Raw genomic sequence first — 115,343 nt, forward strand, 5'->3', positions numbered from 1 at the left:
CGGTACCTTCACCGCGGGCAGCGTCACGATCAACAACACCGCCGGCAACGGCGTCGAGATCAACGGCTCTACCAATACCGTGAACCTGGCGGCCGGCGCGATCGGCGCCACCAACGATCCGACCGGCTTCGGCGTCTACATCCTGAACGGCACGGGCGGGATCAGCATCGCCTCGTCGATCACCAAGACCACCAGTAACAACGTGGTGTTGGTCGATAACCACGAGACCGGCAACGTCACCTTCTCGGGCGCCATCAGCGCCACCGGCGGGCTCAACAACGGCATCGTCGTCCAGAACGTCAATTCGGGCACGATCAGCTTCCTGGGCAACACGACGCTGAGCACCGGCGCGAACACCGCCTTGAACCTGCTCAACAACACCGGCGGCACGATCAGCTTCCCGAATGGCGGGATGGCGATCACCACCAACAGCGGCACCGGCTTCAACGCCACGGGCGGCGGCACCGTCACCACGGCGGGTAGCGGCAACACGATCACCTCGACCACGGGCACTGCGCTCAACGTCGTCAACACCACGATCGGCTCGTCGGGCCTGCGCTTCCAGAGCATCTCGTCGAACGGCGCCTTGAGCGGCATCATCCTCAACAACACCGGCTCGTCGGGCGGCATCAACGTCACCGGCACCGGCGCGGCAGGCTCGGGCGGCACGATCCAGAACTCGATCGGCGACGGCATCAGCCTGACCAGCACCGAGAATGTCCGCCTCGCCTATATGAACGTCACCAACAATCTGGGTGACGGCATCGGCGGCTCGAACGTCAATGGCTTCCTGATCGACAACATGCTGATCAGCGGCAATGGCAACGATGCCGGTACCGATGAATCGGGCATCAACATCACCGAACTGACCGGCACCGCTTCGAACGGTGCGCGGCCGACCGGCATCTTCAACTCGACGATCCAGAACAACAACGAGTTCGAGGTGCAGATCACCAACTCGACCGGCACGCTGACCAACTTCCAGGTGGTCAACTCGACCTTCGCGTCGAACGGCGTCGGCATCAACGGCAACGGCACCAGCCCGCACGGCAACATCTTCAACTTCCTCGGCACGGGAACGTCGGCGATGGGGATCAGTGTCTCGGGCAGCAACTTCACCGGCAACTGGAACGCGGCGAGCCCGCCGACCACGATCGTCGGCAGCGGCCTGTTCGCCGACAGCACCGGCACCAGCATGACCGTGCAGGTGAGTGGTTCGTTCTTCACCAACACCAATAACGGCATCAACGTCTCGACCGGCCCGGGCTCGACGACGCTGACCTACAATATCGACAACAACAATTTCGTCGGCACGCGTTCGACTGCGATCAACGACTTCCAGAACGGCAACGCGCCGTTCACCCGGACGGTCAACGGCCGGATCACCAACAACATCATCGGCAACAACGCCGTGACCAATTCGGGCTCGAATGTCGGTGCGGGCATCAGCATCAGCAACGAAGGCGGCGTGAACGCCAACTATCTGATCAGCGGCAACACGATCCAGCAGATCCAGACTTCGCAGGGCATCGTGGTCAATGTCGGCCTGGTCGGTCAGGCGACGGGCAACCTCACCACCAACGTCACCATCCTCAACAACACGATCCGCAACATCAACGGCAGCCGCGGGCTCGTGATCAACAACAACCAGAATACCGGTGGCTTCCCGACGGTGAATGTCAGCGTCTCGGGCAACAGCTTCTCGGGCATCGCAGGCCAGGCGGGCAACGGCCAGTATCTGCGCCTCTCCGCCAGCGGTGGTGGCACGATCAACGTTACCCAGGGTCAGGCGACCGCCAGCGCGATCGCCAGCGAGCTCGATGACGCCAACGGCTTCAACGACACGACCAAGATCAGCATCGGCACCGGCACGTTCAACTATGGCCAGCCGGCGCCGACCCAGCCGCCGGCCTCGGTGCCGCTGCCCTGATAAGGAAAGAGCGCGGCGGGCATCCCCGTCGCGCTACTTTCTTGCCGTTCCGAATTGGGGAGGGTGCTATTTGCGCCCAAACCGCGCGCGATAGTCGGGCAGTTCAAAGCTGAAATCGTCGCGTTTCAGATATTCGGCGTCGCTGAGCTTTGCCATACCCTCATGCGCCTTGTACCAGGCGGCATAGTCGGGCAGCTCGGTGCTGAACTTCTTGTAGAAGGTCGACCAGGTGCGCACCTGCACGCTCGGCTTCGGTCCGTCGAGCCGGAAGGTCAGCAGGCGCATCCAGCCGTCGCCCAGGGTAGCGTTGGCGTTCTTCCAGCCCAGCTCCTTCGCAACCTGCCAGCGCCCCTGATAATCGGCGAGCATCTGGTGCACCTCGTGCCCGGCCAGGTTGTGGTCGACGCTATAGCCCTGGCCGCCGATATGGCCGCTCAACACCAGGAAGATCTGGTCGTTCTCGCTGATCAGCTTGTCCCACACCATCTGCGGGTTGTTGTCGCGGTGATCGAGGATGCTCTGGTCGAGCGCCGGGGTATCGGCATGCGATCCGTCGCGATCGAGGTATTTGTGGGTGCTGACGATCGTCGGCACGTCGGGGAAGCGATGCAGCACGCGCTTCGCCCAGGCTAGCGAGGCATCGGGGGCATCGAACTGCAGGCCGATATGCAGGAACCGGCACTTGCCGACGGTGAAGAGCTGCGCACTGTCCGCGCCGCCGTCATGCGCATCGACATACCAGGGCTGCCCCTTGAAGAACTCGGACTGGTCCGAAAAGGCCGAGCGGAATCCGTCCAGCCCGCCCAGGTGGCGCAGTCCGATCCTCAGCGAGTCCTTGCGCTCGGGCTGCGGCGGATAGGCGGGATCGGTCCACAGCGCGTCATAATCGTGGTTGCCGGGCACCACCGAGAAGGGAAGCTTGCCCTTGAGGATCTCGAAGCCCCTGATCGCTGCCGGAATCTCGAATGCGCGCGTTTCCTTGCGCGGCCCCTCGGCGACTTCCGAGCTTCCCGAATTGGGCATGGCCCTGAAGCCGCGCACCTCATGCTCCGGGTCGGTCCATTCCGAATAATGCTGCCAGACATCGCCGACCTGGGTGGCGAAGACGATGTCGCCGCCGGCGCTGCGCGCATTCGCGGCGATCCAGCGCATCTGCTCATAGAACAGCTCGACGCCATCGAGCGGATAGCCCGCCGCCTTCTGGTGGGTGTAGTCGGTATAGTTCTGCGTGTCGGGGATCATCGCGATCGTGAACTGGCCGCACTTGGGCTGGGCCATCGCCGTCGTGGAGGCGAGCAGGGCAAGGGCGGTGCCGGCGGCAAATCGGAAGCGCTTCATCTGGACCTCACTGGGGCTGGGCAGGCGCTCGCTATCACCACCCGCGGCGCCAGGCGAGCGCTGGTTGCGACGGGCGTCCGGAGCCTTTTGACGTCCGTCAAGTTGCGATCGCCGGCGACGGGCTAGATCGGGCCAGATGCGAAAGATCACATCATGACGGTCCCCCCTTCGCCCTTCGATGTGCCCATGAACATTTCGACGTTCGAGATACTGGAAGACGACCACGTCGTGCAGCGCAGCCTGTGCCACGAGCTGGAGATCGTCGCCGATCGCCTGCCGTCCCTGCCGGCGGCGGACGAGATATTGCGGCTGTGCAAGTCGATCCAGCGGGTGACCGCCACGCACTTCAACCGCGCCGAGCGGCTGTTCGCGGACCTGCCGCTCGCGCACCGTCCCGGGCCCGCCTTCCTCTCGGCGCTGCACGAGATGCACCAGTTTGATCGGATGCACGGCGAGGATCTGGCCAGCGAGCTGTGGCACAGTATCGAGCCGGAAGGCGAGCGTGACGTCGGCAAGCTCTCCTACATGCTGCGCTGCTTCTTCGATGGCTGCCGCCGGGCGATCGCGCTCAAGGAGAGCGGGATCGAGATCGCCCGGCGCGGGCTCATGCCGGGTTGAGGATTGCCCGTAGCCGTTCTTCGCCCAGCACCGTGCAACCGCGATCGCCCTTGGCGAAGGCGAGGATGCCCGCCGCCTTGAGCTGCGAGAGCTGGCGGCTCACCGTCTCGATCGTCAGCCCCAGATAATCCGCCATCTCGCCGCGGCTGATCGGAATCGCGATCAGCACCCCGCCATTGCCGGCCGGCTGTCCCGTGCGCTCGACCAGGTCGAGCAGGAAGCCGGCGATCCGCTCCTTCGCGTTGCGGCGGCCTAGCGCCAGCATCCGGCTGCGTGCATCGCCCAGGGCGGCCAGCGTCCGGCGGAGCAGCATCCGCTCCATGCGCGGATGATCCTCGAGCGTCCGTTCGAACGCCGCGCGGGGGTAGGTGCACAGATCGGTGTCGCACAGGGTGGAGACCGTCAGCGTCGCGTCCTCCTCGAACAGCTCGCCGACAAAATCGCCCGGGAACAGCAACCCGACGATCTGCTCGCGCCCGTCCTCGGTCGAGGCCGTCACCTTGAGCATCCCCTCTACCACCGTGGCGCAGTGATTGTTCTGGTCACCGGCCCAGTTGAACACCTGGCCCGCAGGCAGGCTGCGGCGGCGACCGATCGCATGCAGTGCCGAAATCTCGCCATCGCCCATCGCCGCGCATAGCGAATTGCCGCGCGCCTTGCACGCCTGGCAGCGGGCAGGCGCACAGCCGGGCGTGGTGGGCGTACGATCGAGGAGCAGGGCGTCGGTGAGCATGAGGGGACGCTTTCGGCTGGAGGGTCAGACGGCGCTGCTGAAGCGCGTGGTGCTGGCGGCGCGCCAGGGATCGAAGGTCGCGGCGATGCTGCGGGCATAGGGCAGCGCGCCCTGGTCGAGCAGGAGGCGCGTGCCGGCCCAGGCGATCAGCCCGTATTCCTCGAACGGCGCCAGCCGCTCGCGGATATCGGCCAGGTCGGGCAGCCCGGTGCACTCCGCCTCATTACGGCAAAGCAAAGCCTCGATGATCGCGCCGCGCCGCCGGTCGCTGGCGCTGCGGCGGATGCCGCGCGCGGTGGCAAGCTGGCCATTGCCGATGCGCAGATGGTAGCGGCCGGCATTCTTCTCATTCTGCAGCAGCGCGCCGGGGAAGGCGCTGATCGAGGAGGCGCCCAGGCCGATCAGCACATCGGACGGGTCCTCGGTAAAGCCCTGGAAGTTGCGGCGCAGCGTCTTGTTGCGGGCAGCGCGGGCAATGGCATCGTGCGGCATCGCGAAGTGATCGAAGCCGATCGCGTCATAGCCGCCGCCGCGCAGCAAGCGATGCGCCTGTTGCGCCATCGCGAACCTGACCGCGGCGCCCGGCAGGCGGGTCGCATCGATCCGGCGCTGGCGCGGCAGCAAATGCGGCACATGCGCATAGCCGAACACCGCGAACCGCTCCGGCCGCATCGACAGCGCGATGCGCAGCGTCTCGTCGAGATCTTCGGCAAACTGCCCGGGCAGGCCATACATCAGATCGAAATTGATCGATTCAACCCGGGCGGCGCGCAGGCGGCCGACGGTGCAGGCGATCTCCTCGGTCGGCTGGATGCGGCCAATCGCGCGCTGGATATGCGGCGCGAAGGTCTGCACACCCAGGCTGGCGCGCGTCACCTTGTTGCGCCCGAAGCAATCGGCCCAGCCCCAGTCGAAGCCGCGCGGATCGAGTTCGACCGATACGGTTGCCTCGCTGCAGGCAAAGGCGGCGCGTACCCGGTGCATCAGTGCATCGAACTGCGACGGCGCCAGCGCATTGGGGCTGCCGCCGCCCCAGGCGATCCGGGCGACTTTGCCGCGCCCGTTGAGCCGTCGGGCGATCAGGTCGATCTCCTCGCCCAGCCGCTGGACATAGGCGGCGACCCGACTGGTGCGGTTGGCGGCGCCGGTGTTGCAGCCGCAATACCAGCAGATCTCATGGCAATAGGGGACGTGAAGATAGAGCGAGATCGGCTCGTCCTCGCGCACCCGCGCCAGCGCATGCTCCATGTCGGCCGGGCCGACATCGTCACCGAACTCCGCTGCGGTGGGGAAGCTGGTGTAGCGGGGCACCGGCGTGGCGAGCAGCTCGGGGTGATAGGTCCACATGCCATCCTGTCTGCGGGCACGGGCTCCGGGCGGCTTTGACACCAGTCAAATCCCCGTTTGCGTTGCTGCAATGCGGCGAGGTTTGGCGGGGGCCATTGGCAATGGGGTCAACAGTGGAGGTAACAATGAAGACCCTGATCGCTCTGGCCGCAGCCGGCCTGATGGTCGCCGTCCCCGCCAGCGCCCAGACGAGCGACGAAACCGGCATCCGCGCCGGCGACGTGCTGGTTCGCCTGCGCACGATCGTGGTGGCCCCGAACGAGAAATCGAACGGCATCAAGCCGGCTTTCCCCACCGAGAAGGTGAGCCTGGACAATGCCGTGATGCCGGAAATCGATGCGACCTACATGGTCACCGACAATATCGGCTTCGAGCTGATCGCCTCGACCACCAAGCATAATTTCGGTGGCACCACCGGCACCACCGGTTCGATCGGCAAGCTTGGCTCGACCTGGGTGCTCCCGCCCACCTTGACCGCGCAATATCACTTCAATTCGCGGGGCAAGATCCGCCCCTATGTCGGCGCCGGCGTGAACTACACGATCTTCTGGGACGAGAAGGCATCGAGCGGCCTGCAGGGGGCCGTGGGCAAGACCAGGGTGCGCATGTCGGACAGCTTCGGCTGGGCGGCGCAGGCTGGTGTCGATGTCGACCTGACCAGGAAGGTCTTCCTGAACCTCGACGTGAAATACATCGACATCACCACGGACGCCCGGCTCGATACCACCGCGATCGGCACGCAGCGCACCCATGTGAAGGTGAACCCGCTGGTGTTCGGCGTAGGACTTGGGGTCCGTCTCTGAACCCGTACCCCCGCTGACGGGGAAGGGCCGGCAGCGATGCCGGCCCTTTTTGTGCGGCCTTGCAATGTAGGATTTCGCCTGCTTGCCTCGGGCGGTCGAACTTGGGCTCAGCCGCTTTTTGAGGCTGTTGGTGAAATAGGATCAGCCGCACGTAGCAATCGTGCGAGATGCCGCGCGTTCCCGTAAAGAAGGTCAAAATTGCCGAGCCAAAAACCCGTTCTTGGCCTGTACTTTGTGTACTTTCGCGAGTCGATGCCGTGAGGGCGTAGGATTAGGCCATGCCTGGAGCCCGCACTGAGCCCCGGCGAAAGCCTGGGCCCAGGGTTTTTCTGCTCTGTGACTTGTGATTCTGGGCCCCGCTTTCGCCGGGGAGCTATAGTGGGAGCAGGAACCTAAACCGGCCGAGGCGCCAGTGCCTCGATCGCCACGCTGCTCCCGACAAGCGAAAGCGGTGCCGGCCGATGCGAGACCAGCACCAGTCCGGTCGCGGTCCCGCGCAGCCACTGGTCGAGCCGGGCGACCAGCTCGGCCTCGGTGGCGGCGTCCAGCCCTTCGGTCGGCTCGTCGAGCAGTAGCCAGGGCCGTCCGGCGAGCAGCGCCCGCGCCAGCGACAGCCGCTTGCGCTCGCCGCCCGAAAGCGTGCCGCCGGCTTCGCCCAGCCTTGTGTCGAGCCCGGCCGGCATCCTGCCGATGCGATCGTCGAGCACCACGGCCTTGAGCGCGGCCCACATCGCGGCATTATCGAGCCCGGGCCGGGCTAGTCGGAGATTGTCGCCGATCGTCCCGGCGATCAGCGCGGCGTCCTGCGGGGACAGCGCGAACTGGCTGCGCAGCAGCGCTCCGGGCTGGGCGATGGGCGGTTGCTCGCCGATCGCGGCATCGACCTCAACGGCGCGCATGCCGGCCAGCGCATCGAGCAGCAGCGTCTTGCCGGACCCCGAGCGCCCGGTGACGGCAACCCGGCTGCCGGGCTCGAGCCGCAGTGTGCCGAGCCGAAGCGGCAGCGGCGTGCCATCCGCCTGGGGGGCCGCGGGTTCGGGCAGGGTCAGCAATGCCTCGAGCCGGCGCAGGCCCTCGCCGACACTGGCCTGGCGGAAGGCGGTGCGGGCCAGCCCGGCCATCGCCTCGATCGCCCCGGCGGTGGCGAGGAGTGCCAGCGCGACCTGCGGGGCGGGGCCGCTGGAGAGCAGCAGCACGATCGCCACGGCCAGCCCGGTATAGCCGGCGAGCAGTGCCGCGATCGCCCCTTCGCCCCGGTGCAGCCGCTCCCGGGCGGTGTCGAGCGCCTCGGTGAGCGGTACCAGGTCCTGCGTCACCCGGTCGGCCAGCCCATAGGCGGCGATCTCGGCGCGGGCGGCGGCATATTCGACATAGCGGGTGCGCAGCGCGCCCAGCGCCTCGGCTGCGTCATGGGCAGGCTGCTTCGTCAGGCGACGGGCGGCACGATCGAGCAGCAAGGGTAGCGCGGCCAGCAGCAGGAGCAGTGCCAGTGCCGATGCCCAGCCGGCGAACGCGGCGAGCAGCACCCCGATGCCCGCCGCGACCAGGCTGGCGGGTCGGGTGGGCTTGCGGACGATCAGGTCCTCGAGCGCGTCGATATCGCCGATCAGCCGGGCGCTGGCGTCGCCGCCGGAAAGGTCGGGGCCGGTGCGGGCATCCTGTGCTGCGAGCCTGCCGAACAGGCTGCCGCGCATCCCGGCCATCGCGCCCAGCGCCGCCTGGTGCGAGAACAGCCGCTCGCCATAGCGTGACACGGTGCGCAGGATCGCCAGCAACCGGATGCCGGCGCTGGGGATCAGATAGTTGAAGCCGAGCGCGACGACCGGCCCGGCGGCCCCCGCCAGCGCCGCGCTGGTCAGGAACCAGCCCGACACCGCCAGCAGCAATATGCCGGCCAGCGCGGCAACGACCGCGGCGATGCTCGCGCGTCGGAGCCAGCGGCGCCCGGTCGGGTCGAGGGTGAAGACGTTCACAGCGCCACCTCCAGACGTGCCGCGGCGGCGAGGGCTGGATCATGGGTCACGACCAGGACCGCGCGGTCGCGGGCAAGCGTCTTGAGCAGGTCGATGATCTCGGCAGCGCTTTCGGCGTCGAGGTCGGCAGTGGGCTCGTCGCAGAGCAGCAATGGGCGGCCCGAAAGGATAGCCCGCGCCAGTCCGATCCGCCGCCGCTCGCCGCCTGACAGGCCGGAGCCGCGATGGTCGAGCGCCAGTCCCAGCCCGCCGCGTGCGGCGAGCAGGGTATCCAGGCCTACCAGCGAAGCGACCTGACCGATCGCCTCGATAGTCGCGTCCGGCCGGGCAAGGGCGATGTTCTCGGCAAGGGTGCCGGGAAGCAGCAACGGGGTCTGGGCCGCCCAGGCGATGTCGCCGGGATCGAGAGCCCCGCCGCCGGCGATGCGCACCGCGCCGGCGGCGGGAACGATCTGCCCGGCAATCGAGGCGAGCAGACTCGATTTGCCGCTGCCGGTCGGGCCGGTCAGCGCAACCATATCGGCCGGTGCCAGCGCGAAGCTGACCGGGCCGATATGCAGGTTCGGCCATTGGATCACGAGACCGGTAACCTGCAGCCCGTCGAAGCGCGCCGAGATGGGTGGCGCAGGCGTTTCGGCCTCGACTGCGGTCAATGCGACGCTCGCTGCGTCGCCCAGCTGCTTCTCGTGATAGGCGGCGGCCAGGCGACGCATCGGCAGGTAGAATTCCGGTGCCATCGCCAGCGCGAAGAACGCCTGGCCGAGCGTGAGCTTTTCGGGAGCGGGGAAGGGCAGCAGGCCGAGCAGGCTGAACCCGCAATAGACCGCGACCAACGCGACCGAGAGCGCCGCGAAGAACTCCAGGACTGCGCCGGAAAGGAAAGCGACGCGCAGTACCGCCACGGTGCGCTCGGCGACTTCGCCGGTGGCGATGCCGACCTGGCGGGTGATCCGGTCCTCGGCGCCGAAATGGCGGATGACGGGCAGGGTGCGGACGCGGTCGACGAACAGGCCGGAAAGCTGGGCGAGCGCGGCCAGCTGGCGCTCCGAGGTTCGACGCGCGGCGGTACCGGCCAGGATCATGCCGAGTGCGAAGGGGATCAGCGTGATGACCAGGATCGCGGCCGACACCCAGCTCGCGAAGGCGATTATTGCGGCAACCAGCAACGGCGTTGCGGCAGAGGCGGCGCGCGCGGGCCTGAAGCGCGCCTGATAGGCTTCGATCGTCGCCATATGGTCGATCGCCAGGGCAGCACTCTCACCGGCCAGGAGTGGGCGAGCGAGGCGGCCGGCGAGCAGGCGCGGGAACAGATGGGAGCGCCATGCCACAACCACGCGCTGGGCGGCGCGGATCGCGGTGGCATGGACCAGCAACGCTGCCCCGCCACGGATCAGCCCGCCTGCCAGGATCATGCAGGCAGCGAGCAGGGAGATGCCGTCACCCGCAGCAAGGGCGCTCACCGCCAGCGCGATGCCCCCTGCGAAAAGCGCGGCACCGGGTACATCCAGGAGCCAGATCATATCATCCCTTAGCCGGAGTTGCGTTCGCCGCGTATTTGTTCATGGTCAAAGTCGCCTTCGGGGACCGCTTCTAGGGACAATGAGGACGCGACCAAACCCGTTGGGCGCAGACTCTTGCGTAGGGGGATTTCCTGCGATGATCAGCATGGCAGTCGTGGAGCTATCGAGGCTCCAATTCGCGCTGACTGCGCTTTACCACTTCCTGTTCGTGCCGTTGACGCTCGGCCTCTCGTTCATGCTCGTCATCATGGAGAGCGTGTACGTGATGACCAACCGCCCGATCTGGCGGGACATCACCCGTTTCTGGGCAAAGCTGTTCGGCATCAACTTCGTCCTTGGCGTCGCCACCGGCCTCACCATGGAATTCCAGTTCGGGACCAACTGGTCCTATTACTCGCACTATGTGGGCGACATCTTCGGCGCCCCGCTCGCGATCGAGGGCCTGATGGCCTTCTTCCTGGAAGCGACGTTCGTCGGGCTGATGTTCTTCGGCTGGGATCGCATGTCGAAACAGGCGCACCTGTTCACCACCTTCATGGTGGCGCTCGGCTCCAACCTGTCGGCGCTGTGGATTCTCGTCGCCAATGGCTGGATGCAGCACCCGACCGGGTCGGTGTTCAACCCCGAGACGATGCGCATGGAAGTCACCGACTTCGCGGCGGTGATCTTCAATCCGGTCGCCCAGGCGAAGTTCGTCCACACGGTGAGCGCGGGCTACGTCATGGCCAGCGTGTTCGTGCTCGGCGTCTCGGCCTTCTACCTGCTCAAGGGCAAGCATCTGGAGCTGGCCAAGCGCAGCTTCACGGTGGCGGCGGCCTTCGGCCTCGCTTCGTCGCTGTCGGTCGTCGTGCTGGGCGACGAGAGCGGCTATGCGCTGACCGAGAACCAGCAGATGAAGCTCGCCGCGATCGAGGGCATGTGGCACACCGAGCCTGCGCCCGCCGGCCTCGCGATCTTCGGCGTCCCTTCGAACAGCGGTCGCGAGACCAGGTACGAGGTGAAGATCCCCTATGTGCTGGGCCTGATCTCCACGCGCAGCCTGACCGGTGAGGTCAATGGCATCTTCCCGCTGGTTGCGCGCGCCAAGGTCCGTATCGTCAATGGGCTGACTGCCTATGACGCGGTGGAGAAGCTCAAGGTCGATCGTAACAACCTGGTTGCGCGCGAGGCGTTCGAGAAGACCAAGAACGATCTGGGCTATGCGCTGCTGCTCAAGCGCTTCGTGGCCGATCCGCGCACCGCGGACGCGGCAACGATCGACAAGGCGGCGTGGAGCACCGTGCCGAACGTGCCGGCGATCTTCTGGATGTTCCGCATCATGGCCGGGATTGGTTTCGGCATGATCGCCTTCTTCGCGGTTGCCTTCTACTATTCGACCGTCCGCAAGTTCGACGCCCGCTGGTTCCTGCGGCTGGCGCTGATCGTGATGCCGCTGCCGTGGATCGCCGCGGAAGTGGGCTGGGCCGTGGCCGAGGTCGGTCGCCAGCCCTGGGCGGTGGAGGGCGTGCTGCCGACCTTCCTGGCACCATCGAGCCTGACCGTGCCCGAGCTGTGGCTGACGATCATCGGCTTCACCGCGCTCTATGGCGCGCTGGCGGTGATCGAGGTGCGGCTGATGCTCGCATCGATCAAGAAGGGGCCGGAGGAATATCGTCCGGCGACCGCGCCGGCGCCCGCGGGCCCCGATTTCCACGCCGTTCCGGCCGAATGAGCCGAACCAGGGTTTTGGAGACAGACCATGTCCATCCCTCTCGATTTTGAAACGCTACGCATCATCTGGTGGCTGTTGCTCGGTGTATTGCTGATCGGCTTCGCACTGACCGACGGCTTCGACCTGGGGACGGGAGCACTGCTCCCGTTCGTGGGGAAGACCGACGAGGAGCGTCGGATGGTGATCAACACCATCGGCGCAACCTGGGAAGGCAACCAAGTGTGGTTCATCCTCGGCGGCGGCGCCATCTTCGCGGCATGGCCCTTCGTCTATGCCGTAAGCTTCTCCGGCTTCTACCTGGCGATGTTCCTGGTGCTGTCGGCGCTGATATTGCGGCCGGTGGGGTTCAAGTACCGCTCGAAGCACCCGGACCTGAAATGGCGCTATCGCTGGGATTGGGCGTTGTTCGTCGGCGGCTTCGTGCCGGCGCTCGTCTTCGGTGTCGCAGTGGGCAATGTGCTCAAGGGCATTCCCTTCCGCCTCGATGGCGACCTGCGCGCCTTCTACGACGGATCGCTTCTCGGCCTCTTCACCCCGTTCACGCTGGTCACTGGCCTGCTTTCGGTGGCGATGCTGGTGCTGCATGGTGCGGGCTGGCTGAGCCTCAAGTCCGAAGGCGTGGTGCTCGAGCGTGCCCGTCGCTTCGGCCAGGTAGCTGCCGTGCTGGCGATCGTGCTGTTCGCGGTCGGCGGCCTGTTCGTCGCCTATGGCGGTCTTGGCTACCGGCTGGATGGCTTGGTCGACGCAGGCGGTCCGTCCAATCCGCGCTTCTCGACCACGGTTGCGGAAGGCGGCGCCTGGCTGGCCAATTACGGCGCGCATCCCTGGATGCTCATGGCCCCCTTGCTCGGCTTTGTTGGCCCGGTGCTGGCGCTGCTCGGCATCCGCGGCCGCAATGACGTGCTGGTGTTCGCGGGCTCGTCGCTCGCCAATGTGGGGATCATCTCCACGGTTGGCCTGTCGATGTTCCCGTACATTCTGCCGAGCTCGATCGATCCGCTGTCGAGCCTGACGGTGTGGAACGCCTCGTCGAGCCACGGCACGCTGTTCACCATGCTGATCGTCACTGCGATCTTCCTGCCGATCGTCCTTGCCTACACGGCCTGGGCCTACCGCATCATGTTCGGCCGGGTGACCGAGCAGGACGTGCGCACCAACCCCGACTTCTACTGAGGAGCAGTTCCCATGTGGTATTTTGCCTGGATCCTGGGTGTCGGCCTCGCCGTCGGCTTCGGCATCCTCAACGGCCTGTGGCACGAGTTCCGCTCGGAAACCGAGGACGGGGTCATCTAGGCCCGGAGAGCGTGCGGCGCGGCTTCAGATCTCGATGAAGCCGCGCCGTGCCGCGATGATCACCGCGTGGGTACGATCGGCCACGTCGAGCTTGGCGAAGATGTTCTTGAGATGCGCTTTCACCGTGTCGGTGGAGAGCGACAGGCGCCAGGCGATCTGCTTGTTGGGATGTCCTTCCGCGACCAGGCGGAGGATGTCCGTCTCGCGCTCGCTCAGCCGGTCGTCGAACGCGTGAAGGGCGATTTCCTGGGCGACATCCGCGGCGATCGCCCGGCGCCCCTCATGCACCGCGCGGATCGTATCGAGCAGGTCCTTGCGGATGCAGCTCTTCAGCAGATAGCCGGTCGCCCCGGCGCGCAGTGCCCGCAGCGCATGCGTGTCGCCCGGATAGGTGGTGAGCACCACAAACTGGGCGGCGGGGAATTCGCGGCGGATCGCCTCGATCGTCTCCACGCCGTCCATGCCCGGCATCTGGATGTCCATCAGCGTCACGTCGGGCTGGACCTCGCGATACCGCTCGACCGCCTCTGCACCGCCCTGGGCCTCCGCGACGATCTCCATGTCCGCCTGGCGCTCGACCACTGCGACGATGCCTTCGCGCAGCATCGGGTGATCGTCGACCACCATTACCCGGACGGTCTTCGCGCGCGTCGCCAATGCTGCCTCAACCAATTCGGCCTCCTGTGACCAGCGCGCGCCACTTGCGGCGCCGCGTATTCGAATAGGCGATCGTCGCGGGGACGATCAGGATGATTTCGGTACCGCCCGCAGGCGGCCTTTGCACCACAAGGCGCGACTGGATCTTGGCCGCACGCTCGCGCATGCCCGGCAGGCCGAAATGCCCGTCGCGCTTGCCGTCGCGCAATACCTCGTCGGTAATCCCCACGCCATCGTCGCGGAAGCGGACGCTGAAGCAATCGGGCTGGAAACCGATGCGGATCGCGATCTGGCGCGCATGGGCGTGGCGCCAGATGTTGAAGAGCGCCTCGTTGGCGATCCGTGCCACTTCATCCCACACCAGAGGGTCGAGCGGCCGGGGCTCGCCCTCGCTTACCACCGAGATCTGGGTGGAGGGCGAGAAGACCTGCTTGCGGGCGATCTCCAGGATCATGTGCTCGATATCATCGGCGCCGCCGATCAGGCGCAGGTCGCGCACCCGGTCGCGTCCCTCGGCAAGGACATTGTCGGCGCGGTCCAGCGCTTCCTCGAGCTCGCGGCGCGCCGGGTTCTCGGGCGAGATATCGTCAGCGACGAGCTGGAAGCGGAGGACCAGCGCCTGCACGCCCTGCAGCAGCGTGTCGTGCAATTCGCGCGCGATCCGCTCACGCTCGCCAAGTCGCTCGCGCATGCGATCGCGCATCTGCGCGGCCAGTGCGCGGACCTTCACCTGGTAGAACAGCCAGAACAGGCCGATCGCCCCCAGGGCACAGAGAAGCGTGAACCACCTGCTCTGGAAGAAGGTCGGCGGTAGCGTGAATTCCAATGTGGTCGGAGTGGGGTTCCAGATCCCGTCATTGTTCGAAGCGATCACCCGGAAGCGATAGGAGCCCGGCTCGAGATTGGTGTAGAATGCCTGGCGGCGCGTGCCGGGATCAATCCAGGTGCGGTCCACGCCCTCCAGCATGTAGCGGAAGCGGACCCGGCTCGGCACCGAGAAGCTGAGGCCGGTATATTCGATCGACAGGTTGGACTCGCCGCGGGGCAGGGTGATCCGCGATGGATCGACGAAGCGCTTGCCATCCACGACCAGCGCGCGGATTGCCACCGGCGGCACGACGGCGTTGCGGGAAAGCTTGCCCGGGTCGATCCGCATCACGCTCTGCCGGGTCAGGAACCACAACCGCCCATCGCCGCCCGCCGCGATCTGCGGGCCGTCCGCGCGCTGTGTGCGGCTGGCAAAGCCGTCCTGCTCGTCGAACAGGTCGTGGGGGATCGGCACGCGGGGGTGCGAGAAGGCGCGATCGAGATCGACGGTGTGAATCCTCAGCAGGCCGATATTGTTGACCATCCAGGTCTCGCCCGACGCCGTCTGGACCAGGCCGCGCACGCCGCGCAGCCAGGGGTGGTCGGCGATCGACAGCCGGTCGAACCGGCCGTTCCGCCATAGGGCCAGGCCTTCACCGCCCGCCACCAGCATGCCGTCGCGCCCGGCATAGACGCCGGTGAGCCCGGAAACGCCGATCTGGTCGTTGGTCCAGCCGCGCGCCGTGGTACCGACGACGCGGACGATGCCCTTGCGATCCAGGATGATCACCGGGTTGCCGTCCCGGTCGATGACGATGTCCTGCGGCCGGCCCGGCAAAGGGAGGTTGGCCTGGTGCCAGCCATTGCCACGGCGGACGAGCACGCCGTGCTGGAAGCGCGCTACCCAAAGCCGGCCGAGTCCATCTTCCGCGCAGCCATAGGTCTCGCCGGCACCGGGCAGGTCGATCGTCTCGGCTACCTGGCCGCCGCGCATCCGGACCATGCGCCGCGCGGTGCTGAGCCAGACCGAGCCGTTGCCGCCGCGGCACAGCGCCTGAATGTCGCCCGGTTGGGTGGAGAAGAGGCTGGGGTCCTGGCCGGGCAGGGCGCGATAGAGCGACGGGCCGCTCGCCAGCCAGATCGTGCCGGCGTCATCGGCAGCGACCATATAGCCCTCCGCCGCGCCGTCCGCCGGCGGCTCGACGCGGAACAGGCTGGCGGGGCGGAACTGGTCGAGCCCCAGCTCGGTGCCTACCCAGATATTGCCCTCGCGGTCCTGCAGCAGCGACACGGCCTGGTTGGAGGTCAGCCCGTTCTCGGTGCGGTAGAGCGAGATATTGCCCTCGGCGCTTGCCTTGTCCGCGGCCCGCTCGATCTGGAAGATGCCGCTGGTGAAGCTCGAACCCCAGAGATTGCCGTCCCGGTCGAACAGGATCGCGGTGCGCCGGACTGGCCCCGAAAAGGGAAAGACCACGGAGTTCTTCGGCTCGCGAGCACCGGCCGGATAATCGGGCAGCATGCGGGTGCCATGGGCGTCGGACAGCCACATATTACCCTCGGGATCGAGCGCGAGATTGGCACCGAAGCCGAGCTCCACGCCCACCGCCTCGAACCGCCGGGTGCCGTGGCGCAGCAGGTAGAGCTGCTTGTCGGTGGCGACCCAGATCGATCCGTCGCGCCCGGTCGCCAGGCTCGAGACGTAATCCTTGTCGGGCAGGCCCCAGCGCTGGTCGATCGTCTCCCAGGCGCCGTCCCGGTAGCGCTTGAGCGCCTTGCGCGTGCGCCCGCCCACGGCCCAGATCGCGCCTTCCTTGTCCTCGCGAAGCTCGGTGATCTCGCCGGCGGCATCGTGCATGCCGGTGCTGACCATGCGCCCGCCGCGATAGATCTCGACCCCGCCGCCACCGACATAGGCGGCCCAGAGTTCGCCACGCCGGGTGACGAGCAGCGCGCTGATCGGGATCGCGCCGCGGGGGTGATCGGGGGCGGGGGGGACATATTCGAAGGTCACTCCGTCGAACCGGAACAGGCCGTTGCCGGTGCCCACCCAGATATAGCCATCCGGCCCCTGGGCGAGTGCCTGGACCATGGCGGGCACGCCGTCCTTGCTCGTCCAGGTCGCATGAAGATAGCGGCCGATGCCCTGGCCGGGCGCGTCTGCGGTCGCCGTGCCCCCGAAGCACAGCGCGATGAACCCGGCGATGAGCAAGGCTAGTCGCAAGACGATCCCCTTCTCACGCGACGCTTCCGAAAGCGCGCACGGTAGCACAGAAACATCGCCGCGCGGGAGTAGCCCGAAAGAGTTAGGCGAGGCACCGGCACGAGATTTGCGGCTGCGGACACCTGTGGGACTGAGCTGGCGCAGGTTCGGCAGGAGGAAAGCATGAGCGAGCGTCTCGAAACCACGCGCCGCGAGTTCGTGGCAGGCGCCGCGGCGATCGCCGCAGCGGCGGCATTACCCATTCCCGCCCTGGCCGGGGCGGCATCCCACGCAGGAGAAAAGACCATGGCGACGATCAAGACCGCCGACGGCACGGAGATCTTCTACAAGGACTGGGGTCCCAAGACCGCCACGCCGATCGTGTTCCATCACGGCTGGCCGCTGACGGCGGACGATTGGGACAGCCAGATGATGTACTTCCTGATGCAGGGCTACCGCGTCATCGCGCATGACCGCCGGGGGCATGGCCGCTCGACCCAGACCGATACGGGCAACGAGATGGACACCTATGCCGCCGATGTCGCGGCGCTGACCGACCATCTCGACCTGAAGGGCGCGATCCATGTCGGCCATTCGACCGGTGGCGGCGAAGTGGCGCATTATGTCGCCCGCGCCAAGCCGGGCCGTGTCGCCAAGATGGTCCTGATCGGCGCGGTGCCGCCGGTGATGGTCAAGAGCGAAAAGAACCCCGGCGGCCTGCCGATCGAGGTTTTCGACGGCATCCGCGCCGGCGTGCTCGCCAACCGCGCCCAGCTCTACATCGATTTCCCGACCGGCCCGTTCTACGGCTTCAACCGGCCTGGCGCGAAGATCAGCCAGGGCATCATCGACAACTGGTATCGCCAGGGCATGATGGGCGGGATCAAGGCCCATTACGACTGCATCAAGGCGTTCAGCGAGACCGACTTCACCGAGGACCTCAAGAAGATCACCGTGCCCTCGCTGGTGATGCACGGCGATGACGACCAGGTCGTGCCCTATGCGGACTCGGGCCCGCTTTCGGCCAAGCTGCTCAAGAACGCGACGCTCAAGACCTACAAGGGCTTCCCGCACGGCATGGCGACCACCCATGCCGATGTGATCAACCCGGACCTGCTCGCCTTCATCAAGGGCTGACCGGCCAGCCCGGGTCCCAGTTCGGAGTATCGGATGGCCCCCACGGTCATGCTCATCCACGGTGCCTGGCTTACGCCAAGCTCGTGGGACCGCTTCCGCCAGCGCTTCGAGGCGGCGGGCGTGAGCGTGGTGGCGCCGCCCTGGCCCTATCTCGATCGCCCGGTGGACGAGCTCCGCCGGGCGCCCGATCCGCGGCTGGGCAAGCTCGGTCTCAGGCAGATCACCGATCATTATGCCGCGCTGATCGAAGCGATGCCGCATCCGCCGATCCTGATGGGGCACAGCTTTGGCGGCTTGATCGTCCAGCTGCTCGCCGATCGCGGGCTGGGCGCCGCGGCGGTGGCGATCGACCCGACACCGCCCTTCGGCGTGCCCGCGCATCCGCTCGCGGTATGGACCTCCCTCTGCGTGTTCACGGCGTTCAACGGCTGGAACCGGGCGTTGCGGATGAGCGAGCGCGAGTTCGCCGCCGGCTTCGCCCAGACGCTGCCGGCAGCCGAGAAGCCCTATGCCTGGGAGAAGTTCATCGTGCCCACGCCGGGGCGCGTGTTCTTCCAGGCGGTGCTGGGCATCGGCGCCCGGGTGCGCTGGGACAACCCCGACCGGCCGCCGCTGATGCTGATCGCCGGCGCGAAGGACCGCACCGTGCCCGCGCCGATGGTCCGCGCCAATTACCGCAAGCATTTGCGCTCGCCGGTCGACACCATGTTCCACGAATTCCCCGGTCGTTCGCACTGGCTGTGCAACGAGGATGGCTGGGAGGAAGTCGCCGACCGGGCACTTTCCTGGGCGCGGACGGCGGCGGGGCGCTGATCCTACAGCCGGGGCGGGGCCGACGCGCCAAAGTACACGAAGTAGAGGCCAAGAGCTGTTTTTCGGCTTCGAATTTTGACCTTCTCAACGGAAACGCGCCGCATCTCGCAACATTGTTGCGTGCGCCTGATCCTATTTCACCAACAGCCTCAAGGAGCGGCCGGGCTGCGAACCCGACCGGCTGAGACAATCATGCGAAATCCTGCATTGCAAGCCGGGTTCAGGCGAACGCGGGCATGCCCTCGAGCAACTTGTCGAGCGTGACCGGATAGTCGCGCACCCGCACGCCGGTGGCGTTGTGGATCGCATTGGCAACCGCCGCGCCGACGCCGCAGATACCGAGCTCGCCCACGCCCTTGGCCTTCATCGGCGAGGTGGTGGGGTCGGTCTCCTCGAGGAAGATAACTTCCTGGTGCGGGATGTCCGCATGGACCGGTACTTCATAGCCGGCAAGGTCGTGGTTGACGAAGAAGCCGAAGCGCTTGTCGACCACCAGTTCCTCCATCAGCGCGGCACCCGCGCCCATGGTCATCGCGCCGATCACCTGGCTGCGTGCCGAGACCGGATTGAGGATGCGGCCCGCCGCGCACACCGCGAGCATGCGGCGAATGCGGATCTCGGCGGTAGCGATATCGACGCCCACCTCGACGAAATGGGCGCCGAAGGTGGATTGCTGGAACTTGCGGCCCAGATCGCCATATTCCATCACATCCTCGACGACGATCTCGCCGGCCCTGGCGGCGTCGGCGAGCGGCACGCTGCGTTTGCCGACGCGGACCTTGCCGCCGGCGAACACCGCGTCGTCCGAATTGAAGCCGAGCTTCTGGGCAACCGCCTCGCGCAGTTTCACGCAGGCGGCATAGACGCCGGCGGTGGCGCTGTTCGCCCCCCATTGCCCGCCCGAGCCGGCCGAGACCGGGAAGCTGGAATCGCCAAGCTTCACCTTCACCTTGTCGAGCGGCACGCCCATCATCTCGGCCGCGGTCTGCGCGACGATCGTGTAAGTGCCGGTGCCGATATCGGTCATGTCGGTTTCGACCGTGACGATGCCGGAGCCGTCGAGCCGGACGCGTGCGGCCGACTTCATGTTGATGTTGTTGCGGAAGGCCGCTGCCATGCCGATGCCGACCAGCCAGCGCCCGTCACGGACCTGGCCCGGCTTCGGATTGCGTTTCGCCCAGCCGAACTTGTCGGCGCCGGTACGCATGCACTCGATCAGCTGGCGCTGCGAGAAGGGGCGTTCCGGCTTTTCCGGATCGACCTGGGTATCGTTGATCACGCGCAGTTCGATCGGGTCGATGCCGAGCTTCTCGGCGAGCTCGTCCATCGCGATCTCGAGCGCCATCAAGCCAGGCGCCTCGCCCGGCGCGCGCATCGCATTCGCCTCGGGCAGGTTGAGCACCGCGAGCTTCTGGCCGATCAGCCGGTTGGCGCCGGCATAGAGCAGGCGGGTCTGCGCGACCGAGTTCTCGCCGCCGCCGCCGGGCAGGTCGCCGCACCATTCCTCATGCGCGATCGCGCTGATCTTGCCGTCGCGCCCCGCGCCGATGCGGATCCGCTGGATCGTCGCCGGGCGGTGCGTGGTGTTGTTGAACATCAGCGGGCGGGGCAGGGCGACCTTGACCGGCCGGCCCGCCGCCTTCGCCCCCAGCGCGGCGAGGATCGCATCGGCGCGGACGAACAGCTTGCCGCCAAAGCCCCCGCCGATGAAGGGCGAGATCAGCCTGACATTTTCCTTGGGAATGCCGAGCGTCTTGGCGACGTCGCCCTTGCCCCAGGCGATCATCTGGTTGGCGGTCCAGATCTGCAGCTTGTCGCCGTCCCAGGCGGCGATCGAGGCATGCGGCTCCATCATCGCATGGGCGTGATCCGGCGTGGTGTAGCGCTGGTCGAACTGCACCGGCGATGCGGCGAAGGCGCCGTCGAAATCGCCGACCTTGGCGTTGTTGCCGCCCGCCTTCACGGCGCTGTCCACCGAGGCGGCGAGATCATAGGCGCCCTTTTCGCGGGCATAGTCGACGCGGACCAAAGCCGCGGCGGCGCGCGCCTGCTCGAAGGTCTCGGCGACAACCAGCGCGACGGCCTGGTGATAATGCTCGATCTCCGGGCCGCCGAGCAGCATTGCCGTGTTGAAGCTGCCCTTGTTCAGCTTGCCGGCATTGTCGGCGGTGATGATCGCCAGCACGCCGGGCGCGGCCTTGGCATCGCGCAGGTCGATCGCGGAGATCCGCCCCTTGGCGATCGCCGAGCCGACGACATAGCCATAAGCGGGGTTCTTGACGGCCTCGCCATGCTCATAGGCATAGCGGGCGCCGCCGCTGGTCTTGAGCGGGCCGTCGATGCGCGGAGTGGGCTTGCCGACGAACTTGCCCTGGTCGATCGGATTGGTGCCGGCGGGGGTGGTGAACTTCATGGCTCAGGCCCTCGCTTCGGCAATTGCGGCGGCGAGCGTGCGCTCGGCCAGCACCAGCTTGAACTTGTTCTGCTCGGTGGGCTTGGCACCGGCAAAGGCGAGAGCGGCGGCTGCCTTCGCGCCCTGTGCCAGCGCAGCTTCCGCCGCTTCGACCCGCCAGGGCTTGTGCGCGACGCCGCCGAACGCGACCCGGCCGCTGCCGTCCTTCTGCAGGATCGCGCCGACCGAGACGAGCGCAAAGGCATAGGAAGCCCGGTCGCGGACCTTGTGGTAGATATGCGTGCCGCCGATCGGCCTGGGCAGCGTCACCGCAGTGATGAGTTCACCGGCTGCCAGCGTGTTCTCGACGTTCGGCGTGTCGCCGGGGAGCGTGTGGAACTCGGCGATCGGGATGGCCCGGGTCGCGCCGTCCGCGCGGACCGTTTCCACCACCGCGTCGAGCGCGCGCATCGCGATCGCCATGTCGCTGGGATGGGTGGCGATGCAGGCGTCGCTGGCGCCGATCACCGCCATGCTGCGGTTGATCCCGCCGATCGCCGCGCAGCCGCTGCCGGGCTTGCGCTTGTTGCAGGGCTGGTTGGTGTCGTAGAAATAGGGGCAGCGGGTGCGCTGGAGCAGATTGCCCGCGGTTGTCGCCTTGTTGCGCAGCTGGCCCGAGGCGCCCGCGACGAGCGCGCGGGAGAGCAGGGCATAATCCTTGCGGACGCGCTTGTCGGCGGCGAGATCGGTGTTGCGGACCAGCGCGCCGATCCTGAGCCCGCCCTCCGGCGTCGCCTCGATCCGATCGAGCCCGAGATGGTTGACGTCGACCAGGTGGGTAGGCGTCTCGATCTGCAGCTTCATCAGGTCGAGCAGGTTGGTGCCGCCCGCGATGAAGCGGGCGCCCTGGGTGCGGCCGACGATCGCGGCGGCCTCGGCGGGCGAGCCCGCGCGCTCATAGGTGAAAGCCTTCATGCCTTCCTCCGGGCAGCGACTTCGCTGATCGCCTCGACGATGTTCGAATAGGCGCCGCAGCGGCAGATGTTGCCGCTCATCCGCTCGCGGATCTCCTCGGCGCTCATCGCCGGCTTGCCCGCGACATCGCCGGTGACGTGGCTGGGGATGCCGGCACGGATCTCGTCGAGCACCGCCACCGCCGAGCAGATCTGGCCGGGGGTGCAATAGCCGCACTGATAGCCGTCATGCTTCACGAAGGCGGCCTGCATCGGGTGGAGCTTCTCGGCCGTGCCCAGGCCTTCGATCGTGGTGACGCTGTCGCCCTCGTGCATCACCGCCAGGCTGAGGCAGGAGTTGATCCGCCGCCCTTCGACGATCACCGTGCAGGCACCGCACTGGCCGTGGTCGCAGCCCTTCTTGGTGCCGGTGAACTGGAGATGCTCGCGCAGCGCGTCGAGCAGGGTGGTGCGGGTGTCGAGCTCGAGCGTGTGCGGCTTGCCGTTCACCTTGAGCGTGACCCTGGCCAGCACCGGCGCACCGGCGCCGGCGGATGCCGCCTCCTGCGCTTCGGCGATGGGTGGTGCGGCGGTCATCGCCACGGACGCCGCGCCGCCGACCAATATGCCGCGCCGCGACAATTCGAATTCACCCGGTCCATGCATCTTGGCCCTTGCTCCCTGCGACTGGCGATCCCGAAGCTCCCGATCCTAGACCTCCAGAACGAGGACCGCAAAGCTTTGCTCCGTCCCGGGCATGCGAGCGAGACGGAAAAGGCCGGAAGTTTCCTCCCGGCCTCCTTCGTACACGATGGGACGTGACGGATTACTGCCCGGCCAGCTCCTCCTCGACGTCGAGGTTGCTGTCGTCGAGCTGGATGATGATCGCGGTGTAGCCGACGCGCAGCAGCTCGCCGAGTCGGCTGACGCTGTTGACCACCACCGGCGGGCGCTGGTTGCTCTTGCCGTCGCCGGCCGGCGCGATCAGGCCGAGGGCCAGGCCGGTCGGCAGCTGGATCTCGCCATTGGCCGCGACCCTGCCGCCCGCCGGGATCACGAAGGTATCGATGATGATCTGGCGGGCATCGGTGGTGCCGGTGCCGATCACCGGCTGGTCGTTCACGAACAGCGTGCCGGTGTTGTTGGTGTGGATCTCGCTGAACACGCCGGTCACCGTGCCGCTCGGCGCGGTCACCGTCACCACCGCGCCGTTCACCGTGACGTCGATCGGGCGGAGCGAAGTCAGCGTGATCGCGCCCGGGCTGGTGTAGCTGCCCGTGAGGTTGCCGTTGGTGGCGACCGAGACGCCGCCATTGCCGGTGACCGTGGCGCCCACCGCGCCGCTCTGCGAGGTGAGCGAGGCGCTGCCGCCGCTGGTGACTGTCGAGGCGATCGCGCCGCTGGTCGTGGCGAGCGACACCGCGCCGCCCGAGGTGATCGGGCCGGTGATGCTGCCGCTGGTCGTGCTGGCGGTGACCGCGCCGCCGGCGTTGACGCTGCCGCTGATCGCGCCGGTGGTGGTCACCAGCTCGACCGCGCCGGTTGCGGTGATCGGGCCGGTGATCGCGCCGCCGGTGCTGCTCACCGAGACGTTGCTCTGCGCGGTGATCGCGCGACTGACCGAGCTGCCATAGTCGAGGTCGACCGGGCCGCCGGCGATGATCGAGCCGCTGCCCGTGCCGCCTGCGTTTATCGTCACCGAGCCGCCGGCGCGGATCGGTCCGCTCTCATTGCCGGCCACCCGCGCGTTGACATTGCCCAGCGTGTCCAGCGTGTTGGCGCTGAACGCCTGCGAGCCACTCAACACCGAGGTGAAGGTGCCGGCGAGCTTCACGGTGGCGCCCGTGAAGTCGTGACCGGTCACGCTCATCGTGCCGAGGCGGATCGCGTCGGTGCCGGCATTGCCGATCGTCACGTCGCCGCTGTTCGCGGTCAGGCCGTTGCCGGCGGTGAAGGTGACGTTCTGCTGCGCGTTCACCGTGCCGACGAGGTCCGGCTGGATGCTGATCGCGCCGCCGGCGCCGCCGGGCAAGGTGGTGTTGAACGTCGTGCTGCCCTGGGTCAGTCGGACGCTCGAACCGGTGAAGGCGAGGCTGTTCGCCGCATAGGTGCCGCCGTTGAGCACGGTGCTGCCGGCATTGACCGTGGTCGTGCCGAGGCGGCGGGTGGCGCCGCTATTGCCCAGCGCCACCGAGCCGGTGCCGGCGTTGAGCGCCAGGCCCTGGCTGCCGGCCACCGCCGCATCGACCGTGCCCAGCGTGATCGCGCCGTTGGCGGTGGTCACGCTGGTGTTGCCCGCCAGGTTGGTGGCGCCGCTGACGGAGAAGGCGCCGCCGCCGGTCGTGTAGGCGCCGTTGAGGCTGGTCGCGCCGGTGTAGCTCTGGGAACCGACGGTTGAGACGCCGTTGGTTGCAATGGTTGCGCCGGAAAGGGTCAGGCCGGCCAGGCCGGTGACGGCTCCGACGGAGACAGTCCCCGTACCGGCGTTCACGCCGAAGTTTGCACTGCCGCTGACATTGCCCAGCGAGACATTGCCACCGGTGGTGGTCACGGTAGTAGCGCCGGCCAGGCTGGTGCCGCCGTTCACCGCGAAGCTGCCGGCAGCATAGGCGCCGCCCAGCACGGTGGCGCCGGTGTAGCTCTGCGCGCCGCTGGTCGAAGCGCCGGCAGTGACGATCGTGCCGCCGGTAACCGACAGCGAGGCGAGGCCCGATGCCGCGCCAAGCGTCACATTGCCCGTGCCAGCATTGACGACCAGAGCGTCCAGACCGCTGGTTACGCCGAGCACGGCGTTGCCGCCCTGGGTGGTAACCGTGGTGGCGCCGGCCAGCGTGGCGGCGCCGCTGACGGTGAATCCGCCACTGCTGGCGTACACACCGTTCAGACTGGTCGAACCCGTATAGTTCTGTGTGCCGAGAGTAGCGGCTCCGGCGGTGGCGATGTTCGCGCCGGTAACCGCCAGAGAAGCAATGCCATTCACCGCGCCGAGGGTGACGTTGCCCGTACCGGCATTGACGGTGAGACCACCCGCACCGCCGATCGTGCCGAAGCTTGCACTGCCGCCCGCGGTGGCGACGCTCACGGCGTTGACCGTGCCCGCCGCGCCGTTGACCGTGAAGGCGCCGCCGCCGGTGCTGTACGCACCGTTGAGGCTGGTCGCGCCATTGTAGCTCTGCGCGCCGGTGCTGCTCACGCCCAAGGTGGCGATCGTCGTGCCGGTGGCGGCGAGCGAAGCCAGGCCCGAAGCGGCGCCGAGCGATACGCTGCCGCCGCTCACCGCCAGCGCATTGCCGCCGCCTGCGATCGTGCCGAGCGCAGTATCGCCGGTGGTGGTGATGCTGGTCGCACCGGCCAGCGTCGCTGCACCCGCGCTGAAGCTGGCGGCGTCATAGCTGCCGTTCAGCACGATATCGCCGGTGTAGCTCTGCGCGCCGCTGGTCGAGGCGCCGGCGGTGACGATCGAGCTGCCGGTCGCCGAGAGCGCGGTAAGGCCGTCCACGGCGCCCAGCGTCACATTGCCGCCCGCGCCGACCGTGAGCGCCTGGGCGCCGGTGATCGGGCCGCCGAAGCTGGCATTGCCGCCGGCCGTGACGCTGGTGTCCTCCGCCAGGTCGGTCGCGCCGTTGACGGCGAAGTCACCGCCCGCGCTGTGCTCGCCGGCCAGGCTGACCGAGCCGGTGTAGCTCTGCGACCCGCTGGTCACCGCGCCATAATTGTTCACGACCCGGCCGGTGAGCGAGAGATCGGTCACGCCGGTCACCGAGCGGACGAGCACGGTGCCGTTGCCGCCGGCATTGGCCGAGAAGCTGGTGCTGCCGTTGCCGATCACCGAACCCATGGCGATGCTGCCATCGATATTGGTGTTCATCACGGTCGAGCCGGTGAGGATCGCGTTGCCGAGCACGCTGAAGTTGCTTGCGCTGTAGGTGCCGCCGAACCGGGTCTCGCCGAAATAGGTCTGGCCACCGATTGTCGCGGCGCCGGCCGTGGTGATCGTCGCGCCGGTGACGGTGAGCGAGGTGATGCCGTTGACCGCGCCGAGCGTCACATTGCCGGTGCCGGCGTTGAGGTTCAGCGCGCTGTTCGGCCCGACGATGGCGCGGAAGTTGGCGTTGCCGCCCTGCGTCGTCACGTTGGTGGCGCCGAGGGCGAGAGTCGAAGTGCCGGTGACGGTGAAGGTGCCGCCATTGGTGGTGTAGTTGCCGCGCAGCAGGATCGCGCCGGTATAGCTCTGCGCGCCGGTGGTGTTGGCGCCATTGGTGACGATGCCGGCGCCGGTCACCGAGAGTGCGGTCAGGCCGTTGACCGCGCCAAGCGTGACGCTGCCGGTCGCCGCCAGGGTGAGCGCGCGCGCACCGCCGATCGTGCCGAAGACGGCATTGCCGCCTGCCGTGACACTGGTGTTGCCGCCCAGCGTCGTCGCGCCGTTGACGGTGAAGGCGCCGCCGGCCGCGTAGCTGCCGTTGAGGTTGGTCGAACCGGTGTAGCTCTGCGCGCCGGACGTGGCTGCGCCGGCGGTAGTGATCGACCCGCCCGTCGCGGTCAGCGCCCCGAGGCCCGAGACGACGCCCAGGGTCAGGCTGCCGATGCCGGTGTTGACCGAGAGGCTGTTGCCGGTACCGGTAGCGCCGACCGTGCCCAGCGTGGCGCTGCCGCCCGCCGTGGCGATGCTGGTGTTGCCGCCGAGCGTGCTTGCCCCGTTCACTGCGAAGCTGCTGCCGTTGGTCGCGTAGTTGCCCGCGAGGATGGTCGCGCCGGTGTAGCTCTGTGCCCCGATGGTGGTGGCACCGGCCGTGGCGATGTTCGCACCAGTTGCCGAGAGCGAGGCGATGCCACTGACCGCACCGAGCGTCACATTGCCGGAGCCGGCGTTGACGCTGAGGCCGCCCGCACCGCCGACGGTGCCAAGGCTCGCATTGCCGCCCGAGGTGGCGACGCTGACCGCGTTGACCGTGGTTGCCGCGCCGGCGACGGTGAAGGCGCCGCCATTGGTTGCGTAGCTGCCGTTCAGCGTGGTCGCGCCGGTATAGCTCTGCGCGCCGCCGGTCGAGGCGCCGGAGGTGGCGATCGTCGCGCCGGTTGCGGAGAGCGAGGCAAGGCCGGTCACCGCGCCCAGCGTGACGGCGTTGGCGCCTGCATCGATCGCCAGGGTGCCCGTGCCGCCGATCGTGCCGAAGCCGGCATTGCCGCCCGCGGTGACGCTGGTGTTCGCGCCGATCGTGGTGGCGCCGTTCACGGTGAAGGCGCCGCCCGAAGTGTAGGTGCCGGCCAGCGTCGTCGCGCCGGTGTAGGTCTGCGCGCCGGTGCTGGTCATGCCCGCGGTGGCGATCGTCGCGCCGGTGGCGGTGAAGGTGCTGATGCCGGTAGCCGTGCCGAGGACGACGTTCCCGGTGCCCGCGTTCACGGTGAGCGGGCTGGAGAAGCCGAAGCTGGCGAAATTGCCGAAGCTGGCATTGCCGCCCGCCGTGGTGACCGTCATCCCGCCGCCGAGCATCGAAGTGCCGTTGACCGCGAAGGCGCCGCCGCCGGTGCTGTAGGTGCCGACGAGCGTGGCCGAGCCGTTGAGCGTGAATGCGCCGCCATTGGTGGCATAGGTGCCCGAGAACGAGCCGCCGCCATTATAGGTCTGCGCGCCATTGGTGCTGGCGCCCTGCGAGAGGATCATGCCGCCGGTGCCGGTCAGCGTGCCGACATTGGAGACGGTGCCGAAGCGCAGCTGGCCGCCATGCGCGGTGGCGACGAGATTGTGGCCGTTGCCGGCGATCGTGCCGAAGCCGACGTTGAAGCCGGTGTCGCTGCCATTGCCGTCGACATTCGCGTCGGCGGTCAGCTGCGTCGCGCCGCCGAAGGTCAGGCTGCTGCCGGCAGCGAAGTTTCCGCCCAGCGAGATGAGGCTGCCGCTGTAGAGCTGCGCGCCGCTGGTGGTGGCGCCCACGGTCGTGATGCTGGTGCCGTAGACGGACAGGTTGGCGAGGCCGCTGGCGAGGCCGATGACGACGTTGCCGCTGCCCGCGCGGAGGGTGAGGTCGGTCGCGCCGGTGATCGCGCCGAGCGCAATATTGGCATTGCCCGTACTGGTATCGACTTGCGTGACGCCGCCGAGCGTCGTCGCGCCGTTCACGGTGAAGGCGCCACCCGCGGTGTAGGTGCCGCCCAGCGTGGTCGCGCCGGTATAGCTCTGCGCGCCGCTGGTCGAGGCGCCCCGGGTGGCGATGTTGGCGGCGGTTACCGCGAGCGACGACAGGCCGCTCACCGCGCCGAGCGCGGCATTGCCGGTGCCCGCGTTGATCGTGAGTCCACCGGCGCCGGTGATCGCGCCCAGCGTCGCGTTGCCGCCGCCGGTCGTGGTCACGCTGGTGGTGCCGCCCAGCGTCGAGGCGCCGGCGACGGTGAAGCCGGCGGCGGTGTAGGCGCCGTTCAGCGTCGTCGCCCCGGTATAGCTCTGCAGGCCGCTGGTGGTGGCGCCGGCGGTGACGATCGAGCCGCCGCTGACGGTCAGGCTGGCGAGGTTGGCGAGGCCGATCGACACGCTGGTCGTGCCGTTCAGCGTGAGCCCATAGGCCGAAGTGATCGCGCCGACCGAGACGGTGTCGCCGGTCAGCACGGTATCGCCGGTCAGCACCGGGCCGGTGGCGAAGCTCAGCGCGCCGGTGGCGGTGATGCTGGTGCCGATATTGGTGCCGGCGGCGCCCGCGCCGAAGCTCAGGCTGTTCACCGTGATCGGGCTGTTCATGCTCAGCACGCGCAGCGCGTCGAGCGTCACATTCTCGTTATAGGCGCCGCCGCCGATATAGACGGTGCCGCCCGAGACCACGGCGTCGAGGCCGCCCTGCAGGTTGAGCAGGGTGCGCTGGCTGCCCTGGGCGCCGGCGACGCCGGTGGTGGTGACATAGGCGCGGGTGCGGTTCGCCGCGCTATAGCCCTGGTTGTAGACGGCCATGCCGCCATTTGCGGCCGAGAGCGCGAGCAGGCGGGCCTGTTCGCTGAGCGGCGTGTTGGCGCCCAGCGCACCGTTCGAAGCGGTGATCGTGGCGCCGTTCCAAATGCCGTTCAGATAGGTGATGATGCCCCATTCGTTGCCGAACGCGCCTTCGCTGTTGCCGGCGATGTTGAGGTTCGAGCCGTCGGTATACTGGACCGAGATCGCGCTCTTGGTGTTGTCGATGACGTTGCCGGTCAGCGACGTGCCGGTGTTGCGGCCGTCGATCAGGATGCCGTTGCGCACGCCGGTGATGGTGTTGCCGGTGACGGTGACATTGTCGGCACCGTTGGCGATGACGATACCGCGGGTGATCGTCGGCCAGGCATAGGTGACATAGCTCTGGTCGGCCGGGCCGAAGATCTCGAAGCCGGAGACGGTGACGCCGTCGGCGTTGATCGTGATGCCGTTGCTGCCATTGGCGCTCGCGTCGATCTTCGCGCCGGACGCGCCGATCAGCGACACGCCGTTGGTGGTGATCGACGCGTTCGCGCCATAGGTGCCGGGGGCGACGTTGATCGTGCCGCCCGTGCGGACGTCACGCGCGGCCGCGCTGATCGTCAGCCCGGGGATGACGGTGAAGATGTTGCTGAAGCCGGTGCCGGTATAGTTTTCCAGCGAGGTGCTGTAGCCGAAGCCGAGGCTGAGCCCGAACGTCGTCGCGTCCTGGAGCGTCGTGCGGAAATAGGTGAACTGGCCGCCATTGGCGCGGTGATCGGTGTTGCGCAGGGCATAGCCATAGCCGGTCAGGTTGAGCTGGCCGAAGCCCTGCGTCGTCGATTCCAGCTGCGAGAACAGCCCGTTGAATTCCTCGAAATTGTTCTGCGCGGCGTCGATGTTGATGTTGGTAGTCTGGCCGTCATAGCCGCCCGCGCGGTTGGTCTGGTAGAGCGCGACGCCGCCCCAGTTGTTGTTCAGCGTATGGACGCCGTTCAGCGTCACGTTCGCGCTGTCGGTGATCTGGACGCCGGCGCCGTCGGTGTTCTGGCCGTCGGCGGTGAAGTTGGTGATCGTGACGCCCACGGCGCCGTTGATGTCGAGCTCGGCGCGGCGCGAGCCCTTCACGGTCACGTCGCTGATCGTGACGTTGCTGATGCGCTGGCTCGGCGCATAGCTGACCGGGTTCGGCTGGACCTTGATGCCGTAATTGCCACCCGAGAGCGTGCTGCCGAGCAGGGTGAAGTTGGCGAGGCTGGTGTTGTCGGCATAGACGCCGATCGTGCCGAGGCCGCCGCCATTGTTGACGGTGCGGCCGTCGAGGATTGTGCCGGCCTGCGACTGGCCGACCAGGTTCACCGAGGTGGTGATCGAGAGCTGCGAGCCGAGCACATAGGTGCCGTCGAGGATGCGGACCGTGTCGCCGGCCTGGGCGCGGGCCAGCGAGGCGTCGATCGTGCTGGTGATGCGGATGTCCGGATCGCCGCCGGCGGTGGTGGTGGCGCGGGCGGTGGTGCCGCTGCCGGCATAGGTCAGCACGCCGCCGCGGACGAAGCTGTTGCCGTTGTTGCGGAACACATCGTCCCAGGCGAAGGCGCTGCTCAGCAGGCCGACGGTGCGCACGGGGATGTCGACGTCGAAGCTGTTGCCGGTCACCGTCACCGCGCCGGCGTAAAGCTGCTGCCACGGCGTGTTGGGCATATAGCCCTGGATCTGGAAACCGCGCATGCCGGTGAGGCTGCTGCTCAGGCTGTTGTTCGCGAAGATCCGGTTCGACGCGTCGGTGGTGCGGCCGGCGCCCGCGGCGACGACGACCATCGCGCTGGCATAGGTGCCGCCGAGGAACTTGTTGCCGGTGATCGTGAAGCTCTCGAGCCGGGTGCGCGAGGGATCGTTGAAGTCGTCGATATAGAGGTTGGCGGCGGTCTCGTTGCCGCTGTTGTCGATCACCGAGTTGCGCAGGGTGAAGGCGTTGCCGATCACCTCGACGGTCTTGTTGTCGCCGGCGGCGGCGGGCTTGAAGCCCAGGCCCTCGATGGTGATGCCGTTGCCCGAGATGAAGTGCTGCGCGCCGAAGCCGGCCTGGTAGCGGGCGGTGACGAAGGCGGCGACATCGTCTGCGGCGGTGATCGCGTTGCCGGCGGCATCGACGCCGCGCAGGGTGATGTTGTCCTTGTAGAGGTAGAGGCCGAAGCTCTGCGCGCCGGCATCGCCGTAGTAGCCGACGCCGGTGACGCCTTCGAGATAGTCGCCCGGGCGGATGGTGACGATGGCGCCGGGGGCGGCTTCGTTGACCGCCGCCTGGATGTTGCGGCTGAACGTGTGATAGCCGGTCGCCGACGTGTCGGACCAGGCGCCGGCGCCGGCCAGCGTGTTGGCGGCGAGCAGGTCGGCGAAGCTGGCCGTACCCAGCGCCGCGTCACTCACATAGAGGCCGTTGGCGGTATAGGCGACGCCGGCCATGTCGAAACTGTTGCCGGTGATCGTCGCGCCCGCGCCGCGCACGCGCAGCATCGCGCCGAAGCCGCCGGTGGTGGTGGCGAAGCTGTTGCCGGTGATCGTCGAGCCGGCGGAGTCGATCGTCACGCCGGTGTTCAGACCGGAATCGCCGTTGACCACATTGTTGGTGAAGCTGATCCCGCCGCCCACGCCGCCGCCGCCGAGTGCTACGAGCTGGCGCGAGACGTTGGGCACGGTGAACTGGTCGCCGGTCGCGGGGGCCGCGCCGACATAGGTCTTGCCGGTGATGATGTTGCCGTCGACGACCAGCCCGGTGATCGCATAGCCCCATTCGGAGACGAGGCCGAGATCGCCCGCGGCGACGATGCGGTTGCCGGTGATCCGCGAGCCGGTGTTGGTCTGCTGGAGATAGACCGCCGCGGTCTCGCTGCCCGGGTTGCCGTTCTCGATGCCGTTGATCGTGAAGCCGCTGAGAATGGTGTTGCTCGAGCCCGCCGCCAGCGTCACCGTGCCGAGCGCGCCGACATTCGAGATGCCGTTGATCGTGGTCAGGTCGCGGCCGGCGCCGATCAGGCTGATGCCGGCCTTGTTGATCAGGACATTCTCGGCATAGGTGCCGGCACCGACATTGATGCTGCCACCCGCGCGGACATCGCGCACCGCCGCGCCGATGCCGAGGCCGCCCGTCACGGTGAAGACGTTAGTCCCCGCGCTGCCGTTCCAGCCCTCGATCGAGCTGCTGGCCGGCGTGGCGAGCGACAGCGCATAGCCGGTCGCGTCGCTCAGGCTGGTGCGGAAGAAGGTGAACTGGTTGCCCTCGGCGCGGAACGCCGTGTTGCGGACGATATAGTCATAGCCCGCGATGCTCAGCGTGCCGACATCGTTGATGGCGGAGCTGTCCTGCAGGTACAGGCCGTTCGATTCCGAGAAGGCGTTGTTGCCCTCGATCGTGATGCCGGTGAGCTGCTGGTTGCTGCCGGTGGCGCCGTTCGCCTGGTAGAGCGCGAGGCCGCCCCAGGCATTGCCCGAGGTGCTGCTGTTCCTGACCAGCACATCGGCGCTGTCGGTGATCGAGATGCCATTGCCGGCGAGCGCGCCCGTCACATTGACGTTGTCGATCGTCGCGCCGATCACCGAATTCAGGTCGAGCCCGGTCTTGCGCGAGCCGCTGATCGAGACATTGCTGATCGCGAAATTGTCGATCCGGGCATTGCCGTTGGCGTCGCCCGCGCCGACCTCGACCTTCATGCCATAGGTGGAGCTCGACACCGCGCTGGGGGCGAGCAGGGTGAAGTTGCTCACCGACACATTATCGGCATGGACGCGCATGCCGTAGACGCCGAGGCCCGAGGCGTTGAAGATGGTGCCCGCCTCGCTGGCGCCGAGCAGGGTCAGGCTCTTCTGGATGAACAGCGTGTTCGACAGGTTGTAGGTACCGTCGGCGACGTTGACGGTGCCACCGGTGACCACGGCGTTGACGCCGGCCTGGACGCTGGCGAGCGTGCCGAGGCGGCTGCCCTGGTTGCTGTCACTGCCGCTGGTCGAGACATAGACGGCAGTGCGGTTCGACGCCGAGTAGGCCTGGTTCTGCACTTCCATGCCACCATTGGCGGCGCGTAGCGCGAGCAGGCGCTGCTGCTCGGCGAGCGGCGTGTTGGCGCCGAGCGAACCGGCCGCGGGCAGGATGGTGACGCCGTCGGCCTGGAGGATACCGTTCAGGTGGAGGTTGATGCCCCACTCATTGCCATAGGTGCTGGCGTGATTGTCCGTCATCGTGACGTTCGATCCGTCGGTATACTGGATCGAGATCGCCGACTTGGTGTTGTCGATAATGTTGTTGAGCAAATAGGTGTTCACGTTCCGCCCATCGACGATGATGCCGGTGCGGATGTCGTGGATGTTGTTGTTCAGCAGCTGGACGTTGTCGGCATAGCGATTGACGAAGATGCCGCGCGAATTGGTGCTGCCCCAGGCATAGCTGGTATAGGCGCTGGTCGCCGGGCCCGAGATCTCCAGGTTCTGGATCCTGACATAGTCGCCCCAGATGTCGATCGCGTTCTCGATGCCGCTGGTCCAGCCGATCCTGGCGACGCCCTGGCCGTCGATCGTCACGTCGCTCGCGTCGATGCGGACGCCCGACTTGTAGACGCCGGCGCCGAGCCGGATCGTGGTGCCGAAGCCGGTGGTGCCGATCACACCCAGCGCATCGTTGATATAGTTGCCGAGGCCGGTGGTGTCGGTGCCGTTGTTGCTCAGGTTCAGCTTCAGCGCGGTGGCGGTGCTGACCTTGCCCACGCCGTAGATGTGCGGCGCGGTGATATTGACCGTGCCCGAGGCGCCGCTGAGGTTGCCCGAAATGTTCACCGCCTGATCGGAGCTGATCAGGATGTTCCGGCTGATGCTGGCGCGATCGTTCGCCGCGACCGTGCCGCGCAGGTTGGCGCTGCCGCCGACCGCTTCGAGCACGATCGTGCCATTGTCGATCGTGGCGGAATCGACGCTGAGCGTGCCGGTGTTGACGAGATTGTCGACTGCGGCGCCGGCGCTCTTCGCCGACATCTGGATGCGGCCGCCCTCGGCGAAGATCTGGCCGTTATTCTCGACCAGCGCGCTGCTCGCCGGCACGCCGATGCTGAGCAGGCCGTCGCCGGCGAGGTCGAGCGTGAAGGCGGTGCCGCCGCCCAGCTGCACGCGGCCGGCAGTGGCGGTGATCACGCCGCTGTTGCGCACCGTCGGCGCCACGAACGCGGCGAGGCCGAGATTGCCGGCGGTGATGTTGATGTTGCCGTTGACGACGATCTCGCCGCCGGTGGCGCCGGTGATGTCGAGATTGCCGCCGCCCATGAAGGCGGCCTGGTCGATGTCGCCGGTCGAGGCGATCAGGCTGCCGACATTGACGTTGGCGGTGCCCGAGAACAGTACGCCGTTCGGGTTGAGGATCGCCACCCGGCCGTTGGCATTGAGCTGGCCGGCAATCTCCGACGGCGCCGCGCCGCTGATCACGCGGTTGACCGCGATCGAGGTGGAGGAAGGCTGGACGAAGGTGACGCTCGCGCCCGATCCGATGTCGAACGTGTTCCAGTTGATCACCGCGCGATCGGTGTTCTGGTTGATCGTCATGCTCGACGGGGTGGGGGTGCCGATCGTCGCCGATCCTGCGACGACGTCGCCGCCGGTGGGCAGGGCGTTGGAAGCGAGCTGGGCATGTGCCGGATTGGCAAGCATGATCGCCGCGACCGCCGCCGAGACCAGCAGGCTCGATCGTTTCAGACGGCGCGAGGCCTGGCTCGAGGCAATAGCGGCCTTGGCGCGGTGCAGCTTGCTCATATCCCTCATCCCTGTTCGGCCGCTTCGGGGTGGCCAGCCCGCAATTCTCAGTCAGGTACGCACGCGACCGGCAGGGCCGATCAGAACGACATGCTCAGCGAGAAGAAGACCCGGCCATCCTTGTCGCCGCGCGAGGCGACGGGCCGGTTGATCGGCTTGGCATATTCGACCGAGCCGTTGATGCCGGGCCGCAGCCCGATACGGATGCCGCCGCCCGCCGATTCCAGCGAGGCGGTGAGCGGCTCGCCCGGCAGCGGGCGGTTCTGCGCGACCTTGCCGGCTTCGTAGAAGCCATAGGGCTGGACCGTGCCGCCCTGGAAATTGCCGGCGTAGAACATCTCGATCCGGCCGGCGGCGCCCTTGTCGCCGGTCACTTCGGACGGGTCATAGGCATGGGCGAACTGCTCGCCGCCCAGCCCGAATTCCTCGCTCGCGAGCAGGCTCTGGCCGCTATACTGGACCGCGCCGCTCGCCTGGAAATAGAGGCCGCGGCCCACGCCATAGGCAAAGGAGACTTCGGCGTTCAGCCGGGTGAACACGCCCGAGCCGGTCGCGCGCGATTTGTTCGCATCGCCGCGTACCGTCGCACCCAGCGCGTCGAACCCCTGGGTGACCGAGGCGCGCACGTTCAGAATCCCGCCCCAGGGCGCGGCATAATTGCCGTAGAGTTCGCCCTGCACGGTGCGGGTGGCATCGTCGAAGATCGGATCGATGACGATGTTGCGCGAGCTGCTGTCGCGGCCGGTGAACACCAGCCGGCCGAACAGATTGGTCTCGCGGCTGCGCACGAACGGATAGCGCAGCGCGACGCCATAGGTGGCGCTGCGGCCGCGCAGATCGAGCAGGCGGAGCTCGTCGCCCGGATGGGTGGCGGCATAGCTGCCGAACGCGGTGAGGCGCAGGCCCGAATTGCCGATCGGCTGGTCATAGCTGAGCGACAGGAAGCCCAGTTCCTTGTGGACCGGCGCGCTGACCGCGGTGATCGAGATGCGCTCGCCCGCGCCGAGCATGTCGTTGAACGACAGGCCGCCATAGATCTGGACCGGGCCCAGCCAGCGCGAGCCGCGATTGTCGGCGGCGACAAAGCCCTCGATCCCCTTGCGCTCGACGGCCAGCGTCAGGTCGGCGGCGCCGACTTCGCTGGGGGAGGGGGTGAGCACCGCGCGGACATCGACGCCCTGCAGGTCACGGGCGAGCAGCAACGCGCGAGTGAGCGCGGCGCCCGAAGTGGGCCGCTCGGCGGCGACGCTTGCCAGATAGCCGCGCAGATAGGGCGCATAGCCACCGGCCTCGCCTTCGATCCTGGTTGCGCCGATATGCCCCTCGACCACCTGGATCGTCAGCACGCCATTCTCGATGCGCTGCGGGCCGACCACCGCGCGCGACAGCACGAAGCCGCGGCGGCGATATTCGGCGGTGACTTCCTCGGCGAGCTTGAACAGCTCGGCGAGCGGCATGTCGCGGTTGAGATAGGGCGCGGCGATCGCATCGAGCGCGGCGACCGGTACGGCGGTCACGCCCTCGAAGCGCACCGCGGTCAGGCGGACCTGCACGGCGGACTCGGGCGTGCCCTGCTGGCGGGGAAGCTCGGGAACATCGACCGAGCGGGCATCGGGGACCTTGTCCGCCGGGCGCAGGCGCTCGTCGAGCCGTCCGGGATTTACGGTCTGCTGGGCGTGCGCCGCCTCGATCGGCACGATCGCGGCCGCAGCAATAATAAACAACCAGCGACGGTTAAGTCCCATAGCCCCGGTCCCCCCTCCGAGATTTGTGCAACCGGAAACGATGCCCCGAATCGGTTGCATTAGAGTCGCGTCTTACAATGGCTTTGTGGGACTCAGGAAGATGGAGTCAGCGTTAACTGGCCAATATTTGCAATAATGCACTGATCCACAACGGGACTATTTGTTTATGTCTGCTTTGTTTCTGAAAAGATCATGAGGCATAGATTCCGTTCACTGTACGTTCTGCGAATTAAACCAATGCGTAACCATAAATAATAACCATTCTCAGTGGCTTATACTTAGGGGTTTGTTAGCCCGGCCTTAGGGCGCCCGGGCGTATCCCAGCCTCCGTAAAACCGGGGGTTTGGGGCTTTGCGTCGCGTATCTTCATCGCGGCTGGTGCTTGCCTGTGCGGCACTGGCCTGGGGGCAGTCCGTGTCCGCCGCGATGGCGGCCGCGGGTGATTCGGCGGGCGAGGGCGTGATTGCGCTTCGCCTGGCGGATGCGCCGCGCTGGACCGATGTGCTTGCCCGCGCCGCACGCGATCCGGCCGCTCGAAACCCGCTTCATTGCATGATGCCCGCCGACGAGCTGCCGGCCGAATGCGGTCCCTCAGGCTGGCGTGCCGCCTTTGCCGGGCTGCAGGGAAAGCCGGTTGCCGACCGGGTCGCCGGCGTCCAGTCGGTGGTCAACAAGCTGCCCTATGTTCCCGATCTCGCCAATTGGGGCATGGCCGATCGCTGGGAAACGCCCGCCGAGATGTTCGCGCGGGGCGGGGACTGCGAGGATTTCGCGCTCACCAAATATTTCGCGCTGCGCGAGCTGGGCCTTGCCGAGTCCGCGATGCGGCTGGCGATCGTATGGGACAATCGGGATGCCGAGCAGCATGCCGTGCTGTTCGTGGAGGCGGACGGGCAAAACTGGGTGCTCGACAACAAGTTCGCCGGGCCGGTGGCCGCAGCCGAGCTGGCCGGGCGCTACCGGGTGATCTGGTCGGTCAATCGCGACGGTGCGATGCTTGCGGTGTCGGATGACGCGGGGCAGGGGCCGCGCCTGCGCACCGCCCGGGGCGGCAGGATGCTGGTGCTGCGCACGCGCCCGATCCGCCGCGATCGGATCGAGCCTGCGGGCGCGCCGCGTGTCGAGGTTGCCGCTGTCCGGCCTGTTCCGGCGGGCATCGCACGGCTGGGTGCCGCCGTGCCGGCCGGGGACTCGCCGGGTCAGGCGATTGAAAGCGCTTCCAAAATTAGCGAAAAATCGGTGCGCGACGAGCTTGTTCGAGCCGGTGAAATGGCGGTCCGCTACGCCGGGAAATAGCCGTAAACCTGCCAGAATATCACGTTATTACAACGCTTTGACTATAAGCTGCCACTATGGCTGTAACAAAATTGAGAACGTTCTTGAGAACGCTCTCAATTTATGCTCTAAGCACCCCATTGGAGCGCAAGACTCCGCGAACGATAGAGGGGTGTTGGAACAGGCTGCCGTGCGCGCCACGAGGCGTCGTCGGCTTAGTTTGTCGCTGAATCCGACAGCGTTGTCGGAATAGGCCTCCCCCAGGTTGGATCGGATAAACAGGCACGCCCCCGGGCGTGCGCGGCGTTGTTGCATGCGCCGAAGGGGAGAGGTGAATGTTGTTCAGCCTGCGGCACGTGGCGCGCTCCATGGCGTTGCTTGCCACCACCGCGCTTGCCGGGACGATGACCGCGCACGCGCAGGTCGCACCCGCCGCGTCGCCGGTTCAAGCCGATCCTTCCGCCCGTCCCTGGGCCGATCCCAAGCTTCCCGCGGGTGCCCGTGCGGAAATGCTGCTCGCGGCGATGACGCTCGAGGAGAAGCTGGCGCTCGTCTACACATGGTTCCCGCCCTTCGCGAAGGGGCCCGACGCGCCGACCGACCTGATCCCCTCGGCCGGCCAGCAGCCGGCGATCCCGCGCCTGGGCATCCCGGCGCTGCGCGAGACCGATGCCAGCCTCGGCGTCGCCAACCAGGTCGAGCAGCGCAAGGGCGATACCGCCACCGCGCTCCCTTCGGGCCTGGCGCTGGCGGCCAGCTTCGATCCCAAGCTCGCCTATGAAAGCGGCGCGATGATCGGCAGCGAGGCGCGGGCCAAGCGCTTCAACGTGATGCTCGCCGGGGGCATCAACCTGACCCGCGATCCCTGGGGTGGGCGCAACTTCGAATATCTGGGCGAGGATCCGCTGCTCGCCGGCACGCTTGCGGGCGAGTCGATCAAGGGCATCCAGTCGAACCGCATCATCTCGACGATCAAGCATTTCGCGCTGAACGCGCAGGAGACCGGCCGCTTCGTCAGCGATGCGAAGATCGGCGAGGCGGCGTTCCGGGAAAGCGATCTGCTCGCCTTCGAACTGGCGATCGAGCGCGGCAAGCCGGGCTCGGTGATGTGCGCCTACATGTCGGTCAATGGCGACTTCGCCTGCGAGAACGCGTTCCTGCTCAACACCGTGCTCAAGCAGGACTGGGCCTATCCGGGCTATGTCATGTCCGACTGGGGCGCGGTGCACTCGACGGTGAAGGCCGCGCGCAACGGGCTCGACCAGCAATCGGGCGGCGAGCTCGATACGCATCCCTTCTTCCGGGCCGACCTGCGCAAGGCAGTGGAAAGCGGGGCGCTGCCGACGGCGCGGCTCGACGACATGGCGCGGCGCATCCTGAACGGCATGTTCTCGGCGGGTGTGATGGACGCGCCGGTGGTCGAGACGCCGCAGCCGATCGATACCGCGAAGAATGCCGAGGTCGCCCAGCGCGCGGCCGAGGCGGGCATCGTGCTGCTCAAGAACGAGAAGAATATCCTGCCGCTGGCCAAGTCGGCGAAGCGGATCGTTCTGATCGGCGGCCATGCCGATATCGGGGTGCTCTCCGGCGGCGGCTCGTCGCAGGTCCGCTCGACCGGCGGCATTCCGCTGGAGATCCCGCTCAAGAACGGCCCGGCCGCGTCCTTCGTGCGCGTGACCTGGCATGCGTCCTCGCCGCTTGCGGCAATCCGTGCGCTGGCCCCCAAGGCGCGCGTCGATTTCGTCGATGGCAGCAACCCCGAAGCTGCCGCTGCGGCGGCGAGGAACGCGGACCTGGCGATCGTCTGGGCCACCCAGTGGACCACAGAGGCCGAGGATCCCGAGACGATCGATCTGGAGGGCAACCAGAATGCGGTGATCGCCGCGGTCGCCGCCGCCAATCCGAAGACGGCCGTGGTGCTCAATACCGGCGGCCCGGTGCTGATGCCCTGGCTCAAGCAGGTGCCGGCGGTGCTCGCCGCCTGGTATCCCGGCCAGCGTGGCGGCGAGGCCGTGGCGCGGGTGCTGTTCGGCGAGGTGAACCCCTCGGGGCGCCTGCCGATCACTTTTCCGGCGTCCATCGACCAGGCGCCGCGCCCCACGGTGCCGGGCTTCGACCAGGTCAAGGCATCGCCCGATCGCGGGCAGGATGCGCGGGCGATCAAGCCGTTCGTGATCGATTATAAGGAAGGCTCCGACGTCGGCTATCGCTGGTATGCCAAGCAGGGCCAGCGCCCGGCTTTCCCGTTCGGCTACGGGCTCAGCTACACCCAGTTCGCCTATGCCAACCTCAAGGTGGAGGGGGGCGCCGCGCTGACGGTGAGCTTCGACGTCACCAATCGCGGCAAGCGCGAAGGCGCCGATGTGCCCCAGCTTTACGTGACTCCGGCCACGGGCACCCGCCCGCTGCGCCTCGCGGGCTTCGAGCGGGTGACGCTCAAGCCCGGCGAGACTCGCCGGATCACGCTCACCGCCGAGCCGCGCATCGTCGCGGACTACGACACCGCCCAGCCGGGCTGGCACGTCGCGGCGGGAACCTATCGCGTCGCGATCTCGCGGGATGCCGGACAACCGGTGCTCACGGGCGCGGCGGATTTGCAGGAGCGCCGTCTGGCGCCCTGACGGGACAGCACCGGGTGAGGCGCGCGTAGATGCGTCGGGGTGCAGAACAGAGTGGGAGGACGAAGGGAATGAAGGGAATATCCAGTTTGATGGCCGGCTTGCTGGCGACGACCGCGATGGTCGCGCCGGCATGGGCCCAGGATACGGCCGTGGTGCCGCAGGACACGCAGGATGCGGGTGAAGAGATCGTCGTCACCGGCATCCGCGCGTCGCAGGCCAAGTCGGTCGACATCAAGCGCAACGAGACGGCGATCGTCGATGCGATCTCGTCGGAAGACATCGGCAAGCTGCCGGACGTGACGATCGTCGATGCGCTGCAGCGCATCTCGGGAGTCCAGATCCAGCGCAGCGCCGGCGAAGGCTCGACGGTCAACATTCGCGGCCTGCCGCAGGTCATCACGCTGCTCAACGGCGAGCAGTATCTGAGCCCGGGCAACCTCGGCACCGCGCAGCCGAACCTCAACGACATTCCGGCGCAGCTGATGAACGCCGTGGTCGTCTACAAGTCGCAGGACACGCGCAACGCGCTGTCGGGCATCTCGGGCACGATCGACCTGCGCACCCGTCGCCCCTTCGACATGAAGGAAGGCTTCGTGTTCTCGGGGCAGGGCGAATATGCCCGGGGTTCGAACACCAAGCATAACGACTATCTGTTCAGCGGCCTGGCCAGCTGGCGCAGCGACCGCTTCGGCGCGATGGTCGGCGCGACCTATAGCCGCAACCGCCTGGGCAACAGCTATGCCGGCATCGGCGGCGGCGTGTTCGGCAACAATGACTGGGGCGGTTCCGGCAACAACTGGATCTCGCCGCACGGCTATGAATTCTTCAACCGCGAAGTCGAGCGCCAGCGCTTCGGCATCAACGGCGCCGTCCAGTTCAAGATCGACGACGACTGGACAGTCACCGGCGAAGTCTTCCACACCGAGCTGGTCGAGCACAACCGCGCCGCCGGCATCAACATCTCGAACCGCTGGAACGGCCTTGGCTGGACCACGCCGACCGACAGCACGCCCTCGGGCCAGACCGCCGGCAACGGCCAGCCCTGGCTGGACGTGAACCAGTATGATCTCAATGTCTGGTGGTTCAACTCGTTCTCGGTCAACCGCACCGCGCGCGAGCACTCGACCAACTACAATTTCCAGATCGACTACGACAAGGACAACTTCAAGTTCAGTGCCCGCGCGCTGAAGTCCAACGCCAACATGCGCAGCATGAACGGCCAGGTGCAGGGCGACCTGAGCAACTGGCAGTACGCGCCGGGCCGTGCCTTCACGCTGTTCCGCAACGCCGCGGACCGCACCCGTGGTCCGTTCTACCCGGCGAACATCGCGTCGCAGTATCCCGCGTCGCAGTATTCGAACGGCGTAGTCGGCTCGCGCGGCGGCCGCTACATCAACCCGAATCCGCTCGGCTATGGCCAGGACCCGCAGCTCCATCTCGATCTGCGCGGCTCGAACCCGGCGATCAGCGGCTTCGACACCGCCATCTCGGGCGGCCTGGGCGCCGGCAAGACGCTCAAGGACTATATGGCCAATCTCGACAGCTATGCTGTCGCGGCCTTCTCGTCCGAGGGCAACCAGGAGAACCATGCGAGCCTGGGCGTGTTCCGCGCCGACGGCAGCTATGATTTCGACGAAGGCGGCCTGTTCGGCCTGCTCAACCGTGTCGATGTCGGCGTGCGCCGTTCGGACCGCCAGACCCAGATCCGAAACTTCCACCTCTTCTCGAACTTCTACGGCGGCAACGGCGCAGCGGTTCCGGAAGGCTGCCTTGCGCAGTGGAAGGCGATCGACGTTGTTATGGACAACGCCCAGTGTTCGGCGGGCGAGTTCGTCTCCAACCCGGGGTACAATGCGGCACTGCCGGCGGCTACCGCGCCGTCGAACTGCACCGCGGCTACCGTGGCCAACGCACCGACCTGCTTCCAGGGCTATACGGTCAACCGCCCAACCAAGCTCAATGCCTATACCCCGGTCTATTTCCAGACCAACTGGGGCGGCGTGGTCAACGGCATGCCGGGCCTGTGGGTCGCGGATCCCAAGGCGTTCGACGATGTGAAGGCGTTCCAGGACAAGGTGTTCGGTCCGTCGACCGAGGTCACCATCCCGGGCAACACCTATGACGTCGACCTGGTCGAGGAGAGCGCGTACCTGAACACCGCCTTCTCCACGGGCGGGTTCAAGGCAAATCTCGGCCTGCGCGTCATCAACACCAAGCTGACCGTGAAGCAGAACCTCACCGGCGACACGCGCGCCTATGGTGACACCAATCTCGATACCGGCGACGTGGTTTCGCGCCGCTCGTATCTCGACTGGCTGCCCACCGTCACGCTGTCGTACGACTTCACGCGCCAGCTTCGCGTTCGTGCGGCCTTCGCCAAGACGATGATCCCGCTGGATCTGGGCAATTATGGCGGCGGCCTGACCATCTCGACCGCGGACTCTCCCTGTTCGGGCACGCCGGGGCCGACGGACGCGCCCTGCGGCGTGCGCCAGGTCACCGGCGCCAGCTCGAGCGGCAACCCGAACCTCAACCCGTGGCGTTCGAACAACTATGACGTGAGCCTGGAATATTATCTGGGCCGCGCCTCGATGTTCAACATCGGTGCGTTCAAGCTGGACATCAACAGCTTCGTCCAGAGCCGCACCACCCCGGGCGCGGGCCGCTTCGCGGACGGCGACGGCGTGATCCGTCGTGCGGTTCCGGTCACCCAGCCGGAACAGGGGACGGGTGGGTCGTTGCAGGGATTCGAAGTGGGGGCGAAGCTTGCCTTCAGCGACCTGATCGGCAGCGGTTTCTTCCGCAACTTCGGTATCGACGCCAACTACACCTATTCGGACAGCAAGCAGAACGGCCGTGCACTCGACGGTTCGCGCTTCCCGTTCCCGGATAACTCGAAGAGCCAGGTCAACCTGGTCGGCTGGTACCAGGACGATCACCTGCAGCTGCGCGTGGCGTACAACTACCGCACGCCGCGCCTGGCCTCCACCTTCGGCGGCATCGGCATCTACCAGGATACCGCGCAATATGTGGACGCCAACGTGACCTACAACATCAACGACGCCTTCGCGGTCTACGTGAACGGCTCGAACATCTTCGGCGAGCGCGAGCGCTACTACTTCCAGTTCGACGACGACTCGAAGCAGTACCACTCGCAGAACCGGTTCGAGCCGCGCTTCTCGGGCGGCGTGCGCGTCCGCTTCTAACGAGCCAACCCTCCTGGGCCGGCAGTCCCCATGGGCTGCCGGCCCATTTTTCAGGAGCGGAGGCAGGCGGTTTCGCTTGCGATACCGTTACCAAGACTATCAGATGACATCATGAAGGATGGGGGAATGGCCAGCGGCGCGATCGAGCGTGTCGTCATCGTCGGCGGGGGCACCGCGGGCTGGATGGCGGCGGCAGCCCTGGGTTCATACCTGGCGGGGACGGGCACCCGGATCACCCTGATCGAAAGCTCGGAAATCGGCACGATCGGCGTCGGCGAGGCGACGATCCCGACCATCCGCCGCTTCTACGCCAGCCTTGGCATGACCGACGCCGAAGTGATGCGCGCCTGCGAGGCGACCGCCAAGCTGGGCATCCGCTTCGTCGACTGGAAGCCCGGCACCAGTTTCGTCCACCCCTTTGGCCGCTTCGGGCAGGACCTGCGCGGCATCGACTTCCACCATTTCTGGGCAAAGGCCCGCGCCGCCGGCCAGGCCGCGCCGCTGGAGGAATATTCGCTGGGCGCGATGCTCGCGCGCGAAGGCCATGCCAGCGTGCCCTTGCCCAATCCGCCGAGCCAGCTCTCGGTGTTCGACTGGGCGCTGCATTTCGATGCCGCGCTGTTCGCCGCGCACATGCGCAGCTTCGCCGAGCGCAGCGGCGTCACGCGGATCGACGCGAAGATCACCGACGTGTCGCTGCACGGCGAGACCGGCTTTATCGAGAGCGTGACGCTGGGCAGCGGCGAGAAGGTCGAGGGCGACCTGTTCATCGACTGCTCGGGCTTCCGCGGCCTGCTGATCGGCGAGGCGCTGGGCATCGGCTACCAGGACTGGTCGCACTGGCTGCTCTGCGACGGCGCCTTTGCGGTGCAGAGCGAGCGGGTGGGCCTGCCGCCGAGCTGCACCACCGTCACCGCGCGTACCGCCGGCTGGCAATGGCGGATCCCGCTGCGCAGCCGCGAGGGCAATGGCATCGTCTTTTCGAGCAGTTTCCAGAGCGATGACGAGGCGCGCGCCGAGCTGCTCGCCCATGTGCCGGGCAAGCCGACGATGGAGCCGCGCCGACTGCGCTTCACGCCGGGGCGGCGCGAGGTCGCCTGGGCGAAGAACTGCGTGTCGCTGGGCCTGGCATCGGGTTTCCTCGAGCCGCTGGAATCGACCAGCATCGCGCTAATCGAGACGGGGATCGAGCGGCTGAAGCAGCTCTTCCCGGACAAGGGCTTCGATCCGGCGGTGATCGCCGAATACAATATTCAGTGCGCCGAGGAGATGGAGCGCGTTCGCGACTTCATCCTCCTCCACTACAATCTCAGCACCCGCGAAGGGCCGTTCTGGCAGGCGTGCCGCGACATGACCTTGCCCGACACGCTGGCCGCCAAGATGGAGCTGTGGCGGGCGCGGGGCGCGTTCATCCGCTATCGCTGGGAGATGTTCCACCCGGCATCCTGGCTGGCCATCTATGGCGGGTTCGAGCATCTGCCCGAGCGGATCGATCCCGGCGTCGCGGCGGTGCGCGTTGCCGAACTGGCGCCGGCGCTGGAGCAGATGCGGGCCGCGGTTGCCCGTACCGTCTCCGACACGCCGACGCATGAAGAGTTTCTCGCGACGGTGGACGGCGCCGCTGCCGAGCCCCGGAACCAGTCGCTAAGGACGCCCGCATGAACAGCCCCGACGCGCTCCGCAAAGTCTGCATCGTCGGCGGCGGCACCGCCGGCTGGATCGCCGCCGCGGTGATGGCGCACCACATGAAGGGCAGGCTCTTCGAGATCGAGCTGGTCGAGAGCGACGACATCGGCACGATCGGGGTAGGGGAGAGCACGATCCCGCCGTTTCTCGAGCTGATCGCCAAGCTCGACATCAACGAGCAGGAATTCATCCGCGAGGTGCAGGCCAGCTTCAAGCTGGGGATCGAGTTCAAGGACTGGTGGAAGCAGGGCGAGACCTATTTCCACCCGTTCGGCGATGTCGGCCAGCGGATCGAGCTGAGCGACTTCTACCAGGTGTGGCGCAAGGCGAAGCTCAACGGCCATGACTTCGCGCTGCAGGATTTCGCGCCGGCCACGGTGATGGCGCATGCGGGCAAGTTCATGCTGCCGTTCAAGGCGCGGGGCACGCCGATCGCCGGCGCTTCCTATGCGCTGCATGTCGATGCCAAGCGCGTCGCCCAGTATCTGCGCGGTCATGCCGAGGCGCGCGGGGTGAAGCGGACCGAGGGCATCGTCACCGATGTCGCACTCGACGATCGCGGCTTCGTCTCGACGCTGACGCTCAAGGACGGGCGGACCGTCGACGCGGACTTCTTCATCGATTGCTCGGGCTTCCGCGCGCTGCTGATCGAGAAGGCGCTGGGCACCGGCTATACCGACTGGTCCAACTATCTGTTCTGCGACCGCGCCATCGCCGCGCAGACCGAGAATGTCGGGCCGCCCAAACCCTATACGCTGGCCGAGGCGCAGGACGCCGGCTGGCGCTGGCGCATCCCGCTGCAGCATCGCACCGGCAACGGCCATGTCTTCGCGTCCGAATTCATGAGCGACGACGAGGCGACGCGCATCCTGCTCGACAAGGTGGAGGGCGAAGTGGTCGCCGGGCCGATGGTGGTGCCGTTCAAGACGGGCGTGCGCCAGCAGATCTGGCACAAGAACGTGCTGGCGATCGGGCTCGCTTCCGGCTTCATCGAACCGCTGGAGAGCACCGCGATCCACCTGATCTATCGCGGCATGGACTTCTTCTTCCGCTTCCTGCCCGATCGCCACTGCGACCCGGCGCTGGCGGAGGAATATAACCGGCGGATGATCGCGGACTATACCGAGATCCGCGACTTCATCGTGCTCCATTATTGCACCACCGCGCGCGACGACACGCCGTTCTGGCGCAAGTGCCGCGACATGGAATGGCCGGACAGTTTGAAGGAGCGGGTGGAGCTGTTCCGCGCGAACGGCACGCTGCGCGAAGGACTGGACGAGCTGTTCCGTTCGGTCAGCTGGTTCTCCGTGCTCGACGGGATGGGCGAGCTGCCGCGCACCTATCATCCGCTGGTCGACCGGATCGACGAGGCCGGGCTCTATGCGGGCTTGGCCCAGGCGCGCGACCAGCTTGCCGGCTTCGTACGCCAGTTGCCGACCCAGCAGCAGTTCATCGATGCGCATTGCCGCGCGGAGAAGGTCGATCTAGGCCGGCCGGCCCAAGCTGCCATGTCTGCCGGGGTTTGATGCAGAAGAAACGCGCGATCACGATCAAGGATGTTGCAGCCGAGGCGGGAGTCTCGCTGCAGACGGTGAGCCGCGTCATCAACAAGGGGCCGAACGTCACTGCCGGCGTGCAGGCGCGCGTGCAGGCGGCGATCGACAAGCTGGGCTATGTGCCGAGTCTGGCGGCACGGCGGCTGGGCGGATCGCGCTCCTATCTGATCCTGGCGTTCAACGACGAGCGGCCGACGCTCGAGGGCTGGCAGTCGCGGCGCGGCAATGACTGGGTCGACCAGATGCTGTTCGGCGGGATGCTCAAATGCGCCGAGCATGGCTATCGCATGCTGTTCGAGCTGGTGGATTCGCATTCGGACCAGCTCGAGGCACAGGTGCAGGCGGCACTCTCCGCGCTGCATCCCGACGGGGTGATCCTGACGCCGCCGCACAGCGACGATCCGCGGATCACCGAGCTGCTCCACCGCAACGGGCTGATCTTCGCGCGGCTGGGCTCGCACCAGGAAGGCCCCGGCTTCGCGGTCTATATGGACGACGAGGCGGCGGCGCGCCGGGCGACCGAGCATCTGCTCGACCTGGGGCATACGCGCATCGCCTATGTCCAGGGTCATCCCGAATATGCGATGAGCCCGGACCGGCTGCGCGGCTTCACCAGCGCGATCGAGGCGCGGGGGCTCAAGGTCGAGCCGGCCTATCTGCAGCCGGGCGATTTCACCTATGAGGCGGGCGTCGATGCGCTGAACACGCTCGCGTCGCTCGACGTGCCGCCGACCGCGGTGCTGGCGAGCAGCGACGAGATGGCGCTGGGCGTGCTGCACGCGGCCGGGCCGCTGGGGCTGTCGGTGCCGGGCGACCTCTCGGTGGTGAGCTTCGACGACACGCCGACGGTGCGGATGAGCGTGCCCGCGCTGACCGCGATCCGCCAGCCGATCGCGGCGATGACCGCGCGCGCGGCCGAGCTGCTGATCGAGGGCAAGGCGCGGGGCGGAGCGCTCGACTATGCGCGGCACCTGCTGCCCTTCGATTTCGTCGAACGTGTCTCGACCGCGCCGCCGCGGCGTTGACTTGGGCGCGGGGGGCGCCGATTGTCCGCCGCCCATGCCACGCTTCGTCTCGCCCGGCCGCGGCTTCATCTTCCTCTACGCGCTGGCCTATTCGGGCATGTTCGTCAGCTTCATGCCGTTCGTCATGGTGCTGTTGCCGCTCAAGGCGGCGCAGGCCGGGGGCGAGCATGCGGTGCAGCTGCTCAGTGCCGGTGCGCTGGGCGGCGCGGCGGTGGCGAGCATCACCAACATCCTGTTCGGCGCGCTGAGCGACCGCACGCGCCTGCGCCACGGCACGCGCAGGCCGTGGGTAACGGTGGGGCTGGGCGTGCTCTGCGCCGCCTATGGCGTGCTGCTGGTCTCCGCCGACCCGGTGAGCCTGCTGCTCGCGGTGTTCTGCATCCAGATCGGCATCAACATGATGTTCGCGCCGATCGCCGCGGTGATGGCGGACGAGATACCGGACGACCAGAAGGGCGTGGTGGCGGGGCTCACCGGCATCGCGCATCCGATCGGTGCGATGTCGGCGGTGCTGGTCACGCTCCCCGGGCTGGGCAGCGACCTGACCCGCTATGCCTTGCTCTGCCTGCTTTTCATCGCGTTGACCGCGCCCTTCCTGCTGCTCGCCCGCGAAGGCGCGGCGCTGCCCGCGCCTCCGCCCGCGCCGCAACGCGAGCTGCGCCGGTTCGACTTCATCCTCGCCTGGACCTCGCGCATCCTGTTCCAGGTCGCGGGCAATGGCCTGTCGACCTATGGCTTCTATTATTTCCTGTCGGTGCTCGACCGCGAGGACATCAGCAAGACCAGCGTCGAGGCCAATCCGATCGTCGCGACGATGACGGCGTCGACGATCATCGCAGTGCTGCTGACGGTGCTGGCGGGGCGCTTCTCGGACCGGATGATGCGGCGCAAGCCCTTTCTGGCGGCGGGGGCGGTGGGCATGGCGGCGGGGCTGGCGGTGATGGCGTTCGCCAAGAGCTGGGGCATGGCGGCGGCGGGGCACGCGCTGGCGCTGTCCGGGCTCAGCGTGTTCCTGGCGATCCACTCGGCGATCGCGATGCAGCTGCTGCCCAACCCGGAGCATCGCGGCCGCGACCTGGGCGTGCTCAACCTGACCAATACCCTGCCGGCAATGGTCGCGCCGCTGCTCGCGCTGGCGCTGGCGCCGGAGAAGACCGGCTACATGATCTGGCTGCTGATCCTGGCGGGCGGCACGCTGGCCGGCGGCGCGGTGTCGCTCTGCATCCGGACGCAGGATTAGGCCTGTCGAAAATGAGCTGCCCAGGTTCCCCGGCTAAGGCCGGGGAACTGCCAAGTCAGCTGTCACATCCTGACTGGCGACAGGATGGGAGCGGGCGAGTACCTGCGGTACCCGCCCGCGCTTGAACTCAATGCACCGGCTCGCCGGCGCTCGAATTGCGGTCGACCTTGGCGGTCATGCCGGTGGCGTCGGCGTCGTCCTGGGTCTGCTCGTCCGGCGCGAGGCTCGGTGCCGACGGGGCGGTGTCCGCCGTGGTGGCGTTGGTCACCGCCGGGGTGGCGACCGGCTCGTCGATCGTGACGTTGGAGAAGCTCTCCGGCTCCCCGATGTTCGCGACGATCGTCTCGTTCGCGGTCTCATCGGGCTTGCCGCCCGAGCAGGCGGCGAGCGCCAGGCCGGCGGTGGCGATCAGGGCGAGGGTGCGGATCTTCATCTGGTTCATTCCCCTTGTTATCAACGTGCGGAAACGGCGGCGGCGGTGATCGCCGAGCGCTTCTCGATCTTTGCCGCGAGATCCTTGTCCCAGCCATAGGGATCGCCGCGGAAGTTCATCGTGCCGTTCGCGTTGGCGAAGGCGGTCCAGTAGAGCAGATAGACCGAGACCTGATCCTGGTCCTGCAGGCTCACGCGCAGCGTGTCGCCCTTGGCGAGCGCGGCGTTGATCTGCTCGGGCTGCCAGTTCGGATCGTTGCGCAGCAGCAGCTGGGCGAGCGGGCCCGGCTTCTCCAGGCGGACGCAGCCATGCGAGGCAAGCCGGCTGAAGCTGGCGAAGGTCGACTGCGACGGCGTGTCGTGCAGGTACACGGCATAGTTGTTCGGGAAGTCGAACTTGTAGCGGCCGAGCGCGCTCTTCGGGCCGGGCTGCTGCTGCAGGCGGCGGTTCGCGCCGGTGCCGATGATCTTGTAGCCCTGCGCCTTGAGCGTGGCCTCGCCCTTGGGCCACAGCTCCTTCTGGGCGATGCCGGCCGGCACGTTCCAGGGCGGATTGAGCACGATCGAGTGGATCTTCGACTGGAGCATCGGCGTCTCGTTGCCGGGACGGCCGGTGACGGCCTTCATCGATGCGATCGGGGAGTCGCCCTCGAACACGGTGAGCACGGCGGCGGCGATGTTCACCTGGATGCGCTTGGCGGGCAGTTCGCTCGGCAGCCAGCGCCAGCGCTCCATGTTCGCCATGATCTGGCCGACGCGGTCCTCGGCCGGCACGTTGAGCGCGGCGAGCGTGCCCGACGAGACGACGCCGGTGGGGTTGAGGCCGTAGCGGCGCTGGGCGCGGACGACGGCTTCCTTGAGCTCGGCATCGAACTTGTCGCCGGTGGCGGTCACCTGGCTGTCCTCGACCGAGAGGCGCTTGCGCAGGGCGGCGACGCGGGCGCCGCTGGCGCCGGCGGCGAGGTCGGGACCGGCGGCGAGCTTCTGCCAGCCGCCCTTGGCGACGATCTGGCGATAGGTGGCGAGGCCGGCCTGCAGCGCGTCATAGCCGGCCCAGGGCGGCGGCAGGTCGCGCAGCCAGGCGCCGACGCGGTTCTGCTTCACCGCCTCGGCAAAGGCGGGCAGGGGATCATAGGCGGTGGGGCGCAGGCCCCAGTTCGGGTCGAAATCGGCCTCCGCAAGGCGGCCCGAATGGACGGCGCGGGCATAATCGAGCGCGGCGCGGACCAGCGTCTGGTTGTCCTTGAAGCTCGGCGTCGGATCGCCGGCGCGACGCAGGCCCTGGGCGAAGCCGGCCTCGGTGAGGATCGGCGCGAGCTCGGCGGCCTGCGATGCGCTCAGCACCGGCAGCACCACCGGCGCGTTCGGAACGAACGGCGGCACGGGTACGACGGGCAGCGTCTGCGAGGGGTTTGTCTGCGGCGCGGGGGCAACCTGTTGCGCGACGACAGGCGCCGCGATTCCGGCAAGTACCGCTGTCCATGCGGCACGGCGGGCCACCCGGCCCGAAAACACTTTGGTCACTCGCAATCTCCTTCGCGGCCGCCCTGAGGCCGGGCGACCTGAATCGCCACCTGCTATTAAGCCAAAGCGGGCGCGCGTGGCGAGCGTCGAATTTATACTTTGCGACGACGCGCCTTGACAGTGGCAACGTTGTCGGACCAGTTTCCCTCAAACGCCCGCCGTGGCAAGGAGCGGGCGACGTCCGCAGGGAGAGGTTTCTTGGCATCTACACGTTCAACACAGACGACGCTGGCGTTCGCCGCCGTCACAACCCTGTTCTTTGCCTGGGGGTTCATCACCTCGCTGGTCGACCCGCTGGTCGCCGCGGTGAAGGGCATCTTCACGCTCACCGATTTCCAGGCCCAGGCGAGCGCCTTCGCGTTCTTCTTCGCCTATTTCGTCGTCTCGATCCCGGCCTCGGCACTGGTTTCGCGGCTGAAGGCAGTGCCTTCGATCATCGCCGCGCTGGTCACGATGATCGCCGGCTGCCTGATCATGCTGACCGCTGCCAACGCCGCCAATTACTGGCTGGTGCTGCTCGGCCTGTTCGTGATGGCCAGCGGCATCACCGTGCTGCAGGTGGCGGCCAATCCGCTCGCCGCCGCGCTCGGTGACCCGAAGGGCAGCCATTTCCGCCTGGTGCTCAGCCAGACCTTCAACTCCTTCGGCACCTTCCTCGGCCCGCTGCTCGGCGCGCACCTGTTCCTGCAGGGCGTCGAGGTGAAGGAAGGCACGACGATCACTCCCGAGATCCGCGCCCAGGCGCTGCAGGGCATCGACTCCGCCTATTTCTGGATCTGCGGCCTGATCGCCGCGCTGGCGGTGTTCTTCTTCCTCAGCCGCCGTGTCGTCACCGAGGCAGCTCCGGCGCCGGCGACGACCAGCGACGGCCTGTTCGCGGCCTTCTCGTCGAAATGGGCGCTGTTCGGCGGCCTCGCCATCTTCCTCTATGTCGGCGCCGAAGTGTCGATCGGCACGCAGATGGCGCTGTTCCTCAACTCGAACGCGATCTGGGGCCAGTCCGACGCCGCGTTCAGCGTGCCGCTGCTCGGCTATGCGATGGGTAGCGACGGCGTGCACGGCGTTTCGCTGCAGGAAGCCGGCAAGGCCGTTGCCTTCTACTGGCTTGGCGCAATGGTCGGCCGCGCGATCGGCTCGGGCCTGCTCACCGTGGTGAAGGCCCACAAGCTGCTCGCGCTGTTCACGGCGATCGCCGCGGCGATGTGCCTCTATGTCTTCGCGGTGGGCGGCGTCACCGCCGGCTTCGTCGCGCTGGCGATCGGCCTGTTCAACTCGATCATGTTCCCGGTGATCTTCACGCTCACCCTGGAGCGTTCGACCGCGAGCGCCGAATCGACGTCGGGCCTGCTCTGCACCGCCATCGTCGGCGGCGCGATCCTGCCGCTGCTGGTGGGGCTGGTCTCGGGCTCGCACGGCTACAGCTTCGCGCTGATCGTTCCGGCGCTCTGCTATGTCGCGCTGTGCGGCTTCGCGATCGCTGCCGGCCGTGCGCCGGTGGTCAATGCCGAGGGCGAGACTGCTTCGATCCACTGATCGGAGAAGCTTCGTTCACTTGCCGCCGGACCCCGGATACTCCCCTCCGGCGGCAAGGAAACGAACTGGTGCGCGTTACGCTGTCCGACCCGACGCCGATATCCGCGCACAACACCGGGCCGATCCATTAAACGGCCCGTTTCGCCAGAACTTGCGTGCCTTTCTTCGGAGCGCCCGATCCTGCATCGGGCGCTTCCTTGCGCACCCGGCCGGCGCTACTGTTACCGGTATCTAACGATGCCGGAGAGTGCCGCGATGCCCATCGTCCGCCGTGGTTTCCTTGCCGGAGCGCTCCTGCTCCCCGCCGTTGCCCGGGCCGCCCAGGCGCAGGAGAGCTGGGAGGACAAGCATCAGCGCCAGCTCAAGGAAGACTGGCCGTGGCTCGGCCGCTACGCCGCCGACAACGCAACGCTGATCGCCTCGGGCCGGAAGGTCGATATCGTCTTCATGGGCGATTCGATCACCGAGGGCTGGCAGTCCAAGCATCCGGCCTTCTTCACGCCCGGCCGGATCTGCCGCGGGATCAGCGGGCAGACCACGCCGCAGATGGTGCTGCGGATGATGGCCGACGTGATCGCGTTCAAGCCGCGCCTGATCCACATCATGGCCGGGACCAACGATATCGCCGGCAACACCGGCAAGATGACCGTCCAGCAGAGCTGCGACAACCTCCGCATGATGACCGAGCTGGCCCAGGCCAACGGTATCAAGGTGCTGCTCGCCTCCGTGCCGCCGGCGGATCATTTCCCGTGGCGCCAAGGCCTCGAGACGGTGCAGCCCATCCGGAAGATCAACGCCTGGCTGGCGGACTATGCCCGCCGTGCTCGCGCCACCTATGTCGACTATACCGGCGTGCTGGCGACCGGGGAGGGCGCGATGAAGCCCGGCATGGCCTATGACGGGGTGCATCCGACCGAACAGGGCTATGCCGCGATGGAGACCGTGCTCGCGCCGGTGCTGAAGGCGCACAAGGCGTGATGCGGTTCCTGCGCAATTCCCCTCCCTGCAAGGGAGGGGGCAGGGGTGGGTTGCGTCATGGCGATCCTGCTTCCACCGGCTTCATCGCGCCGTATCGCGTGCATCCACCCACCCCCGGCCCCTCCCTTGCAGGGAGGGGGGTACTGTTGGCGCTCGCGGCTCTCTTCTCCATCACGCCCGCTTCCGCGCAACAGCTGCTCACCGCCGTCTCGCCCGACGGCGGCAACCGCATCTCGATCCAGCTCAATGGCTCGGGCACGCCGGTCTATGCGATCTCGCGCGCCGGCAATATCGTGATCGCGCCGTCGCCGATCCTGCTCGATCTCGATGCGGATACGCTGGGCTATAATCTCGCGGTTACGGGATCGGAGACGGCCAGCGCCGATGCGCGCTATCCGATCGTGGCGGGTACCGCCTCGGAGGGGCACGACCATTACAACCAGCTCACCGTGCACTTCCAGGAGAAGGCGGGGGCGAAGCGCAGGCTCGACATCGTGCTGCGTGCCTATGACGACGGCGTTGCGTTCCGCACGGTCGTTCCCGTCCAGCCACAGACCGCGGCGGCGATCGTCCGCTATGATCGCACCGGCTTCTATTTCCCACCCAGCTACAAATGCTGGGGCTTCAATGTCGGCAAATTCGGATCGAGCCATGAGGGCGAGTTCGACCCTGTCGACGTGCCGCATCTGCGCGACCATAATCTGTTCGATCTCCCCTTTGCCTGTGAGACCGGCAAGGCCGCCTTCGCGATCACCGAAGCGGACCTGATCGACTTTGCGGGCATGTATCTGACCGGGCGCGGGGACGGCGGGGCGGGGCTGCAGGTGAAGCTGTCGCCCTCGCTCGACGATTACCGGATCGCGGTGCACAGCCGTGTCGGCAGCCCGATCGTCACGCCGTGGCGGGTGGTCATGCTCGCCGACCAGCTCGGCAAGCTCAACGAGAGCAATCTGGTCAGCAACCTCTCGAGCGCGAGCCGGATCGAGGACACCAGCTGGATCAAGCCGGGCCTGACGAGCTGGGACTGGTGGAGCGGGCCGGTGATCGCGTCGCTCCCCGGCCAGCGCAGCACCACCGCGGTCGCAAAGGCGCTGATCGACTTCGCTGCCGCCAATGGCCTGCCCTATACGATGATCGACGAGGGCTGGTACGCCGGGGCCGGCGGGGGCGGGGTGCGCCGCCCGGGTGTGGACATCACCAGATGGGCCGATGCGCTGAACCTCCAGGAAGTCGCCGACTATGCGAAGTCGAAGAAGGTGCGGCTGTGGCTGTGGATGCACTGGCAGGCGCTCGACGAGCAGATGGAGGATGCGCTCGCGCTCTACGAGAAGATGGGCGTTGCCGGCATCAAGGTCGATTTCATGGACCGGGACGACCAGTGGATGGTCAACTGGTACACCAAGCTGCTCGGCGCGGCGGCGCGGCATCATCTGATGGTCGATCTGCACGGCGCGTTCCCGCCGCGCGGACTGGCACGCACCTGGCCGAACTTCATGACGCAGGAAGGCGTGATGGGCGCCGAGTATAACAAGTGGAGCAGGCGGGCGACCTCGCGCCACAATGTGATGCTTGCCTTCACGCGCGGGCTAATCGGGCCGATGGACTATACGCCAGGCGGCTTCCACAACGTGACGCCCGAGGCCTTCCGCATCCGGAACGACCTGCCGTTCGTCCAGACGACCCGGGCGCACGGGCTGGCGATGTATGTGGTGTTCCTGTCCCCGGTCGCCGCGGTGGCGGACAGCCCGTATACCTATGCTGCGAGTCCCGCGGGGTTCGACTTCATCAAGGCGGTGCCGGCGAGCTGGGACGAGACACGCTATCTGGCGGGCGAGACGGGGGAGTATATCGTGCTCGCCCGCCGCAAGGGCCGGACCTGGTATCTCGGCGCGATGAACAGCGAGACCGCGCGCAAGGTCACTGTGTCGCTCGATTTTCTCGGGCCTAGGGGTGGAGCGATGCGGCTCTGGGCGGATGGCGCCCAGCCGGATGCACCGGTCCTCACCGAGAAGCGAGTGGCGGACGGAGAGACGCTGACGCTCGATCTCGCGGCACATGGCGGTGCAGTGGCCATGTTCGAAAAATAGAGTTCAAAACTCGGACAATTGCGGTTATCACTCCCTTGTCCCAAGCGGCGAACGACCGCGCGGACGAGGAGAGTGGTGATGCGAATCACGCAAAGGGATGTGTTCGTCGCAAGCACGGCATTGCTCTGCGGATGGGGTGCCAGCGCGCTTGCCCAGCAGCATGACCTGCTTGGGCCGACGGTGTGGGACTGGAACAAGCTCACGGTCCAGAAGACCGATGTCGGCGAGATCCGCAATCTCGTCCGCCAGCCGACCGCGACGCTGTCCGAGCTGGAGATGCACGTCACCACGCTCAATCCGGGCCTGTCCTCGCACCCGCCGCACACCCATCCGAACGAGGAGCTGGTGATCGTCGACACCGGCACCGTCGAGACGCTGTCGGGCGGCAAATGGGAGCGGCTTGGGCCGGGTTCGGTGATCTTCAATGCGTCGAATGCGCCACATGCGTTGCGCAATGCGGGCGGGACCCCGGCGACCTATCACGTTATCAACTGGAAGACCGCCGCGACGCCGCCGAAGTGACGCGGGGTGAAATGACAGGAGTGCGTGACATGGACCGTCGTTCGATCCTCGGCATGGCCGGCATTGCCGCGATGCTGCCCCCCGAAGTGCTCGCCCAGTCGCAGAGCTCGGGCAATGCGCCGTCCGAGAATGCCGCGCCTACCGGGCCGGAGCCTGGGGTGAAGCACCGGGTCGATTTCGGCGTGATCGGGCTCGACCATGCGCATATCTATTCGATGACCGACGCGATGATCCGCGGCGGCGGCGTGCTCAGGGCCTTTTTCTCGGCCGATCCGAAGCAGGTCGACACCTTCCGCAAGCGCTATGGCAATGCCGTGAAGCTCGCCCGCAGCGAGGACGAGATCCTGGGCGACAAGTCGATCCAGCTCATCGTCGGCGCGCCGATCCCCGATCTGCGCGCGCCGCTGGGCATCAAGGCGATGCGCGCGGGCAAGGACTATCTGGGCGACAAGCCGGCGATCACCAGCCTCGAGCAGCTTGCCGAGGTTCGCAAGGCGATCGCGGAGACGAAGCGCAAGTTCGCGATCATGTATTCCGAGCGGCTGGAAGTTCGCGCCGCGGTCCATGCCGGCGAGCTCGTCCAGCAGGGGCGGATCGGCAAGGTGATCCAGACGGTGAACCTCGCGCCGCATCGTGTCGGGGCCGGGCGGCCGGACTGGTTCTGGGACAAGAACCGCTATGGCGGGATCCTCACCGATATCGGCAGCCATCAGGCCGAGCAGTTCCTGTTCTACACCGGTTCGAAGACCGCGCATGTCGTCGCGGCGCAGACCGGCAACCTCAAATGGCCGGACAAGCCGGGCTTCGAGGATTTCGGCGACATGATGCTGACCGGCAACGGAGGCACCGGCTATGTCCGAGTCGACTGGTACACGCCCGACGGCCTGCCGACCTGGGGCGACGGCCGGCTCTTCATCCTCGGTACCGAGGGCTATATCGAGCTGCGCAAGTACGTTGATATCTCCGGGCGCCCCGGCGGCAACCACCTGCTGATCTGCGACAAGCAGGGCGTGCGCTATATCGACTGCTCGAAGATGCCGCTGCCCTTCGGCCCGCAATTCATCACCGACATCGTCGAGCGCTCCAGCGTGGCGCAGGACCAGGATCAGGCCCTGCTCGCCGCCGAGCTGGTGCTCACCGCACAGAAGAACGCGACGAGGCCCATCACGGCCTGAACCACGAAGAGGAGGAGAGGGGCATGCGGCTTTCCAGACGCCAGGCGATCGGAGCGGTAGCGGCGCCGATGATCGTGCCGTCCAGCGTGTTCGGCCGGAATGCTCCCTCCAACCGTGTTGCGGTGGGCGCGATCGGTGTCGGCCGGATCAGCCGCGTCCATGACATGAAGGAGATCCACAAGCACGCCGACGCCCAGATCGTCGCGGTGTGCGATGTCGATACCAAGCGGCTGGGCGCCGGCATGCAGCTGGTCGATGACCGTTACGCCGCCAGCACGGGGAAGAATTACTCCGGTACGCGCGGCTATACCGACTATCGCGAGTTGCTTGCCGCGACGGACATCGACGCGGTGCTGATCTCGACCCCCGACCACCAGCACGCGCCGCTCGCCGTGCATGCGGTGCAGGCGGGCAAGCATGTCTATCTGCAAAAGCCCGCCTCGCTGACCATCGCCGAGGGTCGGCGGGTGGCGGACGAAGTGAAGAAGTCGGGCAGGATATTGCAGATCGGCTCGCAGCAGCGCGGGCAGGACCCCTGGCCACAGTTCCACCGTGCCTGCGAGCTGGTCCGCAACGGCCGGGTCGGCAAGCTCAGGCATGTCGAGATCGGCTTGCCGGGCGATCCTTCGGGACCCGAGGCGCCGCGGATGCCGATCCCGCCGAACCTCAACTACGACGCCTGGCTGGGGACCACGTCCGAGCAATATTATACCGAGATCCGCGTCCACCCGCAGAACAGCTTCGAGGATCGCCCCGGCTGGCTGCGCATGGAGCAGTTCGGCGCCGGGATGATCACCGGCTGGGGCGCGCATCATGTCGACATCGCCCATTGGGGCATGGACATGGAGCATTCGGGGCCCGTCGAGATCTGGGGCAGCGCCGAATTCCCCAAATCCGGCCTGTGGGACGTGCACGGTCCGTTCGAGACGCATGCCCGCTATGCCAATGGCGTGACGATGACGATCTCGGGCGCGCTGCCCAATGGCGTGAAGTTCATCGGCGACAAGGGCTGGGTGTTCGTCCAGCGCACCGGCGCGGTCTCCTCGTCCGACCCATCCAAACCCGCCGACGTGCCGCTCAGCGCGAGCGATGCGAAGATCCTCGACAGCGTGATCGGCCCGAACGAGGTGCAACTCTACAAGGCGCCCGAGCAGCACCGGAACTGGCTCGATGCGATCCTGAAAGGGGTACCGGTCAGCGCGCCCGCCGAGATCGGCCACCGCGCCTGTTCGACCTGCCTGCTCCATCATGTCGCGATGAAGACCGGGCGGCGCCTGAAATGGGATCCCAAGGCCGAGAAGTTCATCGGGGACGATGCGGCAAACGCGATGCTCAGCCGGCCGCAGCGGGCGAAATACGCAATCTGAACGACTCCCCTCCGTGATCCTGGCTCGGGAGTCGGGATCACGCTTTTTCTTCGTTCATGGGGTGCATGTCTCTCTTCGTCACCCCGGCCTTGAGCCGGGGTCCCGCTGTCTCTAATCGGCGGAAGAAGCGGGACCCCGGCTCAAGGCCGGGGTGACGTGCATGTTTCAGAGAACCGAACGGAAAGAGCAAGGAGGCGCCGCATGATCCGCACCGGAGTTATCGGCTATGGACTGGGTGGGCTCGCCTTCCACGCGCCGCTGGTCGATGCGGTGCCCGAGCTGGAGCTGGCGGCAATCGCCACTTCGCGCGCCGACCAGGTGCACGAACGCTATCCGGATGTGGCGGTCACCAATGCCGATGCACTGCTCGCCGATCCGTCGATCGAGCTTGTCGTCGTCACCACGCCCAACGACACGCATGTGCCGCTCGCGCGCCGGGCGCTGGAGGCGGGCAAGCATGTCGTGATCGACAAGCCCTTCGCCACCAACGTCGCCGATGGCGAAGCGCTGGTCGCGCTGGCCCGGGAGAAGGGTCTGATCGCCAGCGCCTTCCACAACCGCCGCTGGGACGGCGACTTCCTCACCGTGCGCAAGCTGCTCGACAGCGGTGTTCTGGGCGAGGTGATGCTGGCGGAGCTGCGCTGGGACCGGTTCCGCCCCGCACTCGCCCAGCCCTGGAAGGAAGATCCCGAGGCCGGTGCCGGCATCCTCGCCGATCTCGGCCCGCACCTGATCGACCAGGCGCTCCAGCTGTTCGGCAGGCCCGAGGCGGTCTACGGCGACATCGCGGTCCAGCGCGAAGGCGGGCGGACCGACGATTATTTCGAGATCACGCTGTTCTACGGCGAGCGCCGCGTGACGCTCTCCGCCGGGCGCCTGTTCGTCACGCCGCGCCCGCGCTTCTGGCTGCACGGCACGAAGGCGGACTTCGCCAAGCATGGCCTCGACCCGCAGGAGCCACGGGTGAAGGACGGCGCGCGTTATACCGATCCCGGCGTCGGCGATGAGGAGGCGCGGTTCCACGGCACGCTCACCCGCGCCGATGGCAGCAGCGAGATCGTGCCGACCGAGGCCGGGGACTATCGCGGTTTCTATGCCGGTATCGCGCGCGCCATTGCTACCGGCGGCCCCGCGCCGGTGCCGGGCGAGGACGCGGTGCTGGGCCTGCGCGTCGCCGAGCTCGCGCGGGAGAGTGCACGGGAAGGACGGCGGCTTAGCCTCTAACCGTCATCCCCGCTTTCGCGGGGATGACGAGGGAGAGATCAGGGCCGCCAGCCCACTGCGATCGTCCGCGGGGTCAGCGTCACCGGCACCGTCGCGACGATGTCCTTCGCCGAGGTGCCGAGCAGCACCTTGTAGCTGCCACCCGCGATCTTCCAGCTGCTGCTCGCCGCGTCCCAGGTTGCGAGCAGGCGCGGATCGACCTTGAGCGAGATCTTCTTCGCTTCACCCGGCGCCAGCTCGACCTTGTCGAACGCGCCCAGACGCTTCGGCGCTTCCCAGCCCGCGCCGGCGACATAGAGCTGCGGCACCGCCTTGCCCTTCACCTTGCCGGTGTTGCGCACGGTGAAGCTGGCGGAAATGCTGTCGTCATCGGCACGCGCACTCAGCCCCGAATAGCCGAACTCGGTATAGCTGAGGCCGTGGCCGAACGGGAAAGCCGGAGTCAGCCCCTTGGCGTCATACCATTTGTAGCCGACCGTCGCGCCTTCGCTGTAGGTCGTGTCGCCCTTGTTCGGGGTCGACGGCTTGGGCAGCTGGTCGATGCTGGCGGGGAAGGTGGCGGGCAGATGACCCGAGGGATTGACCTTGCCGAACAGCAGGTTGGCGATCGCGCCGCCGCCCTGGGTGCCCGGATACCAGGCGGCGAGGATGCTCGCGACCTGGCCACGCCACGGCGTCAGCACCGGCCCGCCGGTCTCGAGCACCACCACGGTGCGCGGATTGGCCTTGGCTACCGCCGCGATAAGCTTGTCCTGACCGTCCTCGAGCGTAAGCGATACGTCGAACGCCTCGCCCGCCCATTGCGTCGCGAAGACGATCGCCACGTCCGCGCCCTTGGCCAGCTTCGCCGCGCTGCCGACATTGCCGCCATCGGCGAACACCACTTCGGCATTGGGCGCCTGTGCCTTGATCGCGGCGAGCGGCGCGTCGGGATAATACATTACCGGCCCCGGCCAGCTGGTCGGCTTGAGCCCGGGCACCGCATTGCCCGCCACTGGATAGACCAGCGAGGAGCCGCTGCCGGCCAGCACGCCCTTGTCGGCGCGTCCGCCGATCACGACGATCTTCCGCGTCGCCGGCGAGAGCGGCAGGATCGCGCCCTTGTTCTGGAGCAGCACCGCGCCGCCCTCGGCATCCTTGCGGGTCACTTCGCCGTGATCGGCGAGCATCGCCGGCGCCAGGTCCATCGGCGCGTCGGTCACCGGCTGGTCGACCAGCCCGTTGGCGAACATCGCGTGCAGGATCGCGCCGGCCATCGCGTCGAGCCGTGCGGCCGGGACTTCGCCCTTGGCCACCGCGGCCTTTAGCGGCGCGCCGAAATAGGGCTCCTTGTCGAACGGGAAGCCGGAGTCCTGGTCGAGCCCGGCATTGGCGGCCGGCGCGGTCGAATGGGTCGCACCCCAGTCCGACATCACATAGCCCTTGTAGCCCCAGTCGCGGCGCAGCACGTCATTCAGCAGCCACGGATTCTCGCAGGCATGGGTGCCGTTCACCCGGTTGTACGAGCACATCACCGAGCCGGGATCGCCCTTCTCGATCGCGAACTGGAAGGCGAGCAGGTCGCTGGTCCGCGCCGCTGCCTGGTCGATGATCGAGTTGCCGGTGTCGCGATCGGTTTCCTGATCGTTGATCGCATAATGCTTTACGGTCGAGACGATATGGTTCGACTGGATGCCGGCGATCTGCGCGCCGACCATCGTGCCCGCAAGCAGCGGATCCTCGCCGCCATATTCGAAGTTCCGCCCGTTGCGCGGCTCGCGCATCAGGTTGACGCCGCCGGCGAGCATCACGTTGAAGCCCGACGCGCGCGCCTCCGCACCGATCATCGCGCCGCCGGCATGGGCCAGGTCGACGTCCCAGCTCGCGGTCGTGGCCAGGCCCGAGGGCAGGGCAGTGCGTCCGCGCTTCTTCGCCGCGCCGCCCTGGGTGGCGACGCCGACGCCGGCATCGGTCTGCCACTGGGGCGGGATGCCCAGCCGCGGGATGCCCGGGATATAGCCGGCCGAGCCCGGTCGCGCCTCGGCAGGCGCCTTGTAGCCGTTCTTGGGCGCGAAATCGGTGCCGAAATAGCCGAAGACCAGGGTGAGCTTCTCGTCCTCGGTCATCTGGGCGAGCACTGCCTTCACCCGCTCGTCGGGCGCGCGCTTGGCGTCGAGCCAGGGCCGGGGCTGGTCCTGCGCGGCGGCGGGTGCCGCGGCGGCCAGGGCGATGCCCAGCGCGATCAACGAACCTGCAACGGCGTGGCGGCGCATCTTCATGATTCCCTCTCCCGACTTTTTGTCAGCGTTGTCGGCGAGCTTATATCCGTCAAGCTGTGGTAACGCTATCACTCAGATGGTCGTAGTCGGCAGCCAGCGTTCGCGCATCCAGCGCCGGGCCACGGCATCGACAATGGCGGCATGACCGGGATAGCCGGGCCCGATCAATGGCAGGCCCATGCGTGCGATCGTCGCCATGATCCCCGCCGCGTCGAGCGTCAGGCCGGCGGCACGGGCGTGGCGGGCGATCTCCAGTTCCTGTCCCCAGAAATAGATCGCGCCGGCCTGCACATTGGCCTGCATGCGGCGCACCTCTTCCACGCGCCCGTCACTGATCAGTGGCAGCCAGATATCGGGCATCAGCAGATCGACCGGCGTATCTGCTCGCCATTCCAGCGCGTCCCCTTGAAGGACGCGCAGCTTGGCGCGGGCGGCGTCAGGCAGCTGGCCGAAGAGGTCCAGTTCGCGGTGCAGCGCCAGCACCTCCGGGTCGCGCTCGATCACGGTCACCTGCGTCACCTTCTCGTGCAGCGCCGCCGCACCAGCGGCCCAGCCCATGCCGAGGCCCATGATCACGACATGCCCGTGGGCCAGCGCCAGCCCGATCGTTTGGCTCTCGATCTCCAGCGGCGTGATCGACATCCAGGTCTCGCCGGCGCGAAGCAGCACCGGCACTTCCGCCATGAAGCTGGTCGGGCCCCAATAGCCCTGCGCCAGGATGTTCCGGCCGATCTGGATTTCCCAGTCGCCGCTGCGGATGGGCTGGTAGCGCGGCAGGAACCACCGCGTCTCGAATGACGGGACGCCCAGCGCCTCGGCCCAGTTTCCGTGCAAAGCGATCCTCCCGACTGACGCAGGAGATCGAGCTTAGCGGCACCGGGCAGGGCGTCGAGCGCCGATCGCACCGTTTAGGGCAGGTTCGCCTTCAGCTCGGCCTGCCACGCCCGCGCCACGCTGTCCGACGGTGCGCGCCAGTCGCCGCGCGGGCTCAGCGCACCACCGGCCGAGACCTTGGGTCCATTGGGCAGGGCGGAGCGCTTGAACTGGCTGGTCTGGAAGAAGCGGAACAGGAATTCCCGCAGCCACCTTGCGATCGTCTCCAGATCATAGCGGTTGCGCGCATCCTCGGGGAAGCCGATCGGCCATTGTCCCGCGTTGGCGTCCTGCCAGGCATGCCAGGCGAGGAAGGCGATCTTGCTGGGCTTCAGCCCGAAGCGGATCGTGTAGTGGAGGAAGAAGTCGTGCAGCTCGTACGGCCCGATCCGGTCCTGCGTGCTCTGCATCCTGCCGTCGGCATCGGCGGGCACGAGCTCGGGCGAGATCTCGGTGTCGAGGATGGCGGTCAGCACGTCCGCCGCTTCGCCGGTGAACTGGTCGGTCTGCACGGTCCACCGGATCAGATACTGGATCAGCGTCTTGGGTACGCCGGCGTTCACGCCGTAATGGCTCATCTGATCGCCGACGCCATAGGTGCACCAGCCGAGCGCCAGTTCGCTGAGATCCCCGGTGCCCAGCACGAAGCCCTGACGCTGGTTGGCAAGGCGGAAGAGATAGTCGGTGCGCAGGCCCGCCTGGACGTTCTCGAAGGTCACGTCATAGACCGGCTCGCCATTGGCATAGGGATGCCCGATCCCCTCGAGCATCGTCTTCGCCGCCGGGCGGATGTCGATCTCGGCACCGGTCACGCCCAATGCGTTCATCAGCGCCCAGGCGTTCGACTTGGTGCCGTCGCTGGTCGCAAAGCCCGGCATGGTGAAGCCAAGGATGTCGGTGCGCGGACGGCCGAGCCGGTCCATCGCCCTGGCAGCGACGATCAGCGCATGGGTGGAGTCGAGCCCGCCCGAGACGCCGATGACGATATGCTTCGCGCCGGTGGATTCCAGCCGCTTGCGCAGGCCCTCCACCTGGATATTGAACGCCTCGTAGCAATCCTCTTCGAGCTTCGACGGGGTGTTGGGCACGAACGGAAAGCGGCGCAGCTTCCGCAGCAGGCCCTTGTCGGCATAATCGGGCCGGTGCTGGAAGACGATGCGCCGGAAGCGCGTCTCGGGATCGCCATTGGCGGCGGCGCAGTCGTTGAACGTGCCCATCCGCATCCGCTCGAGCCGGATGCGCTCCAGATCGATGTCCGCGCAGACGACTTCGGTGGTCAGCTCGAAGCGCTCGGTGCTGGCGATCTGCTCACCCAGTTCGTGGATCATGCCCTGGCCGTCCCAGGCAAGGTCGGTCGTGCTCTCGCCGGGCCCCGAGGCGGAATAGACATAGGCCGCCACCGCGCGTGCCGATTGCGCGGCGCAGAGCAGCGCCCGTTCGCGGGCCTTGCCGACGGTGATGTTCGAGGCGGAAAGGTTGCACAGCACCAGCGCACCGGCCAGCGCCCCCTCGGTAGAGGGAGGCAGCGGCGCCCAGTAATCCTCGCAGATCTCGGCATGGAAGACGAAGTCGGGCAGTTCCTCGGCGGCGAAGATCAGGTCGGTGCCGAAGGGCACGGTCTGTCCCGCAACGTCGATCTCCAGCCCGGCGAGCCCGGCGCCGAGCGCGAACCAGCGCTTCTCATAATATTCGCGGTAATTGGGCAGGTAGCTCTTGGGCACCACGCCCAGGATGCGCCCGCGCGCGATCACCACCGCGCAATTGTACAGCCGTCCGCTCCGCCGCAGCGCCGCGCCGACCAGCAGCACCGGCTTCAGCTCGGTGCTGGCTGTCACGATCGCGGCGACACCCGCTTCGGTCGCGTCGCAGATCACGTCCTGCAGGTGCAGATCGTCGATCGCGTAGGAAGTGATGTTGAGCTCGGGAAAGACGAGCAGGTCCGCGCCCATTGCGTCGCCCTGCCGCGCCAGCGCGATCGCCGCCTCGGCATTGGCAATGGGGTCGGCCACCGTGGTGATCGGGGTGCACACGCCCGCGCGGATCATTCCGTGGCGGTGGATCGAATAAAAAGGGTGGGACTGGGCCATCGTCTCCGTCTTGCAGCGACATGTTTCGATCTGTTGCATCCCCTAGTCGCTCGGCTCCGCTTGTGCCAGTCCCGCTCAGGCTCTACCCGCAGGCGATGCTCCACTGGATCCGTCGCCAGTTCGATGCGCATCCGGTGCGCGCGGTCATGGTGGTCTTCGCCGCTTATACGGTCTTCAAGATCAACCTGAAGTTCTTCGCCCCGGCGGGGCCGTGGTGGCGCGGCTGGCACGATCAGATGCAATATCTGAAATCGGCAAGGGCGTTCCTGCATTTCGACCTGAGCCCGGACCAGCATTGGTACCCCTTGCTCTACCCGCTTGCCGGCGCGCCCTTCGCCTGGGCGCCGACGCCGTTCGTGCCGATCAACCTGCTTTGCTACGCGGGCGCCTTTATCGGCTTCCACCGCGTCTGCGCGCGCTTCGGGGTGGGGAGCCTTGCGGCGGGCCTGCTGTTCCTCGCCGCGACGATCGGCGACCTGCGCATCTCCAAATTCTGGCTCGAGCCCTGGACGACGACGATGTCGGCCGCCTTCATCTGGCTGGCCTTCGCCGAGGCTGCCGACATGATGTTCGGCGAGCGCCGCAGGCCCTGGCTGCTCGGCGCACTGCTGATGGCGATCGCGCTGGTCCGCCCGGCCGATGTGGTGGTCAGCGCGGTGATCGGCGGCTTCGCGCTGTGGCGGCCGGTGCTGATCGAGAAGCGCTGGGGCGATCTGGCGAAGGGGCTGGGCGGGGCGGGGGCGGCGCTGCTGCCCTATGTGCTGCTGTACCTCGCAATCTATGGCCCGCGCCTTACCGACTATACGATCTTGTCGGGTGATTACGGCTTCGCCTTTGGCGATCTTGGCTGGAAGGCGAGCATCCTGCTCGTCGATCCCTCGCCCTGGTTCCCCGGCGAGACCGGGCTGCTGCGCGAGCTGCCCTGGCTGCTCACCGGCACGGCGGGCCTGATCCTCGGCGTGATGCGCCTCCAGGGGCCGACGCGCTGGCTGACGCTCTGCATGGTGCTGGTCGCCCTGATCTACACGACGATGATGCTCGCCTATGTCGATCTGGTTCCCAGCGGCATGTGGCGCTTCTTCAACGCGCACTACTTCAAATGGCTGTTCCCGATGGCGGCGCTGTTCACCTGGCTGCTGGTCCGTTGGCGCGATGCGCGCGGGATCGCGGTGGTGGTGGCGCTGGTGCTGCTCGCCAGCTTCCGCATCGTCCCGCGCCCGGCCGAGCCGCAGGAGCCAGCCAAGGCGATCGCCTTCGCCGCGCCGCAGGCGCCCTGGCAGGACATCTATTTCGCCCGCTCGGCGGTGGTCGATGCGAAGGGTGCGCAGCGCAGCCCGGCCGATTATCACCAGCTGCCGATGGGCGACCGGGTGATGGCCATCGCCTTCAAGCGCCGGTTCGAGGGGGATGTGCTCTGGTACGGCGTCACGCCTGCCAGCGTCGCGACCTGGCCCAAGGGCAGCGGCAAGGCGGATGTGGTGCTGCCGGGCAGCTGGCCGCAAAGGCCGATCGCGCGCTACGCGACGAAGCTCACCTTCGGCTATCCATGCTGGGCGCCGCCCTTCCCGTGCGGGACCGGGCCGGGGCCGGGACTGCCGAAGAACTAGGCGGTGCCGGCGTCCAACATCGGAATTGGGACGACTCGCGAAAGTACACAAAGTACAGGCCAAGAGCGTGTTCTAGGGTGCCCTAAGTTGACATAGTTCCCGTATTGGCTGCGCATCTCGCAATATCCTTGCGTGCGCGCGATCCTATCTTTCCTACAAAGCAAGGAGCGGCCGGGACCGGAGTCCCGACCACTCCAGCGAAACATGCGAAATCCTACATTGCAACGGGACAGGAGTGTCCCGGCAATGGGCGCTCAAACCTTGGCGGCGTAGATCATCCGGCCCGGGCCGAGGCGCTCGAACAGCTTGGCCAGCTCGTTCTCGCCTACCGCGAAGCAGCCCTGGCTGCGGCCGAGCTTGCCATGCTTGCCGATCATGTCGGCATTGGCATACCAGGCCGAGTGGACGACGATCGCACGATCGAGCGCGTTGTTGTTGGTCGGGTCGAGGCCGAGCAGGCGCTGCGAGTCGCCATGCTTGCCGACATAATAATCGGCGGTCAGGAACGCGCCTTCGCAGGTCGCTTCCGAATTCACTTCGTTCGAGAAGCGCTGGAGCATGCCGCTATGGTTCGGATCCGAGCCGATGCCGTGCGCGACGAGGAAGCGCTCGACCTGGCCGGTGCCGAGGTTGACGACATGGAAGCGTGGATTGTTCGACGAGGTGGCGAAATCGGCGATCGCGATGCGGTCATGCGAGGCGATGCGCATCGAATGGCGATTGAGCGCGGCGACCGCCTTCTTGAACAATTCGGGGCGGATGCCGGCCGGCACGCCCGGCACCTTGGCGACGGTTGCAAGTTCGGGTGCCTTGGGGATTGGCGGGACCGAGGCGGGGACCGGCACCGGCGCCGGTGCCATCGCGGTGTTGATCGTGCGCGAGGCGCAGGCCGAAACCACCGCGCCGCTGGTCATCACCATCGCAGCCTTCAGCAAGGCGCGACGCGTCTGAATCGTATCGAGGCTATCCATCACTATCCAAAGAACCCGCTGCTTTACCCCTTGGGGGAATCTATATCAGACAGATGGTAAGCGGGGCGCTTAACATCTGTCCCAAGTTGCGCGGCTCGCCGCAACGCATGCCCGGTTCGCCGAAGCGGCGCAAAAATCCGGAACATTGCCAGCGATTTGCCCGGGTGAAATATCCGCGATTCGGCAGCGGAGCGAAATTAGGTTAATTTCGTTACGGAATCGCCCTGAGCCGTCCTGGCTCACCGGATTCGGAGAGCTGTTTGATGCGTTCCGGCGCCCTTGCCGTCCTGCTGCTGGCCAGTGCCACGATCCTTCCCGCCATTCCCGCTACCGCGCAGGTCGCCGCGTCGGACACGATGCAGCTGGCCCCCGATACGCTGCGCAACGGGCAATGGGCCTGGTACGAGGAGCCGCAGCTGATCAAGGCGAGCACCAATGACTGGGATCCCGTCTCGATCGTGGTCAGCATCCCGGACCAGCGCGCCTATGTCTATCGCGGCGGCAAGCTGGTCGGCGCCAGCACCGTCTCGACCGGATCGGACGGGCACGAGACGCCGACCGGCGCCTTCACCATCCTGCAGAAGAAGGTGTTCCACCGCTCGAACCTCTATTCGAACGCGCCTATGCCCTACATGCAGCGCCTCACCTGGGACGGGATCGCGCTCCATGCAGGTCGCCTGCCGGGTTATCCGGCCTCGCATGGCTGCATCCGCTTCCCCGCGGCCTTCGCGAAGCAGCTCTATGCGCTGACCGAGCTGGGCGGCGACGTGATGGTCACCGATGAGCCGGTGATCACGCCCGAGCGCTCCGGCCCCGCCACCCCGCTGCTGATGGCCGACGCCCGCAACCTGGGCGGCGAGGCGTTCAACATGGTGACGATGTCGGGGCCGGCGCCGCGCCCGCAGCCCGCGACCTTCGTCACCGGCCCGGCGCGCGAGATCGTCCAGCCGATCGGGCGACGCGGCTCGAAATAAATTCTGTAATGCGCGCGTAGCCTTGGATCGGCTAAGCGCGATTCCATGACGATGTCCTTCGAAGATGCCGCGACAGGCCTGGTCGAGGTCGGCCGCCGGCTCGACGCGCGCGGCTGGGCGCCCGCCACGGCCGGCAATTACTCGGTGCGGCTCGACGACGGCAGCATCGCCGTCACCGTGTCCGGCTGGCACAAGGGGCGACTGACGCCCGAGGGCGTGATGCGCGTCGATCTGGACGGGACCCCGCTCACCCCGGGCAAGCCCTCGGCCGAGACCGACCTGCATTTGGCGATCTACCGGCTGTTCCCCCATGTCGGCGCGGTGCTGCACGGGCACTCTCCCGAGGCCGTGGGCATGAGCCGGGCTGCCGCCGACGCCAGCGAATGGGTGTTCGCCGGGCACGAGATGCTCAAGGTCTTCCCGGGCAACACCACGCATGAGGCCGAGGTCCGCCTGCCGATCGTCGACAACAGCCAGGACATGGCGGTGATCGAGGAAGCGATCCGTCCCGCCTTGCTGGCGCCGAACGCCGCGCCTGCCTATCTTATCCGCAGCCATGGGCTCTATGCCTGGGGCAAGGACCTGGCCGAAGCCGAGCGCGTGCTGGAAGGCACCGAATGGCTGATCGCCGCCGAACTGGCCGAAAGGGCATGGAAACGATGACCCATCTCCGCATCTTTGACGAAGCGGGCGGCGCCCCGCTGACCGATACCCGCGACGCCGTTGCCATCGCCGCCGCACTCGCCCCGATCGGGGTACGCTTCGAGCAATGGCCCTCGCGCCCGCTCGCCGCCGATGCCGGGCAGGACGAGGTGCTCGAGGCTTTCGCGCCGGAGGTCGAGCGGCTCAAGGCAGAGAATGGCTATCAGTCGGTCGACGTGATCCGCATGGTTCCCGATCACCCCGAAAAGGCGAACCTGCGCACCAAGTTCCTCTCCGAGCATCGCCATTCGGAGGATGAGGTCCGCTTCTTCGTGGAAGGCGAGGGGTTGTTCACCCTGCGCGAGGGCGAGAGGATCTACGCCGTGCTCTGCGAGGAGGGAGACCTGATCTCGGTTCCGGCCGGCACGCGCCACTGGTTCGACATGGGGCCTTCGCCTCGGTTTACCGCGATCCGCCTGTTCACCAATGCCGATGGCTGGATCGCCAACTTCACCGGCGACGCGATCGCGGACCGCTTTCCGCGGCACGAGCCGGCCTGACCTCTACACCGTCATCCCCGCGCAGGCGGGGATCCAGAGTCACGAAGGACATCGCTCTGCCACCCTGGATCCCCGCATGCGCGGGGATGACGAAGGGAAGAGGGATGACGAGAGTATCATGAAACCCAAAGCCATTCTCCTCGACATCGAAGGCACGACGAGCAGCATCAGCTTCGTTGCCGCCGAGCTTTTCCCCTATGCGCGCAAGCATTTGGCGGCATTTGTTGAAGCGAACCCCGAAGTCGCCGCACCGATCCTGGCGCAGGTGCCGGGGGACGATCCGGTCGCGACCCTGCTGCAGTGGATCGACGAGGACCGCAAGGAAACGCCGCTCAAGACGCTCCAGGGCCTGATCTGGGCGCAGGGCTATGCCGATGGCGAGCTCAAGGGCCATGTCTATCCCGACACGCCCGAGGCGCTGCGCCGCTGGACCGAGGCGGGGATCAAGGTGAACATCTATTCCTCGGGCTCGATCGCGGCGCAGAAGCTGATCTTCGGGCACTCGATCGCCGGGGACCTGACACCATTCCTGAGCAGCTATTTCGACACCACCACCGGCCCCAAGCGCGACAGCGATTCCTATACGAAGATCGTCGATGCCCTCGATCTCGCGCCGTCCGAACTGCTGTTCGTCTCCGACATGGTGGGGGAGGTCGATGCCGCGCATGAGGCGGGGCTCCAGGCATTGCTGATCGATCGCGCCGGTGGCGCGGCCGATGTCCATTCTCTCGCGGAAGTGCTCCCATGATCCTCGAAGGCCGTCCGACCCGCTCGATCCGTCGCACCGAAGACGGCAAGGGGGCGGTGATCCTCGACCAGCGCAAGCTGCCCTGGGACATCAAATGGGTCGAGCTGCGCGACGTCGATGCCGCTGCGGTGGCGATCCGCGAAATGTGGACACGCGGCGCGCCGATGATCGGTGCGACGGCCGCCTATGGCTATGCGATGGCGTTGGCGGTCGATCCGGGCGATGCGAGCCTGGCCGCTGCCTATGACAAGCTGTTCGAGACCCGCCCCACCGCGATCAACCTGCGCTGGGCGCTTGACGCGGTGCGCGCGGCGGTGGCCGATCTGCCCGAAGGCGAACGCGCCGAGGCAGCCTTCAAGCGGGCGGATGAAATCTGCGATGAGGATGCCGAACTTTGCCGCTCGATCGGTGAGCATGGGCTTGCGCTGTTCAAGCAGCTGCACGGGAAGAACCCGGATCGCCCGCTCAACATCCTGACCCATTGCAATGCCGGCTGGCTGGCGACGGTTGATTACGGCACCGCCACCGCGCCGATCTATCTCGCGCATGATGCGGGAATCCCGGTGCATGTATGGGTCGACGAGACCCGACCGCGCAACCAGGGCGCGCTGCTCACGGCGTTCGAGCTGCGCAACCACGGCGTGCCGCACACGGTGATCGCCGACAATGCCGGCGGGCTTCTGATGATGAAGGGGCAGGTGGATGCGGTGGTGGTCGGCACCGACCGCGTCACCCGCAACGGCGATGTCTGCAACAAGATCGGCACCTATCTGAAGGCGCTTGCGGCACACGACAATGACGTGCCCTTCTATGTTGCGCTGCCCTACACGACCTTCGACCCGAATACCGAAAGCGGCGCCGACATTCCGATCGAGGAGCGCAGCGCCGAGGAGTTGACCCGGCTCAGCGGGCCGCTGGCAAACGGGGAAATCGGCACTGTCCGGGTAACCGATTCCCCCGCCGCCAATCCAGCATTCGATGTAACTCCCGCACGCCTGGTGACGGGTTACATCACCGAGCGTGGGGTGCTGGACAGGATCTGACCCTGTCCCCCTTGGTATCCGCCGGACGCGCTTAGCGCGGCTCGGTCTTCACCGTCGTCGTAGTGGTCGTCGAGGCTGCCGGACGGGTGACGGTGGTGGTCGTCTTGCGGACCGGCTTCTTCACGACCTTGCGCGTCGTCGTGCGCGACGAGGAATAGGTGCGCGCCGGTTGGGTGGTCGTGGTCTCGATCGTGGTCGCTACCGGCTGGGCCGCCGCGGCACGCGCCGCTGCCGCATCCGCCGCAGCCGACTGGGCGGCTACCGCTGCCGCTTCGGCGCGCGCGTTCGCCGCGGCCGCGTCACTCTGCGCGGTCAGTGCCGCATCCTGCGCGGCTGCGCGCTGGCTGGCTTCCGCGGCGGCATCGGCCGAGGCATTGGCGGCTGCGGCCTGTGCATCGCGGCGCGCGTCCTGCTCGGCGGCGATCTGCGCGCCCTTGTTGCGTTCGGATTCGGCCAGCGCCGCATCGGCGAGACCCGAAGCGCGGCGTGCCTCGTTGATCGTCGAATCGCGGTGGTCGCGTGCCAGCTGGTCCTTGGCGGTGCGCAGCGATTCTTCGGCGCGCGCATAGGCGTCCGGGGCATATTTGTCGGCGCCGGCGGTCTGGGCGGCTTCCACCTTGGCCGTCGCTTCGGCAACGGCGGTGCGCGCGCGGTCGATCCGGCTCTGGGCCAGCGACGGCGTCGCGATCAGGATCGCGGCAACCGCAGCGCCGCGCATCAGGAACTTCATGTTACGCATGATAGAACTCCACTTGTCCCGCGGCCCGGCGAACGTGCCGGAAACGCGGCGAGTTGCGCGCGTCACGGTGAAGCGGGTGCTTCCGCCGATGAAACGAAGGTGCGCCGAGTCGTCAGGCCAGCCGGTCGCGTGCCTCGGCGATGCGGGCGATGGCCGCGTCGAGCGTCGCGTCTTCCTTGACGAAACAGAAGCGCAGCACGTTGGTGACGGCATCCTCCGCATAGAAAGCCGAGACCGGGATCGAGGCAACGCCGGCCTCGTCGATCAGCTTGTTGGCGAAGCTCACATCGTCGAGCGCGATGCCCGAGGCGGTGAGGTCCACCGACAGGAAATAGGTCGCCGCGCTCGGCAACACGGCGAAGCCTGCGCCCTCCAGCCCGGTGCGCAATCGGTCGCGTCCGGCCTGGAAGCGGTGGCGTGCTTCCTGCACCCAGGCATCCTGGGTGGCGAGGCCTTCGGCAACCGCCCATTGCAGGTTAGGCGGGGTGGTGAAGGTGAGGAACTGGTGCGCTTTCGAAAGCACGCGGGCTATCGCCGGCGCCGCGCACATCCAGCCGACCTTGAAGCCGGTCAGCGCGAAGATCTTGCCGGCCGAACCGATCTTTACGGTACGCTCGCGCATGCCGGGGAAGCCGATCAGCGGCAGATGGCGCGCGCCGTCGAAGGTCACATGCTCCCAGACCTCGTCGCAGATCGCGATCAGGTCATGGCTCACGCAGAAGTCCGCCAGCATCGCCAGCTCGTCGGCGCTGCACATCGTCGCGGCGGGGTTGAGCGGGTTGTTGAGGATCAGCACGCGCGTCTTGCTGGAGACGGCGGCTTCCAGCGCTGCCTTGTCGATCTTCCATTCGGGCGGGCTCAGCCGCACGAACTTCGGCACGCCGCCGGCCTGGCGGATCAGCGGGACATAGGCGTCGTAGAGCGGCTGGAAGCAGATCACCTCGTCGCCGGGCGAGACGCAGGCGAAGATCGCCGCCGCCAGCGCCTCGGTCGCGCCCGAGGTTACCACCACTTCCTCCGCCGCCAGGTTGAGCCCCTGGTGGCGCGCATAATGGTCCGCCACCGCGCCGCGCAGCTCGGGCAGGCCGATCATCGGCGGGTATTGGTTCGACTTCTCGATCACCGCCCTGGCCGCGGCTTCGAGAACCGCTTCCGGCCCGCGGCCGTCGGCAAAGCCCTGGCCCAGGTTGATCGCCCCCGTCTCACGTGCGCGAGCGGACATTGCTTCGAAGATGGTGGTGCCGAGCTGGGCGTAGAGCGGGTTCATGGCCCGAGCTTGTGGCCGCTTGCATCTTTGGGTGCAACCGCCGCATTAGCCTCGCGTTCAGCCTAGCGCCAATAAGGGAAGATCATGACTAAGACCCCGCCCAAGCCGCAGGAAGCAAAGCCGCCTTATCCGATCGAGGAGGCGCCGCACGATCATCACGACGAGGGCAGCGAGGCGCTCCAGGCGGTGAAGGACATCGTCGAGGCCAAGAAGCGCTGGAAGCCCGATGCCAAGCAGATCGGCATGGGCGCCGCGATCGGCATCGGTTCGGCCGCGATCGTCGCGGGCCTGCTCTATTGGCGTGGCGGCAAGAAATAATCTTCCGGGCGACGAACCTGATTCGTCGCCCAATCCTCCGCCTCCGTCGCACCCGGCTCGCCCGGGTGCACGCATCCGGCCACAGCCTCTGCATGCCGTTTCGACCTGAACCCGACAGTTGGGGCGGCATACATCCCTGTGCCGGTGCGGATCGACGCCCAACCCGGTGCCTGACGGACGCCTCGCTTGCGGGGCGTCCGTCCTGGATCGCTAGGAAGCCGGCGGTTGTGCCGGCACCACGTCCGCGCGGATATGGAACAGGTTGCTCTCGATCTCGTCCATATGGACCGGTCCGGGCATGCGATACCCGTCCGCCTCGACCAGCCTGGCCAGCCCGCCCAGCAGCATTTCCTGCCGCACCTTGAGGAACTCGTCGCCGGTAGGCGGCGGTATCGTCGCGGTGACGGCGCAGCCCTTCGCGTCGCAGGAGAAGTCCACCTTCTCGAGCAGCGGATAGGCCTGGCGGACATGCGCGATCACCTTGTCCGGCGGCGTCGGCAGGTTCGTCGGGGCAACAGGTGCGGGGGAGGGGCTTTCTGTTGCGGCGGGGGTAGTGACGACCACCGCGCCCGTGCTGGGCATCGGGGTGCTCTCGGCGCCCCGCTGGGTAAGCCAGAAGCTGCCGATCGCGACGATCAGCGCCGTGCCGCCGAGCAGCGGCAGATATTTCGAAGCCATTTGTATCTCGCCGGAAGGTCCGCCCCATGCCGGTGGCACGGGGCGGCGCAGGGTCAGCAGATGGTCGAGCCGGTCGGGCAGCCCGGCGAGTTCGCGCCCGAATCGGTGTTCGGATCGAAGCCCGGAGTGATGCTCGAGTTCACCGTCGCGGCGAGGACGCTCGAGAAGCGCGAGTCCTTCAGGTCGAAATTGCCGCTGCCGAAATTATAGTTCGAGATGGCGTTGCGGACGCTGGCCGAGGGGTAGCCGTTCCAGCTCACCAGCGGCTGGATCAGCCACTGGCCGGTGCCGTTTTCGGGCGGCTCGTCGCCATTGTCGGTCTTCGAGAAGCGCCAAAGGTGCGAGAAACCCCAGGTTTCGTAGTGATAGACCATCTTCACGTGCTGGCCGCTGGTGTCGCTCTGGAAGCGCAGCTGCCCGCCGCTGGTCGCGCGGGTTTCCCAGCCGCCATGGTTGCCGCGGGTTACGCCGACCACGGTGCTGCTGGTGCCCTGGTCGGTGGTCCACACGATCACCGATTCCCAATCATAGGCGTGCGAGAAATCCGACTGCCAGAAATAGCTGTAGATGCGGGCGCAATAGCCGTTGTTGCAGCGGGCGCGGACATAGACATTGCTCGTCGTGCGGTAGCTCGCGTTGCGGCACGAGGCCGGCGGCAGCGTGGCGTAGGTCGAGGCGCCGGCGCTGATCGCGCCCGATGCATTGACCGCCGGCACGTTGAAGCAGACGTCGGTGTCGAAATCGATCGCCGGCTGGAAGCGCTTGTCGAGCGCGGTCGCCAGCTCGGGCAGCGGCGCCACCGGTGCGGGCCAGCCCTGCGCCTGTGCGGCTTCGGGTAGCAGGATCGTCAGTGTGCCGAGGGCGGCAATGGCCAGTGTTTTGAATTGGCTCTTCATACAATCTCCCAATGCAAGAAAATATGGAGTGAAGTTGCGCCAAATCGCCTTCGCAATTATAGTTGCGAAGTATTTTATTCTATACTTTTAGCGAATCGCGCATGATTTAATTCGCGCGATACTGTGAAACTAATGTTTCAATATTCATATTGCGTTTCTGGTAAGGATATTATTCGTTGGTCCGTTCTTTCTGGAAGACGGGTTCCGGTGGTCTGGTCGCGCAATGCCTCGATCCTTCCGCCGGGCGTCCATGGGGCCTCGAAGGGAAGACGGAAGGTCGGCGATATCCGGACAATTTTTTCGGCGGAGGCGCCATCGAGGCCGGGTGCGCGACGGGCAAATAAAAGGGCCCGCCTTCCGGAGAAGGCGGGCCCTGAGGTTCTAGCGAAGGGCTAGTTTTAGAAGTTGACCGTCGTGCTGAAGGCGATCTGGCGGCCGAGCGAGTCGTACCGGGCCGAGATCGTGTTCGCGCGCGACAGGCCGATGTCATACGAGTTCGGCATGACCGGCGGCGTCTTGTCGAGGATGTTGTTCGCCGCGATCCGGAACGAGAAGCTCTTCTCGACGCGGAAGTTCAGCGACAGATCGAAGTAATCATACGCGTCGATCCGGTAGAAGGTCTTGCGCACCGTGCTCGCATCCGCGCCGAGGCTGGCCTCGCCCGAGTTCGAGGTACGGGTCAGCGGACCCAGGTGGCGCCAGTTCAGCGACATGCTGAAGAACTGGTCCGGCGTGGTGTAGGTGCCACGCAGGTTGTGCGTCCACTTGGCGATGAACTGGCCGCAGCCGGCGCCGCCATAATAGCCAACGCAGTTACGCTCCGCGAGGAACGACGCGTCCTGCGCGCCAGCCAGCGTGGTCAGCGTGCCGGCGAAGTCGAAGTCCAGGCGACCGATGTTGCCACCGAGCGGCAGCGCATACTGGCCCTGGAAGTCCCAGCCATGCGACTTGCTCTTGTAGTAGTTGGTCGTGCCCTGGCGGATGAAGCCAGTGGTCGGGTTGGTCGTCGGGTTGCTCGACAGCGTGCCGTCCGCGTTACGCACGAACATGCTGCAGAAGAACGGATCGGCGGTCTGCTGGCAGCCCTGCGAGAAGTAGGCGTAGTCGTTGTAGCCGATCGACTGGTTCAGATCGATCAGGAAGCGATCGGCCGAAACCACCAGGCCCGGGAGGAAGCGCGGCTTCAGCACCACACCGAAGGTCTTGGTGTAGGCGGTTTCCGGATCCACGGTGAACCCGCCGGCGCGATAGGTGCAGCCAACATCGGTCGGGCAGAGCAGGGTGGCGCTGCCGTAGAGGTTGTCGGCCAGGCCGGTTGCGCGGCACGCTTCGCGCGATGCCGTCGGGGCGCCATAGACATTGACCGGGCGACCCGTGACCGGATCGATCGACGTGCTGACGACGGTCGGCGCGCAGATATCGTTATAGGCGGTGGTGATCCGGCCATAGCTGGTGTTCGAGCCCTGGAAGGACTCCACCACGGTCGGAGCGCGCTGGGCGCGGTTGATCGAGGCGCGGAACGTGATGTCCTCGACCGGAGCCCAGATCGCCTCGGCCTTCCAGGTCGAGAAGGTGTCCGGGTTGCTGCTGTACTTCGACAGACGATACGCACCGTTCACCTGGAGCAGGTCGGCGAAAGCCTTGTGCTGGGCGATCGGAACCTGGAGCTCGACGTTACCTTCCCAGACGTGCTGGGCGAGATAGCGGTCCGCGTCGTCGCTGACCGACTCGCGCCAGATCGCATCGGCATGGCTCTTGAGCTGGTCTTCGCGATATTCGGCGCCGAACGCGATCGCCACGCCTTCGTCCGCCCACGGGCTCTTGATGCCGTAGGTGCCGAGATCGCCCTGGATGGTGGCGATGCCGTTGTAGAGCGTGTTGGTCGTGGTCGAGGTGCCGTAGGTGCCCGCGATCAGGTAGTTGTACAGCGCGGTGTTGTTCGTCGCCGAGTTGGCGCTGAACGGATCGAAGGGCACGCAGCCGTTGGCGACGTCGTTGACGCAGCTGATGGTGCCGTTGTTGTTGACGACGTTCAGGGCGTTGTTGACGCGCGCATAGAGCGGGCCGGCCCAGCTGGTGTCCATCTGGTTGCGCGCATAGACGCCGCCGACATCGTAGCTCCAGCCCTTGGCGAACTCGCCGCGGACGCCGCCGGTGATGCGCAGGCCTTCATTGGTGTAGCGGTCCTCGAGATCGGGAACGCTGGTCATGCGGTAGCGCAGTTCGATCGGCACGAAGGTGCTGGTGCCTGCCGCGGTGCCGCAGATCGCGGTCGCCTGGGCGGCCGACATGTACGGGTTGTTGCAGCGGACCTGGTAGGGGCCGTCCGCATAGGCGGTCGAGCTGTAGACGCGGGCCGGATAGACGTTCGCCGACTTGTCGCGGAACCACATCGCGTTGGCATAGACTTCCGCCGCGTCCGAGATCTTGAACGAAGCGAAGCCGCCGGCATTCCAGCGCTCGTTCTTGCGCTGGAACGAGTAGCCGTCATACGGGTTCGCGGCCAGGGCCGACGAATAGGGCACGAAGGTGCGTGTGCCGTTCGGGTTGTTCAGATAGGCGTTGCCGGCGTTCGGGCCGCTCTGCGGCGAGACATAGCCATAGCCGGTGTAGCTCGAGATCGAGCAGCTGAGCGGGCCGTCCTTGGTGCCTTCGACGAGCTGGCAGCCCGAAGTCTCGCGCGCGCTGTAGGGAACGAGGTTCGCCTTGCGGTAATCGACATAGGCCGACACGTGCATGCGATCGTCGAAGAACTTCTTGCCGGCGGTCAGCGACAGGTCAACGCGGCCACCATCGGTGCTCAGGCCCTGGGCGGGCTGGGCGAAGCCGTAGTTCTTGGCAACCTGCGAGACGAGGCCCGGCTTGTTGTCGTGCGCGTAGAAATTGTAGTTCGCGTTCGCCTGGATGCCTTCGAAATTGTTGTCCAGGATGAAGTTGACCACGCCGGCGACGGCGTCCGAACCGTAGACGGCCGAGGCGCCGCCGGTCAGCACGTCGACGCGCGAGACGAGCGCGGTCGGGATCATGTTGGCGTCGAGGCCGTTCATCGTGCCGAGGCGCTTGCCATCGACCAGGATGAGGGTGCGCTCGAAGCCGAGGTTACGCAGCTTGATGCGCTGGCGGCCGTCCGAATCCTGATAGTTCTGCTGGCTGTCCGGCGCGACCGACGGAATGCGGTTCAGCACTTCTTCGATGTTCACGGCTGCCTGGGCGCGGATCGCTTCCGAGGTGACCGAGGTGATCGGCGACGCGGCGGCGGCGTTCGGACGCGTGATGCGGCTGCCCGTGACGACGATGGCGCCGTTGTCCTGGGCGTCGGCGGTCGAGACCGACGTGGTATCCTGCTCGGCTTCCTGCGCCATGGCAGGCGCGGCGAGCAGTACCGCAAAGCAAGTTGAACTCAGCAACAGGGCATTAAGCTTCTTCATTACATCCCCCTTGGAATCAGGAAATTGTTTCGGGTTATTTGGTGGCCGCAGGCTTTTTTAAGCTCTCAGCGGGCCGCACTTGGGTTCGTCCCTCAAGGTCGGTTACTGCGAAGGTGAAGCCGGGCTGCAGCGCGAACGCGCCGATCTCGCCGCGGTCGTTGATCGCCAGGAAGCCGACCTGGGCGTCGCGCACCGCGTCGCCGCGGAGCTTGGCAATATGGAGCACGGCTTCGCGGCACGCCGCCTGGGGCGACATGCCGGCGCGCATCGACGCGACCACGCGTGCCGAGCCGGCGATCCGGGTGACTTCCTCGCCGACCCCGGTCGCGGTCGCGGCGCCGACGCCGGCCTCCACGAACAGACCCGAGCCGCATTGCGGCGAATCGCCGACGCGGCCACGAAGCTTGAACGCCATGCCCGAGGTGGTGCAGGCACCAGCAAGGCGGCCATCGGGACCGCAGGCGACGATGCCGATCGTGTCGTGATCCAGCGCGGTACCGCGCATGTTCTCGCTATTGGCGATCGGCTTGTACTTCGCCGTCTTGAGCCATTCGCGCCACGCAGCCTCAGCCTCGGGGGTAAGCAGCTTGGTGCGCTCGAATCCCTCCGAAATGGCGAATTGCCGTGCGCCTTCGCCGACCAGGAAAGTGTGCGGCGTCTTTTCCATCACCCGGCGCGCGACCGAGATCGGATGCATGAAATCCTCTAGCGCCGCGACGGCGCCGACATTGCCGCGATCGTCCATCAGGATCGCATCGAGCGTCACGTGACCGTCGCGATCGGGATAGCCGCTATAGCCGACCGAATGATTCTCGGGATCAGCCTCGGGAACGCGGGCGCCGGCCTCGACCGCATCGAGCAGGCTGTTGGTCTTCTTCCACTGGGCAAAGGCAGCGGCATTGGCGGCCGCGCCAAAATCCCAGGTCGAAACGATGAGGGCGCGGTTACCAGGCTTGGCGACGACGGGCGCCGCCGCGGCGAGCGTAGCGCCGCCGATACCCAATGCCATTGCTCTCCGACGCGTAGTTTCCATCGATGCCAACCCTGAATGCGAGCGCTAACATGCGACCGCGAATGGTTCGGATCGTCACCAGGACGTCCTAGCCTTGTCGTATGGTTGTCATAGGTGGAATATCACTTCAATACCAAAATCGACTTTGGTGCTATCGATCCGATAAATAGCACATCGCCGTTGCAAAATTGCGTCACTCGCCATCGCGAGCCGCGGGAAATGACAGGCTAACCAGCTAATCCCGATGGGGATTTCCCTCCCGGGTGCATGGCCCGGGAGGGGATCGTTGCGCTCAGCGCGCGGGCAGGAATCCTCCGATTCCGGCGATTGCCAGCCGGCCGGCCGGAACAGCGGTCTCGACAAAGGTCAGGCGCAGATAGCGCGCGGTACGCGCACGGGCGAAATTGATGCGCTGAGTGGATAGCGCATAGGCGATGTTGGAGAACTCGCCGGATGCTGCCGGTTCCCAATTGGTACCATCGGCGCTGGTTTCCGCCACGTAACCGCGCGGCGGAGCAGCGCCGGTCATCACCTGGCGCGAAGGCGTGAGGCTGAAGCCGGCCAGGTCGGTCGATCCGCCGAGATCGACGGTGACGTATGCCGGAGCGCCGGGCCTGGGGCTCGACTGGACCCAGATCGTGCCGGCCTCATTGTCGAGCAACCGTTCGGCATTGGGCGCGCTGGCATCGACGACGCGCCACTTGGTCACATCGAGCACCGTCGGGTCGGTCGATACGATTGCGGACACCGGGACCGGCGTGACCGAGGCGAACAGCGCGAACTCGCTGATCGCCGGGCAGGCCGGTGCCTCGAGGATGCGCAGGCGCACGCGGCGCGGCGTGATAGGGGCAGGCAGGCGGATCACGCGCTGTGCCGAGATGCATTCATGCTCAGCCAGCGTCTTCCAGGTACCGTCGATCTCGGCATCGACCGCGAAGCGGGTCACGCGCACGCCGAGCGGGAGATACTCGCGCAGCCGGATCACGTCGAAGCGGGTGCCGGGCTTGAGGTCGAGCGTCAGGGTCGGCGTGGCCGCTTGGTCGGGCGTGGTCCAATAGGTCTCGCGATTGCCATCGAGTACGCGCGCGGGGGCGAAGCCCGGGCGGCTGGTGCTGGCATGCGCCACCGCGCCCTTGGCCAGATCCCTGGCGAAGGTCGCGCGGATCGCGTCGCCATAGGATTTGAGGATCTTGAAATCCTGGTCGGGAATGCGTCCGCGGCGATCAGGGGGGATGTTGAGGTTCAGATTGGTCCCACGACCCACCGACTCATCGTAGAGGCGGATCAGCCGTTCGGGGCTCTTCACCTTGGAGTCCTCGTCCGAATGGTAGAACCAGCCCGGGCGGATCGACACGTCGGTTTCCGCCGGCCACCAGATCGCGCCACCGCGCACGCCGGCATTGCCGTTCTTCTGGTCATAGGGCTCATTCGGCATGGTCGGCCAGCAGGGATCGCCGGCGACGCCGTCCTCATTGCCCACCCAGCGGATGTCCGCGCCGAGCGGATCGAAGGTGCAGGCGTTGGGCTGGAGCTTGTGGACCAAAGCGACGATCGACGGCCAGTCATAATAGCGCGGCGCATCGATCTTCCGGGCTTCGCGCGCGCCGCCATAATAACCGTCGCCGCCATTGGCGCCGTCGAACCATACTTCGAACAGGTCGCCATAGCGGGTGCACAGCTCGGTCAGCTGGGCGCGGTAATAGGTGACATAGGCCGGGCGGCCATATTCGGCATGGTTGCGGTCCCAGGGCGACAGATAGAGGCCGAAGGGCAACTTCGCGCGCTTGCAGGCGTCGGCCATCTCGCGGACGATATCGCCCTTGCCCTCCTTGTAGGGGCTGTTGCGGATGCAATGCTCGGTGAGCAAAGTCGGCCACAGGCAGAAGCCGTCATGATGCTTGGCGGTGAGGATCAGCCCCTCGAGCCCACCGGCCTTGACCGCGGCGACGATCTGATCGGCATCGAAGTCGCTGGGATTGAACAGCTTCGGGCTCTCGTCGCCAAAGCCCCATTCCTTGTCGGTGAAGGTGTTGATCGAGAAATGGACGAAGGCGTATTGCTCGCGCCCGTGCCAGCGCCACTGGCGCGGGCTCGGCGTCGCGCCGAAGGGCTTGGGGGTGTTGGCAGGCGCTGCGCTGGCCTGCGCGGGAACGGCAGGCAGCGCGCCGGCGGCAAGGCCGGTGGCGAGCAGGGTGCGCCGGGACAGTTCGGTCATCAATCTCTCCAGGATCAGGCGGGGCTGCGGCCGAAGGACGGCGGCCGGTCAGCGAGCGCGCGGCCAAAGGCGCGGTTGGGTTTGGCGGACATGGTGAAACGAAGCGTGCCGCCGGCGGCCAGGTCGTGGTGCGAGATCCAGCTCTTGCGCCACGGGCGGCCGTTCCAGGTCACCGCGGCAACATAGGGGGTGTCGGCGCGGTTGCCCGGCGCCTCGACCACCAGCTTGCGGCCCTTGCCCAGCTGCAGCTCGGCGCGCTCGAACAGCGGCGAGCCGAAGACATAGACGGCCTCGACCGGATCGACCGGATAGAAGCCGAGCGACGACAGCACGAACCACGCGCTCATCTGGCCGCAATCGTCATTGCCGATGATGCCGTCGGGATCGTTCTTGTACATCTCGGTGCACAGGCGGCGGATCATCGCCTGCGTCTTCCAGGGCGCGCCGACATAGCTGTAGAGATAGGCGGAGTGCTGGTCCGGCTCGTTGCCATGGGCGTATTGGCCGACCAGCCCCGAAATGTCGGGCGGTGCATTGTCGGGCAGGGTCGAGGGCGCGGTGAACAGCGCGTCGAGCTTTGCCTCATACGCCGCATCGCCGCCCATATGCGCGATCATGCCATAGATGTCGTGCTGGTTGAGGAAGGTCGCCTGCCAGCCATTCGCCTCGGTATAGTCGCGCCACCACGGCTTGGGCATGTGGCCGAGCTGGACGGGATCATAGTCCTTCCACCACTGGCCATTCTCGAAGCGGGGGCGGGCGAAGCCGATCTTGCCGTCGATGACGTTGCGCCAGTTGCCCGAGCGCTTGTGCAGCCGCTCGGCATCGTCCGCCGCGCCGGCAACGCGCGCGAGGTGCGACGAGGCCCAGTCGTCATAGGCATATTCCTGGGTCCGGCTGACGCTCTCGAACACCTTGTCCGCCGGGACATAGCCGAGCTTGTCGTACAGGTCGCGGCCAAGGCTGTTGTCCTTGTCCGGCGCGGTGAAGTCGAAGCTGCGCTTGCGGATCGCCGGCCAGGCGGCGGCATAGTCGGCGGGAATGCCCTTGGCATGTGCCTCGGCGAGCGGGACGACGCCGTGCCAGCCGATCATTGTTCCGGTTTCCTTGCCCTGCAGCGGCCAGACCAGCGGGCCGAAGCGCGACTGGGCGGTCTGGCGGATCATGTCGTCGATCAGCAGTTTGGTCTGCTCGGGCGCGACCAAAGTGAGCAGTGGGTGCAGCGCGCGATAAGTGTCCCACAGCGAATAGGTGCTGAACGCCGCGCCGCCGGCGGGCACGGTCTGCGTCTTGCCGTCCATGCCGGGATAGCGGCCATCGACGTCCGACACGAGCGTAGGTGCGAGCTGGGCATGGTAGAGCGCGGAGGAGAGGATCGTGCGCTGGTCCGGCGTGCCGCCCTCGACTTTCACGCTGCCGAGCGACTTGCTCCACAGCGTGGCGGCATCGCGGCGGACCCGGTCGAAGTCCCAATGCTTCGCCTCGGCGGCGAGATTGGCGCGGGCGCCATCGGCATCGACGGCGGAAATGCCGCAGCGGATGACAAGCGGCGCGCTGCCGGCATCGTCAAACTGGAGCACGGCCTTGAGCCGCTTGCCCGCAACGCGGGTCGCGCCTGCCGGCTGGGTAGCGTCATCGTCGCCGATGAAGGTGATGCGATCGGGCTTCCGCGACAGTTGCATCGCGAAGAAGATCCGCCGCCCCTTGGCCCAGCGGAACACGCGGCGCGTGCCGCTGAGCGTGCCGTCCGCGGCAAGTTCGAGCAGCGCTTCGTCAACGAGCGGCGGCGAGTCCGACTTGTCGAGGATCAGGTGCGACAGGTCGATCAGCACATGGCCCTTGCCCGCCGGGAACCGATAGCGGTGCCAGCCGGTGCGCTCGGTAACGGTCAGCTCGGCCTGGACGCCGGTTTCCAGCGCGACCCGGTAATAGCCCGGCTCGGCATGCTCGGCCGAGAAGCGCTGACGATAGCCGGCATCGGGGTTCTCGATCGTGCCGGGCTGGAGTTGCACCGGACCTGCCGACGGCACCACCAGCACGTCGAGCATGTCGCCGATGCCGGTGCCGGAAAGGTGGGTGTGCGAGAAGCCGAGGATCGAGGTGTCGGTCTTGTAATAGCCCGAGCAGGTTTCCCAGCGCTCGACGCCGGTGTCCGGGCTCAACTGGACCATGCCAAAGGGCAGGGTGGCACCGGGATAGGTATGGCCGGTGCCACCGGTGCCGATGAACAGGTTGGGCTTGACCGGCACGGCCGGCAGGCGGGCATGTGCCGGAAGCGCGGCAGTGGCGGCAAGACCGAGGCCGGTGGAAGCGAGGAGTTGACGACGCGTAGGGTTCACAGCGTTTCTGCCAGCAATTGAGGACGGGTATCGGCGAGGTGGACGATGAGTTCGCCGAACAGGCCATTGGCCCAGGCGAACCACTCGCGGGTGAATTTCGAGGGATCGTCCTGGTCGACTGCCTCATGGATGAAGCCGGTGCCGCCATCGCTGTCGCGGATCATGCGCAGGCACTGGCGGATCGTCGCGTCGTCCGACGAGGTCAGCGCACGCATCACCAGCGACATCGGCCAGACCTGGCCGAGGCCGACATGCGGCCCACCGATGCCTTCGACGACCTTGCCGCGCGACCAATAGGGGTTGTTGTCGCTCCACGCCGCAGCCGCGGTGCGCTGGAACAGCGGATCGTCCGCCTTCAGGCAGCCGAGATAGGCGAGCGCCGAGAGCGACGGCACATTGGCGTCGTCCATGAACAGCGTGTTGCCGAAGCCATCGACTTCGAACGGGATCACTTCGCTGCCATCGGGCAGGCGCATCCGGGCATATTTGCGCAGCGCCGCATCGACTTCGTCGGCCAGTGCGACGGCGTCGTTGGCCAGGGCTGCATCCCCGCGTGCGGCATTGGCGACCACGGCGAGCTCGCGCAGTGCTGTGACCGCGAAATAGTTGGACGGGATCAGGAACGGATAGACACAGGCATCGTCCGAGGGACGGAAACCCGAATGGATCATTCCCACCGGTTTGGTCGGCGCGCCATAGCCATCGAGCATCAGGCTTTCTGTCGGGATCGGGCTCTTGCGCTGGAAGCGGTAGGGCCCCTTGCCGTCTTTGCGCTGCTGCTCGCGGAAAGTCGCGACGCTCAGGCGCGCCGCTTCGGCCCAGCGAGCATCGAACGGCGTCTTGTCGCCGGTCGCCTGCCAGTATCCGTGCGCGAGGCGCATCGGATAGCAGAGCGAGTCGATCTCCCACTTCCGTTCGGCCACGCCGGGCTTGAGCGGGAAGCGATCGTCGAGCGACCAGCTCAGATTGGTCATCGCCGCGGGATCTTCCATATACGCATTGGCATAGGGATCGATCAGGATCGAGCGCGACTGGCGGGCGATCAGGCCGTGATAGAGCCGGCGCAGATCCGCATCCTGCTTGGCGAGATGCAGATAGGGCTTCACCTGGGCGGAGCTGTCGCGCAGCCACAGCGCGTTGATGTCGCCGGTGCGCACGAACGCATCGGGTGCGCCGTCGATCGTGCGCATCGCCACGGTGGTATCGAGCGTGTTCGGATAGCAATTGCCGAACATCCAGCGCAGCTTGGTGTCGCCGATCTTCTTCGAGACGCGAACGATCTCGCGCTCGACCGACTTGCTGACGAATTTACGCTCGGTCGGGGCAGGGCGCTTGCTGGTGAAGCCGGTCGCCTTCTGGGCGAAGGCAGGCGTGGTGGTGAGGGCGAGCCCGGCACCGATCACGGTACGGCGGTCCATCATCACTTGGGCAGCTCCTGTGCTTCGCCGGTCAGGGTGAAGTCGGTCCATTGCCCCGGCGCAGTCCCCGGCTGGCCACCGCCGACCCACAGGCGATAGGCGCCCGGAACCACCTGGCGCGTGCCGTCGCGCGACACAGAGCTGATGCTGCGCGGGTCTAGGCTGAAGCGCAGCGTTCCCGCTTTGCCCGGCTTGAGCGACACGCGCTGGAAACCGACCAGCTCGCGCTGGAGCACCGGCGTGGTCATGCCGTTGCCGCGCGCCTTGCTCGCCGGCGGCACCAGATAGGCCTGGACCACTTCTTCGCCCGGCCGCGCGCCGCTGTTGCGCACGCGCACGGTGACTTCGACCGGGGCTGCGGTGCTGCCCGCCTTGGCGGTCAGCTGGTCATAGGCGAAGCTGGTGTAGCTCAGCCCGTGGCCGAAGCCCCAGAGCGGCGTGCCGGTGAAGAAGCGATAGGTGCGCTCCTTCATGCCGTAATCGATGAACGCCGGCAGGTCGGATGCCGATTTGTAGAAGGTCACCGGCAGGCGGCCCGACGGGTTGTTGAGCCCGGAAAGCGTCTCGGCGATCGCGGTTCCGCCGCTCTCGCCCGGATACCAGGCGGCGAGTATCGCATCAGCGAGCGACGGGTCGATCGAGACCGCGCTGCCGCTGGTCAGCACCACCACCACCGGCTTGCCGGTGTCGCGCAGCGCCTGGAGCAGGCGCTGCTGGGCGAAGGGCAGGGTGATCTCGGTACGGTCACCGCCGACGAAGCCGGGCACGGTTACCTGCAGCGCTTCGCCTTCCAGATCGGGCGACAGGCCGAGCACTGCGACGACGACGTCGGAGTCCTTCGCGGCGGTCACCGCCTGCGCGAGCAGCGGCTCGGCGGGCGGGAGCCACATCAGGCGCAGGCCCTCATCCTCGCCGGCATGGTCGATCTCCATGCGGAACGCATGGCGCTTGCCGTCGCTGGTGAATGGCAGTTCCACCCGACCCTTGCCGAGCAGGCCCTCGTGCAGCGGCTTGCCGTCGATCCACAGCCGCACGCTGTCATGCGTCTTGCAGTCCTTCCAGCACGCCGGGATGTCGATCGCCAGCGTGTAGCGGCCCGGGCCCGGCGGCACGATCTCGCCCGACCAGCGGACCGCGAAGCCCTTGGGATCGAGCTGCGGCAGCGGGGCGACGCGGGTGTAATTGAAGTCGATCCGGCGATCCTGGCGCGTGGCGACGGGGGTGCCGCTCACCGTCGGGCTGGCGAAATACTCGGCCTTGAGCCCGGGCTTGCCATCGGCGGCGAACGCCGTCTCCGGCATCACGACGGGCGCGCCGTCGGCGAGCACCGAGCCCTGGGCGTAGACGACATTGGCCGCGCCGAACTGGCGGCGGATGCCGTCGAGCGGCGTCACCGGGTTCTGCGCGGTGCCGTGATAATTGCCTTCGAGCACGCCGAGATCATCGGCATCGGCGCCGATCACCGCGATGCGGCTGCCGGGCTTGAGCGGCAGGCGATCGGCATCGTTCTTGAGCAGCACGATCGCCTTGCGCGCGGCATCCAACGCCAGCGCGCGGTGGGCGGGCGTGCCGACTTCGCTCGGCTTGATCCGGCTCCACGGGCTGGTCGCGCCGAAGATCGTGCCCAGCGCCTGGCGTGCCGAAAGCGAGCGGGTGAGCGCGGTGTCGATCTCGGCTTCGGTCACCAGACCGCGCTTCACCGCCTGGGGCAGCGCGGCATAGGTGGTACCGCAATTGAAGTCGTTGCCGCCCTTGATCGCCGCGGCCGAAGCTGCCGCTGCGTCGAGCTTGTAATGGTGGAACATGTGGATGTTGGCGACGGCGTCGCAGTCCGAGACGGTGAAGCCGTTGAAGCCCCAGTCCTTGCGCAGCCGCGTGTTCATCAGGTCGGACAGGGCGCAGGCCGGGGTGCCGTGGATAGAGTTGTACGCGCACATCAGCGAGCGTGCCTTGCCCTCGGTTACCGCAAGGCGGAAGGCGGGGAGATAGGTCGATTCCAGGTCCTGCGGGCTCGGGTCGACATCGAACCCGTCGCGCCCCGCTTCCGGTCCGCTATGCACCGCGAAGTGCTTCGGGGTGGCGATCACCTTGGGATATTGGGGGTCCGGACCCTGCAGACCCTGGATGAAGGCGACGCCGAGATGGCCGGTGAGATACGGGTCCTCGCCATAGGTTTCCTGGCCACGGCCCCAGCGCGGATCGCGGAAGATGTTGATGTTGGGCGACCAGATCGTCAGCCCTTCATAGATGCGCCGGTTGGCGCCCAGCGGCTTGGCGTTGAACTTGGCGCGGGCTTCGGTGGCGACGACATCGCCGACCTGGTTCATCAGGTTCACGTCCCAGGTCGCGGCAAGGCCGATCGCCTGGGGGAAGACAGTGGCATAGCCGTTGCGGGCGAGGCCGTGCAGGCCCTCGTTCCACCAGTCATAGGCTGGCAGGTCCGCCTCGGCATCGGCCGGCGCAGTGCTCTGGAGCTGGGCGGCCTTTTCCTCGATCGTCATCGTCGCGATCGCACGGGCGAGCGCATCGGCATCCGGATCGGGCTCGGCAGCGGCTAGAAGCAGGAACGGAATCATTTACTTGGTCCCCAGGGTACGCAGGGTGAGGGCGCTTTGCAGCGCTTCGGCAGAGGCATCCGATCGCACTTCGATCGTGATGCTCTCGCCGGGCAGCAGGTCGAAGCCGTCGTCGCTCGGGTGCGCGGCGACGGTGCCGAAATCGAGCATGACGGCGCGGGCGAGTGCGCCGGCGGTGATCGTCACCCGCTTGCCGTCCCAGCGGGTGCTGAGGCCGGGGGCGGGATAGGCCATGTCCTTGGGCAAGGCGCGCTCGACGATCGTGCGCGAGACTTGGCGGCCGCCGATCAGCAACTCGGCGACGGCATAGCTCGCCTCCGGCGCGGCACCGGCGAACAGGTCCGCATCTGCGATGCTGGCGGCTTCCTGCGCGCCGAGCGGGGTGAGCGAAACCTTGTCGCCGCGCTCGCCCAGCGGCTTGCCCGACATGTCGAAGGCACGGATCCGCCATTCGGCGGCGATCGGGGTGGTCGCATCCGAAACCAGCGCGACGCGGGTGGCGCCGTCCTTGTGCTCGGTCACGATCGCCTGGGGCGCGAAGAAGCGCTTGGCGGCGTACTGGAGCAGCTTCCACTGGCCGTCATAGCTGATGCTCGCCCAGGAAATGGCGGGCCAGGTGTCGTTGAGTTGCCAGTATAGCGATCCCAGCGTCACCGGGCGGCAGGCGCGGTGGTGGCGCGCGGCCATGTCGATCGCCTGCATCTGGTTGACCTGGGTGAGGTACACCGTATCGGCAAAGTCCTTCGCCGGGCGCAGCCGCTGGTCGAGATAGAGTTGGAGCCGGGCATTGCCTTCGCCCGAGAGGAAGCGCTGGTGCGCCTTGAGCACCGGGCTTTCCAGCGTGAACGGTCCGTCGCCCGCGAAGTCGCGGATCGTCGACAGGCCCGGCATGCTCTGGAAGCCATATTCGGACATGAAGCGCGGGCAGCTGTCGAGATAGCGCTCGACCGGCTTGGAGCCCGACCAGACGTCCCAGAAATGGCGGTCGCCATCCTTGTCGGTGTCCGTCGGCGCCTCATAATCGGTGGCCGGCGAGTTGTTCCAATAGGGCGTGCCGGGCGCGCGGGTGATCACCGCGTCGCGCAGCACGCGATCGAACAGTACGGCCATGCCGACGCCGATCCGCTCCTGCTCGTCGGCGCCGACGCGCTTCTTGAACGCCTTGCGATCGGACCAGTTCTCCCAGCCGGCCAGGATCTCGTTGCCGCCCGACCAGGCGATCACCGAAGGATGCGGCTGGAGCCGCTCGACCTGCTCCTCGGCCTCGACGCGGACATTGTCGCGGAACTCGGCATCCGGGGGCGTGACCGAGCCGCCGAACATGAAGTCCTGCCAGATCATCAGACCGAGCTCGTCAGCGATCTCGTAGAAGGCGTCTTCGAGATAATAGCCGCCGCCCCAGACGCGGATCATGTTCATGTTCGTGTCGCGCGCGCTCTGCAGCACCTGCTGCATCTGGGCGCGCGGCACGCGGCTGGGGAACATGTCGAACGGGATCAGGTTCGCGCCCTTGGCGAAGATCGGAATGCCGTTGACCTTGAAGCCGAAGCTGCCGTCCTTGCGGATCAGCTCGACGGTGCGCAGCCCGGTCTTGTGGCTGACGCTGTCCGCCTTGCCGTCACGATCGGAGAGCTGGCCCGACACATCGTACATCGTCTGCGCGCCATAGCCGACCGGCCACCAGCGGCGCGGCGAGGCGATGGTGAGCGGCACGCTGACTTCGTTGATGCCGGGCGCCACGGTGACGCTGCGCGACACCGTCTGCTTCTTGCCGTCGGGGCCGGTGAGGGTGGTGCGCAGGGTCAGCTTGGTGCTGGCGCCGGCGACGATCCGGTAGCGGGCGACCAGCCGGGCCTCGGCATCGTTCAGCGCTTCCTGATCGACGCGCATATTGTCGATCCGGGCATTGTCCCATGTCTCGATCCGTGCGGGGCGCCAGATGCCGATATTGACCAGGCGGGGACCCCAGTCCCAGCTGTAATGGTATTTGGGCTTGCGGATGTACGGCGAGGTCTGCTTGCCCTTGGGCTCGTCGCCGAACTCGGAATCATATTCGCCGGGCAGCGTATTGGCCTGGGCGAGCACCATCGGCTGGAGCGTGCGGATCGGCGAGGCGATCGCGATCACCAGCTCGTTGCGACCGAGCTTGAGCGCCGACTTCGCATCGATCCGCCAGCGGCGATGCGCATTGGCGGTGGTGAGCAGCTTCTGGCCGTTGAGCGACACGGTGGCGAAGGTATCGAGCCCGTCGAACACTAGGTCGATATGATCGCGCTTGAGCATTTCCGGGGTGACCTCGATCACCTTGCGGAACTGCCAGTTGGTGAGGCCCGCCCATTGGATCGGTGCCTGGTTGATCCCCTTGAACGGATCGGGCGCGCGACCCGAGGCGATCAGATCCTGCTGGACGCTGCCGGGCACCTTCGCGGCGAACCAGCTCGCTTCCCGGGGATGGGTCTTCGCGGCTTCGGCATCGGCGGGATCGATGCGCACTTCCCAGGCGCCGTCGAGCGACACCGTATCGCGTGGGCCGGCCCAGGCAGCGGTGCTGGCGAGGAGCAGCGGCAGGAGCAGTGCGCGCTTCACTTGGCGGCTCCCTCGGTCAGCACGACCTTCTCGACGGTATAGAAGGGGGCGGATGCCGGCGAAGTGAACTGGAAGCAAAGGTCGTCCTCTCCCTGCATCTCGGGAAACGTGCCCGAGAAGCTGAACTGGGTGGGCGCCGTCGCGGGATCGGGCAGCGCGAAGCTGCCGATCACGATCGGCTTGATGCTCTTGTCGGTGGCAGCAGCGGTGCAGCGCGCGGTGATCACCAGCTCGCCATGCATCGTTGCCGGATAGGGATCGCGACGCTTGCCGGTGTCGTGCGCCAGGCCCCAGTGCCGCGCCAGCCGCGCCACGCTGACGGTGAAGCCCCGGGCGATGTCGAGCGGCGCTGCCGGATAGGCAGTGCAGGTGTTGAACAGGTCGACATTGTAGACCGGCGTATTGGCAGTCGCGTCCGGCGTGAGCGGCACGCGAAGATAGAGCGAGCCCCCCGGACATGCGGTCATCTCGGAGGTGGTGCGCGTCAGCAGCGCGGTGCGGCTGGTGTCGAAGGCGCGGGACGCGGCGGTGGCATTGCCGCTCTTGTCGAACGCGGCGGCGCGGATCGTGAGGCCCGGCTTGAGCGTCAGCGGCGCCTTGTAGGCCGGCGACTTGGCGGTGGGTTCGCGCCCGTCGAGCGTGTAACGGATCGTGCCGTACGGCGCCTGGGTGGCCAGTGCGACAGTCGCCTTGTTCGCACGCAGCGCATCGCCACGGCTACCCTGGAGCTGGTAGCCGACCGCGAAGGCGCCGTCAGCCACTTCCATCCCCGAGCGGCGCCAGCGGGCGATCTGCGGCTGGACGCGATCGAGGAAGCCGGTGAAATCGCGGCGATCCTTGGCCGACCAGGTCATCTCGGCAATCGCCGCGGCGCGTGGGAAATAGGCGTGCTGCACCTGTTGCGGGGTGATCAGATACTCACTCCAGGCATTGCCCTGCGCGCCGAGCACATGCTTGGCCTTCTCTGCGTCGATCCCGGCCGGAACCGGCTCGTAGCGATAGATCTTCTCGAGCGACTGCACCGCGAGCCGGCCATTCAACTCGTCGGGAAGGTTGCTCTGCAGCTGGTCGAGATAGAGCAGGGGGGCCGGGCTCAGCACCACATCATGCCCCTGGTTGGCGGCTTCCACCGCGCCCTTCTCGCCGCGCCACGACATGACCGATGCCGAGGCGGGCAGGCCGCCCTCCAGGATCTCGTCCCAGCCGATCAGGCGGCGGCCCTTGCCGGCGAGATAGGTGCCGAACTGCTCGATCATCCAGCTCTGCAACTGGTTCTCGGTCTTGAGGCCGAGCGCCTTGATCTGCGCCTGCACCTTGGGCGAGCGCTCCCACTGGTCTTTGATCGCCTCGTCGCCGCCCAGATGGATATAGGTGCTCGGGAAGACCTCGATCAGCTCGTCGATCACGTCCTTGATGAACGCGATGCCTTCGGGCGCCGGGTTGAACAGATAGGGCATCACGCCCCAGTCGTGCCCGACGCCGGGCGCGTCGGCGAAGACGCTGAATTCGGGATAGGCGGCCGCGAGCGCCTGGGCATGGCCGGGCAGGTCGATCTCGGGGACGATCGTCACGCCACGTTCGGCGGCATAGGCGACCAGCGCCTTGAGCTGCTCCTGCGTGTAGAAGCCGCCATGCTTCGAGCCGACCGGACCGCCGCTCGACGGCGGCGTGCGCCAGCCGCCGATTTCGGTGAGCTTCGGGTAGCGCTTGACCTCGAAGCGCCAGCCCTGGTCGTCGGTAAGGTGCAGGTGCAGCGTGTTGAGCTTCACCGACGCCATCTGGTCGACGACCTTGTATACTTCCTCGATCGGCTGGAAATGGCGTGCGACGTCCATCAGCAGCCCACGCCAGCGGAAGCGCGGCGCATCCTCGATGGTCGCGCTGCGAACCAGGACGGACTTGCCGAAGGCGCGATCGGGGCTGAGCAACTGGGAAAGCGTCATCGCGCCATAAAGCAGGCCGCGATCGCCGGAGGCTGCGATGCGGATGCTCCTGGCGTCGACGGTGAGGCGATAGGCTTCCTCACCCGCCACGGCGTCGTCGCGGACCAGCTGGATCGCGGCGGTGTTCGGCTGCGGTGCGAGCGTGATGCCGCGTTCGATCTTCACATGCGCCGCGAGAAGCTTCGCGGCGGCCGCGGCGCCGGCATCCCCTTCCGGAAATCCGATCGCGGCGCCGTCGCGCACCGTGTATCCGCCGGTGCCGAGCGTGACCGACGCGGGGAGGGGCGTGATCGGCAGTTCCTGCGCAAACGATGCCGGGCTCGCCAGCAGCGCTGCCCAGGCCAGATGTCGTGCTCGCCGAACTCCAGATTTGCCCATGCATTCCTCCCGCTCATGACATTGGCTGAGGGGGGCGGTGTAACCAATATAAGTCCTGTGGCACAATAGGGTCTTGTCGCAGCTTCCCCATGCAAGGGCATTGCGCTCGCAGACAAGCGCGCGAAATATTGATATTGTAAGGGTTACCAATATAAATCCACAGCATGCCGTTGCCGAGGCAGGGCTGGTGCGTTAGCTTCATGGCTAACGGAGTGCGCAGGGGGCACGCCCGGGGAGGATTGATGGGATTTTCGGAACAGTTAGGGCGTTTTCGCGAGGACAACCCGTCCCCGCTCTACCTCCAGCTGCAGCAGCTCATTCGCGAAGGCATCGGATCGAACGTGCTCAGCCAGGGGGACGCGATCCCGCCTGAGCGGGATCTTGCCACCGAATATGACGTGTCGCGCATCACCGTGCGCAAGGCAATCGGCGGGCTGGTCGAGGAAGGGCTGCTCACCCGGCGTCGGGGCGCCGGCACTTTCGTTGCCGGGCGCGTCGAGAAGAGCTTCTCCAAGCTTTCGTCCTTTACCGAGGATATGGCGGCGCGCGGGCGCAAGGCCAGCAGCAGCTGGGTTTCGCGCGCGCCGGGTCAGGTAAATCCGGAAGAAGCGATGATGCTGGGGCTGTCTCCGGGCGCGCCGGTGCTGCGTTTCGCGCGCATCCGCTATGCCGATGACGAGCCGATGGCGCTCGAATTCTCGACGATCGCCGGCTATTGCCTGCCGTCCGTCGATGCCGTTGAGGACTCGCTCTACAGCGCGCTGGACAAGGTGGGTAACCGCCCGGTGCGCGCGCTCCAGCGGCTGCGCGCGGTGCCGTTCGGGGCCGAGCATGCCAAGATGCTGGGCGTCGATGCGGGCCATGCCGGCCTGCTTATCGAGCGCCGCGCCTTCCTGCGAGACGGTCGTCCGGCCGAGGTCACTCGCTCCTATTATCGTGGCGACGCCTATGACTTCGTGGCTGAGCTGAGCGACATCTAGCCCTTCTTTCCTTGCCATTCGGGTCGCGCGGTGCAGCGGCCTCAGTCGGAGTATCGTCATGGATCGTCGTCAACTCCTGCAAGGGAGCGTCGGCGTCGGCGCTCTGCTGGCGGTTCCCATGGCGGAAGCCGGAGCGGCGCCGGTTGCCGGGGCGAAGGGTGAAGGTGACGGTTTCCCGATGCCGCGCCCGCTGAACGGCGTGGCACCACGCCTGCCCGAGGGCGATCCCTCGCGCACTCTGCTCGAACTCGGCTGGCGCTTCCATGAAGGCGATGTCCCGACGCCCGAGCCGCAGGGGCATCACGAGACCTATCTCAGCGTCAAGGCGGGCAACGCGGTGGGCGCTGCGGCGACCGGTTATGACGACAGCGACTGGCGCGAGGTGCGGCTGCCACATGACTGGGCTGCGGCCCAGCCTTTCGTCGAGACCGCCAATGTCTCGCAGGGCTATCGCCCGCGCGGGATCGGCTGGTATCGCCGCACGCTGCGCCTCGATCCGGCGGACAAGGGCAAGACGCTCGAGCTGCATTTCGACGGCATCGCCACCAATGCGACGATCTGGATCAACGGCAGCACCGTCGCGCACAACTGGTCGAGCTACAACAGCGTCTATGTCGATCTGACGCCCTTCGCGCGCTTCGGCGAAGAGACCAATGTGATCGCGATCCGTGTCGATGCCGATGCCAAGGAAGGCTGGTGGTACGAAGGCGCCGGCCTCTATCGCCATGCCTGGCTGGTTCGGCGTCCGCCCGTGGCGATCGTCAGCGACGGCGTGCACTGCGACCCGCGCCAGGTCGACGGGCGCTGGCAGGTGCCGGTGACCGTGACCCTGGCCAATGTCGCGCGCGAGGCCGCGGCTGTGGTGGTCGAAGCGGTACTGCTCGACTCCGATGGCCGCGAAGTCGCGCGTGGCGAGGTCAAGGCAAGCGTGCCGGTGCTGGATCGCGCGGAAGCGGTGCTGCTGCTCGACGCGGGAGCGCCGCGCCTGTGGTCTGTCGAGAACCCAACGCTCTACGCGGTGCGGACGCGGGTACTGCGGGACGGTGCGGCGATCGATGAGCGGCGCACCGCGATCGGCTTCCGCACGATCCGCTTCGATGCGAACCAGGGGCTGTTCGTCAACGACAAGCACGTCAAATTGAAGGGCGTGTGCCTCCACCAGGACCATGCCGGTGTCGGCGTCGCAGTGCCGGATTCGCTGCATCGCTGGCGGCTCGAGCGGCTCAAGGACATGGGCTGCAACGCGATCCGCATGTCGCACAACGCACCCACCGCCGAACTGCTCGACTGGTGTGACCGGATGGGCTTCCTCGTCATGGACGAGAACCGCCTGTTCAACCCCGCGCCCGACTATATGGCCCAGCTCGAATGGCTGGTGCGGCGCGATCGCAACCATCCGAGCGTGATCCTCTGGTCGGTGTTCAACGAGGAGCCGATGCAGGGCACCGGCGCCGGCGTCGAGATGGTCCGGCGGATGATCGCGGCGGTGAAGAAGCTAGATGGCAGCCGTCCTGTGACCGGGGCGATGAACGGGTCGTTCTACAACGAGGTCAGCGTCGCCGGCGAGTTCGACGTGATGGGCTTCAACTACTACCAGGCCGATTACGACAAATACCACAAGCTGCACCCGAACCAGCCGATCACCAGCTCGGAAGACACCAGCGCCTATGAGACGCGTGGTGCCTTTGCCAGCGATCCGGCCGGGCACGTCATCACCTCCTACGATACCGAGGCGACGAGCTGGGGGGCTACGCATCGCGATACCTGGAAGAACATCGCCGAGCGGCCCTTCGTTGCCGGCGGGTTTGTGTGGACCGGGTTTGACTATCATGGCGAGCCGACGCCCTATGCCTGGCCGACGATCGCCAGCTTCTTCGGCATCCTCGACCTGTGCGGCTTCCCCAAGACCGCGTTCGACATCCACCGCGCCCATTGGATCGACGATCAGGATGTCGTCGGGATCGCGCCGCACTGGACCTGGCCGGGCAGGGAGGGCGAGGCGATCAAGGTGTTCGTCAGCTGCAATGCCGAGACCATCGCGCTGCGGCTGAACGGGCGGGAGCTGGGGGTGCAGAAGGTCGATCGCATCATGGGCAATGAATGGAGCGTGCCCTATGCGCCCGGCCGGCTCGAGGCGATCGCCATGCGGGGGGGCAAGGTTGTTGCCCGGGCCGTCCAGGAGACGGCTGGCAAGCCCGTTGCCCTGCGGCTTACGCCTGCCCGCAGCCTGATGGCCGGGGATGACGAGGAATGCCAGGCGATCACGATCGACGCCGTGGATTCCAAAGGCCGGCATGTGCCGACCGCCAATTTCATGACCCGGTTCACCGTCCAGGGCGCCACCATCCTTGGCGTCGGCAATGGCGATCCCAACAGCCATGAGGCGGAGCAGGTACAGCCGAACTCGGGATCGCGATCCCTGTTCAACGGGCTGGCCCAGATCCTGATCCGGGCCAATGCCGGACCCGGGAAAATTGGTCTCCGCGCGGAAGCGGAGGGATTCGAACCTGCCTCGCTGAGTATCGCGAGAACCGATGTAAAGCCGCGTCCGCAGGTGGCTGTGGTGCGCCAGGTGCAGGACCTGCGGGAGTGGCGGCGGTCGCCGCTGCTGGCCGCGCGGCCCGAGCCCTCGCTGGCGCCGGCGGATGGGGACAATAACAGCTGGGACTTTGTCCGCAGCGGCGTGTCGACCCCGGCCGAGCAGCCGGGCTGGCGGGTCTATCGCACCCGCTTCACGCCGTGGAAGCGCGTTGCCGGCGAAGGCGGGACGATCGCGTTCGAGAGCATCGGCGGCAAGGCGGAGCTCTGGGTCGACGGCAAGCTGCTGGCGACCAAGGCCGGATCCGCGCCGGGCCCGCTGAACGCGACGCTGCCGGCCGGGCAGGGCGCGCGGATCGTGGCGTTGCTCGTGGAAGGTGCCGCGAATGCGCCTTCCGGGCTGCTGGGCGCGGTGGCGATCACGCCGCGCTGAGGCTTCCGACGGAATCAAGGAGCGGCCGGTTTTGATGCCGACCGCTCCAGGGAAGCAGGTGAAATCCTACATTTCAACTAGCTCCAGGGCATAGAAACCCTGGGCCCCGGCTTTCGCCGGGGAGCGGAGGGGTTCTACGCCGCCACCAGCGCCTTCGCGCCATCGGGGGCGAGGAGCAGGTGGACCACGCCTTCCGACGGGTGCGCGACCGAGCGGACGCCGAGTGCCGCCAGCGCGGGCTCGCCGGCCTTGGCCGGTTCGCACAGCTCGACGCGCAGGCGCGAGCCGAGCAGGCGGGCGCCAAGGACATTGTCCGCGCCGCCCAGCGCCGCCAGCGCGGCCGGGGTCAGCACGGTCTGCCCGGACAGCGCCGCGACCGGCGCGGCAGCGGTAACGACACCGCCCATCGCCAGCGCATCGCGGATCTCCACCGCGACCGAGTCCGCGATCGGGCCGAGGACGACCTGCAGCGCATTGGCCGAGGGACGGATCACGCCGCGCGCACCGAGCGCCTTGAGCGCGGCCTCATCGACCTGGGCCTGGTCCTTGACCATCAGGCGCAGGCGGGTGGTGCAGGCATCGACGCTGGTGATGTTCGCGCCGCCGCCCAGCGCGCGGGCGAAGTCCGCACCGCGCACGCCGGTGCTGGCCACGGACGCGGGCGCGGACGCAGCCTCGGGCTCGCGACCCGGGGTCTGCAGGTTGAAGCGGCGGATCACGAAGCTGAAGATGCCGTAGTAGAGCGCGAAATAGACGATGCCGACCGGGATCAGCAGCAACGGGTTGGTCGCCTTGCCGAAGTTCAGGACATAGTCGAACAGGCCGGCCGAGAAACCGAAGCCGAGCTTCACGTTCAGCAGGTCCATCACCACCATCGCGATGCCGGTGAGCACCGCATGCACCGCGAACAGCGCCGGCGCGAGGAACATGAAGCTGAACTCGATCGGCTCGGTAACGCCGGTGAGCGCCGATGTGAGCGCGAGGCTGAACAGCATGCCGCCGACAGCCTTGCGCCGCTCCGGACGCGCCGCGCGGTACATGGCGAGGCAGGCGGCGGGCAGGCCGAACATCATCACCGGGAAGAAGCCGGCCATGAACGATCCGGCAGTCGGATCCCCGGCGAAGAAGCGGCGCAGATCGCCGTTCGCGCCGTGGAAATCACCCTGCACGAACCAGAACACATTGTTGAAGATGTGGTGGAGGCCGGTGACGAGCAGCAGGCGGTTGATCAGGCCGAACAGGAACAGGCCGATCTCGCCCGCGCCCGTGATGCCGTGACCAAGCCCGTCGATCCCGGCGCTCAGCTGGGCGAAGCACAGGCCGATCAGGCCGGCGATGAGGACGCCAGCAAAGCCGCTGACGATCGGCACGAAGCGGCGACCGCCGAAAAAGGCGAGATATTCCGGTAGCTTGATCGTCGAGAAGCGGTTGTAGAAATTGCCGCCGATCAGGCCCGACAGGATGCCGATCGGCACGTCGAGCCGCGCGATCGCCTTGGCCTTCCACGCAGCGGTAGTCAGCTCGAGCAGCGGGCCGTCCATGCCGGCGGTGACGTCGGCCGGAACGGTGAGCAGCACCTTGGCGGCTTCGGTGGCGACCAGGAAGCAGGTGATGCCGGCCAGCGGCGCGGCGCCGTTGCCGTCGCGGGCATAGCCGGTGGCGACGCCGATCGCGAAAAGCAGGCCGAGGTGCGAGAAGAGCGCATCGCCGGCGGCGCTGATGAAGGCGATGTCGAGCAGGTCGGGCTGGCCGAGGCGCAGCAGCAGGCCGGCGACCGGCAGCACTGCGATCGGCAGCATCAGGGCGCGGCCCAGCGGCTGGAGGAGTTCGAGGATCGACTTCATGCGGTGAACTCCCGGGCAAGAGCGCGGACATCGGCGGCGGTTGCGCAGGCAAGCGCGGCCTGGGCATGGGCTCGGACGGCGTCGAGCTTGAGCTCGGACACCAGCGCCTTGATCTCGGGGACGATGGCGGCGGTGGCGGACAGTTCCGTCACGCCGAGGCCGATCAGGATCGGCACCGCCAGCGGGTCGGACGCGAGCCCGCCGCATACGCCGGTCCAGCGGCCCCGGCTTGCGGCACCCTTGCAGGTGTCGGCGATCAGGCGCAGCACGGCGGGATGGAGCCCGTCGATCGCGCTCGCCACGCTCGCATTGCCGCGATCCATCGCCAGGGCATATTGGGTGAGATCGTTGGTGCCGATCGAGAGGAAATCCGCCTCGGCGGCGAGCAGATCGGCGGTGACCGCCGCTGCCGGCGTCTCGACCATCACGCCCAGCTCGACCTTTTCGGTGATGCCGAGTTCGGCCCGCACCCGATCGAGGATTTCGCGGACGCGGCGCAGCTCATCAACCCCGGCGATCATCGGGATCATGATGCGGCACTGGCCGATCGGCCGGACGCGCAGGATCGCGCGGATCTGGTCTTCCAGCAGCTGCGGATGGGCGAAGCCGACGCGGATGCCGCGCAGGCCGAGCGCCGGGTTCTCCTCCGCCGGGATCGGCAGATAGGGCGCGGGCTTGTCGCCGCCGACATCGAGCAGGCGGACGATCAGCGGGCGGCCGGCAAGCGTATCGGCGATCGCCTGATAGTCGGCGGCCTGTTCATCGACGCTCGGCGCGGTCTCGCGGTCGAGGAACAGGAATTCGGTGCGCAGCAGCCCCGAACCCTCGGCACCATTGGCGATGGCGATCCGGGCATCGGCCTGCGAGCCGAGATTGGCGAACACTTCGATGCGGGTGCCGTCGGCCATGTGGCAGGGCCGGGCGGCGGCGGCGAGCGCCACGGCACGGCGCGCGGCACGTTCGGCGACTTCGCGGCGGGCTTCCTCCAGCGCGGCCTCGGCAGGCGCGACCTGGAGCCGGGCGAGGCCGGCATCGAGGATCAGCGGCGTGTCCTCCGCGATCTGGCGCAGCACCGGGCCGAGCGAGACGAGCATCGGCAGGCCGATATTCGCGGCCAGGATCGCGGCATGCGAAGTCGGGCCGCCGCGCTCGACGCAGAGGCCGATCACCTGGCGCGGATCGATCGCGGTCACCTGCGACGGCAGCAGGTCATCGGCGATCAGGATGGTGTTCGGCGGGAAGGTGAGCGGGGCTTCCTCGGCGCCGGAAAGGGCGAGCAGCACGCGGCGTTCGAGATCGCGCAGATCGTCGGCACGCTCGGCGAGGCGCGCGTCGCCCGATGCGGCGAGCGCTTCGACCTGCGGCGCGATCGCGGCGCGCCAGGCGATGCCGGCGCTGGCGCCGTCCTGGATGGCCTTGGCGGCGCCGGCGCGAAGGTCGGCATCGCCGAGCATCGCGCGGTGCGCTTCGATGATCGCGCGCTGCGGGCCGGCGGCATGGCCGATCTCGGCATCGAGGCGCGCGGCGAGGCTGGCGCAGGCGGCGTCGAGCCGGGCCTGTTCCTCGGCCGCGCCCTTGCTGGTCGCGTCGACCTGGATCTCGGGCAGGCGGAAGCGGCGGGCCTGGCCGACGGCGAGGCCAGGAGCGGCGGTGACGCCGGTGAGGATGCCGTCGGCGGGGAGGGTGGCCGGAGCCTGTACGACGGGAGCTGCCGGCGCGGCGACGGGGGCGGGGCCATGGCCCTTCTCGCCCATGCCGCTTTCGATCAGGGCGGCCAGCGCCGCGGCCGTGGCGGCGGCATCCGGGCCGGTGGCGAGGATCTGGATCTCGTCGCCATAGCCGATCGCCAGCGTGAGCAGGCCGACCGGGCTGCGCGCATTGGCGCTGCGCTGCTGCTTGGTGATGGTGACATCGGCGGCATGCTCGCCGAGCAGATCGCGGATGCGCGCGGCGGGGCGGGCGTGGATGCCGTGCGCGAGCGGCACGATGATCGTGCGCTCGACGGTCTCGCCGCTAGCCTTGATGGTTTCGGCTGCAGTGCCAGCCTGGGGTTCGAGCGCGAAGATCGCGTCGCCGACCTGGACCGGGCCGTCCGCGCGGCTGCGGACCAGCGCGAAGCCCGGGGTCTCGAGCAGCAGCACCGGGGTGATCGTCGACGGGGCGGCGCAGGCGATCGCGTCGAGATCGAAGCGGATCAGCGGCGCGCCGGCCGCGACATGGTCCCCGACGGCGACGCAGGGGCTGAAGCCCTCGCCCTTCAGCGCCACGGTGTCGAGGCCGATATGCATCAGGATCTCGGCACCCTGGGCGGTGCGGATCGTCACGGCATGGCCGCTGGGCTGAAGCACCGTGACTTCGCCGCCGCACGGGGCGTGGAGGCAGTCCCCGGTGGGATCGATCGCGACGCCGTCCCCCAGCATGCGCTGGGCGAAGACGGGATCGGGGACCTCGTCCAGGCCGGACAGCCAGCCGGCCAGCGGAGACACGATGGCGATGCGCCCCGCGAGAGTTTCGTCGAGCGGCGGCGGCGAGTGCGTGGGCAGGGCTTGTCTCCCGGAGATCAGGCGATGCGGTTGCCAGCGATCCAGGTGCCCGCGGGCATCAGGTCGCTGGTGAGCTGGACCCAGTCGGCGACGAGGCCAGGGGCAAGTGCCCCACGCTCGTCGCCCAGGCCCAGGAAGGCGGCAGGACTGGTCGCGGCCATCATCGCGGCATCGGCATGCGACAGGCCGATGCGGTTGACAGCATTGCGGAAGGCGCCGGCCATGTCGAGCGACGAACCGGCAAGCGTGCCGTCTTCGCCCAGGCAGCGCCCGCCTTCCACCAGGATGCGGCGGCCGTGCAGGTCGAACTCGGCCACGTCCGCGCCGACGCAAGGCATCGCGTCGGTGACCAGCAGGAACCGATCGAGCGGGCGCGCGCGCATCGCGATGCGGACGGGGGCGTCGTGCACGTGGAAGCCGTCGAGGATCAGGCCGCAATAGATGGCCTGGTCCTCGATCGACGCGCCGACCACGCCGGGGGCGCGGTGGAGCAGCGGCGACATCGCGTTGTAGAGGTGGGTGACGCCGGTCATGCCCGCGGCGATCGCCGCCTTGGCGGTGTCATAGTCCGCGTCGCTATGGCCGATGCTGAGGATCACGCCGGCCTTGTGGAGCGTGGCGATATCCTCGAGCGAGACCATCTCGGGCGCGAGCGTGAGCATCACCTTGCCGCGGCGCGGGCGGGTGAGCAAGGCGAGGAAGTCCGCGTCGAGGCGACGGAACTTGTCGGCGTCGTGGATGCCCTTGCGGGTGACGCTGATGACCGGGCCTTCGATATGGACGCCGATGACGCCGGGCACCCCGGCTTCGATGGCGGCGTCGGCCGCGTCGAGCGCCTGGGCGACGATCTCGGGCGTGTCGCTGATCAGCGTCGGCAGGAAGGCGGTGGTGCCGTAGCGCGCATGCGCCCGGCCGATCGCCGCGATGCCTTCGACATCGGGCGAATCGTTGAACAGCACGCCGGCGCCGCCATTGACCTGGGTGTCGATGAAGCCGGGGACGATCCAGCCGCCGTCGAGGTTGATGGCGGTATCGGCCGCGGCATCGGGCGTGATGCCGGCGATGCGGCCGTCGATGACCTCGATGGCTGCCTGTTCCAATATGCCGCCGGGCGTGACGATATGCCCGTTGGTGAAGGCGAACACGGTCATCGCGTCTCGGTCACCTTCTTGAGGTAGAGCGGGCGATCGGGATCATGGCCGCGTGCCAGCGAGAGCGCATTGGCCATCGGATAGAAGCTCTGGACCATCAGGATCGGCTCGATCGCGGGATGGCCGGGGATGCCGGGCAGGCTGCCGCTCGCCTTGGCGTCGGCCAGGCAGATGCGGGCGCCGCGCGACGCGAACTCGGTGGCGGCTTCGCGGACGCTGTCGCCGGCGGTGTCCGAGGTGGCGAAGGCGAGAATCGGGAAGCCCGGGCCGACGATCGCCATCGGGCCGTGGCGGACCTCGGCGGCGCTGAACGCCTCGGCATGGAGGCCGCAGGTTTCCTTGAACTTGAGCGCGGCTTCCTGGGCGATGCCGAAGCTGTAGCCGCGGCCGATGACGAACAGGTTGTTCGCGTCGCGGAAGGCCTGGACGGCGTCGCTCCAGTCGAGGTCGCGGGCGGTCTCGAGCTGGGCGGGCAGGGTGTCGAGCGCGGCGCGCAGGGCGTCGTCCTCGGCCCATTCGGCGACCAGCGCGACGAAGGCGGCGAGCGCGGTGATGTAGGACTTGGTCGCGGCGACCGAGCGCTCGGGGCCGGCCTTGAGGCCGATCAGCGTGTCGGCCATCTCGGCGAGCGGCGAGGTCTCGTCGTTGACGAAGGCGACGACATGCGCGCCGGCTGCCTGGTGGGCGCGGACGGTGGCGAGCAGGTCGGGGCTGCGGCCGCTCTGCGAGATCGCGATGCACAGCGCCGAGCCGGGCGTGACCGGTGCGGCGAACACCGAGGCCACGGAGGGCGCGGCGGAGGCGACGGGGATGCCGATCAGCGTCTCGATCAGATATTTGCCGTAGCTGGCGGCATGGTCGGACGAGCCGCGGGCGCAGGTGACGATGCGCGCGGGCGGGTTGGCCCGTAGCCGCTCGGCCAGCGCGGCGAAGCTTGCCTGGTTCGCGGCGACCAGCCGGCGCACGGCCTCGGGCGCCTCGGCCGCTTCGGACTCCATCAGCGTGACGGTCGTCGTCGTCGTCAGGTGTTCGTCAGCCGCCATCATACCCCCGCTTACTATCGAAGCGGGCAGTGATAAGTCATATATTGGTACTGTTCAAGGTTCTATAGTCGGCAAGGATGCGGCGCAGCGCGGCGACCTTTTCCGGGTCGGTGTGCAGGCCGGGGCCGGTCTGGAAGCCGAAGCGCTGCTCGGCCTCGCCGGGCGTGCCGCCGGGGCTGCGGCACGAGGCGTGGATCTCGGGCACGCCGGTGGCGAGGATGGCACGGGCATTGGTCGCGTCAATACCGCTGCCGGCGAGGATGCGGATGCGGCCCTCGGCCTGGCGGGCGAGGGCGGCGAGCGTGTCGAGCGCATCGGCGGCGCGGGGCGCGCAGCCCGAGGTGAGGATCCGGTCGAAGCCCAGCGCGATCGCGGTCTCCAGCGCTTCGAGCGGATCGGGGACGAGATCGAAGGCGCGGTGGAGAGTGAGGCTGAGCGTGCGCCCGGCCTTCGCACCTTCGGCACGGGCATGGGCGACCCAGGATGCGAGCAGTCCGGCGTCGAGTCGGTAGTCGGCGGCGCTGGCGCCGATCACCACGCCGGCCAGCCCGGCCTCGGCGGCGAGGCGGATGTCGTCGGCGACCATCGCGGCTTCGGCCGGGCCATAGCGGAAGTCGCCGTCGCGCGGGCGGCAGAGCAGGTGCGACGGAATCGGCGCGGCGGCGGCGCGGGTGACCAGCGAGAGAGGCGGAGTGAGCCCGCCCACGGCCAGCGCGGCACAAAGCTCGAGCCGGTCCGCCCCGCCTTCGATGGCGGCGTCGATCCCGGCGAGCGTGTCGATGCAGATTTCGAGCATGAAGACTTCCGGAGGACGGGCGAAGAACAGGAAATTGGCGCGCCCGGCTGGATTCGAACCAGCGACCACGAGCTTAGAAGGCACGTGCTCTATCCAACTGAGCTACGGACGCGCGCCGGGGCTCCCTAGCGTGGATTGCGCGGCAGCGGAACCGGGATCATAAATGCCGCCATGAGCCAGGGGGAAGGGAAGCCGGCGCAGGTCGCCGCAAACACGCTGCGCGGCGGGCATTTCCGCTATTACGACTTCGTGATGGCCGCGTTCGTCGCGATCATCCTGCTGTCGAACGTGCTTGGCGCGGGCAAGGTCTCGCAGATCTGGCTGCCGGTCTACAACGACTATTGGCCGTTCGGCGCGGGCATCCTGTTCTTCCCCGTCTCCTATGTGATCGGCGACGTGCTGACCGAAGTCTATGGCTATGCCCGCGCCCGCCGGGTGATCTGGGCCGGTACCGGCGCGGTGCTGTTCATGGCGCTGATGTCGTGGGTGGTCGTGGCACTTCCGCCGGCGCCGAGCTGGGGCAACCAGGCCGCGTACGAGACGATCTTCGGCCAGGTTCCGCGCATCGTCCTCGCCTCGGTCTGCGCCTTCTGGGCCGGCGAGTTCGTCAATTCCTATGTCCTTGCCCGCATGAAGATCTGGACCGGCGGCAGGATGCTGTGGAGCCGCACGATCGGCTCGACCATCGCGGGCGAGGGGATCGACAGCCTGATCTTCTACCCGCTCGCCTTCCTGGGCGCCGAGGGCTGGACCACCGCCCTGGTCATCCAGGTGCTCTTCACCCAATGGGCGCTCAAGGTCGCCTGGGAAGTGATCCTCACGCCGGTCACCTATCTCGTCGTCGGCTTCCTCAAGCGCCGCGAGGGCGTCGACGTGTTCGACGAAGGCACCGACTTCACCCCCTTCGCCACCCGGGTGTAAGGCGATGAGCCCGCTGCAATCGACCAAGTTCTGGCTGATCCAGCATGTCGGGCTCGCCAAGGATGCACTCCACATCTATGTCGGGCTCACGCTGTTCCTGGGCGCGGCGCTGGCCTTTCGCTGGCCGCTGCGGAGCTGGAAGCCGCTGGCCGTGGTGCTTGCCGCGGCGCTGCTGGGCGAGGCCTGGGATCTGCGCGACAGCCTGATCTACCGCACCCGTATCGACCTGTGGGGCAATTGGCACGACATCTGGAACACGATGTTCTGGCCCGCGATGCTGGTGCTCCTTGCCCGCACCACCAGGATCTTCGAGACACCTGCGAATACCCGAAGGAGTAGCTGACGCAGCCCGACAACGCTGGCATCCTCCGCGCGTAATTCTCTGAGGAGGGCAGAGCATGACCGCGACCACGGAAGAAACTTTCGGCAGCACCGGCCACGTCAACATCTTCTTCCGCTCCTGGCTGCCCGAGGGCGAGCCGCGGGCGGTGGTGGTGATCTGCCACGGGGTGAACTCGCATGGCGGCCAGCATGAATGGACCGCGCAACGCTTCGTCGAGAAGGGCTATGCCGCCTATGCGCTCGACCTGCGCGGGCGCGGCCGTTCGGACGGCGAGCGCTTCTATGTCGAGAAGATCTCCGACTATGTCGACGATGTCGCCGGTACGATCGCCATCGCCAAGTCGCGCCATCCGGGGAAGAAGGTCTTCCTGCTCGGCCACAGCGCCGGCGGCGTCACGTCCTGCACCTATACGCTCGACAACCAGGAGGAACTGGCCGGCTTCATCTGCGAGAGCTTCGCCTTCCAGGTGCCCGCGCCCGGCTTCGCGCTCGCCGCGATCAAGGGGCTCAGCCATGTCGCGCCGCATCTCGGCGTGCTCAAGCTGAAGAACGAGGATTTCTCGCGCGATCCCGAATGGGTCGCGAAGCTCAACGCCGATCCGTACATCAAGGATGAGGTCCAGCCCGCCGCGACCGTGGCCGCGCTGGTCCGCGCCGATGAGCGGATGCGCAAGGAATTCGATACGATCACGATTCCCGTGATGATCCTGCACGGCACCGAGGACCATGCCACGGTCTGCCACGGCAGCGAGTTCTTCTACGAACATGCCGGATCGAGCGACAAGACGCTCAAGATCTATCAGGGCCATTACCATGACTTGCTTGCCGATCTTGGCAAGGAAAGCGTGATGGCGGACATACTCGAATGGGTCGAGGCGCGAACGTAACGATCAACTTTGCGTAATTTATGTAATTGTACGCAAAGGCAAAAATTATTGTTACGTATATTGCCGAAGCGGCGTTTCCCGTGACTGGGCTCTCTATAATGCTCCGAGGTAGCAACATTTTGTTGCATGATCTGAGGGAGTGCCCATGCACTGGTTCGTCGCTAACGCGCCCATCCGCCGTAAGCTGCTAGTAGCGTTCGGCTCCATGACGGCGCTCGTCGCGCTCACGCCGCTGACGCTGCTGCTGTTCCCCGCGCTTGCCCTGGCCGTCGGCATCGCCACCATCGTGGCTGCCGCGGGCATGAGCGTCTGGTATCGCAAGGCGATCGCCGATCCCTATGTCACCACCGTGGTGCGCATGGAGGCGCTTGCCGCCGGCGATCTCGCCAGCGCGATCCAGTTCACCGAATATCAGGACTGCGTGGGCCGCCTGACCAAGGCGATGTTCACCTTCCGCGATGCCGCCGCGGCGCAGATCCGCCAGAATGAGGAAGCCGAGCGTCACGGCGAGATCGTGCGCGGCATGACCAGCAATCTCGAGCGGCTCGCCCAGGGCGACCTGACCGCCGACATCATCGAGGAATATCCGGCGACCTATGCGAAGCTGCGCGACAATTTCAACGCGGCGCTCGCATCGCTGCGCGCGCTGCTCGGCACGGTGACCGAAAGCACCATCGCGATCCGCACCGGCTCGGGCGAGATCGCCCAGGCCTCGGAGAGCCTGGCCCGCCGGACCGAAGCCAATGCCGCCAGCCTGGAGCAGACCACGGCAGCGATCAGCCAGATGGACCAGCGCCTGAAGGGCACCGCCGAAGCCGCCAACCGCACCGTGGAGCGTGCCGATGGCGCGACTGCGACGGTCTCTGACGGCCGCCAGGTCGTCGACGAGGCGGTGCAGGCGATGAACCGGGTCAATGACAGCGCCAAGGGCATCGACAGCGTGATCGAGGGCCTCGACAAGATCGCCTTCCAGACCCGCGTGCTGGCGATGAACGCCGCCGTCGAAGCCGGCCGCGCCGGCGAGGCGGGCCGTGGCTTCGCGGTCGTCGCCGATCTCGTCTCCGCGCTTGCGATGCGCGCCGAGGAAGAAGCCGGCCGCGCCCGCGAACAGCTCACCGCGACCCAGGTCGACATCGTCGCCGCGGTGGCGATGGTCGAGAAGGTCGATGGGGCGCTGGCGCATATCGCCGAGGATGTCAGCGGCGTGCACGAGCTGCTCAACCAGATGGCGACCGACAATCGCGCCCAGTCGACGGTGATCAGCGAGATCAGCTCGGCGATCGGCACGATGGACCAGTCGACCCAGCAGAATGCCGCGATGGTCGAGGAAACCTCGGCCGCGGCGCGTAATCTCACCGTCGAGATCTCGGCACTGGCCGAGCAGGCTTCGCGCTTCCGCACCACCGGCGCCGCGACCACGGCCTCGAGCGGGCGCCCGATCTCCTTCCCGGCGCGGGGGCTGGCTGCGTCGTCGGACGCGCTGGCCGGGGAGCATGCGTACAACTGATTTGCGACCCCGCGATTGGGCGCGGGGCGGCATCACGGTTCGTCACGGGGTGAGGCGGTCGCGGGGGCTATCCGCGGCCGCCTCCTTCGTTGGGGCGGGCTCGCCGTCATCGCCGGCCTTGCCATGGCGGGGCTGTGCCAAGGGCACCGCAGGATCCCAGCGTCTTGAGGCAGGACTGCCCTCGGGTCACGTTGGCCGTGCAGCGGCCCCAGAGTTCCGGCATCGCGGAGCGCAAGCTTGGCCGCTGGCGGGCGAGCGGGCCCGCGACGCATGCGAATTTGCGATCGTCCATCTCCGACAGCTGGGCGCGATACCAGAGCGCATCCGCGAGCAGCGTGCGCCCTTCGGCATGGAAATGGGCGGCGAGCGGCCGGGCGAAGTAAGAAGGAAAGTCATAGGCGGCGGACTCGCCCGCTGCGAGAAAGCCGGGAGGGTTGGCAAACAGGAAGTCCCGCGTCCGCGTGAAGCAGGGCAGGGCGGTTATCTCGTTCCATTCGAGCAGGTCCTGCGGCGCGCCCTGGATGAGGGATCGCCGGAAGCCGATCCAGGCGTAGAGTTCGAAAATTCTGGTCGTCACGGAATCGTCGTCGCCGCGGAAGCGATGGGCTTCGATGGCGCAGACCGTGGTGAGATGCCGGCGGACTTCGGTTGCCGCGCGGGCCAGGGTGCCGGCGAAATCCTCGGGCGCGGCGCTGCGCAGCCTGACCACCACCTGGTTATAGGTCGAGACGGCCACGCGAATGGGTTGCGCCTCCTCGCCATAGCCCAGGAGGGTAAGGGCGGGGAGTTCAAAGCCGCCGAGATGTTCGAGCGGGACTTTCTCGGTCCCGCACTGGCGCCGGGCTTCCGGCCCGGCCGGAACGTGGCAATTGCCCTTGGACGCGCTGGCGGCGGGGCGGGGCCTGGCGCTTGCCTCGGCCGAGCGATTGCCCTGGCTGATCCCCTGCGGCGTGCCGCATGCCGACATCGCCAGCAGGAGGAGGCCGATGCCGGCCAGGCGCTTTCGGGGGATGCGCGGGATGCGCATTACCGCATCCGCTTGCGCAGCGCGCGATAGCGTTCCCGCGCTTCGGGGAGGCCGGGTTCCGCCGGGCCGGAATCATAGGGCATGACCTGGCCGCCCTTGGACCCGACATTCGGCGTGTAGATCCACAGCGTGCCGCCCCGCGACTGCCCGGCCTGGCGGTACAGGTACAGGGCTGTCGGCCAGTCGCGGGGCGCGACGACGCCCTCCTCGAGCAGGATGCCGAGCGTGAGTTGCGATTGCTTGTCGCCGCTGTGCGCGGCGTTGGCGAGACTGCGGACGATGGGGTTCGGTGCGGTGGTCAGCGCCTCGATGCCCTGTGGCGCGCGCGTGCAGCCGCCGGCCATCCACAAGGACAGGCCGCCGGCTATCGCCAATGCGCTGCGCCGGGCCCATGAAACCAGGATTGTCGGCTGCACCCCGTCCACCCCTTTCAATGTTCTCGTTCGCGGTCGCCAAAGAAACGACATCGATTGCCCGCCATGAGATTCGGGCGATCATTTGTCGCACTATGGTCCGCGCACGCACGGGCAGCAATGGCGGGATGGGGGTTCAGTCCGCTGTTCGGTGCGTGACTTGACTGCTTCAGTGCGCGGCGTCGGAATTGCCTCCGCGGCTCCCACGCGCATCCGGCCGGGAAGACCCGGGGGCACAAGCGGCGAGGCATGGGAGCGCTGGCCCCCGGCTTTCGCCGGGGAGCGGGGCGTCGTCCGGATTGGAGACCCGAAGGTGCGGCTTACGCCACCGCCTCGAGCAGGCCCTCGAACAGGCGGCGGCCGTCGGTGCCGCCATGCGCGGCTTCGATGCGGCGCTCGGGATGCGGCATCATGCCGAGCACATTGCCGGCCTTGTTGAGCACGCCGGCGATGTTGCGGGCCGAGCCGTTGATGTCGGCGGCATAGCGGAAGGCGACCCGGCCTTCGCCCTCGATCCGGTCGAGCGTCTCGGCATCGGCGAAATAGTTGCCGTCGTGATGCGCCACCGGGATCGTGATCTGCTCGCCCGCGCGATAGGCCGAGGTGAAGATCGATTGCGAATTGTCGACCGTCAGCGGCACGTCGCGGCAGACGAAGTTGAGGCCGGAGTTGCGCATCAGCGCGCCGGGCAGCAGCCCGGTCTCGGTGAGGACCTGGAAGCCGTTGCAGATGCCGATCACCGGCATGCCCTTGTCGGCTGCCTCGATCACGGCCTTCACCACCGGCGAGCGCGCGGCGATGGCGCCGCAGCGGAGATAGTCGCCGTACGAGAAGCCGCCGGGCAGGGCGATCAGGCCGAGACCCTGGGGCAGCTCGGTCTCGCCGTGCCACACCATGGCGGGCTTCACGCCCGTCACCGCTTCCAGCGCGACTGCGATGTCGCGATCGCAGTTGGAGCCCGGAAAGACGATGACCGCGGTCTTCACAGCTTTTCCACCCGGTAGTTTTCGATGACGGTGTTGGCGAGCAGCTTGCGGCACATCTCGTCGATGGCCTCGTCGCTGGTGCCGTCTGCGAGCACGAGCTCGAAGATCTTGCCGGCGCGGACGTCTTCGACGCCGTCAAAGCCGAGGCCGCCAAGGGCGTGCTGGATGGCCTTGCCCTGGGGGTCGAGCACGCCGTTCTTCAAGGTGACGATGATGCGGAGCTTCATGGGCAGCGCCTATGGCCTCGTCCGTTCGTCGCTGCAAGGCGAAAGCGTGTCTTTTTAGACAGCTTCCCCGGCGAAAGCCGGGGCCCGGGCCCGCAGGCGACGGGCATGGAAACCCTGGGCCCCGGCTTTCGCCGGGGAACAGCGGTTTCCAGTAGTGGAGGAAGGCTTACTTGCCCCGGCGCTTCCGGTGGCTTTCGAGGTCGAGCACGGCCGAGTCCTCGCCTTCCGGGAACAGGCCCAGGCGGCGCGCGACTTCCTGATAGGCTTCGACTTCGCCGCCCAGGTCGCGGCGGAAGCGATCCTTGTCGAGCTTCTCGCCGGTGGTCATGTCCCACAGACGGCAGCCGTCCGGGCTGATCTCGTCGGCCAGGATGATGCGCGAATAGTCGTTGTCCCAGATCCGGCCGAACTCGAGCTTGAAGTCGACCAGGCGGATGCCGATGCCGGCGAACAGGCCCGAGAGGAAGTCGTTCACGCGGATGGCCATGTCGGCCATGTCGTGCAGCTCTTCCTGGCTCGCCCAGCCGAAGCAGAGGATATGCTCGTCGGTGACCAGCGGATCGCCGAGCGCATCGTCCTTGTAGTAATATTCGATGATCGTGCGCGGCAGCGGGGTGCCTTCCTCGATGCCGAGCTTTTTCGCGAGGCTGCCGGCGACGACGTTGCGCACCACGACTTCGATCGGGACGATCTCGACCTGGCGGATCAGCTGCTCGCGCATGTTGAGGCGGCGGATGAAGTGAGTCGGGATGCCGATGCCGGCGAGCAGCGTGAAGACGTGCTCGGAGATCCGGTTGTTGAGGACGCCCTTGCCGTTGATCGTGCCCTTTTTCTGGGCATTGAAGGCGGTCGCGTCGTCCTTGAAATACTGGATCAGCGTGCCGGGTTCGGGACCCTCGTAGAGGATCTTTGCCTTACCTTCGTAGATCTGCCGGCGGCGTGCCATCGGGTGCGTTTTCCCCTGGAAAGTCATTGCCCCGGCGGCGCGGGGAATCCGCGAGCCTGCCGGGGCGAGAGGCGGCCTATAACGAAACGGGGGTGCGCGCGCAATCATGCATCCTCGTTAACGGGACCCAATCCGGCATGGCGCCAGCGGCGCAGCAGCGGGCGGGCGACGAACAGCGCCAGCGCGGCGAGCAGCGCCCAGGGCGCGAGGTAGATGACGAGCAGCAACAGGGTACGCCCGGTGCCGGTCACTGCGGCGCCGGACTGGGCGATCGCGTCGCCGACCTGGCCGAAAAAGCCCTGCCGCGTCGGCGCCGCCACCGGTGCGGTGACCGGGGCATAGCTGATCGAGAAGTCCGAATAGGCGACGCGGCGGCGCAGCTCGCCGAGCCAGCCCTTTGCCTGGTCCAGCTCCTCCTGCGCCTGGGCGACGCTGCGCTCGGCCTCGACCAGCTCGCCGACCTTGCCCTGGCGGCCGCGCAGCATGTCGGTGAGTCGCGCGACCAGGATCTCGCGCTGGCGCAGGCGCGCGTCGGTATCGACCAGATCCTTGGAGACGTCCTCCGCCGAGATCTGGGTATCGACCGCGCGGCCGCCGGCCTTGCCCACCGCGGCGGTGAGGTCGGTCGAGACCTGCTGGGCGATCACGCTGGCGACGCGCAGCTTGAGATGCGCGCTCTGGGTGCCGTCATCGCCGCTCGCGCGCTGCATCGCGACGAGCTGGCAGCGCGGGCCGTGCCGGTTGAGAACCGGCCGTTTCCGCCGGGTCGGGCCGCGTCAGGCCGCTTCGGCGGGCTTGGCGCGCTTGCGGCGGACCAGCAGCACTACCGGAATGGCGAGCAGCACCCAGGGGAGCAGATAGATCGCCAGCGTCAACAGCGCGCGGACGCCGATCAGGAAGCTGGCGAAGGAGCCCTGGCCCGCCTCGGTGAGCTGCCCGGCGACGCTGCCGGAGTTGGTTGCCGGCGCGATCGCCGAATAGCGGATCTCGAAGTCCGACATCGCGACCCGGCCCTGCAGCTCGCTCAGCCAGCCCTTGGCCTGGTCGAGCTCTTCCTGCGCCGAGGCGACGCTGCGCTCGGCCTCGACAAGTTCAGAGACCTTGCCCGAGCGGGTGCGCAGCACTTCGGTCAGCCGCGCCACGAGCAGCTCGCGCTGGGCGATCCGCGCCTTGGTATCGACGATCTGCTTGGAGACGTCGTCGGTGGCGACCTTGGTCCCCGTCGCGCGGCCGCCCGCATCGCCCGCGACCTTGCCCAGTGCGTCGGAGAAACGATGCGCTTCGCTGGTGACGACGCGCAGCTTCGTCAGGGCGTCGCCGGATTTGTCCTGGCTGTCGTCACGCTCGAAGGCGAGCAGCTGGCAGCGCGTCGGACCCATGTCCTCGCACAGCCGGCGGTGCGCATCCTGAACCGAGGCGAGCCGGTCGCCGGGCAGGAGGTAGCCGAGCGAATAGCTGTAGGCGAGCTGGGGCAGGCTGACCTTCACCTTCTCGGCCTGATCCTGCTTGCCGGCGCCCTTGGCGTCGCTCGCCGGCGCGTCCGCCGACTCGAACATCTGGGCGGCACTGTCGTCCGCGCGGGTGGTCTGGCTGTTCTCGGCAGCCGAACAAGCCGCCAGGGTGCCGGCCAGCAGAAGCACTGGAACAAGACGCTTCATAATCCCTCCTTGCCACAATCTGGCCATAATCCATCATAGGGGTGGGATTTATGTCAAGGCACAATTTCGCCTTAATTGGGGCGAGATTGTGGCGATGGGTGCGTAGGCTGGGGTTTCGGCTCTGGAGTGGGAGCGAAGGAATGCGTCCCACGTCACCCATGCGAAGGCGGGGATCCAGGGTTTGCGAGGGTGTCGCTTAGTGACTCTGGATCCCTGCCTGCGCGGGGATGACGGGAATAGGGGAAGGGCTTGCGCCGAGCCTTGGGGCCTGTCGGCAGTCAGGCGGAAATTCGAAGCTGTTCCCCGGCTTTCGCCGGGGGAGCGTAGAGGTCTGGGAGCAGGAGGGGCGCTACCCCCTAGGCGTGATGATCCTCTTCGTCGCGGGAGAACCAGCGCTGGATCAGGTTGCGATTGTCGGCACGGGGGCGGGTGTCGTGCCCGTCATGGCCGTCATGATAGCCGTCGTCATAGCCTTCCGCGCGGCGCGGTTCGGGATCGGAGCCGATCGCGCGGCCATGGATGATCCAGCGCAGCACCAGCACCACCGCGAGCATCAGCAGGCACCACGGCCCGATGCTGGCGAGCAGCTGGACGAGCTGGGCGACCGAATTCTCGAGCGTCTGCCCCGCGGTCTGGAAATTCGCCTCGGACGAGCCGAGCCCGCTCAGCGCGCCGCTCGATTCATAGGTGAACAGCATCGGCACATTGGCGAGGGTCTGGCCCTGGCTGGCCTCGACCTCGGCGATCACCGCCAGCGCGTTCTGCAGCCGGGCCGCGCGCGCCTGGGCGTCGGGCGTGGTGCTCGACTTGGCATTCTGGAGCTGGTCCTGCAGCCGCTTGACCACCGCCACGCTGCGCGCGGTCGCGGTCGAGTCGGCGCCGGTGATCTCGGTATCGGTCAGCACGCCATAGGAAGCGGCGACATTCTTGGTGACCGCATCGCCGAACTGGCGCGCGATCGAGGGATCGATGCGTACGGTGAGCACCGCGCGGGTCTTGTTCCCGTCGTCCACCCGGTAGCGCATCGCCAGGATGCGGCAGCGCGCCGGGCCGATCCGGTCGCAGGCATCGGCATTGGACTGGAGGACGCCCTTCACCTTGGCGCCGGGCAGGCGATAGGCATAGCGATAGTCGAAGCCGGTGCCGGTGGAGGCGAATGCCTCGGCATTGGCGGACGATGCGAAGTCCGACTTGTCCTTGCCGTCCGCGGAGCGATTGATGTCATCGCAGCCCGCGAGCAGCGCGAACGCCGCCAGTGCCCAAACGAATCGCATGGGTTCCTCCCTGTTCCTTCACGAAGGAGTAACCATAATTTCGTGACAGGCCCAACCCGCCTGGATCGCGCCGGTCATCCCTTTTCGGGATCGCGCCGATCGATATCAGCAATGCTTATGGGTGGCGGGCGGCGTTGCACTGCCGCC

78 protein-coding genes and 1 tRNA gene (1 of these 79 only partly in view) are annotated in these 115,343 nt (G+C 67.2%); 35 read left to right on the top strand and 44 right to left on the bottom strand.

Annotated elements, in window-relative coordinates; translation table 11 throughout:
- Nucleotides 1-1,930, top strand: the 3' end of a protein-coding gene (locus tag AC1RJ5_RS00190) for a beta strand repeat-containing protein (protein WP_493111035.1). Its footprint begins 14,921 nt before the window's first position; only the last 1,930 of its 16,851 coding nucleotides appear in the window; the start codon falls outside the window, past its left edge; it ends in the stop codon at nt 1,928-1,930.
- Nucleotides 1,931-1,996: 66 nt separating this feature from the next.
- Here AC1RJ5_RS00190 and AC1RJ5_RS00195 read toward each other — a convergent pair whose 3' ends face one another.
- Complete coding sequence (locus AC1RJ5_RS00195) at nt 1,997-3,268, bottom strand: metallophosphoesterase family protein (RefSeq protein ID WP_269575622.1); 1,272 nt, start codon at nt 3,266-3,268, stop codon at nt 1,997-1,999.
- A gap of 186 nt (nt 3,269-3,454) precedes the next feature.
- Between AC1RJ5_RS00195 and AC1RJ5_RS00200 the strand changes: the two genes are divergently transcribed.
- Nucleotides 3,455-3,886 (top strand): hemerythrin domain-containing protein, encoded by a 432-nt coding sequence (locus AC1RJ5_RS00200; protein WP_269575621.1) that lies wholly within the window; start codon nt 3,455-3,457, stop codon nt 3,884-3,886.
- Here AC1RJ5_RS00200 and AC1RJ5_RS00205 read toward each other — a convergent pair.
- Both AC1RJ5_RS00205 and hemN read right to left on the bottom strand, forming a co-directional pair.
- Nucleotides 3,873-4,619 carry a Crp/Fnr family transcriptional regulator gene (locus tag AC1RJ5_RS00205; protein WP_493111038.1) on the bottom strand — a complete coding sequence of 249 codons (747 nt, stop codon included), beginning with the start codon at nt 4,617-4,619 and terminating at the stop codon, nt 3,873-3,875. The genes AC1RJ5_RS00200 and AC1RJ5_RS00205 overlap by 14 nt on opposite strands.
- Before the next feature lie 24 nt (nt 4,620-4,643).
- A complete protein-coding gene (gene hemN / locus AC1RJ5_RS00210; RefSeq protein WP_269575619.1) occupies nt 4,644-5,966 on the bottom strand; it encodes an oxygen-independent coproporphyrinogen III oxidase in 1,323 nt (440 codons plus the stop codon).
- 125 nt (nt 5,967-6,091) lie between these two features.
- Here hemN and AC1RJ5_RS00215 point away from each other — a divergent pair, with 125 nt between their 5' ends.
- Nucleotides 6,092-6,769, top strand: a complete 678-nt coding sequence (locus AC1RJ5_RS00215; protein WP_269575618.1) for an OmpW/AlkL family protein — start codon at nt 6,092-6,094, stop codon at nt 6,767-6,769.
- A 392-nt stretch (nt 6,770-7,161) separates the two neighbouring features.
- Here the strand turns inward: AC1RJ5_RS00215 and AC1RJ5_RS00220 are convergent, their stop codons facing one another.
- Entirely contained in the window at nt 7,162-8,742 is a 1,581-nt protein-coding gene (locus AC1RJ5_RS00220; RefSeq protein ID WP_493111040.1) for an amino acid ABC transporter ATP-binding/permease protein, read from the bottom strand.
- Nucleotides 8,739-10,262: an ABC transporter ATP-binding protein/permease gene (locus AC1RJ5_RS00225; RefSeq protein ID WP_493111042.1), complete on the bottom strand. Its 1,524-nt coding sequence runs from the start codon at nt 10,260-10,262 to the stop codon at nt 8,739-8,741. The genes AC1RJ5_RS00220 and AC1RJ5_RS00225 overlap by 4 nt, the downstream gene beginning before the upstream one ends.
- 136 nt (nt 10,263-10,398) lie before the next feature.
- Between AC1RJ5_RS00225 and AC1RJ5_RS00230 the strand changes: the two genes are divergently transcribed.
- From AC1RJ5_RS00230 to cydX, 3 genes are read left to right on the top strand one after another with little or no spacing between them, the layout of a single operon-like run.
- On the top strand, nt 10,399-11,973 hold the full coding sequence (locus AC1RJ5_RS00230; RefSeq protein WP_446745968.1) for a cytochrome ubiquinol oxidase subunit I: 1,575 nt from the start codon (nt 10,399-10,401) through the stop codon (nt 11,971-11,973).
- Between the two features lie 27 nt (nt 11,974-12,000).
- The gene (cydB, locus tag AC1RJ5_RS00235; protein WP_342249609.1) at nt 12,001-13,146 is read left to right on the top strand and encodes a cytochrome d ubiquinol oxidase subunit II; all 1,146 of its coding nucleotides are present in this window, start codon (nt 12,001-12,003) and stop codon (nt 13,144-13,146) included.
- Nucleotides 13,147-13,158: 12 nt separating this feature from the next.
- On the top strand, nt 13,159-13,266 hold the full coding sequence (gene cydX / locus AC1RJ5_RS00240; protein ID WP_184165302.1) for a cytochrome bd-I oxidase subunit CydX: 108 nt from the start codon (nt 13,159-13,161) through the stop codon (nt 13,264-13,266).
- 24 nt (nt 13,267-13,290) lie between these two features.
- Here cydX and AC1RJ5_RS00245 read toward each other — a convergent pair whose 3' ends face one another.
- Both AC1RJ5_RS00245 and AC1RJ5_RS00250 read right to left on the bottom strand, forming a co-directional pair.
- The gene (locus tag AC1RJ5_RS00245) at nt 13,291-13,938 is read right to left on the bottom strand and encodes a response regulator (protein ID WP_342249608.1); all 648 of its coding nucleotides are present in this window, start codon (nt 13,936-13,938) and stop codon (nt 13,291-13,293) included.
- Nucleotides 13,931-16,951, bottom strand: coding sequence for a sensor histidine kinase (locus tag AC1RJ5_RS00250; RefSeq protein WP_342249607.1), 3,021 nt, complete (start codon nt 16,949-16,951; stop codon nt 13,931-13,933). The genes AC1RJ5_RS00245 and AC1RJ5_RS00250 overlap by 8 nt, the downstream gene beginning before the upstream one ends.
- A 285-nt stretch (nt 16,952-17,236) precedes the next feature.
- On the opposite strand from AC1RJ5_RS00250, the gene AC1RJ5_RS00255 reads away from it, so the two are divergent.
- Together AC1RJ5_RS00255 and AC1RJ5_RS00260 are read left to right on the top strand one after the other, a co-directional pair.
- Nucleotides 17,237-18,067 carry an alpha/beta fold hydrolase gene (locus tag AC1RJ5_RS00255; RefSeq protein ID WP_342249631.1) on the top strand — a complete coding sequence of 277 codons (831 nt, stop codon included), beginning with the start codon at nt 17,237-17,239 and terminating at the stop codon, nt 18,065-18,067.
- 33 nt (nt 18,068-18,100) lie between these two features.
- Nucleotides 18,101-18,880 carry an alpha/beta hydrolase gene (locus tag AC1RJ5_RS00260; protein ID WP_269575612.1) on the top strand — a complete coding sequence of 260 codons (780 nt, stop codon included), beginning with the start codon at nt 18,101-18,103 and terminating at the stop codon, nt 18,878-18,880.
- A 220-nt stretch (nt 18,881-19,100) separates the two neighbouring features.
- On the opposite strand, the gene paoC is transcribed toward AC1RJ5_RS00260, so the two are convergent.
- The 5 genes from paoC to AC1RJ5_RS00285 all read right to left on the bottom strand — a co-directional run bounded on the left by paoC (nt 19,101) and on the right by AC1RJ5_RS00285 (nt 36,652).
- Nucleotides 19,101-21,293 (bottom strand): aldehyde oxidoreductase molybdenum-binding subunit PaoC, encoded by a 2,193-nt coding sequence (gene paoC, locus AC1RJ5_RS00265; protein ID WP_269575611.1) that lies wholly within the window; start codon nt 21,291-21,293, stop codon nt 19,101-19,103.
- Nucleotides 21,294-21,296: 3 nt separating this feature from the next.
- The gene (locus AC1RJ5_RS00270; protein ID WP_342249605.1) at nt 21,297-22,247 is read right to left on the bottom strand and encodes an FAD binding domain-containing protein; all 951 of its coding nucleotides are present in this window, start codon (nt 22,245-22,247) and stop codon (nt 21,297-21,299) included.
- On the bottom strand, nt 22,244-22,891 hold the full coding sequence (paoA, locus tag AC1RJ5_RS00275) for an aldehyde dehydrogenase iron-sulfur subunit PaoA (protein ID WP_269575609.1): 648 nt from the start codon (nt 22,889-22,891) through the stop codon (nt 22,244-22,246). Before paoA ends, AC1RJ5_RS00270 begins: the two co-directional genes overlap by 4 nt.
- Before the next feature lie 160 nt (nt 22,892-23,051).
- A complete protein-coding gene (locus tag AC1RJ5_RS00280; protein WP_493111047.1) occupies nt 23,052-34,928 on the bottom strand; it encodes a filamentous hemagglutinin N-terminal domain-containing protein in 11,877 nt (3,958 codons plus the stop codon).
- A gap of 80 nt (nt 34,929-35,008) precedes the next feature.
- Nucleotides 35,009-36,652: a ShlB/FhaC/HecB family hemolysin secretion/activation protein gene (locus tag AC1RJ5_RS00285; RefSeq protein WP_493111049.1), complete on the bottom strand. Its 1,644-nt coding sequence runs from the start codon at nt 36,650-36,652 to the stop codon at nt 35,009-35,011.
- A 435-nt stretch (nt 36,653-37,087) separates the two neighbouring features.
- Here AC1RJ5_RS00285 and AC1RJ5_RS00290 point away from each other — a divergent pair, with 435 nt between their 5' ends.
- The 7 genes from AC1RJ5_RS00290 to AC1RJ5_RS00320 all read left to right on the top strand — a co-directional run bounded on the left by AC1RJ5_RS00290 (nt 37,088) and on the right by AC1RJ5_RS00320 (nt 49,282).
- Nucleotides 37,088-37,969 (top strand): transglutaminase-like cysteine peptidase, encoded by an 882-nt coding sequence (locus tag AC1RJ5_RS00290; RefSeq protein WP_493111051.1) that lies wholly within the window; start codon nt 37,088-37,090, stop codon nt 37,967-37,969.
- Between the two features lie 314 nt (nt 37,970-38,283).
- On the top strand, nt 38,284-40,569 hold the full coding sequence (locus AC1RJ5_RS00295) for a beta-glucosidase (protein ID WP_493111053.1): 2,286 nt from the start codon (nt 38,284-38,286) through the stop codon (nt 40,567-40,569).
- 89 nt (nt 40,570-40,658) lie between these two features.
- A complete protein-coding gene (locus tag AC1RJ5_RS00300; protein WP_269575604.1) occupies nt 40,659-43,775 on the top strand; it encodes a TonB-dependent receptor in 3,117 nt (1,038 codons plus the stop codon).
- Between the two features lie 111 nt (nt 43,776-43,886).
- Nucleotides 43,887-45,437, top strand: coding sequence for a tryptophan halogenase family protein (locus AC1RJ5_RS00305; protein WP_493111055.1), 1,551 nt, complete (start codon nt 43,887-43,889; stop codon nt 45,435-45,437).
- Nucleotides 45,434-46,987: a tryptophan halogenase family protein gene (locus AC1RJ5_RS00310; protein ID WP_269575602.1), complete on the top strand. Its 1,554-nt coding sequence runs from the start codon at nt 45,434-45,436 to the stop codon at nt 46,985-46,987. The genes AC1RJ5_RS00305 and AC1RJ5_RS00310 overlap by 4 nt, the downstream gene beginning before the upstream one ends.
- Complete coding sequence (locus AC1RJ5_RS00315; RefSeq protein WP_269575601.1) at nt 46,987-48,042, top strand: LacI family DNA-binding transcriptional regulator; 1,056 nt, start codon at nt 46,987-46,989, stop codon at nt 48,040-48,042. Before AC1RJ5_RS00310 ends, AC1RJ5_RS00315 begins: the two co-directional genes overlap by 1 nt.
- Before the next feature lie 34 nt (nt 48,043-48,076).
- The gene (locus AC1RJ5_RS00320) at nt 48,077-49,282 is read left to right on the top strand and encodes an MFS transporter (protein WP_493111058.1); all 1,206 of its coding nucleotides are present in this window, start codon (nt 48,077-48,079) and stop codon (nt 49,280-49,282) included.
- A gap of 127 nt (nt 49,283-49,409) precedes the next feature.
- On the opposite strand, the gene AC1RJ5_RS00325 is transcribed toward AC1RJ5_RS00320, so the two are convergent.
- Together AC1RJ5_RS00325 and AC1RJ5_RS00330 are read right to left on the bottom strand one after the other, a co-directional pair.
- Nucleotides 49,410-49,715 (bottom strand): hypothetical protein, encoded by a 306-nt coding sequence (locus AC1RJ5_RS00325; protein WP_221416224.1) that lies wholly within the window; start codon nt 49,713-49,715, stop codon nt 49,410-49,412.
- A gap of 20 nt (nt 49,716-49,735) precedes the next feature.
- The gene (locus tag AC1RJ5_RS00330; RefSeq protein WP_493111061.1) at nt 49,736-51,238 is read right to left on the bottom strand and encodes a L,D-transpeptidase family protein; all 1,503 of its coding nucleotides are present in this window, start codon (nt 51,236-51,238) and stop codon (nt 49,736-49,738) included.
- 198 nt (nt 51,239-51,436) lie between these two features.
- On the opposite strand from AC1RJ5_RS00330, the gene AC1RJ5_RS00335 reads away from it, so the two are divergent.
- The 7 genes from AC1RJ5_RS00335 to AC1RJ5_RS00365 all read left to right on the top strand — a co-directional run bounded on the left by AC1RJ5_RS00335 (nt 51,437) and on the right by AC1RJ5_RS00365 (nt 60,124).
- On the top strand, nt 51,437-52,771 hold the full coding sequence (locus AC1RJ5_RS00335) for an MFS transporter (protein ID WP_269575598.1): 1,335 nt from the start codon (nt 51,437-51,439) through the stop codon (nt 52,769-52,771).
- A 255-nt stretch (nt 52,772-53,026) separates the two neighbouring features.
- Complete coding sequence (locus tag AC1RJ5_RS00340) at nt 53,027-53,749, top strand: GDSL-type esterase/lipase family protein (protein WP_342249596.1); 723 nt, start codon at nt 53,027-53,029, stop codon at nt 53,747-53,749.
- Nucleotides 53,750-53,895: 146 nt separating this feature from the next.
- Nucleotides 53,896-55,836, top strand: coding sequence for a glycoside hydrolase family 97 protein (locus AC1RJ5_RS00345; RefSeq protein ID WP_493111064.1), 1,941 nt, complete (start codon nt 53,896-53,898; stop codon nt 55,834-55,836).
- 78 nt (nt 55,837-55,914) lie between these two features.
- Entirely contained in the window at nt 55,915-56,358 is a 444-nt protein-coding gene (locus AC1RJ5_RS00350) for a cupin domain-containing protein (RefSeq protein ID WP_493111066.1), read from the top strand.
- Nucleotides 56,359-56,387: 29 nt separating this feature from the next.
- The gene (locus AC1RJ5_RS00355; RefSeq protein WP_493111068.1) at nt 56,388-57,533 is read left to right on the top strand and encodes a Gfo/Idh/MocA family protein; all 1,146 of its coding nucleotides are present in this window, start codon (nt 56,388-56,390) and stop codon (nt 57,531-57,533) included.
- A 23-nt stretch (nt 57,534-57,556) separates the two neighbouring features.
- Nucleotides 57,557-58,900 carry a Gfo/Idh/MocA family protein gene (locus AC1RJ5_RS00360; RefSeq protein ID WP_493111070.1) on the top strand — a complete coding sequence of 448 codons (1,344 nt, stop codon included), beginning with the start codon at nt 57,557-57,559 and terminating at the stop codon, nt 58,898-58,900.
- Nucleotides 58,901-59,101: 201 nt separating this feature from the next.
- Nucleotides 59,102-60,124: an oxidoreductase gene (locus AC1RJ5_RS00365; RefSeq protein ID WP_493111072.1), complete on the top strand. Its 1,023-nt coding sequence runs from the start codon at nt 59,102-59,104 to the stop codon at nt 60,122-60,124.
- A gap of 38 nt (nt 60,125-60,162) precedes the next feature.
- Here AC1RJ5_RS00365 and AC1RJ5_RS00370 read toward each other — a convergent pair whose 3' ends face one another.
- The 3 genes from AC1RJ5_RS00370 to AC1RJ5_RS00380 all read right to left on the bottom strand — a co-directional run bounded on the left by AC1RJ5_RS00370 (nt 60,163) and on the right by AC1RJ5_RS00380 (nt 65,342).
- Nucleotides 60,163-62,376 carry a beta-glucosidase family protein gene (locus tag AC1RJ5_RS00370; RefSeq protein WP_493114600.1) on the bottom strand — a complete coding sequence of 738 codons (2,214 nt, stop codon included), beginning with the start codon at nt 62,374-62,376 and terminating at the stop codon, nt 60,163-60,165.
- A 78-nt stretch (nt 62,377-62,454) separates the two neighbouring features.
- On the bottom strand, nt 62,455-63,216 hold the full coding sequence (locus AC1RJ5_RS00375) for a hypothetical protein (RefSeq protein WP_493111074.1): 762 nt from the start codon (nt 63,214-63,216) through the stop codon (nt 62,455-62,457).
- 74 nt (nt 63,217-63,290) lie between these two features.
- Nucleotides 63,291-65,342, bottom strand: coding sequence for an NAD(+) synthase (locus tag AC1RJ5_RS00380; RefSeq protein WP_493111076.1), 2,052 nt, complete (start codon nt 65,340-65,342; stop codon nt 63,291-63,293).
- Nucleotides 65,343-65,437: 95 nt separating this feature from the next.
- On the opposite strand from AC1RJ5_RS00380, the gene AC1RJ5_RS00385 reads away from it, so the two are divergent.
- Nucleotides 65,438-66,949 carry a hypothetical protein gene (locus AC1RJ5_RS00385; protein WP_493111079.1) on the top strand — a complete coding sequence of 504 codons (1,512 nt, stop codon included), beginning with the start codon at nt 65,438-65,440 and terminating at the stop codon, nt 66,947-66,949.
- Nucleotides 66,950-67,203: 254 nt separating this feature from the next.
- On the opposite strand, the gene AC1RJ5_RS00390 is transcribed toward AC1RJ5_RS00385, so the two are convergent.
- The gene (locus AC1RJ5_RS00390) at nt 67,204-67,920 is read right to left on the bottom strand and encodes a murein L,D-transpeptidase catalytic domain family protein (protein ID WP_493111081.1); all 717 of its coding nucleotides are present in this window, start codon (nt 67,918-67,920) and stop codon (nt 67,204-67,206) included.
- 263 nt (nt 67,921-68,183) lie between these two features.
- Between AC1RJ5_RS00390 and AC1RJ5_RS00395 the strand changes: the two genes are divergently transcribed.
- The 5 genes from AC1RJ5_RS00395 (at nt 68,184) to mtnA (ending at nt 71,887) form a co-directional block, all read left to right on the top strand.
- Nucleotides 68,184-68,894: a L,D-transpeptidase family protein gene (locus tag AC1RJ5_RS00395; RefSeq protein ID WP_184165362.1), complete on the top strand. Its 711-nt coding sequence runs from the start codon at nt 68,184-68,186 to the stop codon at nt 68,892-68,894.
- A 45-nt stretch (nt 68,895-68,939) separates the two neighbouring features.
- On the top strand, nt 68,940-69,557 hold the full coding sequence (locus AC1RJ5_RS00400; protein ID WP_342250521.1) for a methylthioribulose 1-phosphate dehydratase: 618 nt from the start codon (nt 68,940-68,942) through the stop codon (nt 69,555-69,557).
- Nucleotides 69,554-70,096 carry a 1,2-dihydroxy-3-keto-5-methylthiopentene dioxygenase gene (locus tag AC1RJ5_RS00405; RefSeq protein ID WP_353739223.1) on the top strand — a complete coding sequence of 181 codons (543 nt, stop codon included), beginning with the start codon at nt 69,554-69,556 and terminating at the stop codon, nt 70,094-70,096. Before AC1RJ5_RS00400 ends, AC1RJ5_RS00405 begins: the two co-directional genes overlap by 4 nt.
- Nucleotides 70,097-70,214: 118 nt before the next feature.
- Nucleotides 70,215-70,844 carry an acireductone synthase gene (gene mtnC / locus AC1RJ5_RS00410; RefSeq protein WP_493111085.1) on the top strand — a complete coding sequence of 210 codons (630 nt, stop codon included), beginning with the start codon at nt 70,215-70,217 and terminating at the stop codon, nt 70,842-70,844.
- Nucleotides 70,841-71,887, top strand: a complete 1,047-nt coding sequence (gene mtnA, locus AC1RJ5_RS00415; RefSeq protein ID WP_493111087.1) for an S-methyl-5-thioribose-1-phosphate isomerase — start codon at nt 70,841-70,843, stop codon at nt 71,885-71,887. The genes mtnC and mtnA overlap by 4 nt, the downstream gene beginning before the upstream one ends.
- A gap of 31 nt (nt 71,888-71,918) precedes the next feature.
- Here the strand turns inward: mtnA and AC1RJ5_RS00420 are convergent, their stop codons facing one another.
- Both AC1RJ5_RS00420 and AC1RJ5_RS00425 read right to left on the bottom strand, forming a co-directional pair.
- Nucleotides 71,919-72,626 carry a hypothetical protein gene (locus AC1RJ5_RS00420; RefSeq protein ID WP_184165378.1) on the bottom strand — a complete coding sequence of 236 codons (708 nt, stop codon included), beginning with the start codon at nt 72,624-72,626 and terminating at the stop codon, nt 71,919-71,921.
- A gap of 112 nt (nt 72,627-72,738) precedes the next feature.
- On the bottom strand, nt 72,739-73,893 hold the full coding sequence (locus AC1RJ5_RS00425; protein ID WP_493111090.1) for an aminotransferase: 1,155 nt from the start codon (nt 73,891-73,893) through the stop codon (nt 72,739-72,741).
- Between the two features lie 84 nt (nt 73,894-73,977).
- Here AC1RJ5_RS00425 and AC1RJ5_RS00430 point away from each other — a divergent pair, with 84 nt between their 5' ends.
- Entirely contained in the window at nt 73,978-74,211 is a 234-nt protein-coding gene (locus AC1RJ5_RS00430) for a hypothetical protein (protein ID WP_269575581.1), read from the top strand.
- 210 nt (nt 74,212-74,421) lie between these two features.
- On the opposite strand, the gene AC1RJ5_RS00435 is transcribed toward AC1RJ5_RS00430, so the two are convergent.
- The 10 genes from AC1RJ5_RS00435 to AC1RJ5_RS00480 all read right to left on the bottom strand — a co-directional run bounded on the left by AC1RJ5_RS00435 (nt 74,422) and on the right by AC1RJ5_RS00480 (nt 93,680).
- Nucleotides 74,422-74,889, bottom strand: a complete 468-nt coding sequence (locus AC1RJ5_RS00435; protein WP_342250517.1) for a hypothetical protein — start codon at nt 74,887-74,889, stop codon at nt 74,422-74,424.
- A 53-nt stretch (nt 74,890-74,942) separates the two neighbouring features.
- Entirely contained in the window at nt 74,943-75,785 is an 843-nt protein-coding gene (locus AC1RJ5_RS00440; protein WP_493111093.1) for an NPP1 family protein, read from the bottom strand.
- 398 nt (nt 75,786-76,183) lie between these two features.
- Entirely contained in the window at nt 76,184-79,213 is a 3,030-nt protein-coding gene (locus tag AC1RJ5_RS00445; RefSeq protein WP_269575578.1) for a TonB-dependent receptor domain-containing protein, read from the bottom strand.
- A 34-nt stretch (nt 79,214-79,247) separates the two neighbouring features.
- Nucleotides 79,248-80,246 carry a glycosylasparaginase gene (locus AC1RJ5_RS00450; protein ID WP_269575577.1) on the bottom strand — a complete coding sequence of 333 codons (999 nt, stop codon included), beginning with the start codon at nt 80,244-80,246 and terminating at the stop codon, nt 79,248-79,250.
- Nucleotides 80,247-80,517: 271 nt separating this feature from the next.
- Nucleotides 80,518-82,440 carry an alpha-L-fucosidase gene (locus AC1RJ5_RS00455; RefSeq protein ID WP_342250516.1) on the bottom strand — a complete coding sequence of 641 codons (1,923 nt, stop codon included), beginning with the start codon at nt 82,438-82,440 and terminating at the stop codon, nt 80,518-80,520.
- A 14-nt stretch (nt 82,441-82,454) separates the two neighbouring features.
- Nucleotides 82,455-84,779 carry a GH92 family glycosyl hydrolase gene (locus AC1RJ5_RS00460; RefSeq protein ID WP_342250515.1) on the bottom strand — a complete coding sequence of 775 codons (2,325 nt, stop codon included), beginning with the start codon at nt 84,777-84,779 and terminating at the stop codon, nt 82,455-82,457.
- Entirely contained in the window at nt 84,776-86,200 is a 1,425-nt protein-coding gene (locus tag AC1RJ5_RS00465) for a glycoside hydrolase family 125 protein (RefSeq protein ID WP_342250514.1), read from the bottom strand. Before AC1RJ5_RS00465 ends, AC1RJ5_RS00460 begins: the two co-directional genes overlap by 4 nt.
- The gene (locus AC1RJ5_RS00470) at nt 86,200-88,773 is read right to left on the bottom strand and encodes a glycoside hydrolase family 3 C-terminal domain-containing protein (RefSeq protein WP_493111097.1); all 2,574 of its coding nucleotides are present in this window, start codon (nt 88,771-88,773) and stop codon (nt 86,200-86,202) included. The genes AC1RJ5_RS00465 and AC1RJ5_RS00470 overlap by 1 nt, the downstream gene beginning before the upstream one ends.
- The gene (locus AC1RJ5_RS00475) at nt 88,774-91,359 is read right to left on the bottom strand and encodes a beta-mannosidase (protein WP_493111100.1); all 2,586 of its coding nucleotides are present in this window, start codon (nt 91,357-91,359) and stop codon (nt 88,774-88,776) included. It abuts the gene before it with no gap.
- Nucleotides 91,356-93,680 carry a beta-N-acetylhexosaminidase gene (locus AC1RJ5_RS00480; RefSeq protein WP_493111101.1) on the bottom strand — a complete coding sequence of 775 codons (2,325 nt, stop codon included), beginning with the start codon at nt 93,678-93,680 and terminating at the stop codon, nt 91,356-91,358. The genes AC1RJ5_RS00475 and AC1RJ5_RS00480 overlap by 4 nt, the downstream gene beginning before the upstream one ends.
- Before the next feature lie 242 nt (nt 93,681-93,922).
- On the opposite strand from AC1RJ5_RS00480, the gene AC1RJ5_RS00485 reads away from it, so the two are divergent.
- Both AC1RJ5_RS00485 and galA read left to right on the top strand, forming a co-directional pair.
- A complete protein-coding gene (locus tag AC1RJ5_RS00485; RefSeq protein ID WP_269575570.1) occupies nt 93,923-94,660 on the top strand; it encodes a GntR family transcriptional regulator in 738 nt (245 codons plus the stop codon).
- A 58-nt stretch (nt 94,661-94,718) separates the two neighbouring features.
- The gene (galA, locus tag AC1RJ5_RS00490; RefSeq protein WP_493111103.1) at nt 94,719-97,631 is read left to right on the top strand and encodes a beta-galactosidase GalA; all 2,913 of its coding nucleotides are present in this window, start codon (nt 94,719-94,721) and stop codon (nt 97,629-97,631) included.
- A gap of 134 nt (nt 97,632-97,765) precedes the next feature.
- Here the strand turns inward: galA and nagE are convergent, their stop codons facing one another.
- From nagE to AC1RJ5_RS00520, 6 genes are all read right to left on the bottom strand, one after another.
- The gene (gene nagE, locus AC1RJ5_RS00495) at nt 97,766-99,475 is read right to left on the bottom strand and encodes an N-acetylglucosamine-specific PTS transporter subunit IIBC (RefSeq protein WP_493111105.1); all 1,710 of its coding nucleotides are present in this window, start codon (nt 99,473-99,475) and stop codon (nt 97,766-97,768) included.
- On the bottom strand, nt 99,472-101,961 hold the full coding sequence (gene ptsP / locus AC1RJ5_RS00500; protein ID WP_493111107.1) for a phosphoenolpyruvate--protein phosphotransferase: 2,490 nt from the start codon (nt 101,959-101,961) through the stop codon (nt 99,472-99,474). Before ptsP ends, nagE begins: the two co-directional genes overlap by 4 nt.
- A gap of 74 nt (nt 101,962-102,035) precedes the next feature.
- Nucleotides 102,036-103,169, bottom strand: coding sequence for an N-acetylglucosamine-6-phosphate deacetylase (gene nagA / locus AC1RJ5_RS00505; protein ID WP_493111109.1), 1,134 nt, complete (start codon nt 103,167-103,169; stop codon nt 102,036-102,038).
- Entirely contained in the window at nt 103,166-104,212 is a 1,047-nt protein-coding gene (locus tag AC1RJ5_RS00510) for an SIS domain-containing protein (protein WP_269575566.1), read from the bottom strand. Before AC1RJ5_RS00510 ends, nagA begins: the two co-directional genes overlap by 4 nt.
- Before the next feature lie 37 nt (nt 104,213-104,249).
- Nucleotides 104,250-105,077, bottom strand: coding sequence for a copper homeostasis protein CutC (locus AC1RJ5_RS00515; protein ID WP_493111112.1), 828 nt, complete (start codon nt 105,075-105,077; stop codon nt 104,250-104,252).
- A tRNA-Arg gene (locus AC1RJ5_RS00520) sits at nt 105,044-105,120 on the bottom strand. The genes AC1RJ5_RS00515 and AC1RJ5_RS00520 overlap by 34 nt, the downstream gene beginning before the upstream one ends.
- 59 nt (nt 105,121-105,179) lie before the next feature.
- Between AC1RJ5_RS00520 and AC1RJ5_RS00525 the strand changes: the two genes are divergently transcribed.
- The 4 genes from AC1RJ5_RS00525 (at nt 105,180) to AC1RJ5_RS00540 (ending at nt 108,665) form a co-directional block, all read left to right on the top strand.
- Complete coding sequence (locus tag AC1RJ5_RS00525) at nt 105,180-105,929, top strand: queuosine precursor transporter (RefSeq protein ID WP_269575564.1); 750 nt, start codon at nt 105,180-105,182, stop codon at nt 105,927-105,929.
- 4 nt (nt 105,930-105,933) lie between these two features.
- On the top strand, nt 105,934-106,272 hold the full coding sequence (locus tag AC1RJ5_RS00530; RefSeq protein WP_342250503.1) for a hypothetical protein: 339 nt from the start codon (nt 105,934-105,936) through the stop codon (nt 106,270-106,272).
- A gap of 55 nt (nt 106,273-106,327) precedes the next feature.
- On the top strand, nt 106,328-107,158 hold the full coding sequence (locus AC1RJ5_RS00535; RefSeq protein WP_269575562.1) for an alpha/beta hydrolase: 831 nt from the start codon (nt 106,328-106,330) through the stop codon (nt 107,156-107,158).
- Nucleotides 107,159-107,363: 205 nt separating this feature from the next.
- Nucleotides 107,364-108,665, top strand: coding sequence for a methyl-accepting chemotaxis protein (locus tag AC1RJ5_RS00540; protein ID WP_493111115.1), 1,302 nt, complete (start codon nt 107,364-107,366; stop codon nt 108,663-108,665).
- Between the two features lie 106 nt (nt 108,666-108,771).
- On the opposite strand, the gene AC1RJ5_RS00545 is transcribed toward AC1RJ5_RS00540, so the two are convergent.
- The 8 genes from AC1RJ5_RS00545 to AC1RJ5_RS00580 form a co-directional block, all read right to left on the bottom strand.
- Nucleotides 108,772-109,692, bottom strand: a complete 921-nt coding sequence (locus AC1RJ5_RS00545) for a hypothetical protein (protein WP_493111117.1) — start codon at nt 109,690-109,692, stop codon at nt 108,772-108,774.
- The gene (locus tag AC1RJ5_RS00550; protein WP_493111119.1) at nt 109,692-110,108 is read right to left on the bottom strand and encodes a hypothetical protein; all 417 of its coding nucleotides are present in this window, start codon (nt 110,106-110,108) and stop codon (nt 109,692-109,694) included. The genes AC1RJ5_RS00545 and AC1RJ5_RS00550 overlap by 1 nt, the downstream gene beginning before the upstream one ends.
- Before the next feature lie 317 nt (nt 110,109-110,425).
- Nucleotides 110,426-111,091 (bottom strand): phosphoribosylformylglycinamidine synthase subunit PurQ, encoded by a 666-nt coding sequence (gene purQ, locus AC1RJ5_RS00555; RefSeq protein ID WP_342250499.1) that lies wholly within the window; start codon nt 111,089-111,091, stop codon nt 110,426-110,428.
- Complete coding sequence (purS, locus tag AC1RJ5_RS00560) at nt 111,088-111,318, bottom strand: phosphoribosylformylglycinamidine synthase subunit PurS (RefSeq protein ID WP_184165456.1); 231 nt, start codon at nt 111,316-111,318, stop codon at nt 111,088-111,090. The genes purQ and purS overlap by 4 nt, the downstream gene beginning before the upstream one ends.
- A gap of 166 nt (nt 111,319-111,484) precedes the next feature.
- Nucleotides 111,485-112,264: a phosphoribosylaminoimidazolesuccinocarboxamide synthase gene (purC, locus tag AC1RJ5_RS00565; RefSeq protein WP_184165459.1), complete on the bottom strand. Its 780-nt coding sequence runs from the start codon at nt 112,262-112,264 to the stop codon at nt 111,485-111,487.
- Nucleotides 112,265-112,368: 104 nt separating this feature from the next.
- A complete protein-coding gene (locus AC1RJ5_RS00570) occupies nt 112,369-112,974 on the bottom strand; it encodes a DUF4349 domain-containing protein (RefSeq protein WP_493111123.1) in 606 nt (201 codons plus the stop codon).
- A gap of 66 nt (nt 112,975-113,040) precedes the next feature.
- On the bottom strand, nt 113,041-113,922 hold the full coding sequence (locus tag AC1RJ5_RS00575; RefSeq protein ID WP_493111125.1) for a DUF4349 domain-containing protein: 882 nt from the start codon (nt 113,920-113,922) through the stop codon (nt 113,041-113,043).
- Nucleotides 113,923-114,278: 356 nt separating this feature from the next.
- Nucleotides 114,279-115,196, bottom strand: coding sequence for a hypothetical protein (locus AC1RJ5_RS00580; RefSeq protein ID WP_493111127.1), 918 nt, complete (start codon nt 115,194-115,196; stop codon nt 114,279-114,281).
- Nucleotides 115,197-115,343: the final 147 nt, after the last annotated feature.

The organism is Sphingomonas sp. GW822-FHT03G08 (assembly GCF_058801135.1).

Excerpts from the sequence above, each read along its gene's own strand:
- cydB (WP_342249609.1), top strand. The coding sequence starts at position 12,001 with ATGTCCATCCCTCTCGATTTTGAAACGCTACGCATCATCTGGTGGCTG.
- AC1RJ5_RS00350 (WP_493111066.1), top strand. The coding sequence starts at position 55,915 with ATGCGAATCACGCAAAGGGATGTGTTCGTCGCAAGCACGGCATTGCTC.
- AC1RJ5_RS00430 (WP_269575581.1), top strand. The coding sequence starts at position 73,978 with ATGACTAAGACCCCGCCCAAGCCGCAGGAAGCAAAGCCGCCTTATCCG.
- AC1RJ5_RS00575 (WP_493111125.1), bottom strand. The coding sequence starts at position 113,922 with ATGAAGCGTCTTGTTCCAGTGCTTCTGCTGGCCGGCACCCTGGCGGCT.
- nagE (WP_493111105.1), bottom strand. The coding sequence starts at position 99,475 with ATGAAGTCGATCCTCGAACTCCTCCAGCCGCTGGGCCGCGCCCTGATG.
- mtnC (WP_493111085.1), top strand. The coding sequence starts at position 70,215 with ATGAAACCCAAAGCCATTCTCCTCGACATCGAAGGCACGACGAGCAGC.
- AC1RJ5_RS00300 (WP_269575604.1), top strand. The coding sequence starts at position 40,659 with ATGGCCGGCTTGCTGGCGACGACCGCGATGGTCGCGCCGGCATGGGCC.
- AC1RJ5_RS00255 (WP_342249631.1), top strand. The coding sequence starts at position 17,237 with ATGGCGACGATCAAGACCGCCGACGGCACGGAGATCTTCTACAAGGAC.
- AC1RJ5_RS00440 (WP_493111093.1), bottom strand. The coding sequence starts at position 75,785 with ATGAAGAGCCAATTCAAAACACTGGCCATTGCCGCCCTCGGCACACTG.
- AC1RJ5_RS00405 (WP_353739223.1), top strand. The coding sequence starts at position 69,554 with ATGACCCATCTCCGCATCTTTGACGAAGCGGGCGGCGCCCCGCTGACC.
- AC1RJ5_RS00480 (WP_493111101.1), bottom strand. The coding sequence starts at position 93,680 with ATGGGCAAATCTGGAGTTCGGCGAGCACGACATCTGGCCTGGGCAGCG.
- AC1RJ5_RS00205 (WP_493111038.1), bottom strand. The coding sequence starts at position 4,619 with ATGCTCACCGACGCCCTGCTCCTCGATCGTACGCCCACCACGCCCGGC.
- hemN (WP_269575619.1), bottom strand. The coding sequence starts at position 5,966 with ATGTGGACCTATCACCCCGAGCTGCTCGCCACGCCGGTGCCCCGCTAC.
- cydX (WP_184165302.1), top strand. The coding sequence starts at position 13,159 with ATGTGGTATTTTGCCTGGATCCTGGGTGTCGGCCTCGCCGTCGGCTTC.
- AC1RJ5_RS00225 (WP_493111042.1), bottom strand. The coding sequence starts at position 10,262 with ATGATCTGGCTCCTGGATGTACCCGGTGCCGCGCTTTTCGCAGGGGGC.
- AC1RJ5_RS00215 (WP_269575618.1), top strand. The coding sequence starts at position 6,092 with ATGAAGACCCTGATCGCTCTGGCCGCAGCCGGCCTGATGGTCGCCGTC.
- AC1RJ5_RS00305 (WP_493111055.1), top strand. The coding sequence starts at position 43,887 with ATGAAGGATGGGGGAATGGCCAGCGGCGCGATCGAGCGTGTCGTCATC.
- AC1RJ5_RS00540 (WP_493111115.1), top strand. The coding sequence starts at position 107,364 with ATGACGGCGCTCGTCGCGCTCACGCCGCTGACGCTGCTGCTGTTCCCC.
- AC1RJ5_RS00570 (WP_493111123.1), bottom strand. The coding sequence starts at position 112,974 with ATGCAGCGCGCGAGCGGCGATGACGGCACCCAGAGCGCGCATCTCAAG.
- AC1RJ5_RS00385 (WP_493111079.1), top strand. The coding sequence starts at position 65,438 with ATGCTCCACTGGATCCGTCGCCAGTTCGATGCGCATCCGGTGCGCGCG.
- AC1RJ5_RS00270 (WP_342249605.1), bottom strand. The coding sequence starts at position 22,247 with ATGAAGGCTTTCACCTATGAGCGCGCGGGCTCGCCCGCCGAGGCCGCC.
- AC1RJ5_RS00380 (WP_493111076.1), bottom strand. The coding sequence starts at position 65,342 with ATGGCCCAGTCCCACCCTTTTTATTCGATCCACCGCCACGGAATGATC.
- AC1RJ5_RS00435 (WP_342250517.1), bottom strand. The coding sequence starts at position 74,889 with ATGGCTTCGAAATATCTGCCGCTGCTCGGCGGCACGGCGCTGATCGTC.
- AC1RJ5_RS00370 (WP_493114600.1), bottom strand. The coding sequence starts at position 62,376 with ATGCGCCGCCACGCCGTTGCAGGTTCGTTGATCGCGCTGGGCATCGCC.
- galA (WP_493111103.1), top strand. The coding sequence starts at position 94,719 with ATGGATCGTCGTCAACTCCTGCAAGGGAGCGTCGGCGTCGGCGCTCTG.
- AC1RJ5_RS00455 (WP_342250516.1), bottom strand. The coding sequence starts at position 82,440 with ATGACCGAACTGTCCCGGCGCACCCTGCTCGCCACCGGCCTTGCCGCC.
- AC1RJ5_RS00315 (WP_269575601.1), top strand. The coding sequence starts at position 46,987 with ATGCAGAAGAAACGCGCGATCACGATCAAGGATGTTGCAGCCGAGGCG.
- AC1RJ5_RS00400 (WP_342250521.1), top strand. The coding sequence starts at position 68,940 with ATGACGATGTCCTTCGAAGATGCCGCGACAGGCCTGGTCGAGGTCGGC.
- AC1RJ5_RS00195 (WP_269575622.1), bottom strand. The coding sequence starts at position 3,268 with ATGAAGCGCTTCCGATTTGCCGCCGGCACCGCCCTTGCCCTGCTCGCC.
- AC1RJ5_RS00230 (WP_446745968.1), top strand. The coding sequence starts at position 10,399 with ATGATCAGCATGGCAGTCGTGGAGCTATCGAGGCTCCAATTCGCGCTG.
- AC1RJ5_RS00535 (WP_269575562.1), top strand. The coding sequence starts at position 106,328 with ATGACCGCGACCACGGAAGAAACTTTCGGCAGCACCGGCCACGTCAAC.
- AC1RJ5_RS00310 (WP_269575602.1), top strand. The coding sequence starts at position 45,434 with ATGAACAGCCCCGACGCGCTCCGCAAAGTCTGCATCGTCGGCGGCGGC.
- AC1RJ5_RS00360 (WP_493111070.1), top strand. The coding sequence starts at position 57,557 with ATGCGGCTTTCCAGACGCCAGGCGATCGGAGCGGTAGCGGCGCCGATG.
- AC1RJ5_RS00320 (WP_493111058.1), top strand. The coding sequence starts at position 48,077 with ATGCCACGCTTCGTCTCGCCCGGCCGCGGCTTCATCTTCCTCTACGCG.
- AC1RJ5_RS00395 (WP_184165362.1), top strand. The coding sequence starts at position 68,184 with ATGCGTTCCGGCGCCCTTGCCGTCCTGCTGCTGGCCAGTGCCACGATC.
- nagA (WP_493111109.1), bottom strand. The coding sequence starts at position 103,169 with ATGACCGTGTTCGCCTTCACCAACGGGCATATCGTCACGCCCGGCGGC.
- AC1RJ5_RS00525 (WP_269575564.1), top strand. The coding sequence starts at position 105,180 with ATGAGCCAGGGGGAAGGGAAGCCGGCGCAGGTCGCCGCAAACACGCTG.
- purS (WP_184165456.1), bottom strand. The coding sequence starts at position 111,318 with ATGAAGCTCCGCATCATCGTCACCTTGAAGAACGGCGTGCTCGACCCC.
- AC1RJ5_RS00530 (WP_342250503.1), top strand. The coding sequence starts at position 105,934 with ATGAGCCCGCTGCAATCGACCAAGTTCTGGCTGATCCAGCATGTCGGG.
- AC1RJ5_RS00545 (WP_493111117.1), bottom strand. The coding sequence starts at position 109,692 with ATGCGCATCCCGCGCATCCCCCGAAAGCGCCTGGCCGGCATCGGCCTC.
- mtnA (WP_493111087.1), top strand. The coding sequence starts at position 70,841 with ATGATCCTCGAAGGCCGTCCGACCCGCTCGATCCGTCGCACCGAAGAC.
- AC1RJ5_RS00365 (WP_493111072.1), top strand. The coding sequence starts at position 59,102 with ATGATCCGCACCGGAGTTATCGGCTATGGACTGGGTGGGCTCGCCTTC.
- AC1RJ5_RS00425 (WP_493111090.1), bottom strand. The coding sequence starts at position 73,893 with ATGAACCCGCTCTACGCCCAGCTCGGCACCACCATCTTCGAAGCAATG.
- AC1RJ5_RS00340 (WP_342249596.1), top strand. The coding sequence starts at position 53,027 with ATGCCCATCGTCCGCCGTGGTTTCCTTGCCGGAGCGCTCCTGCTCCCC.
- AC1RJ5_RS00295 (WP_493111053.1), top strand. The coding sequence starts at position 38,284 with ATGTTGTTCAGCCTGCGGCACGTGGCGCGCTCCATGGCGTTGCTTGCC.
- AC1RJ5_RS00450 (WP_269575577.1), bottom strand. The coding sequence starts at position 80,246 with ATGGAAACTACGCGTCGGAGAGCAATGGCATTGGGTATCGGCGGCGCT.
- AC1RJ5_RS00200 (WP_269575621.1), top strand. The coding sequence starts at position 3,455 with ATGAACATTTCGACGTTCGAGATACTGGAAGACGACCACGTCGTGCAG.
- AC1RJ5_RS00280 (WP_493111047.1), bottom strand. The coding sequence starts at position 34,928 with ATGAGCAAGCTGCACCGCGCCAAGGCCGCTATTGCCTCGAGCCAGGCC.
- AC1RJ5_RS00260 (WP_269575612.1), top strand. The coding sequence starts at position 18,101 with ATGGCCCCCACGGTCATGCTCATCCACGGTGCCTGGCTTACGCCAAGC.
- AC1RJ5_RS00325 (WP_221416224.1), bottom strand. The coding sequence starts at position 49,715 with ATGAAGATCCGCACCCTCGCCCTGATCGCCACCGCCGGCCTGGCGCTC.
- AC1RJ5_RS00485 (WP_269575570.1), top strand. The coding sequence starts at position 93,923 with ATGGGATTTTCGGAACAGTTAGGGCGTTTTCGCGAGGACAACCCGTCC.
- AC1RJ5_RS00580 (WP_493111127.1), bottom strand. The coding sequence starts at position 115,196 with ATGCGATTCGTTTGGGCACTGGCGGCGTTCGCGCTGCTCGCGGGCTGC.
- AC1RJ5_RS00510 (WP_269575566.1), bottom strand. The coding sequence starts at position 104,212 with ATGGCGGCTGACGAACACCTGACGACGACGACGACCGTCACGCTGATG.
- AC1RJ5_RS00390 (WP_493111081.1), bottom strand. The coding sequence starts at position 67,920 with ATGGATAGCCTCGATACGATTCAGACGCGTCGCGCCTTGCTGAAGGCT.
- AC1RJ5_RS00420 (WP_184165378.1), bottom strand. The coding sequence starts at position 72,626 with ATGCGTAACATGAAGTTCCTGATGCGCGGCGCTGCGGTTGCCGCGATC.
- purC (WP_184165459.1), bottom strand. The coding sequence starts at position 112,264 with ATGGCACGCCGCCGGCAGATCTACGAAGGTAAGGCAAAGATCCTCTAC.
- AC1RJ5_RS00465 (WP_342250514.1), bottom strand. The coding sequence starts at position 86,200 with ATGATGGACCGCCGTACCGTGATCGGTGCCGGGCTCGCCCTCACCACC.
- paoC (WP_269575611.1), bottom strand. The coding sequence starts at position 21,293 with ATGAAGTTCACCACCCCCGCCGGCACCAATCCGATCGACCAGGGCAAG.
- AC1RJ5_RS00470 (WP_493111097.1), bottom strand. The coding sequence starts at position 88,773 with ATGATTCCGTTCCTGCTTCTAGCCGCTGCCGAGCCCGATCCGGATGCC.
- AC1RJ5_RS00355 (WP_493111068.1), top strand. The coding sequence starts at position 56,388 with ATGGACCGTCGTTCGATCCTCGGCATGGCCGGCATTGCCGCGATGCTG.
- AC1RJ5_RS00445 (WP_269575578.1), bottom strand. The coding sequence starts at position 79,213 with ATGAAGAAGCTTAATGCCCTGTTGCTGAGTTCAACTTGCTTTGCGGTA.
- paoA (WP_269575609.1), bottom strand. The coding sequence starts at position 22,891 with ATGCATGGACCGGGTGAATTCGAATTGTCGCGGCGCGGCATATTGGTC.